The 115,343-nt window shown below is 57.0% G+C and carries 92 protein-coding genes and 1 pseudogene (2 of these 93 running past the window's edge); 41 read left to right on the forward strand and 52 right to left on the reverse strand.

All coding sequences use genetic code 11. The features are described 5' to 3' along the window. From ACL2XO_RS11530 to ACL2XO_RS11570, 9 genes are all read right to left on the reverse strand, one after another. On the reverse strand, positions 1–364 hold the start of the coding sequence (locus ACL2XO_RS11530; protein ID WP_413723995.1) for a hydantoinase/oxoprolinase family protein. It extends 1,739 nt beyond the left edge of the window; only the first 364 of its 2,103 coding nucleotides appear in the window; its start codon is at positions 362–364; the stop codon falls past the left edge of the window. A gap of 157 nt (positions 365–521) precedes the next feature. Next, positions 522–2,186, reverse strand: coding sequence for a hydantoinase B/oxoprolinase family protein (locus tag ACL2XO_RS11535; RefSeq protein ID WP_413742746.1), 1,665 nt, complete (start codon positions 2,184–2,186; stop codon positions 522–524). Between the two features lie 154 nt (positions 2,187–2,340). Next, entirely contained in the window at positions 2,341–3,348 is a 1,008-nt protein-coding gene (locus ACL2XO_RS11540; protein ID WP_413723997.1) for a dipeptidase, read from the reverse strand. Between the two features lie 12 nt (positions 3,349–3,360). Next, complete coding sequence (locus ACL2XO_RS11545; RefSeq protein ID WP_203521969.1) at positions 3,361–4,443, reverse strand: ABC transporter ATP-binding protein; 1,083 nt, start codon at positions 4,441–4,443, stop codon at positions 3,361–3,363. Further along, the gene (locus ACL2XO_RS11550; RefSeq protein WP_413723999.1) at positions 4,440–5,462 is read right to left on the reverse strand and encodes an ABC transporter ATP-binding protein; all 1,023 of its coding nucleotides are present in this window, start codon (positions 5,460–5,462) and stop codon (positions 4,440–4,442) included. Before ACL2XO_RS11550 ends, ACL2XO_RS11545 begins: the two co-directional genes overlap by 4 nt. Before the next feature lie 2 nt (positions 5,463–5,464). After that, positions 5,465–6,367, reverse strand: coding sequence for an ABC transporter permease (locus ACL2XO_RS11555; protein WP_413742747.1), 903 nt, complete (start codon positions 6,365–6,367; stop codon positions 5,465–5,467). Then, positions 6,364–7,281 carry an ABC transporter permease gene (locus tag ACL2XO_RS11560; protein ID WP_413724001.1) on the reverse strand — a complete coding sequence of 306 codons (918 nt, stop codon included), beginning with the start codon at positions 7,279–7,281 and terminating at the stop codon, positions 6,364–6,366. The genes ACL2XO_RS11555 and ACL2XO_RS11560 overlap by 4 nt, the downstream gene beginning before the upstream one ends. A 70-nt stretch (positions 7,282–7,351) precedes the next feature. Then, positions 7,352–8,890, reverse strand: a complete 1,539-nt coding sequence (locus tag ACL2XO_RS11565; protein ID WP_413742748.1) for an ABC transporter substrate-binding protein — start codon at positions 8,888–8,890, stop codon at positions 7,352–7,354. A gap of 35 nt (positions 8,891–8,925) precedes the next feature. Then, positions 8,926–9,726: an IclR family transcriptional regulator gene (locus ACL2XO_RS11570; protein WP_413724003.1), complete on the reverse strand. Its 801-nt coding sequence runs from the start codon at positions 9,724–9,726 to the stop codon at positions 8,926–8,928. Positions 9,727–9,993: 267 nt separating this feature from the next. Between ACL2XO_RS11570 and dmsD the strand changes: the two genes are divergently transcribed. The 4 genes from dmsD to ACL2XO_RS11590 all read left to right on the forward strand — a co-directional run bounded on the left by dmsD (position 9,994) and on the right by ACL2XO_RS11590 (position 14,644). Then, positions 9,994–10,629: a Tat proofreading chaperone DmsD gene (gene dmsD, locus ACL2XO_RS11575; protein WP_413742749.1), complete on the forward strand. Its 636-nt coding sequence runs from the start codon at positions 9,994–9,996 to the stop codon at positions 10,627–10,629. 360 nt (positions 10,630–10,989) lie between these two features. After that, positions 10,990–12,498 (forward strand): sugar ABC transporter ATP-binding protein, encoded by a 1,509-nt coding sequence (locus ACL2XO_RS11580; RefSeq protein ID WP_413742750.1) that lies wholly within the window; start codon positions 10,990–10,992, stop codon positions 12,496–12,498. Between the two features lie 46 nt (positions 12,499–12,544). Beyond that, a complete protein-coding gene (locus tag ACL2XO_RS11585) occupies positions 12,545–13,582 on the forward strand; it encodes an ABC transporter permease (protein ID WP_132922270.1) in 1,038 nt (345 codons plus the stop codon). 66 nt (positions 13,583–13,648) lie between these two features. Beyond that, positions 13,649–14,644 (forward strand): substrate-binding domain-containing protein, encoded by a 996-nt coding sequence (locus tag ACL2XO_RS11590; protein WP_132922269.1) that lies wholly within the window; start codon positions 13,649–13,651, stop codon positions 14,642–14,644. A gap of 88 nt (positions 14,645–14,732) precedes the next feature. Here the strand turns inward: ACL2XO_RS11590 and treC are convergent, their stop codons facing one another. Both treC and treB read right to left on the reverse strand, forming a co-directional pair. Next, positions 14,733–16,406 (reverse strand): alpha,alpha-phosphotrehalase, encoded by a 1,674-nt coding sequence (treC, locus tag ACL2XO_RS11595; RefSeq protein ID WP_413742751.1) that lies wholly within the window; start codon positions 16,404–16,406, stop codon positions 14,733–14,735. Between the two features lie 76 nt (positions 16,407–16,482). Beyond that, positions 16,483–17,901 carry a PTS trehalose transporter subunit IIBC gene (gene treB, locus ACL2XO_RS11600; RefSeq protein WP_413742752.1) on the reverse strand — a complete coding sequence of 473 codons (1,419 nt, stop codon included), beginning with the start codon at positions 17,899–17,901 and terminating at the stop codon, positions 16,483–16,485. Between the two features lie 232 nt (positions 17,902–18,133). On the opposite strand from treB, the gene treR reads away from it, so the two are divergent. Next, a complete protein-coding gene (gene treR / locus ACL2XO_RS11605) occupies positions 18,134–19,090 on the forward strand; it encodes a trehalose operon repressor TreR (protein WP_413742753.1) in 957 nt (318 codons plus the stop codon). 102 nt (positions 19,091–19,192) lie between these two features. On the opposite strand, the gene ACL2XO_RS11610 is transcribed toward treR, so the two are convergent. The 3 genes from ACL2XO_RS11610 to ACL2XO_RS11620 all read right to left on the reverse strand — a co-directional run bounded on the left by ACL2XO_RS11610 (position 19,193) and on the right by ACL2XO_RS11620 (position 21,053). Next, complete coding sequence (locus tag ACL2XO_RS11610; protein ID WP_413724007.1) at positions 19,193–20,068, reverse strand: EamA family transporter; 876 nt, start codon at positions 20,066–20,068, stop codon at positions 19,193–19,195. A gap of 332 nt (positions 20,069–20,400) precedes the next feature. After that, positions 20,401–20,715, reverse strand: a complete 315-nt coding sequence (locus tag ACL2XO_RS11615) for a helix-turn-helix domain-containing protein (protein ID WP_203521959.1) — start codon at positions 20,713–20,715, stop codon at positions 20,401–20,403. Continuing rightward, positions 20,712–21,053: a toxin gene (locus tag ACL2XO_RS11620; RefSeq protein ID WP_203521958.1), complete on the reverse strand. Its 342-nt coding sequence runs from the start codon at positions 21,051–21,053 to the stop codon at positions 20,712–20,714. Before ACL2XO_RS11620 ends, ACL2XO_RS11615 begins: the two co-directional genes overlap by 4 nt. Before the next feature lie 445 nt (positions 21,054–21,498). Between ACL2XO_RS11620 and ACL2XO_RS11625 the strand changes: the two genes are divergently transcribed. From ACL2XO_RS11625 to ACL2XO_RS11655, 7 genes and pseudogenes are all read left to right on the forward strand, one after another. Continuing rightward, positions 21,499–21,693 (forward strand): HD domain-containing protein, encoded by a 195-nt coding sequence (locus ACL2XO_RS11625; protein WP_413724008.1) that lies wholly within the window; start codon positions 21,499–21,501, stop codon positions 21,691–21,693. 184 nt (positions 21,694–21,877) lie between these two features. Further along, positions 21,878–23,140 carry an MFS transporter gene (locus ACL2XO_RS11630; protein ID WP_132922259.1) on the forward strand — a complete coding sequence of 421 codons (1,263 nt, stop codon included), beginning with the start codon at positions 21,878–21,880 and terminating at the stop codon, positions 23,138–23,140. Between the two features lie 345 nt (positions 23,141–23,485). Beyond that, positions 23,486–23,645, forward strand: a pseudogene (locus tag ACL2XO_RS11635) (Rpn family recombination-promoting nuclease/putative transposase); the annotation flags it as partial. A 162-nt stretch (positions 23,646–23,807) separates the two neighbouring features. Continuing rightward, positions 23,808–24,221, forward strand: a complete 414-nt coding sequence (locus ACL2XO_RS11640) for a GNAT family N-acetyltransferase (protein ID WP_413742754.1) — start codon at positions 23,808–23,810, stop codon at positions 24,219–24,221. Between the two features lie 641 nt (positions 24,222–24,862). Next, a complete protein-coding gene (locus ACL2XO_RS11645) occupies positions 24,863–29,851 on the forward strand; it encodes a 2-oxoacid:acceptor oxidoreductase family protein (RefSeq protein WP_413742755.1) in 4,989 nt (1,662 codons plus the stop codon). Then, positions 29,848–32,703, forward strand: coding sequence for a sulfide/dihydroorotate dehydrogenase-like FAD/NAD-binding protein (locus tag ACL2XO_RS11650; RefSeq protein WP_413742756.1), 2,856 nt, complete (start codon positions 29,848–29,850; stop codon positions 32,701–32,703). The genes ACL2XO_RS11645 and ACL2XO_RS11650 overlap by 4 nt, the downstream gene beginning before the upstream one ends. Positions 32,704–32,922: 219 nt before the next feature. Continuing rightward, positions 32,923–34,314: an NAD-dependent succinate-semialdehyde dehydrogenase gene (locus ACL2XO_RS11655; RefSeq protein ID WP_413742757.1), complete on the forward strand. Its 1,392-nt coding sequence runs from the start codon at positions 32,923–32,925 to the stop codon at positions 34,312–34,314. A 306-nt stretch (positions 34,315–34,620) separates the two neighbouring features. Here ACL2XO_RS11655 and ACL2XO_RS11660 read toward each other — a convergent pair whose 3' ends face one another. The 10 genes from ACL2XO_RS11660 to ACL2XO_RS11705 form a co-directional block, all read right to left on the reverse strand. Continuing rightward, positions 34,621–35,376: a 3-oxoacyl-ACP reductase family protein gene (locus tag ACL2XO_RS11660; protein ID WP_132922254.1), complete on the reverse strand. Its 756-nt coding sequence runs from the start codon at positions 35,374–35,376 to the stop codon at positions 34,621–34,623. Next, positions 35,373–36,305, reverse strand: a complete 933-nt coding sequence (locus tag ACL2XO_RS11665) for an NAD-dependent epimerase/dehydratase family protein (RefSeq protein WP_413742758.1) — start codon at positions 36,303–36,305, stop codon at positions 35,373–35,375. Before ACL2XO_RS11665 ends, ACL2XO_RS11660 begins: the two co-directional genes overlap by 4 nt. Continuing rightward, the gene (locus ACL2XO_RS11670; RefSeq protein ID WP_413724014.1) at positions 36,302–37,963 is read right to left on the reverse strand and encodes an ATP-binding cassette domain-containing protein; all 1,662 of its coding nucleotides are present in this window, start codon (positions 37,961–37,963) and stop codon (positions 36,302–36,304) included. Before ACL2XO_RS11670 ends, ACL2XO_RS11665 begins: the two co-directional genes overlap by 4 nt. After that, positions 37,944–38,900: an ABC transporter permease gene (locus tag ACL2XO_RS11675; RefSeq protein WP_413724015.1), complete on the reverse strand. Its 957-nt coding sequence runs from the start codon at positions 38,898–38,900 to the stop codon at positions 37,944–37,946. Before ACL2XO_RS11675 ends, ACL2XO_RS11670 begins: the two co-directional genes overlap by 20 nt. Further along, the gene (locus ACL2XO_RS11680; protein WP_203521949.1) at positions 38,897–39,943 is read right to left on the reverse strand and encodes an ABC transporter permease; all 1,047 of its coding nucleotides are present in this window, start codon (positions 39,941–39,943) and stop codon (positions 38,897–38,899) included. The genes ACL2XO_RS11675 and ACL2XO_RS11680 overlap by 4 nt, the downstream gene beginning before the upstream one ends. 70 nt (positions 39,944–40,013) lie before the next feature. Beyond that, positions 40,014–41,609, reverse strand: a complete 1,596-nt coding sequence (locus ACL2XO_RS11685) for an ABC transporter substrate-binding protein (RefSeq protein ID WP_132922251.1) — start codon at positions 41,607–41,609, stop codon at positions 40,014–40,016. A 69-nt stretch (positions 41,610–41,678) separates the two neighbouring features. Continuing rightward, entirely contained in the window at positions 41,679–42,137 is a 459-nt protein-coding gene (locus ACL2XO_RS11690) for an ureidoglycolate lyase (RefSeq protein ID WP_413742759.1), read from the reverse strand. Continuing rightward, positions 42,130–43,056, reverse strand: a complete 927-nt coding sequence (locus tag ACL2XO_RS11695) for a polysaccharide deacetylase family protein (RefSeq protein WP_413742760.1) — start codon at positions 43,054–43,056, stop codon at positions 42,130–42,132. The genes ACL2XO_RS11690 and ACL2XO_RS11695 overlap by 8 nt, the downstream gene beginning before the upstream one ends. 225 nt (positions 43,057–43,281) lie before the next feature. Further along, positions 43,282–44,742, reverse strand: coding sequence for a dihydropyrimidinase (hydA, locus tag ACL2XO_RS11700; RefSeq protein WP_132922249.1), 1,461 nt, complete (start codon positions 44,740–44,742; stop codon positions 43,282–43,284). Positions 44,743–45,130: 388 nt separating this feature from the next. Further along, a complete protein-coding gene (locus ACL2XO_RS11705; protein ID WP_132922248.1) occupies positions 45,131–45,826 on the reverse strand; it encodes a GntR family transcriptional regulator in 696 nt (231 codons plus the stop codon). Positions 45,827–46,147: 321 nt separating this feature from the next. Here ACL2XO_RS11705 and ACL2XO_RS11710 point away from each other — a divergent pair, with 321 nt between their 5' ends. Continuing rightward, positions 46,148–46,456 carry a YciI family protein gene (locus ACL2XO_RS11710; protein ID WP_132922247.1) on the forward strand — a complete coding sequence of 103 codons (309 nt, stop codon included), beginning with the start codon at positions 46,148–46,150 and terminating at the stop codon, positions 46,454–46,456. A 55-nt stretch (positions 46,457–46,511) separates the two neighbouring features. On the opposite strand, the gene ACL2XO_RS11715 is transcribed toward ACL2XO_RS11710, so the two are convergent. The 6 genes from ACL2XO_RS11715 to ACL2XO_RS11740 all read right to left on the reverse strand — a co-directional run bounded on the left by ACL2XO_RS11715 (position 46,512) and on the right by ACL2XO_RS11740 (position 53,377). Beyond that, positions 46,512–47,522 (reverse strand): LacI family DNA-binding transcriptional regulator, encoded by a 1,011-nt coding sequence (locus ACL2XO_RS11715; RefSeq protein ID WP_413742761.1) that lies wholly within the window; start codon positions 47,520–47,522, stop codon positions 46,512–46,514. 317 nt (positions 47,523–47,839) lie between these two features. Next, complete coding sequence (yfaU, locus tag ACL2XO_RS11720) at positions 47,840–48,646, reverse strand: 2-keto-3-deoxy-L-rhamnonate aldolase (protein WP_413742762.1); 807 nt, start codon at positions 48,644–48,646, stop codon at positions 47,840–47,842. 19 nt (positions 48,647–48,665) lie between these two features. After that, positions 48,666–49,964: an MFS transporter gene (locus ACL2XO_RS11725; protein WP_203521937.1), complete on the reverse strand. Its 1,299-nt coding sequence runs from the start codon at positions 49,962–49,964 to the stop codon at positions 48,666–48,668. 146 nt (positions 49,965–50,110) lie between these two features. Further along, the gene (gene rhmD / locus ACL2XO_RS11730) at positions 50,111–51,316 is read right to left on the reverse strand and encodes an L-rhamnonate dehydratase (protein WP_413742763.1); all 1,206 of its coding nucleotides are present in this window, start codon (positions 51,314–51,316) and stop codon (positions 50,111–50,113) included. 22 nt (positions 51,317–51,338) lie between these two features. After that, positions 51,339–52,121 carry an IclR family transcriptional regulator gene (locus ACL2XO_RS11735; RefSeq protein WP_132922241.1) on the reverse strand — a complete coding sequence of 261 codons (783 nt, stop codon included), beginning with the start codon at positions 52,119–52,121 and terminating at the stop codon, positions 51,339–51,341. Positions 52,122–52,306: 185 nt separating this feature from the next. Beyond that, positions 52,307–53,377 (reverse strand): LacI family DNA-binding transcriptional regulator, encoded by a 1,071-nt coding sequence (locus ACL2XO_RS11740; protein WP_413724020.1) that lies wholly within the window; start codon positions 53,375–53,377, stop codon positions 52,307–52,309. A 190-nt stretch (positions 53,378–53,567) separates the two neighbouring features. Between ACL2XO_RS11740 and ACL2XO_RS11745 the strand changes: the two genes are divergently transcribed. From ACL2XO_RS11745 to ACL2XO_RS11755, 3 genes are all read left to right on the forward strand, one after another. Then, positions 53,568–54,872 (forward strand): MFS transporter, encoded by a 1,305-nt coding sequence (locus ACL2XO_RS11745; RefSeq protein WP_413724021.1) that lies wholly within the window; start codon positions 53,568–53,570, stop codon positions 54,870–54,872. A gap of 20 nt (positions 54,873–54,892) precedes the next feature. Next, positions 54,893–57,256 (forward strand): TIM-barrel domain-containing protein, encoded by a 2,364-nt coding sequence (locus ACL2XO_RS11750; protein WP_413724022.1) that lies wholly within the window; start codon positions 54,893–54,895, stop codon positions 57,254–57,256. A 134-nt stretch (positions 57,257–57,390) separates the two neighbouring features. Beyond that, a complete protein-coding gene (locus ACL2XO_RS11755) occupies positions 57,391–58,341 on the forward strand; it encodes an aldo/keto reductase (protein ID WP_413742764.1) in 951 nt (316 codons plus the stop codon). A 133-nt stretch (positions 58,342–58,474) separates the two neighbouring features. Here ACL2XO_RS11755 and cycA read toward each other — a convergent pair whose 3' ends face one another. Together cycA and ACL2XO_RS11765 are read right to left on the reverse strand one after the other, a co-directional pair. Further along, complete coding sequence (gene cycA, locus ACL2XO_RS11760; RefSeq protein WP_203521931.1) at positions 58,475–59,869, reverse strand: D-serine/D-alanine/glycine transporter; 1,395 nt, start codon at positions 59,867–59,869, stop codon at positions 58,475–58,477. Between the two features lie 205 nt (positions 59,870–60,074). Next, entirely contained in the window at positions 60,075–60,995 is a 921-nt protein-coding gene (locus ACL2XO_RS11765) for a LysR substrate-binding domain-containing protein (RefSeq protein ID WP_413724024.1), read from the reverse strand. 95 nt (positions 60,996–61,090) lie between these two features. On the opposite strand from ACL2XO_RS11765, the gene ACL2XO_RS11770 reads away from it, so the two are divergent. The 7 genes from ACL2XO_RS11770 (at position 61,091) to ACL2XO_RS11800 (ending at position 69,797) form a co-directional block, all read left to right on the forward strand. Continuing rightward, complete coding sequence (locus ACL2XO_RS11770; protein WP_413724025.1) at positions 61,091–62,095, forward strand: bile acid:sodium symporter family protein; 1,005 nt, start codon at positions 61,091–61,093, stop codon at positions 62,093–62,095. A gap of 609 nt (positions 62,096–62,704) precedes the next feature. Next, entirely contained in the window at positions 62,705–63,715 is a 1,011-nt protein-coding gene (locus ACL2XO_RS11775; RefSeq protein ID WP_203521928.1) for an ABC transporter ATP-binding protein, read from the forward strand. Continuing rightward, complete coding sequence (locus tag ACL2XO_RS11780; RefSeq protein WP_413742765.1) at positions 63,712–64,791, forward strand: ABC transporter ATP-binding protein; 1,080 nt, start codon at positions 63,712–63,714, stop codon at positions 64,789–64,791. The genes ACL2XO_RS11775 and ACL2XO_RS11780 overlap by 4 nt, the downstream gene beginning before the upstream one ends. A 13-nt stretch (positions 64,792–64,804) precedes the next feature. Next, positions 64,805–66,322 (forward strand): ABC transporter substrate-binding protein, encoded by a 1,518-nt coding sequence (locus tag ACL2XO_RS11785; RefSeq protein WP_413742766.1) that lies wholly within the window; start codon positions 64,805–64,807, stop codon positions 66,320–66,322. A 37-nt stretch (positions 66,323–66,359) separates the two neighbouring features. Continuing rightward, positions 66,360–67,304 carry an ABC transporter permease gene (locus ACL2XO_RS11790; RefSeq protein ID WP_413724027.1) on the forward strand — a complete coding sequence of 315 codons (945 nt, stop codon included), beginning with the start codon at positions 66,360–66,362 and terminating at the stop codon, positions 67,302–67,304. Position 67,305: 1 nt separating this feature from the next. Further along, positions 67,306–68,184 (forward strand): ABC transporter permease, encoded by an 879-nt coding sequence (locus tag ACL2XO_RS11795; RefSeq protein WP_413724028.1) that lies wholly within the window; start codon positions 67,306–67,308, stop codon positions 68,182–68,184. Positions 68,185–68,198: 14 nt separating this feature from the next. Beyond that, complete coding sequence (locus ACL2XO_RS11800) at positions 68,199–69,797, forward strand: gamma-glutamyltransferase family protein (protein ID WP_413742767.1); 1,599 nt, start codon at positions 68,199–68,201, stop codon at positions 69,795–69,797. A 186-nt stretch (positions 69,798–69,983) separates the two neighbouring features. Here ACL2XO_RS11800 and ACL2XO_RS11805 read toward each other — a convergent pair whose 3' ends face one another. From ACL2XO_RS11805 to ACL2XO_RS11815, 3 genes are all read right to left on the reverse strand, one after another. Next, on the reverse strand, positions 69,984–70,790 hold the full coding sequence (locus ACL2XO_RS11805) for an SDR family NAD(P)-dependent oxidoreductase (RefSeq protein ID WP_413742768.1): 807 nt from the start codon (positions 70,788–70,790) through the stop codon (positions 69,984–69,986). 221 nt (positions 70,791–71,011) lie between these two features. Further along, positions 71,012–71,785 carry an SDR family oxidoreductase gene (locus ACL2XO_RS11810; RefSeq protein ID WP_413742769.1) on the reverse strand — a complete coding sequence of 258 codons (774 nt, stop codon included), beginning with the start codon at positions 71,783–71,785 and terminating at the stop codon, positions 71,012–71,014. A 55-nt stretch (positions 71,786–71,840) separates the two neighbouring features. After that, on the reverse strand, positions 71,841–72,593 hold the full coding sequence (locus ACL2XO_RS11815) for an SDR family NAD(P)-dependent oxidoreductase (RefSeq protein WP_413742770.1): 753 nt from the start codon (positions 72,591–72,593) through the stop codon (positions 71,841–71,843). Between the two features lie 178 nt (positions 72,594–72,771). On the opposite strand from ACL2XO_RS11815, the gene ACL2XO_RS11820 reads away from it, so the two are divergent. Together ACL2XO_RS11820 and ACL2XO_RS11825 are read left to right on the forward strand one after the other, a co-directional pair. Next, positions 72,772–73,710 carry an AraC family transcriptional regulator gene (locus tag ACL2XO_RS11820; RefSeq protein WP_413742771.1) on the forward strand — a complete coding sequence of 313 codons (939 nt, stop codon included), beginning with the start codon at positions 72,772–72,774 and terminating at the stop codon, positions 73,708–73,710. Positions 73,711–74,206: 496 nt separating this feature from the next. Further along, positions 74,207–75,337, forward strand: a complete 1,131-nt coding sequence (locus ACL2XO_RS11825; protein WP_413742772.1) for a hypothetical protein — start codon at positions 74,207–74,209, stop codon at positions 75,335–75,337. A gap of 104 nt (positions 75,338–75,441) precedes the next feature. Here ACL2XO_RS11825 and ACL2XO_RS11830 read toward each other — a convergent pair whose 3' ends face one another. The 3 genes from ACL2XO_RS11830 to ACL2XO_RS11840 form a co-directional block, all read right to left on the reverse strand. After that, the gene (locus tag ACL2XO_RS11830; RefSeq protein ID WP_413742773.1) at positions 75,442–81,282 is read right to left on the reverse strand and encodes a hypothetical protein; all 5,841 of its coding nucleotides are present in this window, start codon (positions 81,280–81,282) and stop codon (positions 75,442–75,444) included. A gap of 431 nt (positions 81,283–81,713) precedes the next feature. Beyond that, positions 81,714–82,715, reverse strand: a complete 1,002-nt coding sequence (gene gap, locus ACL2XO_RS11835) for a type I glyceraldehyde-3-phosphate dehydrogenase (protein WP_413742774.1) — start codon at positions 82,713–82,715, stop codon at positions 81,714–81,716. A gap of 270 nt (positions 82,716–82,985) precedes the next feature. Beyond that, positions 82,986–84,356 carry a PLP-dependent aminotransferase family protein gene (locus ACL2XO_RS11840; RefSeq protein ID WP_413742775.1) on the reverse strand — a complete coding sequence of 457 codons (1,371 nt, stop codon included), beginning with the start codon at positions 84,354–84,356 and terminating at the stop codon, positions 82,986–82,988. A gap of 133 nt (positions 84,357–84,489) precedes the next feature. Between ACL2XO_RS11840 and ACL2XO_RS11845 the strand changes: the two genes are divergently transcribed. The 12 genes from ACL2XO_RS11845 to ACL2XO_RS11900 all read left to right on the forward strand — a co-directional run bounded on the left by ACL2XO_RS11845 (position 84,490) and on the right by ACL2XO_RS11900 (position 95,541). After that, positions 84,490–85,449, forward strand: a complete 960-nt coding sequence (locus tag ACL2XO_RS11845) for a nitrate ABC transporter substrate-binding protein (RefSeq protein WP_413742776.1) — start codon at positions 84,490–84,492, stop codon at positions 85,447–85,449. Positions 85,450–85,451: 2 nt separating this feature from the next. After that, positions 85,452–86,246, forward strand: coding sequence for a deaminated glutathione amidase (locus ACL2XO_RS11850; protein WP_132927797.1), 795 nt, complete (start codon positions 85,452–85,454; stop codon positions 86,244–86,246). A gap of 15 nt (positions 86,247–86,261) precedes the next feature. Further along, a complete protein-coding gene (locus ACL2XO_RS11855) occupies positions 86,262–87,143 on the forward strand; it encodes an ABC transporter substrate-binding protein (RefSeq protein ID WP_132922228.1) in 882 nt (293 codons plus the stop codon). Next, the gene (locus tag ACL2XO_RS11860; protein WP_413742777.1) at positions 87,140–88,075 is read left to right on the forward strand and encodes an amino acid ABC transporter permease; all 936 of its coding nucleotides are present in this window, start codon (positions 87,140–87,142) and stop codon (positions 88,073–88,075) included. Before ACL2XO_RS11855 ends, ACL2XO_RS11860 begins: the two co-directional genes overlap by 4 nt. Then, complete coding sequence (locus ACL2XO_RS11865; RefSeq protein ID WP_132922226.1) at positions 88,068–88,835, forward strand: amino acid ABC transporter ATP-binding protein; 768 nt, start codon at positions 88,068–88,070, stop codon at positions 88,833–88,835. Before ACL2XO_RS11860 ends, ACL2XO_RS11865 begins: the two co-directional genes overlap by 8 nt. 338 nt (positions 88,836–89,173) lie before the next feature. After that, positions 89,174–89,956, forward strand: coding sequence for an SDR family oxidoreductase (locus tag ACL2XO_RS11870; RefSeq protein WP_413724036.1), 783 nt, complete (start codon positions 89,174–89,176; stop codon positions 89,954–89,956). Positions 89,957–89,992: 36 nt separating this feature from the next. Continuing rightward, positions 89,993–90,382 carry a nuclear transport factor 2 family protein gene (locus tag ACL2XO_RS11875; protein ID WP_413742778.1) on the forward strand — a complete coding sequence of 130 codons (390 nt, stop codon included), beginning with the start codon at positions 89,993–89,995 and terminating at the stop codon, positions 90,380–90,382. A gap of 31 nt (positions 90,383–90,413) precedes the next feature. Further along, the gene (locus ACL2XO_RS11880; protein ID WP_413742779.1) at positions 90,414–91,271 is read left to right on the forward strand and encodes a fumarylacetoacetate hydrolase family protein; all 858 of its coding nucleotides are present in this window, start codon (positions 90,414–90,416) and stop codon (positions 91,269–91,271) included. A 54-nt stretch (positions 91,272–91,325) separates the two neighbouring features. Then, the gene (locus ACL2XO_RS11885) at positions 91,326–92,549 is read left to right on the forward strand and encodes a DUF3500 domain-containing protein (protein ID WP_413742780.1); all 1,224 of its coding nucleotides are present in this window, start codon (positions 91,326–91,328) and stop codon (positions 92,547–92,549) included. Positions 92,550–92,695: 146 nt separating this feature from the next. Continuing rightward, positions 92,696–94,078, forward strand: coding sequence for a hypothetical protein (locus ACL2XO_RS11890; protein ID WP_413742781.1), 1,383 nt, complete (start codon positions 92,696–92,698; stop codon positions 94,076–94,078). A gap of 80 nt (positions 94,079–94,158) precedes the next feature. Continuing rightward, positions 94,159–94,545 carry a RidA family protein gene (locus ACL2XO_RS11895; RefSeq protein WP_413724041.1) on the forward strand — a complete coding sequence of 129 codons (387 nt, stop codon included), beginning with the start codon at positions 94,159–94,161 and terminating at the stop codon, positions 94,543–94,545. A gap of 123 nt (positions 94,546–94,668) precedes the next feature. Then, positions 94,669–95,541 carry a DUF2218 domain-containing protein gene (locus ACL2XO_RS11900; RefSeq protein WP_413724042.1) on the forward strand — a complete coding sequence of 291 codons (873 nt, stop codon included), beginning with the start codon at positions 94,669–94,671 and terminating at the stop codon, positions 95,539–95,541. A 47-nt stretch (positions 95,542–95,588) separates the two neighbouring features. Here the strand turns inward: ACL2XO_RS11900 and hpaI are convergent, their stop codons facing one another. The 7 genes from hpaI to hpaD form a co-directional block, all read right to left on the reverse strand. Beyond that, positions 95,589–96,368, reverse strand: coding sequence for a 4-hydroxy-2-oxoheptanedioate aldolase (gene hpaI / locus ACL2XO_RS11905; RefSeq protein ID WP_413724043.1), 780 nt, complete (start codon positions 96,366–96,368; stop codon positions 95,589–95,591). An 8-nt stretch (positions 96,369–96,376) separates the two neighbouring features. Then, on the reverse strand, positions 96,377–97,180 hold the full coding sequence (hpaH, locus tag ACL2XO_RS11910) for a 2-oxo-hept-4-ene-1,7-dioate hydratase (protein WP_413742782.1): 804 nt from the start codon (positions 97,178–97,180) through the stop codon (positions 96,377–96,379). 3 nt (positions 97,181–97,183) lie between these two features. Then, positions 97,184–98,119: a fumarylacetoacetate hydrolase family protein gene (locus ACL2XO_RS11915; RefSeq protein ID WP_413742783.1), complete on the reverse strand. Its 936-nt coding sequence runs from the start codon at positions 98,117–98,119 to the stop codon at positions 97,184–97,186. A gap of 32 nt (positions 98,120–98,151) precedes the next feature. After that, complete coding sequence (locus ACL2XO_RS11920) at positions 98,152–99,198, reverse strand: amidohydrolase family protein (RefSeq protein WP_413742784.1); 1,047 nt, start codon at positions 99,196–99,198, stop codon at positions 98,152–98,154. A gap of 65 nt (positions 99,199–99,263) precedes the next feature. Then, entirely contained in the window at positions 99,264–100,550 is a 1,287-nt protein-coding gene (locus ACL2XO_RS11925) for an FAD-dependent monooxygenase (protein ID WP_413742785.1), read from the reverse strand. 119 nt (positions 100,551–100,669) lie between these two features. Continuing rightward, complete coding sequence (locus tag ACL2XO_RS11930; RefSeq protein ID WP_413742786.1) at positions 100,670–101,905, reverse strand: MFS transporter; 1,236 nt, start codon at positions 101,903–101,905, stop codon at positions 100,670–100,672. Between the two features lie 137 nt (positions 101,906–102,042). Then, the gene (gene hpaD / locus ACL2XO_RS11935) at positions 102,043–103,071 is read right to left on the reverse strand and encodes a 3,4-dihydroxyphenylacetate 2,3-dioxygenase (protein ID WP_413742787.1); all 1,029 of its coding nucleotides are present in this window, start codon (positions 103,069–103,071) and stop codon (positions 102,043–102,045) included. A 342-nt stretch (positions 103,072–103,413) separates the two neighbouring features. Here hpaD and ACL2XO_RS11940 point away from each other — a divergent pair, with 342 nt between their 5' ends. Then, positions 103,414–103,548: a hypothetical protein gene (locus ACL2XO_RS11940; RefSeq protein ID WP_413742788.1), complete on the forward strand. Its 135-nt coding sequence runs from the start codon at positions 103,414–103,416 to the stop codon at positions 103,546–103,548. A gap of 42 nt (positions 103,549–103,590) precedes the next feature. Here the strand turns inward: ACL2XO_RS11940 and ACL2XO_RS11945 are convergent, their stop codons facing one another. The 6 genes from ACL2XO_RS11945 to ACL2XO_RS11970 all read right to left on the reverse strand — a co-directional run bounded on the left by ACL2XO_RS11945 (position 103,591) and on the right by ACL2XO_RS11970 (position 111,273). Further along, complete coding sequence (locus ACL2XO_RS11945; RefSeq protein WP_413742789.1) at positions 103,591–104,850, reverse strand: Dyp-type peroxidase; 1,260 nt, start codon at positions 104,848–104,850, stop codon at positions 103,591–103,593. Further along, positions 104,847–106,091, reverse strand: a complete 1,245-nt coding sequence (gene efeO, locus ACL2XO_RS11950; protein ID WP_203521912.1) for an iron uptake system protein EfeO — start codon at positions 106,089–106,091, stop codon at positions 104,847–104,849. Before efeO ends, ACL2XO_RS11945 begins: the two co-directional genes overlap by 4 nt. Positions 106,092–106,105: 14 nt before the next feature. Next, entirely contained in the window at positions 106,106–107,713 is a 1,608-nt protein-coding gene (gene efeU / locus ACL2XO_RS11955) for an iron uptake transporter permease EfeU (protein ID WP_413742790.1), read from the reverse strand. Between the two features lie 244 nt (positions 107,714–107,957). After that, positions 107,958–108,791, reverse strand: coding sequence for a pyridoxine/pyridoxal/pyridoxamine kinase (gene pdxK / locus ACL2XO_RS11960; protein WP_413742791.1), 834 nt, complete (start codon positions 108,789–108,791; stop codon positions 107,958–107,960). Positions 108,792–109,005: 214 nt separating this feature from the next. Next, on the reverse strand, positions 109,006–110,352 hold the full coding sequence (locus ACL2XO_RS11965) for an NTP/NDP exchange transporter (RefSeq protein WP_413742792.1): 1,347 nt from the start codon (positions 110,350–110,352) through the stop codon (positions 109,006–109,008). A gap of 30 nt (positions 110,353–110,382) precedes the next feature. Further along, positions 110,383–111,273, reverse strand: a complete 891-nt coding sequence (locus ACL2XO_RS11970; protein ID WP_413742793.1) for an aldo/keto reductase — start codon at positions 111,271–111,273, stop codon at positions 110,383–110,385. A 205-nt stretch (positions 111,274–111,478) separates the two neighbouring features. Between ACL2XO_RS11970 and ACL2XO_RS11975 the strand changes: the two genes are divergently transcribed. Continuing rightward, positions 111,479–112,567: a serine hydrolase domain-containing protein gene (locus tag ACL2XO_RS11975; RefSeq protein ID WP_413742794.1), complete on the forward strand. Its 1,089-nt coding sequence runs from the start codon at positions 111,479–111,481 to the stop codon at positions 112,565–112,567. 22 nt (positions 112,568–112,589) lie between these two features. Here ACL2XO_RS11975 and ACL2XO_RS11980 read toward each other — a convergent pair whose 3' ends face one another. Then, on the reverse strand, positions 112,590–113,153 hold the full coding sequence (locus ACL2XO_RS11980) for a DJ-1/PfpI family protein (protein WP_132922217.1): 564 nt from the start codon (positions 113,151–113,153) through the stop codon (positions 112,590–112,592). 761 nt (positions 113,154–113,914) lie between these two features. Between ACL2XO_RS11980 and ACL2XO_RS11985 the strand changes: the two genes are divergently transcribed. Both ACL2XO_RS11985 and ACL2XO_RS11990 read left to right on the forward strand, forming a co-directional pair. Next, positions 113,915–114,490, forward strand: coding sequence for a DedA family protein (locus ACL2XO_RS11985; protein WP_132922216.1), 576 nt, complete (start codon positions 113,915–113,917; stop codon positions 114,488–114,490). A gap of 4 nt (positions 114,491–114,494) precedes the next feature. Beyond that, positions 114,495–115,343, forward strand: the 5' portion of a protein-coding gene (locus ACL2XO_RS11990; RefSeq protein ID WP_132922215.1) for a glycosyltransferase. Its footprint extends 366 nt past the window's final position; the window shows 849 of its 1,215 coding nt (coding positions 1–849); its start codon is at positions 114,495–114,497; its stop codon lies off the right edge, out of view.

The raw sequence follows: 115,343 nt of genomic DNA on the forward strand, positions 1-115,343 counted from the left end.
CCCGCGGGATAAGCGGCGCGGGTTTAACCATAAACAGATCATACAGGTCATAGCGGACTTCGCTGCCCATCTCCAGGGTATCGCGAAAGCCTTTGGTGGCCACCAGGGCGGTTTTCAGGCCGCGCCGCTCAATCAGGGCGTTGGTGATAAGGGTAGTGGCGTGAATGGCCACTTCAACGGATGCGCCGTCGAGGCCGCTTTTCCTGAACAGCAAATCAAGACCCTTGTTGACGCCCCGCGCCGGGTCGTCCGGGGTGGTCAGGCACTTCTCCAGTAACATTTCTCCGGTGGTTTCGTTGGTCAGGACGAAATCGGTAAAGGTGCCGCCGATATCAAAACCGAGGCGATATTTGGCTGTCATCATGTTGTCCCATATTATCTAATACGAACGGTATACCCGTCATACTTCAAGTTGCAGGCGCTGTTCAAATCTGTTCCAGACAGATTCGTCGCTGCGTCGCCGCCTTCCTGCAACTCGAATTATTTAGGGAATATCCTCATAACCATTAACGGAGACCGGATTATTTTCCGGCGTAACCATATATGTCGCCGGCGGCCCGACGGCTCACCAGACCCAGCTCGATGTCGGTTTCCACCAGGGCGCGGTCGCGCTCAAGGGGATTGCCGATGCCGCCGCCGCCGGGCAGGTGCAGGGTCAGCATCTGGCCGGGCTGCAGGGCGAAGGGGTCCGGCTCGATAGGCCGGCCGTCAAGGAGCACCGCGCCTAATCCCCCCGGATGTCCTTGCAGCAATCCGTCCGAGGGATAGCGGGTATGGTCGGGCCGCACGGCGACATGCACCGGCTTATCGGATTTGGTTTCGATGCGCATAATGGAGCCCAGGCCGCCGCGATATTTGCCGGGACCGCCGGAATCCGGATGGTAAGCGCGCTCGCGGATCAATACCGGGCCGTTGGCTTCGATGATTTCCATCGGCGTTACCATCGAGCAGCCGGGAAAGGCGATGGTGGAATGCCCGTCCATGCCAATGGACGCGCCTTCGCCGCCGTTGGGCAGCATATGCACCACGAACGGCGCCCCTTCATCGTCCTGGCACATAAAGCGGATAAACCAGAAAGAACCGCTGGTGGCCTGCACGGCGTTCGGGATGACCTTGGCCAGGGCGTTGTAAATGGCGGTATGGGTATGGAAACTGGTGCGCGACCGGGCCTGCACCGCGGCGGGACGCTGGGCATTAAGAATAGAGCCCGGCGGCGCATAGCTGGTGATGGGGACGAACAGGCCCTCGTTATTGGGCAATTCCGGACAGAGGCTGCATTTGAGCGCCAGCAGCGAGTGGGCATGGGTGGCATTCATCACCACGTTGACGGCGGTGTCCGGGTTCTGCGGACTGGTGCCGGTATAATCCAGATGCAGGGTATCGCCGGCGACGGTAATCTTGAGCACAATGTTCGTCGGGCTGGTGACCCCGTCGCACAGCGCCTTGCCGAGGTACTCGCCGTCGGGGATGGCGGCGATGGCATCGCGCATCGCGTTGGCGGAGCGGCGCAAAATGAAATCCGCCACCGCATCCATTTTCTCCCTGCCGTACTCCTCCAGCATGGCGTTATAGCGTTCGGCGCCGATGCGCGCCGCGCCGACAATGGCCCCGACGTCCCCCAGCACCAGCTTGGGATAGCGCACGTTCGCTTCTATGATGCGAATCAGCTGCACGTTGGGCGCGCCGGCTTCATAGAGTTTACTGGGGGGGATTTGCAGTCCCTCTTCATACAGATCCCGCGCTTTTAATTCGTCATGGCTGCCGCCGATATCGGAAATATGCGCGGCGGAAGCGATAAAGCCGACGATGCCGCCCCGATGGAAAATCGGCATGACAATATAAAAATCCGGTAGATGGCCATGGCAAAGCCAGGGATCGTTGGTGATGAGGATATCCCCTTCCCGCAAGGTCTCCGGCGGAAAGATGTCCAGCATCGAACGGGTGGCCGACGGCAACGAGCAGGTGAACGCGGGCACGCATATCTGGGATTGGGCGATGGAGCGCGCCTGACTGTCCAATAAAATCACCGCGTAATCACGGGATTCACTGACAATGGTGGAAAAGGCGGTCCGCAGCAAAATGGCGTCCACCTCGTCCATCATGGCAATCAGGCGGTCCCATTGGATTTGCAGGCCGAAGGCATCTTCTTCAGGCGCGGTGGAGGCCACATCGATTTCAATATTCATTTTAGTTTGCGATCCTTATCATTCTCCAGGCAAAACGGTTGCCGCGGCGATGGCGAATTCGATTCCGCCCCCGTGATGCATGGTGGGAATGTCATAATGGGACAGGCATGTCTTTTGCCGCGGAACAGGCGGCCGGACACTGGGGAAACGCGCGTTACCAGACCTCTTTGAGTACCCGCAGCCAGTTGCCGGACATGATTTTTTCGATTTCCCCTTCATGGAAACCCTGTTTGCTCATGGCATCCCAAACCGCCGGGGTTTTCGCCATGGACTCGTATCCCTGCGTCACATGGGTGCCGAACCGATACCAGGGTCCCAGCGAGCCGGTAATATTGGGATACAGGCCGTTTTTACCCCAGCGGGCTTCCCACTCTTCCTCGGTTTCCCCGTTGGCTTCCGGCAGATCGCTGGCGAACGCCACATGGTCGATACCGCCTATCTTCACCATATAAGCGATGTGGGCCACCAGGTCGTCCAGGGTAGGGCGCTTATCCCAACGGACAATGGGGGACCATGACACGGCCCCCACCAGGCCGCCGTTTTCGGCCACCGCCCGGATCAAGCTATCGGGTTTGTTGCGCGGGCTGGGACATAGGGCGTAAGCATTGCCGTGGCTTATCACCAGCGGGCGTTTTGCCGCCTTGACGAAATCGGCGCTGGTGCGGTGCCCGCAATGGGAAAGATCCACCAGCAGGCGTAGTTCTTCCATCTCCCCCAGCCAGTCATAGGCGTCGTCCGTCATGCCTTGGTCGCTATCCCCCACAAAGGGCGCGCCGTAGCCGAACCGGTTTTTTTCGTTGTAGGTGGGCTGGATGATCCGCATGCCCAACTGTTTGAACGAGGCCAGGATGCGCACGTCCGGCTCGGCCATCAGCGTATTCTGCGCGCCGAATATCACGCCCACCCGATGCTCGTCGTGGGCCTGTTGTATCTCGGCGACGCTTTTCACCACCGTGGCGACATCGGGCATGGCCTCGATAATGCCGCGGGCTTCCTCCAGCTGGACCAGTGCATCGGCAAGGGTTGCATCGGGATGGATGGCGGTCAGGTTGATGGCGGATACGCCCCCCTCGCGGGTACGAATAAGCTGTTCGCGGGTCAGGCCGGCGCAATTCAGGCCGTCGATAACCAGCGGGCGCGAGGATGTTGTGTGAGAAGACATGGATAACCTCTTTTATAGATTTACTACGTTAAGTCTTTCCCGGCGGCGGTCGGCATAAAGCCGCAGCCGTGCTTGCGCGATGGGAGAGAGCTTACTGGGGTCCTGGAACACCTCCTGCCATAGAGGCAATTCCAGGCGTCGATGGCAGGCGACGGCCGAGCCGTCTCCCGCCGGTTTCAATAGGGGCTCATCATGGCGGCACTTATCCACGGCGTAGGGACAGCGGGGATGGAAACGGCATCCCTCCGGCAGGTTGACCGTGGTGGAGACATCGCCGGACAGCGCCTGCCGAGCGGGACGATTGCCGGGATCAGGGCGGGGAATGGCCGAGATGAGCGCCCGGGAGTAGGGGTGGGCGGGGGCGTTGAAAAAGACCTCTTTCGGGGCGATTTCGATGATTTTGCCCAAGTACATTACCGCTACGCGATCGGAGATATGTTTCACTACCGACAGGTCGTGGGAAATAAAGAGGTAAGACAGGTTCAGGTCCCGCTGCAGATCCGACAGCAGATTGATGATCTGCGCCTGGATGGAAACGTCCAGGGCCGATACCGGTTCATCGCAGACAATCAGCGACGGCTTTAGCATCAGCGCCCGGGCGATGCCCACCCGCTGCCGCTGGCCGCCGGAAAACTCATGGGGATAACGGCGGGCATGGGTGGGGGAAAGCCCCACCTGTTGAAGCACGTCGGCGACGCGCCGCTGCCGTTCCGCTGCCCCGATGCGGTTGATGATAAGCGGCTCTTCGAGGATGTCATGGACTATCATGCGCGGGTTTAACGAGGCAAACGGATCTTGGAAGATTATCTGGAACTGTTTGCGAAAATCCCGCAGCGCGCCGCCGCGAAGTCCATTGAGCTCGGTATCCGCCAGCCGGATGGTTCCCGCGGTGGGGTCAAGCAGCTTCATCACCAGGCGTGCGGTGGTGGACTTGCCGCAGCCGCTTTCCCCCACCAGCGCCAGAGTTTCACCGTAGGCCATCTCGAACGAGACGCCGTCCACGGCCCTGACCACGGTATCCTCCTTGCCGAAACGGCCCTTCGCCAGGGTGAAATGCTTTTTGAGATTGTCGACCTGCAAAATGGCGCGGCTCATGGCAGTTCTCCTGCGAGGGGAATGTGAAAACAGGCCGTCAAATGATCATCCTGCCGGGATACCGGCAACGGGCGGCGGTGAACGCAGTCCTGTTCCATAAAGACGCAGCGGGGGTGAAAACGGCAGCCGGCGGGCATTTGCGCCGCCGGGGGGACGGAACCCTCGATGGCCAGCAGCCGGGTCTCTTTCTCTTCCATGCGGGGAATACTGCCCAGCAGGCCCAGGGTATAGGGATGGCGGGGATCGTCGAACAGCGCCCGGCATGAGGCGTATTCAATCAGCTGGCCGGCATACATCACCGCAACGTTATCCGCCATCTGGGCCACCACGCCGAGATCGTGGGTGATAAGGATAATGGCCATATGGTTTTTTCGCTGCAGTTCACGCAGCAGTTGAAGAATCTCCGCCTGCACCGTGACATCCAGGGCGGTGGTGGGTTCATCGGCAATAAGAATATCCGGTTCACAGGCAATCACCATGGCAATGGCGATACGCTGGCGCATGCCGCCGGATAGCTGATGGGGATATTCGTTGAAACGCTGCCCCGCCCCCGGGATCCTCACCTGCTCCATGGCCGCGATGGCGCGTTCTTTCAGCGTGCGGTTCGAGGATACCCGGTCGTGAACCCGCATGGCCTCCACTATCTGGAACCCGACGCGCAGCAGAGGATTGAGGCTGGTCATCGGTTCCTGGAACACCATGCCTATCTTGCCGCCGCGAATGCCGCGCATCCGGGCGGACGGAAGGGCCAGCAGGTTTGCGCCTTCATACTCGATCGTGCCCGTCGTCACCCCCGGCGGCGGCACCAATCCCATGATGGCTAGCGACAGCATCGACTTGCCGCAGCCGCTCTCCCCGACAATGCTTAAGGTTTCAGCCCGCCGGACCGAGAGGTTGATATCATCGAGAATAACCGCCGGGTTTTCCCGTCCGCCGAACGACACCCGCAGATTCTTGATGTCCAGTATGACCTCGTCGCCCGGTTGCCCCGGCGCGGGTAATGGGGTTAAAGCATGCATGGTTATCTCCTCCCTTCGCCGGACAAGCGCGGGTCGAGGGCATCGCGGATAAAATCCCCCAGGATATTGATGGCCAGGATCACGGCGGCAATGGCGATGCCGGGAAATACCGAAGCACCCCAGGAAACGCTGAGATAATTCTGGGCTTCGCTTACCATGCCGCCCCAGGTGGGGGTGGGCGGCTGTACGCCCAGTCCCAGAAAGCTCAGGGTGGCTTCGGTGAGAATCATGTCCGAAAGCTGAAAAGTGGCCATCACGATGCTGGCCGACAGGACGTTCGGCCCGATATGGCGAAAAATCACCCGCAGCGGACTGGCGCCGATGGACACCGCAGCGTCCACATACTCAAGGTTGCGTACCGACATCACCGATGACCGCACGATACGGGCAAATTGGGGCCAGCCCGAGATGCCCATGATAAGAATGAGGGCCGGCAGGGAGGCGCCGATGACGGCGACAATGGCAATCACCAGCAGGATGATGGGGAAGGCCAGCTGCATATCGATAAGGCGCAATACCAGCGCGTCGGTAAAGCCGCCGTTGTAGCCGGCGATAAGCCCGACGAAAGTGCCGATAACGCAGGAAATCACCACCGCCGACACGCTGACGAATAACGTGGCTCTCGCACCATAGACAATGCGGCTGAAGACATCGCGCCCCAACTGATCGGTACCGAGCCACCAGGCCTCCTTGCCGCCCAGAAATGCCGGCGGCAGCAGCCGGCGCAGCAGGCTTTGCTGGAAAGGGTCCTGCGGGGCGAAAAGCCCCGGCGCGATGGCCCATATCACCGCGATAAGGAGGATAATCACGCTGATGAGGTTAAGGGGCGAACAAAGCCGGGTGCCGGTAAACCTTGCCGGTTTCGGGGATGGCGCGATGGCGTTGACCATGGGTTCAGTGCTCATTTCAGGCGGATCCTCGGGTCAAGCAGGGCGGACAGCACATCGGCGGCAAAATTCGCCAGGATAAAAATCACCGCAAAGAAGAACACCACCACCTGCACCACCGGATAATCCCGCGCATAAATCGCCTGGATAGCCAGGCGGCCGATACCGGGCCAGGAGAACACGGTTTCGGTGATGATGACGCCCCCCATCAGGACGCCGAACTGCAGGGCGATAACCACCATCACCGGGATAAACGCATTGCGCACCACGTGGCGCGTGACCACCAGGAATTCGCTCAATCCCTTGGCGCGGGCGGTGCGGACAAAATCCTGGCGTAAAACATCCAGCGTGGTGGAGCGCATCACGCGCGCCAGCAGGGCTATCAGCGTAGCGGACAGCGTAACCGCCGGCATGATCAAATGAAGGACCCCGCCCATGCCGCCGGTGGGCAGCCAATGCAGGGTGACGGAGAAGATAAGGATTGCCACCACATCAAGAAAAAAAGTCGGCACCGCCTGTGACAGCGCGGCAATGCCGCGGATAAGATAATCTATCCAGCTGTTGCGATAATAGGCAGAGCCGATCCCCGCCGGGATACCCACCGCCAGGGCAATGGCCAGGGTGGTAACCGCCAGCTCCAGGGTGGCCCCCAGCCGTTCGAACAGCAGGCTGACGGCCGGCTCGCCAAAGCGCAGCGAGTTGCCGAAATCGCCGTGGAACGCCTTGAAAACAAAGGTGATGAACTGCTCGAACAGCGAGCGGTCCAGGCCGTTTTTGATGCGAAACGCCTGTTTGGCCTGCTCCGTTGCGTCCACAGGCAGGAAGAGTGTCGTCGGATCGCCGCTTAACCGGGTAATAAAAAAGCAGGCTACAATTATGCCCAGCAATGAGGGTATAATATAAAGGATCCGACGCAGGATATAATTTGCCATGATTAACCTGCGTAAAGTCAGTGAGAAGACGCGGATGGTGCTCTTGCCCTCAACGGCAAGAGCACTTTTTTTAGCCTATGGACATGCCGGTGATGACCCAACGCTGATCGCCCCGTGGCGTGAAGCCTTTGATCCTGCCGGCCACGCCATACAGGTCCGTGGCCTGGTACAGATAGAGTACCGACGCGTCGTCGAACATCACCTGCGAGGCCTGCTGATAGATTTCGGCCCTCTTGCCGCGATCGGTTTCATGGGCCCCCGCATTGATAAGCTTATCGAGCTGCGGATTATCCACGTAGGAATAACGCCAGTCCGAACGGTACTGCGCCATCTGCAAGTCGGGATCGTCGCCCGGCGCCAGTCCCACCAGGCCAATGGGCTGTAATTCCCGGTTACTCAACTGACGCAGAAATTCTCCCGGTTCCAGTGAAATCATATTGGTCTTCACGCCGACATCGGCGAACATCCCGGCGATGGCTTCCGCCACTTCCTTGTCCTGGGCGTAACGCCCGGTGGGGAACTTGAAGTCAATTTGGAATCCGTTGGGATAACCGGCTTCGGCGAGCAGTTGCCTGGCCTTTTTCGGATCAAAGGGATAGTCGTCAAGATGGGGGTTGTAGCCCAATTCGTTGGCCCGCAGCAGCTGACCGTGCAGCAAGCGCGCGTTGCCCTGGAACAGGCCGTCGATAATGCCCTTCTTATCCACGGCATAGTTGAGGGCCTGCCTAACCCGGCGATCCTGCACCGGACTTTTTTGATTGGGCAAACTGGACAGATCCAGGGTAAAAATGCGGTAGCTCGGCACTTCCTGTAGGCTCAAACCGTTTTGATTCTTGATCTGCGCGGCAGCCATAATGGGCACATTGGTGGCGATATCGCATTCGCCGTTCAGCAGGCTGGATGCACGGGACATATCATCCGGCACGGTGCGCAGCACAACGCTGTTTATTCCTTTCGGCGCCTCGCCCCAATAGTGCGGGTTGGCGGCAAAGGTAATCCGGCTGTCGCGAACCCACTCTTTGAGCAGGAAAGGACCGGTGCCGATGGGTTTTGCGCCAAAACCATCCGCGCCCCCCACCTGCGCCCAGTATTTTGGCGGCAGGATAAAGACCTGGCTCAGCGCCAGCTCCAGGGCCGGGTAGGGGAATTTCATATGCAGGATAAGGGTCAGGTCGTCAACTTTTTCCACCTTGTCCATCAGTTGCGAATACTGGCCATAGGCGGGGGTGACAGTCACGTTCATAAAGGTTTGAAAAGAGAACATCACCGCATCCGCATCACATTTTTCCCCATTGGAAAACAAAATATTTTTACGCAGGGTGATTTTTACCTTCAGGGGATCCATCTGCTCATATTTTTCCGCCAGCACCGGCACGCAGCGGCTGGCGGTAGGTTCAATCCAAAACAGGGGTTCGACGACCAGATTCCCGGCATTGATCTGTTCCTGGGTGGTGGAGAAATTGGGCCACAGCGAAACCGGATCGAAACCCTGGGCGATGGTCAATACTCCCGGCTCGGCGGCAAACGCCAACTTCATGGATGCCAGCGGCGTTGTTAAAAACATCGACCCGGCCAATAACTTACTGAACGATCGTCTGGTCATTCCCATCGCTAATTCCCCCCTGGTGAGTGTGATTAAATAAATTAAATAAGATACGCAGAGTCCATGGAAATCGACGTTGCGCCAATGTCCGGGAACACCGTCTGTCTTGACCAGAACGGATCCCCCACCCGATTACCGATGGCGCACGCTTCTTGCCAAAGGCTTCTTTGCATGCTTTTGATTAAATCCGCGTCCGCAGCGGCAACCGGGTACGAAATGGACATGGCGATCTTTTCGTTATGCCAGATGTCATGTATGGCGAGCCCCATCGCCGAGATACTCGGATTTAAACCGTTTACCAGGCTGACCAGCCCCTTTTCCCGGATGCTGCTGAGCACATTGAGAAACTTTTTTTGCTCGGCGCCTTTGGTCAAGGTTGATCCCAATTTAGCCAACACCTCTTCATCGGGCTCACAGGCAAACAAGGCCAATCCCAGCGCGGTGGGCATCGCGGCCATTTTGGCGCCCACTTCATGCACTAAACGCAGGGGATGGGATCCAATTTTGACTCTCAGCAAGACGATATCGATATCCGACAGCGCCGCCGCGTAACCGACGAAATGGTACTGTTCGGACAGCCTTTCGAGGGCGGCGTCGAGTTCATCAATCAATGAACTACCTTCCAGATAGAGCTCCGCCAGGGCGAGAACCCCATGCCCCACGACATAACCGTTTTCGTTGTGGCGGCGTTCCACGAAGCCGGCGTCACACAGGGTTTTCATCAGACGGGATACGGTGCTTTTCGGCACATCCAATTCACGGCAGACCTCACCGACCCGCAGTACCGGCCGTTCTTTATTAAACAGGGATAAAATTCGCAGGCCGGTATCGAGAGAACTCATAAATGTTCCATATATAGCAACAGTGATGTTACATATGGTACACATGTACTTTTTTTGGTCAAGAATTCTTTCTTGACTTTTATTAATTATAAGAAAATGCGATAGATGCAGATTAATCTGCTAACAGAAGGTGCGCCTGGGTTTGAGGTCAATTTTTAACGCCCATGGCTCTGGCGGCGATATTTGTTTATATTATGACCCTCTGCCAATGGGCCGGACGGATTTTCCCCGCCATGACAGTGCCGACATGCCCTAAGGAACCTGTTTATGACCAAAACGACTCAAGCGCGTTTATCGCAAATTGCCCTCACCGGACGCGTGCTGGGAACGTTGCTGTCCCTATCCCCTGATGGCGCGGAAGACCGTCCGTTGTTCGCCGCCATGGCGGCGCCGGGCTGGATCGATGAATGGCCTTATGGGGAGCACGGGGAACTGCAGACTATTGCCGCCCTGGTGGCCGCGGGCCTGGCGCAAGGCGTGGGCGAATCCCCGGCCGAGGCCTACCAGCGCCTGTTTATCGGTCCTTATGCACTGCCGGCCCCCCCCTGGGGCTCGGTTTATCTGGATAAAGAAAATGTGCTGTTCGGTGAATCCACGCTCAACCTGCGGCGCTGGCTGCGGGAAAACGGCATAACCATGCAGCAATCCGGCAATGAGCCGGAAGACCATATCGGCATGTTGCTGTTATTAAGCGCCTGGCTGGCGGAACAGCGGCAGGACGAATCGCTGGATATTTTGCTGGCGCAGCATCTTTTCCCCTGGTGCTTTCGTTTTCTTGAACTGCTGGAAATTCACGCCGGCCATTCGCTGTACCTGGGGGTGGCGAAGCTCGCGCGGTTAACCCTGGATGCCTGGAAAACTTCTTGTACGGCTGAGCCGCCAACCCCGGATCTGTATTTTTAAACAGGTAATCTAAGCCTCCCGGCTTGGCCCTACCGGCAAATTTTCCTGCGGATCGCTTAGCCGCTGCACGCCTGCGCCTACCGTCCTTGTCCTCTCGATGCCATTCGCACAATGGCATAATGCGTGCCGCCCCTGGATGTTCAAATGAACAAATGTAAATCATATGATTTGTTTTTTACCACTCGTTACATAGGGCCATGAAACGTTTTTTAAAAAAATGATGCGATGATCGTGCTATTTTTGCCATTATTTATTTTTTATTTGACTCATGTAACGAATTCTATGCGTAGTTGTAGACGATATAAGACGTAGTCCGTAGTGTGCATTTGTTTCATTGATGTTCATGTGGAGTGTGCGGATATGAGTCAACGTGCGTCGTTAGCTAAAGAGCCGGCTTATCTGTTAGAGGTGACCGGCCTGAAAAAAACGTTTGGTGATGTTGTCGCGCTGAAAAATGCGGAATTTTGCCTTAAGCGCGGTTCCATCCATGCGCTTTGCGGCTGTAACGGTGCCGGGAAGTCAACGTTTCTCAGTCTGTTGATGGGGTTTATCCGACCGGATGCAGGGGATATTTTCATTAACGGCGAGCGCTGTGATTTTTATTCACCGCGCCAGGCCTTGGCCGCCGGCATTACCATCGTGCAGCAGGAACTGAGCGGCGTGCAGGATTTGTCGGTGGCGGAAAATATTTATCTGGGCGCCGAGCCGAGGCGTTTCGGGGTGGTGGATTTCAAGCAGCTGAATCAACGGGCGCAGGCGCTGCTTGATGAGCTGGGTTTTGCCATTTCACCCAAAGCGAAGATGCGTAATCTCAGCGTGGCCGAACAGCAATTGGTGGAAATCGCCAAGGCGCTTTCCCATACCAACGCCGATATCATTATCATGGATGAGCCGACGTCCGCCCTGGGGGAAGAGGATGTGCAGAAACTCTTTCAGGCAATCCATCGGCTGGCTTACCTGGGCAAAGGGATCATTTATGTTTCCCACCGGCTCTCTGAAATATTTCAGATTGCCGATAGCTATACGGTATTTCGCGACGGTAGCTATATTTGCGAAGGCCCCACGGATTCTATCAGCCGCGAGCATTTGATTGAACAAATTATCGGCGGGGAAATTGACGGCGAATTCGCCAAATACAATGAGCCCACCGATGAAGTGATATTTAAGGTCACCGACCTGAACTGGAAGGGGCGGGTTAATAATGTCAGCATGTCGTTAAGGCGTGGGGAAATCTTAGGTATCTATGGCTTGGTGGGTTCAGGGCGCAGTGAGCTGCTGAATTTGATTTTTGGCATTGAGCACGCCGAAAGCGGCAGTATACAAATCGGCGACAAGGTTCTTTTGCGCCATAATCCGGGGAAATCCATCCGCGCCGGTATGGCGTATGTCACTGAAGATCGCAAGGATACCGGGCTGGTGTTAAGCAGCTCGGTTTCCGAGAATATCAATATCTCTTCCCTGCGGGCCATCAGCCGACTGCGGTTTATTGACGAGGGCAAGCTGCGGCGCCGTGCCGATGCGATGATTCGCGCCTTTAATATCCGCACGCCGGGACAGCAGCAAAAGGTCATGAATCTCAGCGGCGGTAATCAGCAGAAAGTGGTATTAGGTCGCTGGGCATTATTGGACCCTGAAATATTGTTGCTGGATGAGCCCACCCGCGGTATTGATGTCGGCGCAAAAAAAGAGATTTATCGTTATATGTCTGAATTTGCGCTCAAGGGAAAAGGCATAGTGATGGTGTCCTCTGAACTTTCTGAAATTATCGGCATGAGCGATAGAATACTTGTTTTCAATAAAGGAAAGGTTGTGGGTGAGCTGGCAAGAAGCGAAGCGACCCAGGCGAAATTAATGTCATTGGCAGTGTAATTTAATTCCTGATTCATATTTTTATAATTTTCTGAGAGAAAACAATATGAGCAGTTATTCATCCTCTACGCTACACCAGGCCCGTGGCGGAAAATTTAAAAAAGCAATGGTTCAATACGGGATTATTTTAGCCTTTATTGCCCTATGCGTTGTTATTGCCGTCGCCGGAGAATGGGCGGTGGCCACCGGACTCTGGACCGAGAACTATTTTCTGTCCCAAGAGAATACGCTGATTGTGTTACGTCAAATCTCCATCAACGGTATTTTAGCCATCGGCATGACGTTTGTCATCATTACCGCCGGCGTCGATCTTTCCGTCGGTTCGGTTCTGGGGCTGGCGGGTATCGTGGCGGCGCGTTTCGCCACCACCAGCAATTCAATGGCCATCGGCGGCAATGATTGGCCGCTGCTGATGCCCATTGCCGTTGCGGTGGGCATCGGCCTGGTCTGCGGCTTTCTCAACGGAATCGTGCTGAGCAAATACCGCCTGCAGCCCTTTATCGTCACCATGGGCATGCTCTCCGCCGCGCGGGGACTTACCCTTCTGACCACCGACGGCAACCCGGTTTCACAACTGCGTGACAATTTCCGCTGGCTGGGCAACGGCTACGTACTGGGTATCCCGGTACCGGTGCTGATCTTTGTCGTACTGTTCGCCATCGCCTGGTTTGTCCTGAACAAAATGACGTTCGGCCGTTATGTCTACGCCGTGGGCGGCAACGAAAAAAGCGCGCGCACCTCCGGTATCAACGTGCTGCGGGTCAAAGTCATCGTATATACCCTGTGCGGCGTTCTGGCGGCCATGGCGGGTATTATCCTGACGGCCCGCACCGGTTCCGCGCAGACCAGCGCGGGCGCCTCTTATGAACTGGACGCCATTGCGGCGGTGGTTATCGGCGGCACCAGCATGGTGGGGGGGATAGGGACCCTGCGGGGCACCCTGTTCGGCGTGCTGATCATCGGCGTGATGAACAACGGACTTGATTTACTCGGGGTGCAATCCTATTACCAGCAAATTATCAAAGGCGCCCTGATTGTATTTGCCGTAATGCTCGATCCATCCCGTAAACAACAGCGTGACTAACGCAGGAATGACTTCCCCTGCAATTTAATACTAATCATAAGACAGCTGCCCTACAAAGGAGATAACATGAAAAAATTCAAAATAGGCTTGCTCGCGGCGACGCTGGCGTTGTCCTTTTCAGCCGCCGTTCAGGCCGCCCCTGTCAGAATTGCCGTGTTGATGTACGGCATGAAAGCCGAATTCGTACAATTAATGGAGAAATCCGGGCGGGAGCATCCCGCGGTTAAGCAGGGCGTGGCCACGCTGACGGTCTTTGACGGCGGCTATGATGCGCTGGTACAGAATAACCAGGCTGAAACGGCGATCCGGACCCGCTACGACGCCATCATCATCGACCCGGTGGATTTCGAGGCCAATGTCGATGTGGTGACCATGGCGAAAAAAGCCGGCATCCCGGTCATCGTCTCCAACTCCCGCCTGAATACCGATTTGGCGCCCGAAGTGGTTTCCGACGACGTCAAGGGCGGTTATCTGGAAGCGAAAGCGGTTTTGAATAAAATGCACTGCCAGGGCAATGTGGTCATTATCGAAGGCCCCATCGGCATATCCGGTCAGATACAGCGCGGTCAGGGTAACGACCAGGCCATTAAGGAGTGCGGCCCGGGCAAAATCACCGTCTTGGAAAGAAAGACCGCCAACTGGTCCCGTGCCGAAGCCATGCCGCTTATGGAAAACTGGCTGCAGAAACACCGCGGCAAAATCAACGGCGTTATTGGCCAGAACGACGAAATGGCGCTGGGAGCCATTGAGGCTATCAAGGGCGCGGGCCTGAATGTGAAGGACTTCGCCATTGCCGGGGTGGACGGCGTTTCCGATGCGCTGCGTCTGGTCAAAACCGGTGATATGATGTCCATCCTCCAGGATGGCAACGCGCAGATGCAGGGCGCCATCGATGTTGCCTTGCGCGCGGTCAAGGGCAAGGATTACAAACCCATGTCCGCCATCTGGGATCAATATAAAGACCAGGTAGCGTGGCAGGACGGCCAGGCAAAAATGTATGAAATCCCTTGGACCGTCGTGACGCCGCAAAACGCGGATAGCCTGCTGAAAATGCGGCAATAGCCGGCAGTCTGATTTTCGCACCGCAAACCGTGGGAAACCGGCAGTGACGGGATGGAGATGTCATGCCGGTTTTCTGTTGGCGGCGGGTTTATTTTGTTTCGTTCAGCAGCCACCAGACCGCTTCATAAGGACGCAGCGCACCGGAGTCCGGCGTCCGGTCAATGTCGCCGTAGTTGCTCAGCAGCAGCGACCATTTCGTCTTGCCGGCGAAGTAGTCCTCTTCCAGCCGCAGATCGTCCGCACCCAGATTGGCCATCACCAGCAGCGTCTGTTCCCCGCTGTGCCGCCGATAGCACCACAAGGCGGGGTGTTCCGGCGCCAGGTCAAGATAATCCCCCCAGGTGATAACCGGGTACCGCTTACGCAGGGCAATCAGCCGCTGATAGGTATGCAAGACCGAATTCCCGTCATTTAACGCACGTTCCACGTTGATTTCCCGGTAGTTCGCCGCCAGATCTATCCAGCTGTCGCCCTCGGTGAAGCCCGCGTTGCGTGAAGCGTCCCACTGCATCGGCGTACGGCCGTTGTCTCGCGATTTTTGCGCCAGGATTGCCAGCAGTTCTCCATCGGTCCTCCCCTGGACGCGCAGCTCAGAGAACATATTCAGACTTTCCAGGTCGCGATATTGCCCGATATCCTCAAAACAGGGGTTGGTCATGGCGATTTCTTCGCCCTGATAAATAAAGGGAGTGCCCTGCATGCCGTGCAGCACCATCGCCAGCATTTTGGCCGAGACCTCCCGCCGTTCGCCGTCGTTCCCCAGCCGCGAAACAATGCGCGGCTGATCGTGGTTACACCAGAACAGCGCATTCCAGGCCTGGCCATGCATGCCCTGTTGCCACTCTTTGAAAAGGCGTTTGAGCAGGATCAGATCGGGCTTTGCCCGGGTCCATTTGGCGCCCGCGGGATAATCCACCTTCAGGTGATGGAAATTGAAGGTCATGGACAGCTCTTTTCCGTCCAGACCGGCGTAGCGCCGGCAATGCTCAAGAGTGGTGGAGGACATTTCCCCCACGGTCATCAGTCCGCCGGGCGTAAACACTTCTTCGCTGAATTCCTGCAATAGCTGATGGATATTCGGACCGTCGGTATAAAAACGCCGGCCGTCCCCTTCATCGTCGTCCGGGAAGCCGGGGTGTTTGGAGACCAGATTAATCACATCCAGCCGCAGCCCCTCGACGCCTTTGTCCGCCCAAAACCGGCACACTTTTTTCAGTTCGGCCCGCAGGCGGGGGTTCTCCCAATTGAGATCCGCCTGCTCTACGGCAAAGGAGTGCAAATAGTATTGCCCGCTGGCGTCATGCAACTGCCAGGCCGAACCGCCGAATTTCGAGCGCCAGTTATTGGGCGGCCCGCCGTTGACGCCGTCGCGCCAGATATAAAAATCGCGATAGGGACTCGCCGGATCTTCCGCCGCCTTGAACCAGGCATGCTCGGTGGATGTATGGTTGAATACCATGTCCATCACGATATGGATATGGCGCCGGCGCGCCTCGGCCACCAGCCGCTCGAAGTCGCCCAGGGTGCCGAACAGCGGATCGATGGCGCAGTAATCGGCAATATCATAGCCGTTGTCCACCTGGGGCGAGACATAGACCGGCGTGAGCCAGACAGCGTCGACCCCCAGCCACTGCAGATAATCCAGCCGCCTGATAATGCCCGGCAAATCGCCGATGCCGTTGCCGGTGCTATCCTGGAAGCTCTTGGGATAGATTTGATAGATGACGCCGTTTTGCCACCAGGGAGTGTCGATATTGTTCATGCCTATTATCCTTAATCCGCGGGACAATGGCGGACCCCGTTGCCGTGAGGTCCGTCAGGCCCGGGCGAAGTCAGTCCTATACCACCGGCAGGGTATTCACATGGGTCTTGTGCCGATAAATGGCCATGGTGAGCGCCAGCGGCACCACAATCACCACCATCATGGCGATGGAGTATATTTGCCAGTACTGCGGCTGGATTGACAGGATACCCGGCAGTCCGCCGACGCCGATGCCGTTGGCCATCACGCCGAACAGTCCGCAGATAAGCCCCCCGCAGGCCGATCCGATCATGGCGCACAGCATGGGGTAGCGATATTTCAGGTTGATACCGTACATGGCCGGTTCCGTCACCCCGAGGAAGGCGGAGATGGCGGCCGGTACCGATATTTCCCGTTCATTGGACTTGCGGCTGATAAGGATGATGCCGAGCACCGACGATCCCTGGGCGATATTGGACAGGGCGATAAGCGGCCAAACCGGCGTACCGCCGAGAGTCTGGATCATCTGCAGATCGATGGCCAGGGTGGTCTGATGGATGCCGGTAATCACCAGCGGCGCGTAGAGGAAACCGAACAGCGCCGCGCCGATGGGGGCAAAGCCGCCGGTCATGAGTCCCTTCACCGCCCAGGCGACGCCGTCGCCAATCATCCGGCCGAACGGGCCGATAATCGCATGGGCCAGGAAAACCGCCAGCAAAAGCGACACCACCGGCACCACCACCAGATAGAGATAATCCGGCACCAGCCGTTTCAACCGGGTTTCGATAAACGCCAACGCCATGCCCGCCAACAGCGACGGCACCACCTGCGCCTGATAACCCACCTTCGCGATGCTGAACAGCCCGAAATTCCACACATCCGGCGTTTGCTGACCGAGCAGATAGGCATTCATCAACTGCGGCGATACCAGGGTAACCCCCAGCACTATGCCCAGGGCGGGCGTTCCGCCCATTTTTTTAACCGTCGACCAGCAGATGCCCACCGGCAGATAAAAGAAAATCGCTTCGCCGATCAGCCAGAGAAAATCGTATATGGCTTGCCAGACCTGCGAGTTTTTAATCAGCGGCTGATGGCCGAACAGCGGTACGTCGCCGATAACGTTGCGAAATCCCAGTATCAAACCGCCGCTTATCAGTACCGGCAGCAGAGGAAAGAATATTTCGGCAAAATGGGAAATGGCCAGCTCATGCCAGCTCATGTTCTGGCGCGCGGCGCGTTTGGCGCTCTCCTTGTCGCTGGCGTTAAGCTGCGCCGCGCTGATGAGCGCCTGGTACCAGTCGCCGACGTCGGTGCCGATCACTACCTGAAACTGACCGGCATTGGTAAAACAGCCTTTTACCATGGGCAGCAGCTCAATTTCTTTCGGTTGCGCCGCCTGCGGATTGTTTAATACGAAACGCAGGCGGGTAATACAGTGGCTGACGGCGGCAATGTTCTCTTTGCCGCCAACCAGCGTTATCAAACGGTCGATATCCTGTGGGTTTATTTTCTTCATTTCGGCGACCTTTATTGTTATGGAATCCCGAGGTATTGGTGAGCAACGGGAAAATAACGCTAATAGCCTTATTGATAAAGTGGGAACGTTCCCATTTTCGACTATGATCACATTAAATCTGCAGGGCAGGGGGCAAAGCCTGCCGAAACACGCCGGGAAGGCACCGGCGGGCCGCTATGGTGTTACACTAGGATAAGCAGCCCATTTTCGGAAGATACTTGGCAGTTAATGAATGGAACCTCTACAGAACCGTCTCACCATCAAGGATATCGCCCGCCTGAGCGGCGTCGGTAAATCCACCGTTTCACGGGTGCTGAATAATGAAAGCAAGGTCAGCCGGCAAACCCGCGAGCGCGTGGAGGCGGTAATACGCGAATACGGTTTTGTGCCGTCAAAATCGGCGCAGGTGATGCGGGGACAAAGCGACAAAATTATCGGCATTATCGTCACCCGCCTCGACTCCCCCTCGGAGAACCAGGCGGTGCGGGCCATTTTGCCGCTGCTGTACGAACAGGGCTACGACTCCATTCTGATGGAAAGCCTGCTCAATCTCGACCGTTTGAGAGAACATTTGCGGGTACTCTTCCAGCGCAACGTCGACGGCGTGATCCTGTTTGGCTTCACCGGGTTGCAAAACGATATGCTCGCACAGTGGCAGGATAAAATGGTGGTGATGGTGCGGGAGTACGCCGGGCTCTCCTCGGTCCGCTATGACGATGCCGGCGCGGTCACCCTGTTGATGCAGCGCCTGCGGCGGCAGGGGCATCGCCATATCGGTTACATCGGCGTGAACGTCAGCGATGAAACCACCGGACGACTGCGCTACGAGGCCTATCTGCGGTCCTGCGGCGACATGCAAATCCCCCCGGCGGCGGCGCTGGGAGACCTGGGCTATCAAAGCGGCTTTCATTTGGCCGGCGAGGTTATCACCGCCGACACCACCGCGCTGATTTGCGCCACCGACACCATCGCCCTTGGAGCGATCAAATATCTGCAACAGCACCGCATCGCGCCGATGCAGATGTGCAGTATCGGCCATACGCCGCTGCTGAGCTTTTTATTCCCCGACACCCTGTCGGTGGATCTCGGCTATTCCAACGCCGGTAAAGCGGCGGCGCGCCAGTTGGTGAGCCTGCTCAACGGCGAGCCGGCGCAGGGCAATATCATCGTGCCCTGCATACTGGATTGACCGTCAACTCAAATAACCGGGTCAACGGATTAACCGCCTAAACCAGGTTAATCGAGCTCATTGAAATGAATGGCTTGCCGGGATCGCGCAACGCAATTTCCGTTAATTCACCAGCGCATCTGTCTTAGGGCGGGCCGTTATCGCGCTGCCTATTCCCGCCGTCACCGACAGGGCAATGGCCAGTATCTGGATAAGCGTCAGGTTTTCCGCCAGCAGGAAAAAGGCCACGACAGCCGCCACCGCCGGCTCCATGCTCACCAGGATGCCGAAGGTCTTGTGGGGTAATCTTTTCAAGGCGGCCATTTCCAGCGTCATGGGCAACGAGCTTGAAATCACCGCCACCAGCAGTCCCACCAGCAGCAGGTAAGGGTGGGAGATAATGGCGCCGGCATCCGTCATACCCACCGGGATCGTTACGGCGGAAGCAAATACCAGTCCGATGGCCACGGTTTGCCCGGAGTGGCGATGGCTTACTTTTTTACCGAAGACAATATAAAGCCCCCAGCCAAAGGCGGCGACCAGGGAATATATCACGCCGGTCAAATCCAGGCCGCTCTGGTTGCCCCGCAGGGGCAATATCATCAACATGCCGCCAACCGCCAGCACGATCCAGACAAAATCGGTTAATTTGCGCGAATAAAGCACCGTTACCGTCAGCGGACCGATAAATTCAATCGCCACCGCCAGGCCGAAGGGAATGGTCTTCAACGCGAGATAAAAGCACAGGTTCATCACTCCCAGCGTCATGCCGTACAGGGCGGTAAATGCCAGCTCCCGGCGGGTCATGGCCGCCTGCCAGGGCCGCCACAACACCAACAGGATAATGGCGGAAAATCCCGTCCGCAGCGCCGAAGTGCCGGCTGCGCCAATCAAGGGAAACAGAAACTCTTTCGCCAGCGACGTCCCGATACCCAATGAAACGATGGAGCCGAGCACCAGCAGAAAGGGGACAAGCCGGTGGGCGAGAGACGATGGCATGGGACTGATCCGTTAAGCATGGGGTTGGGGTGACTTTTTAGCATAAAAAGAGGGGATAATGGAAAGGAAAAAGCAGGGGCAGTGGTTATAGGGGTTCATCCCGGCAGAGAATGATGGACCAGAGCTGGTGGCGTCGCAGGCGAATAGGTTGTTACCCTGGGTCAACAGGATAAACCGGCGCCGGATTTGTGGCGGCCCAGCAGATCATCTGTTCCCCGCGAACTCGAGGATAAAGCGTTTTTGGCTCGTAGCCGACATAGATTTTGCCCCTGTTCCCCGCGAATGCGGGGATAAACTTATACAAGGGCCAGAGGGGGTAGAAAGGTAGGCGATTACAACGCTGCCAATGTATGCAAATTCTCTGGATTATGCGCAATCATTTTAATAAGCAAGACAGCTTGGGCATTTGGTTTTGCTCTGCCTTGTTCCCAATTCTGATAGGTCGTGGTACCGGTGCGTAGATATTGAGCGAAAACTGACTGGGACAAATGAAGCTTATCGCGGATTGCCTTCAGCTCATCGGGGCTCATCGAAGTATGTTTATTGATCGCGACACGATGGGATTTGAGGGTTATTTTGCCGGCGTTCATATCGCTCCACGCCTGCATCCCCTCGATAAGCTCATTAAAAATATCGCGCTTACTCATAGTGTTGCCTCTCGTTTCAGTTTTTCCAGCATCTCCCGCAAGGTTTCTCGCTGCGGCTTGCTAAGATCATCCAATTCATCCTTGTCATAAAGTGTGAAAAGTAAAAAATGGCTTTTCTCTATCCACCAATAATATATCATCCTGATGCCGCCACGTTTTCCCTTGCCGCGCCGAACATCGCCAAAACGCACCTTTCGCAAACCCCCCGTGTGCTGAATAACCACGCCGCATTGTGGATTATTGAGCAGCATTTGCTGAAAAGACCGATACTCATCATCAGCAAGATAAGTTTTGCGCAGCCGTTCGAATGGCGGCAGCTCAATAAAAACAGCATCCATGTGAAAATTGCTCCTAAGCTGAAGATAGAATATCCCTAACTTGGGGATAGTTCAATGTCAACGATAGCATAATCTGAAAAAGCCTTACCCTAACATAGTCGTGGCAGCTCAAACTTTGCTCAGGTGGCATCGTGGCGACATCCCTGGCGCTGAAAATATTTTTTATCACAAATTATTTATTTGTTAATCAAGTAGCGTATATTGATTTTAAGACGCCCGACATTATTTTCAATGTTTAGCATATTCTATTCTTTATAGTATTCACTAGCGACATGACAGCGCTAAGCGTCATTGAAAATACAAAGGCAAAACCAGCTTAAATAATATACTCAACAATAAAAAATTAAGTAGTGTTCAATATACTATTGATTACTTACTATTATGACAATTGTTAAGTATTAGTTATTTTGTTTTCAGTGATATTCGTTATCAGGTGTAAATAAAAATGATTAACAATTCAACACCAGATTATCTTTGTTATTGGGGAAAAGCGCGCAAAAAGGATCAAATCGGGGATGAACCGTATCATCTGCTTGCTTATCATTGCCTGGATGTAGCGGCCTGTGGCAATCTCATGGTGCAAAACCATCTTTTCGGGAGTAAGGCCATGTTGGCGTCATGTTCCTCGCGAATGTGGTGATATTTGATTAGAAGACTATTGGTATCGACAGCATTGGTTGGTATGGTAGCAATACCGGTATGTATGATACGTTGCTGTTAAGCACTTGTGAAAAGTACCGGTGAAAAGGGGTAAATTGCTAACCGGCAGAATGCACAGCGCCGCGTGTCAGGCAAGACCGTAATAATAGATATCAGGATTGGTTATGTCTTCTTCTGCTTCCGCCAGCGCGGATTCGCTGTTGCACCATCGCTCTTTTGTCGCTTTCTGGCTGGCCCGTACCGGTTCCAGCTTTGGTTTTCAGATGCTGTCCATCGTGGTGAGCTGGCAAATATACGCCACCACCGGCCGCGCATTGGATCTGGGGCTGATAGGTATGGCGCAGTTCCTGCCTTCGGTGGCCCTGGCATTGCCCGCCGGCCATATGGCGGACCAGTACGATCGCCGCCGTATCGTGTTGTTCGGCCAAGTCGTCGAGTGGCTCGCCGTGATCATGCTGGCGGCGTTAACCCTGCTGCACTTTGTGGATGAAATCATTATCCTGGGGCTGGTGTTTCTTATGTCGGTGGCCAAGGCCATCGAGGCGCCGGCCCTTCAGTCAATGGTGCCGGCGCTGGTGCCGCCGTCCATGTTGGCGCGCGCCACCGCCGCGACCTCTGTCTCCAGCGAGGCCGCGATGATAGCCGGTCCCGCGCTGGGCGGCCTGCTGTATGTGGCGGGGGCCGGTATGGTCTATCTGGTAACCGGTCTGCTTTATCTGGTGTCGATGGTGATGGTGGGCCTGCTGCGCTATGAACAGTCGCCGCCGCGCCGCGAGCCGGCCAGCTTTTCTACCCTGTTCGCCGGCGTGCGTTTTATCCGCGCCCGCCCCGATGTGCTGGGGGTGATTTCGCTGGATCTGTTTGCCGTGCTGCTGGGGGGCGCCACGGCGCTGATGCCGATCTTCGCCAAGGACATATTGCATACCGGCCCCTGGGGCCTGGGTTTGCTGCGGGGCGCGCCGGCGGTAGGGGCGCTGCTGATGGGTTTCTGGCTGAGCCGCCGTTCCCTGGAGCATCGCGTGGGCATGATTATGTTCGGCGCGGTGGCGGGTTTCGGCATTGCCACCCTGGTGTTTGCGTTATCCACGGTGCTTTGGCTGTCGCTGGTGGCATTGTTCGCCCTCGGCGCGTTTGACATGATAAGCATGGTGATTCGCGGCGCGCTGGTACAGCTGGATACTCCCGACGAGATGCGCGGTCGCGTTAACGCCGTTAATTCAATATTTGTCAATACCTCCAACCAGCTCGGCGAATTCGAATCGGGCATGCTGGCGGCGTGGCTGGGGGCGGTGCCGGCGGCGGCGCTGGGGGGGATCGGCACCCTGCTGGTGGTGGGACTGTGGATGGCCTGGTTCCCCAATCTGCGGCGCCGCCAGCGGCTGGATAACGAGGCGGGCTTTAAAGAGGGCGCGGCGGATACGCTCTAATCCATTGATTATCCAGAATTGCCGGCGGCGGTAGCGGGGCGCAACCCGCTATCGCCGCGCTTCTCTGCGTTGAGTGTTGTCCGTTAAGAAGCTAATCGCTGGGTCTCCACCGAATATTTAACAGTAAAAGAGTGTGATATAAATTAAACGGGAGAAGAATAACCAATCCTGATAATTATTCTTTTCAAATACCGCATGGGTTTCAGTTTATTGTCATAAATCAATTGTGGCTGCCAATATAAAGAAACAAAAGGTCGTATTTCATAGAATTGTGAAATTCCATGAAAATTTATTCTCTATGCTGTTCGCTCCAGATGGCATTTATATTCTGGCTCGTTGTCCATTTCCTTTGGCTCTTTTGTCGAGGACGATCACCCAGTACTCAGATATGCTCTACAGTATGAAAACCTCGGAAGGAGAGGGATATGTCTATTGCCTCATCGAGCACCAGTCCAGCGCGGTCGAGATGATGGCGTTTCTCCTGCTGCGCTACAGCATGGCAGCCAGGGGGGTGATAAATATTTTAGGTACTTTTTTTACACTTTTGCGAGTATTTTAAGGACAAATAATTCGCAAGATTGAAAAAGGCACAGATATGTTAGTCCCTATAAAAGGTCACGGAAAAGAATTTGAAGCTTATCGGACCCTATTTATTTATGAATATGAAATGGATTTGGTACGGAATCACAAGCTCAGCGACTATGACGCCCATGAAAAAGCGGTCAATATCATCGATTCTTCATTTTTGGCTGAGGCCGGAAAAAATAACAATGTCTTATACCGTATCGTAAAAAGCCTTGAGGGTGCCCAGCATAACGTGGGATATATCTGGATTTTGTCTTCTGCGAAGGATAATACCGCATTCATCATGGATTTCTATATCTTGCCAGAGTATCGAAAGCAAAGGCTGGGGACCGAGGCCTTGACGGAACTCTTCTATCAGCTGGCGCAAAACGGTAATACCGCCATTACGTTACGCGTAGATCCGGATAATCTGGCGGCGCGTAATCTCTATAAAAAAGTGGGTTTTGCCGTTACCGGTATCAATATGGCGAGAAAACTAAACAGCGCTGCCTTCTAGTTCGTTTTTTCACGTTCTGAATTTTGCTACCTGCGGCATTCGCCCTGGCCCGCCCCCTTTCCCTCCGACGTTGGAACGGTACGGGCGTGCCCCGCATGCCGTCGAACTCGCTTTCCCCGCTGCCAAAGACCGGCGCCCGCCGGCACAGCCATCTGGGCAAAATCAATCCCGAGTCCTTTGAACGAGCCTCATCGTGAGGACAGGATCTGTCCACGGTTTGGGGGGCAGTTCAGTTGCGATCGGGAAAAGCGTCGCCGCGTGATATAAGGCCGCTTTTTATCGGCAAAAATCGGCTACATTCTCTGGGTATAACCATATAAGAAGAAGGGTTTTTACGCTCTGCCGCCGTATCTGAAAAGCCGTTGCCCGGATGCACGTCCCGGCGGCGCTGTCTCTTTCAGCGGCGGGGAGAGGGACATGAAAGCGTCTGCCGGTCTTCCCTTGGGGTTATAACCCGCGGGGGATAGAGGGGAAACGGGACATTAGTTTCGTATGATGTATTAAGGTCTTGTGAGTGTAGCCGGTAGCCTAAACGTATTTAATGTAACGCAGAGATACGATATCAAAACGTGATGTTTTATAAAGGCGCCGCCGCAGGTTAGCACGGCTTAATATATTACCCACCCTACAGACAAGTCATTATGAAAAACAATAAAGTGAAATATCCAGGCATTCCCAGTGTGATTCATGGCAATGGCGCTGTTGCCTACATCATGAATCACGTTTGTGGCGGCGTTATCGGTTATCCCATAACCCCGTCGACGGAAATTGCAGAGATTTTCGAAGCCGCCCGCGCTGAGGGCGGCGTCAACGTCTGGGGCAAGCATCCGTTTTTCTTCAGCCCGGAAGGGGAGCATTCGGCCCAGAGCGGTGCGCTCGGGGCGGCATTGACCGGCGGGCAATTCATCTCGAACGCCTCGTCAAGCCAAGGCATTCTTTATGCGATGGAATCCCACTACGTCACAGTGGGCAAGAAGGTGGGGGGTTTTGTACTGCAGGTGGCGGCGCGGGTGGTGTCAAAACATTCGTTAAACGTGATGGCCGGCCATGATGATGTCTACGCGCTGCTCCCGTCCGGATACACTATCCTTTTCGGCGCGAATCCCCAGGAAGCGGCGGATCTGGCGGCCATAGCCTACCGGGTCTCTTCACTGTCCCTCATTCCGGTCGCCAACGCCATGGACGGATTTTCCACCAGCCATATGCTGTGCGAAGCGCTGCTGCCGGAGCCGGCGCTGTTGGCGGAATATCTGGGGGACCCGGCCGGGCGCATCAAGGCGCCGACCGCGGCTCAGGAGATGCTCTATGGCGCCAAAGGCCGCGTATTTCAGCTTAAAGCGTACCTCTCCCGTCACCAGGCGGACATTGCCGCCGATGAGCGGACTATGCTGCAAAGCTACCTGGAGCTTCACGGGGAATCCATCGAACAGGATTTGCAAGGCCTCCTGATGGCGCCGACCCTGGACTGGCTGCCCGCTGAGCTGCATGCTCCCTGGCGGCGGCAGTGGCTGAACGCCTTTGAACGGGGTACCCGGCAGCGAGTGCCGGCGTTAATCGACGTCAATAATCCGGGTCTGACAGGCGGGGTGCAGAACCAGCCGGATTTCCAGGCCGGGTCGGCGGATCACCGCACGCATTTCGCCAGCGACGTGCCGGCGCTGGTGCGTCAGGCGATGGCGGAATACGGCGAGTTGACCGGACGCCGCTACCAGCCGGTGCAGACCTTTATGTGTGAAGACGCCGAGGACGTCATGGTGGCGCTGGGATCCGTTACCGATGACATCGAAGCCGTGGTGGCGTATCTGCGTCGCCAGGGACAAAAAGTGGGGCTGGTGGCCGTTAAGCTGCTGCAGCCATTCCCGGAAGCGGAAGTGGTGGCGGCCCTGCGGGGCAAGCGGGCCGTGACGGTGCTGGAACGTTCCGATCAGACGGAACTCACCGTCCGGGTGACCCGTGCTCTGTTCCAGGCACGGGAAAATGCCGATGGGGTGCGCCACGCGGGAATTCCCGCTCTCCAATCCATGCCGACGCTTACCACCGCCATTTTCGGCCTCGGCGGGCACGATTTGCAGCCGCGGCATTTGATTGCCGCCTTCAAGAATATGTCGGACGGGCAGGGTGCGCCTTTGATCTATCTGGGTTCACAGTTCTTTTCCCCGACGCCGTCCCCCTATTTGGATAAACTCCAGGCGCGCCTGAAAGGGGCATATCCTGAAACCGAACGGATGGCGCTTAATACCGGGCCGAACCCGAATTTGTTGCCGGAAGGCGCTTTCCGTATCCGTTTCCACTCGGTGGGGGGTTATGGCACCATCGCCACCGGTAAACTGTTAACCGACATTCTGGCGGGCGCTTTGGACATGCACTCCAAATCGGCGCCGAAATACGGTTCGGAAAAGAGCGGCGCGCCCACCAATTATTACATCACCCTCAGTCCGGAGCCGGTAAAAATCACCAATGCTGAATTGGAAGATGTGGAAATCGTTATTTCGCCGGACCATAAGGTCTTTAGTCATACCAACCCCCTGCGCGGTCTGACGTCCGGGGGCACGTTTATCATGCAATCCAATCTTGCTCCCGAAGAGGTTTGGCGGGAATTGCCGGCTTCGGCCCGCAAGACCCTGCGGGACAAGGCTATCCGTTTTCTGATAATCGATGCGTTTGCCGTCGCAAAAAAACACGCGCCGACGCCGGAACTGGAAACCCGCATGATGGGCATCGCCTTTATCGGCGCGGTAGTGGGGCATGTGGAGCGGGTCTCTGCGGGATCATCCGCCGACGCCATCCTGGCGAAAATCCGCCAGCAAATCGGCAAGAAGTTCGGCGCCAAGGGCGGCGCGGTGGTTGAAGGCAATATGGCGGTAATCCACGACGGCATTGCAGCCACCCAACGCGTCGATTACGCCTCGGCAGAATTTGCCGACGCCGACGGCCAACGGCTGTCGGCGAATCCGTATGGGCTGTCGTTGTCCGCCGATGGGGAACACTCGGCACAAACATCGGTGCTGAACGGTCTTTTCGACCATGACTATTATGAAGAAACCGTCGCGCGTCCCTTCCGGGAAGGCACTATCGGCGAAGCGCCGGTATTGCCCGGCGCCGGGCTGTTTATGCCCGCCGGCACCGCGAGCGCGAAGGATAAAGGACTGTTCCGCCGTTCCGTGCCCGAGTTTCACGCCGAGGCATGCACCGGCTGTATGGAGTGTGCGCTGGTTTGTCCGGATGCGGCGATTCCGAATTCGGTACATGATATCCATGAACTGCTGCTGGAGGGTATCCGCCGCCTCGGCCTGGCCGAAAGCCGGCGCGAGGCCATGGCGGCACATCTTTATCCGCTGGCGGATGCGGTGCGGGAAACCTATCGCCAAAGCAAAACGCCGTGGCCTTTTCATGAAGTCGTCGCCGATGCGGCGGCGGGTCTGGTCATCGACGCGGCGGCCCTGCGAACCGACTTTGCCAAACTGGCCGACGTACTGGCGGCCTATCCCGTGGCGCGGACCCGTCCGTTCTTTGATGCGGCGGAAAAAAACGGTACCGGCGGCGGTCTGTATGCCGCCGTCATCGATCCGTGGAAATGCACCGGTTGCCTTGAATGCATCAGCGTCTGCGGGCCCGGCGCGCTGAGTGAGCGTTCCCAGGATGCGCCGTTGCAGCAGACTCTGCAGGCCCGCTTTGAATTTATGACCACGCTGCCGAAAACGCCGGCGCGTTTTTATGCCGACGCGCTCAAGCCCGATGGCGACATCAAGCGGCTGCTGCTTGATCCGGGCAATTATTACGCCACCACCGGCGGCCACGGCGGGTGCCGCGGCTGCGGCGAGGTAACGGCCATCCGTTTGGTGGTATCCGCCAACCATGCCGTCACCCATAAGCGTCAGCAGGATCACCGGCGGGAGCTGGAAGACCTTATTTCCCGTCTGAACGAAAAACGGAGCGCGCTGCCCGCTACCGAAGAAACCCGGCGCGAGCGCCTGGACGGTCTTATCGGCACGCTGGAAAAAAGGCTGTATCTCTACGAAGGCGGCCCCGGCGGCAATGGCCCGGCGGGGGCCGTTATCGCCAATTCCACCGGATGCAGCAGCGTTTACGCCTCGACCTTCCCGTACAACTGCTATAACGATCCTTGGGTCAACAGCCTGTTCCAGGATGCCCAGCCCCTGGCCAAAGGGATGTTCGAAGGGCTTGCCGCGCAGTCGGTGAACGATATCCGCGCGCTGCGCCTGGCCCGTCTTGAGCTGGCGGATCAATACCTGCCGGAGCAGCACGATGCGGCGCTCCGCTACCTGGACTGGACCGGCTTCACCGCTGACGAACTGGCCCTGCTGCCGACGGTCATGACCATCGGCGGAGACGGCGCCACCTACGATATCGGTTTTGGCGCGCTATCGCGCATTTTAACCAGCGGCACGCCGCTCAAGGTAGTAGTGCTCAATACCGGCGTATATTCCAATACCGGCGGCCAGGCCTCCACGTCCAGCTTTATCGGCCAGGACGCCGACCTGGCCCGTATCGGCAAGGCCCAGGGCGGCAAGCATGAAGCGCGCAAGGAACTGGGATTGATTGCCTCCTTCCATCCGGATGTGTTTGTCTGTTCCAGCACCACCGCGCTGCCGGGGCACTTCCTCAAAAATACGCTGGAGTTCCTCCGCTATACCGGGGGACCGGCGGTGATGGATATCTATACCCCTTGCCAGAGCGAACACGGCATTACCGCCGCCGCCGCCGCCCGGCATGGCCGGCTGGCGGTGGAAAGCCGGATGAACCCGGTGTTTGTGCACGATACGCGCCGCGGCGCTTCACTGCACGAGTGGTTCTCCCTGGAGGGTAATCCCGATACGGACAAGGATTGGGCCGGCACCACCCTGGAATACCTTGATGAAAACGGCGGATTGCAACTGCTCAACATGGCGCTGACGCCGGCGGTCTTCGCCCTGGGGGAAAACCGCTTCAGGAAGCAATTCCATGCTATCGATAATACCGATGGCCGGTCTACGGTGGCGGTGGAGGACTATATCGATCTACCGCCGGATGAACGGGCGCAAAGCATTGCCTTTGTCTATTCCGTTGACGCCAATCGGCATCTGATCAAGCTGGGTGTCTCGCCGTCCCTCATCGAACTGGTGGAGGAGCGGCGTAAGTACTGGCGGATGCTGCAATATCTTGCCGGCCGGCATGCCGGAAAAATGGCGGCTGAACATGATGCCGCCATCAGTGCGCTACAGTCGCAATATGAGGCTTCCCTGCGGCAACGGGACACGGCCATGGACGTCATTGCCCGCGCCATGTCCCGGCTGGCGACGTCCAGCAAGGCGCCGGCGGCGGGCGCCGGTACCATTCCCATCAGTATGGTGGACGATGCTTCATCCCCCGGCGCGTCTCCCGCGGCCGCGGCCGGCGGCGAAGCGCCGGTAACGCTCTCCCCGGAAGATCAGGAGAAATGCACCAATTGCAAAACCTGCTATCAGGATTTGCCCGAGATCTTCGAAAGAACCCTGGTGGCTTTCAACGGTGAAAGCCGGGAAGTCGCCCATATGATCCCCGGCGTGCTGGAACGCATAACCATCACGCCGGAGCTGAAACGCCGTATTGAACGGGTGGCGGCCAACTGCGATGCGGAGATCATACAATGAGCAGCGAAAACACGATTTCATCAACGCAGGAAGGTTCGCCGCAGAGCGTATTGCACCGCTATCTCAAGGCCGGCAGCGCGCTGGAAAATACGCGCGCGCAGCTGGAGGCGCTGAAACAGACGGAGCCGGTGGAGACCTACCACCGGCAAATGGAGCTCCTGGGCCGACGGCTGCAAAACGATCCGCGGGTTTTTCGCGACATGTTCATCGCCGACGGGACCGAGGCGGTGGCCTGGGAGTTCCGGCAGGAGGAACTGGGCGCTGAATTTACCCATGTCTTATGGGAACTGCTGTTGCGGGACGATGACGCCAGCAAGGTGCTGATGCGTTTTATCTGGGATGTTCCCCTGAAGCTCAAACGTAAATTCATTCGCGCCCTTGACCGGCATCTGTCGCAGAGATATCCGGTGTTCCTGGGATTGTCGGATAACTGGCCGGCGGAAAACGCCATTCCGCCCTATATTCGCGACCCGCAGCTGCGCGCGCGGGATTTTGAACTGGTGAATCAGGGTTACCTCGGGTATATGAATGTGGGCTACAGCGCGCGGGAAGTGGAACTGCTGGTCTGGCTCGAAGCGCTGCGCGACAAGCAGTGCGAGGAAAAACCCTGTGAAGTCGGTCTCGCGGAGCCCGGCCGGCCGGAGCCCAAAGGCGGATGCCCGGTAAAAATCCATATTCCGCAAATGCTCAGCCTGCTGGGTACCGGCCGCTTTCGCCAGGCCATGGAGTTGATACAAAGCTGCAATCCCCTGCCCAACGTCACGGGACGGGTCTGCCCGCAGGAGTTGCAGTGCCAGGGGGTATGCACCCACCAAAAGCGGCCGATTGAAATCGGCCAGCTTGAATGGTATCTACCCCAGCGGGATAAGCTGTTCGCCGGCGGCGCCGCCGAGGATTCCCTCCCGCCTTCCGATCCCTGGCTGCAGGCGGTGAAACCCCCTATCGCGGTGGTGGGTTCCGGGCCCGCCGGACTGATAAATGCCTATCTGCTGGCGGCGGAGGGATTTCCGGTGACGGTGTTCGAAGCGTTCCACGCCCTGGGCGGGGTGTTGCGGTATGGCATTCCGGAGTTCCGGCTGCCCAATGAACTGATTAACGATGTGGTGGACAAGATAACGCTGCTGGGGGGCAGATTTGTCACTAATTTTGTGGTGGGTAAAACCGCCACCCTCGAAGATCTGAAGAACGCCGGATTCTGGAAGATTTTCGTCGGCACCGGCGCCGGGCTGCCGCGCTTTATGAACGTGCCCGGCGAGCATCTGCTTAACGTGATGTCGGCCAACGAGTTTCTCACCCGCGTCAACCTGATGCAGGGGGCCCGTGAAGGCTATGAAACGCCGCTGCCGGAAATACGCGGCAAGCGGGTGATGGTTATCGGCGGCGGCAATACCGCTATGGATGCGGCCCGTACCGCTCTGCGCCTGGGGGGCGACGTTACCATCGTCTATCGCCGCACCGAGAGTGAAATGCCGGCGCGGGTGGAAGAGCTGCGGCATGCGCAGGAGGAGGGCATTGTGCTTAAGGTCCTGCGCGCTCCCTGCGAGTTTATCGGCGACGATAAGACCCATTTCGTCCGGCAGGCCATGCTCGATGTCATGGCCCTGGGGGATCCGGATGCCTCCGGCCGCCGCAGCCCGGCGGCCACCGGTGAGAAAGAGCCTATGGCGGTGGACTTGGTGATTATGGCCCTGGGCAACTCCCCCAATCCCATTATCAAAGACGCGGAGCCGGATCTGCATACCACCCGCTGGGGCACCGTCGAGCTTGGCCGGGGCTCGCAGCAAACCTCCCTCGCCGGCGTATATTCCGGGGGCGATGCGTCGCGGGGAGGTTCCACCGCCATCAACGCCGCCGGCGACGGCCAGGCGGCGGCCCGTGAAATTCTCGGCGACATGAACCTGTCCGCCGGGGATATCCGGTCCAGGGTAAGCCTGGCCGGGAGCTACTCCAAGCTGGGCGCCGCCCCGAAAACCATTCTGGAGAAAATTGAACTGGCGGAGGGTATCGTCGAGTTTATCGTCCATGCGCCGCTTATCGCCCGCGCCGCCCGCGCCGGACAATTTGTCCGCGTACTGCCGTGGGCCAACGGCGAACTGATCCCCCTGACCCTGGCCGACTGGGATGCGGAGAAAGGCACCCTCTGCCTGGTGGTGCAGGGGCTGGGCAGCAGCAGTATGGCGATTAACCGGATGCAGGTAGGGGATGCCTTCGCCGGCATCGCCGGTCCTCTCGGCCGGCCCAGCGTCCTGCACGCCTATGGGACCGGCGAAACGGTGGTGTTCACCGCCGGCGGCGTCGGCCTGCCGCCGGTCTATCCCATTATGCGGGAGCATTTACGCGCCGGTAACCATGTCACGCTTATTGCCGGTTTCCGCAATGATTCCCTGCTGTTCTGGACCCGCGGCGACGAACGCATCGGCAAGCTGCAGCAGCGTTATCCGGGATTGCTGGACGTCATCTATACCAGTAACGACGGCAGTTACGGCGTCAAAGGCTTCGTTACCGGCCCCTTGGAAGAGCTGCTTAAAGCCAATCGGCAAGGGAGCGGCAGGGAGATAGCCGAAGTCGTCACCATCGGCCCGCCGCTGATGATGCGTGCGGTGTGCGACTTGACGCGCACGTACGGCGTCAAGACCGTTGCCAGTCTGAACTCCATCATGGTGGATGCCACCGGCATGTGCGGCGCCTGTATGGTGCCGGTCAACATCGATGGCCGGCTGGTGCGCAAACACGCCTGTATCGATGGTCCGGAAATCGACGGACATCTTATCGACTGGGACAAGTTCCTGCCGCGTTTTAATCAATTCAGCGCGCAGGAGCAGGCCAGCAAACGGCGGCACGGCTTCGCGTAATACCAGGGTCCCCCCGGACGGTGTCAAAGCGATGCACGGGGGGACCACCATCCAAAAGTTTTTTGTGCCAACATCCATCCGATATGCCAGTTGTTTTCAGCATTCCAGCCAAATTAACCGCTATTTTGTGTCGAAATATTAACGTTGCTGTAAAATAAAGTTGCGAGGAGTATTATCAAATGCTTCTGTGATGTAAATAAAATGTGAAGGAATACAGTAATGGCTTATGCAACCAAGAATCCGTTTACCGGCCAGGTAGTGAAAACCTTTCCCGACGCAACCGATGAAGAAGTGTTGACTGCTATAGAGCATGCGCACAAAGCTTTTCTCTCCTGGAAAGACCAGTCTTTCCAGGCGCGTAGTAAAATCATGCAGCGCGCCGCGGATATTCTGCGCGACAACAGCGAGCGTTACGCCAAAATCTTGACCCTGGAAATGGGGAAGATACTGTCCGAGGCGAAAGCCGAAGTGGAACTGTCGGCGCAAATTTTCGAGTTTTACGCCAACAATGCCGAAACCCTGCTGGAACCGGAAAAACTCACCGTAGCGAAACCCGAAGAAGCGGAGTCGGTGGTTTATCATGAGCCGCTGGGCGTGCTGCTGGCCATCGAACCCTGGAATTTCCCCTATTACCAGATAGCCCGTATCATTGCGCCGCAGCTTTCAGCCGGGAATACCCTGCTGCTGAAACACGCCTCCAACGTTCCCCAGGCGGCGGCTATTTTTGAGCAGCTTATGCATGAAGCGGGATTGCCGGACGGCGCGTTTACCAATCTGTATGCCACCCGCTCGCAGATCGAGCTTATCCTTAACCATCCCCATGTCCAGGGCGTGGCGCTGACGGGCTCGGAAGGCGCCGGCGCGCTGGTGGCCCAGCAGGCGGCGAAGGCACTGAAAAAATCCACCCTTGAACTGGGCGGGGCGGATGCCTTTATTGTCCTGGCGGATGCCGACATGGAGCCTACGGTAAAATGGGCGGTCTTCGGACGGCATTGGAACGGCGGCCAGGTGTGTGTTTCATCTAAACGCATGATCGTGGTTGACGACGTCTATGATGATTTTCTGACCCGCTATACCGAAGGCGTGGCGGCGCTGCGCGCCGGCGATCCCCTGCTGGAAAACACCACCCTGGCGCCCTTGTCGTCGCAGGAAGCCGCCGATGAGGTGAAACAAAAAATCCGGCTGGCGGTGGAACATGGCGCTACCGCCACGGAAGTCGGCCCGAAGGTCCCTGCACAGGGCGCGTTTGTCCAGCCCACCATCCTGACCAACGTGGCGGAGGATAACCCGGCCTATTCCATGGAATATTTCGGCCCGGTCTCCATGATCTTTCGCGCCAAAGACGAGGACGATGCCCTGCGCATCGCCAATGATTCCCCCTTCGGCCTGGGCGGCTCGATATTTACCGCTGATGCCAAGCATGGGGCGGAATTGGCGCGGAAATTCTCCACCGGCATGGTTTATATCAACCATCCCACCCGGGTGAAAGCGGACCTGCCGTTCGGCGGCGTTCGGCGCTCCGGCTATGGACGCGAGCTTATCGGGCTCGGCATCAAGGAGTTCGTTAACCACAAGCTGGTGTCGGTGGTGGATATCAACGCCGAGTTTTAACCCGTCCGTTAACAGTCCCGCCACCTTCACAGCGGAGCCGGCCAATAGCCTCTATTGGCCGGGGTTTGTTGACAAAGTGTCCGGTCGGGGCAGGCTACCAGATCGTAAACACGCCGTGAATCCATCCCTGGAGGCTCGATCCGCGCCATCCCTGGCGCGGACGGTTTACTCTTCTGGCAGCCTGTCCCTCCTTATCAACGCCGAGTACGTTTGTCAGCAGTCTGCGGCCAATAGCCTCTATTGGCCGGCTTTTTAATCTCTCCCTCACGCGTTAGACACCCACGTTCCTCCGCGGCGGACCCTGTTTCAGATCATCACATCGCCGCCGTTGGGGGAGAGGTTTTGCCCCACATAATAGGAACCGGCTTCGGAAGCCAACAGCAGGGCGGTGGGCGCGATTTCCCGGGGAAAACCGAAACGGCCGATGGGAAGCTGCGCCTGTTTCATGGCGCGCCATGCGTCGGACAATCCCATCAGCATATCGGTTTCCACCGGCCCGGGCGCGATGGCGTTCACCGTGACGCCATGGGGCGCGCCTTCATAGGATAAGGCCCTGGTGAAACCCACTATCGCGCCCTTGGCCGCGCAATAGTGGGCCTGGCCGGGTGCGCCTTTAAACGCCAACTGCGAGGAAAAATTAATCACCCGGCCCCAGCGCCGGTCGATCATGCCCTGGAAAAACGTGCGGGTCACCAGGAAGGTCCCGCGCATGTGAACGGCAATCATGCGATCGAAAGCCGCGACGCTAAGCTCATGGAACAGCAAATCACCGCCGATGCCGGCGCAGTTGACCAGAATATCCACCTCCCCCAGCGTTTCGCCGGCCCAGCGGCCCATGGCCGCGACCTGGTCTTCGTCGGCGACGTCGCAACGGGTGTGGACTACCGGCAGGCCGCGCCGCGCCATATTTTCCGCCAGGGCGAGTGCATTGTCGTCGTCGCCGTACTGGCAATACCCCACGCTGGCGCCCTGTTCGGCGAAAAGCGCGACGATCTCGGCTCCGATGCCGCGGCTGCCGCCGGTCACCAGCGCACGGCGTCCTTCAAGACTAAAGACATTCATGGGTGTATCTCCTGTGATATCAGCGGTGCCAGCCAGTCGGCATAGGCACGGATGCCCTGTGACAATGAATAATGGGGAACGAATCCCAGCCCGTCGGCGATGGCGGAAATATCAAAACGGTGCTGGACATCATCCAGGGGGTCGGGTCCGTCGGCGAACCGGATCTGCCCCTGTCCCAACACCTGCTGTACGGTTTCCGCCACCTCGGCCAGGGTCAGGTAGCTGCCTCCGGTAGCGGTATAAACGCCGTCGGGGCAGCGGGGGGCATCCAGCGCCGCCAGCAGCGCCGAAGCCGCGTCGTCCACATAAATATACTGGCGGTGGAAATCGGCGCCCCACGGCCACTCCACCGCCTGGCGCCGCAGTACGGCGGTAATCAGGGAGCGGATAACGCAATCGGTGGTACGGCCGGGGCCATAGACCCAGGACAGCCGGATGGCGACATTGTCCTGGCCGTGCTGACGGCGGTAGGCGGCCAATAGCTGCTCGCAGGCCACCTTGCTGGCGCCGTAGACGCTGCCGGGGCGCAGCGGCGCCCGTTCGGTGATCCCCGCGCCGGTATCGTCGGTGGGGCCATAGGCGCTGGTGGAGGAACAGAACACCAGGCGGCGCAGGCCCATGACGCGGGCCATTTCCATGATATTGGCGGTGCCGTCGACATTGGCGCGGATAATGCCGTAAGGGTTGTCCAGCATTACCATCGGACCCGAGATGGCGCCGCAATGGATAATATCGGTCAGCGAATATTGCCGGGCCAGGCTGTAAAGGCGATGGATATCGGTAATATCGCAGACCAACACCCGATCCGGGGCGTCACGGGCGGCCAGATCGATACCGATTGCCCGCCGGCCTTCCCGTACCAGGCGGTTGAGCAGATGCCGGCCAATCAGACCGTTGGCACCGGTGATCAGGATGGATTCGTCAGTCATGATAAAGTCTCGCCGGAAGACGGCAGCGGTACTGCCGCCGGTGGTTTACCCTCGATGGACAGTTCCGCCGACAGCAGCTTGAGGGTATAGGGATCGGCGGGCGCGTTGAAGATGGTGTCCACCGGACCCTGTTCCACGATGCGGCCTTTGTTCATGACCGCCACGTGGTGGGCCAGCGACCGCACCGAGTTGAGATCGTGGGTGATAAACAGCGCGGTGAGATGCATCCTGGACTGCAGTTCGCGGATAAGATCTATAATCTGCGCCCGTACCCGGATATCCAGGGCGGTGGTGGGTTCGTCAAAAATCACAAAATCGGGCCGGGAGATGAGGGCGCGGGCGATGCCCACCCGTTTTTGCTCGCCGGCGCTGAGTTCATGGGGATACCATTCGGCGTAATGGGCCGGCAGATTGACCAGGTCCAATCCCTGGGCGACCCGTTCCCGCCGCTGCCGCGCCGACAGGTTTTCCAGCATACGCAGTGGTTCATCCATCAGACGGCGTACCTGCCAACGGGGATTGAGCGCTACGTAGGGTTCCTGGAATACCATTTGGATACGCTTGCGCAGCGGCCGGAACAGCCTGGGCTCCATGGCGCTGATATGCTGGCCGTCAAAGGTCACGATACCGCTTGTCATGGGCAGTAGCTGTATAAGGCATTGTCCGATGGTGGTTTTGCCGGAGCCGCTTTCACCCACCAGCGCCAAGGTCTGGCCGCGCTCTATAACAAACGAGACATTGTCCACCGCGCGTACCGTTTGCCCCGGCCGTTTGCCCGGGAACAGTTTGACCAGCCCGGTGACTTCCAGCAGCGGGCGCCGATCGCCGCTGTCCCGGTGCGTGGCCGGCAACGGGCGGGCCAGGGCGGCGGCCAGCAATGCCTGGCTGTAGGGCAGGGCCGGGCCGGCCAGGAAACGGTTGACGTCGTCGATTTCCACGAAGCGTCCCCGGCGCATAATGGCCACCCGCTGGCAGTAATGGGCGATAATGCCCAGGTCGTGGGTTATCAGCACCACCGACAGGCCGCGGGCCTTGCAGCGCGATACCAGCATATCCAATACCTGGACCGATACCGTGGCATCCAGGCCCAGGGTGGCATCGTCGGCCAGCAAAATGGCCGGCTCAGCCACCAGCGCCATGGCGATAACCACCCGTTGCGCCATCCCGCCCGAGAGCTCATGGGGGTAAGCGTTGGCCCGGTTGGCGGGATCGACAATGCCCACTTCCGTCAGCAGGTTTACCATGGTTTGCCAGGCATCGGCCTTCGGCTGCGGACGATGACGCTGCAAGACCCGCACGATCTGCCGGCCTACCGTCTGTACCGGATCCAGCAGCGCCTTGGCGTTGGTGCCTATCAGGGCGATGTTGCCGCCGCGCACTTTTTGCCGTTCCCGGGGGCTCATCTCCCCGATGGTCTTGCCGCCAAGAGCGATACGACCGGCGCGCTGTACGGCCCCCTCCGGCAGCAGGTTCATCAGGGCCCGGGCCAGCATCGATTTACCGGCGCCGGTTTCGCCGACGATACCCAGTATTTCGTTGGGCAGCAATTCAAAGCTGACGCCGTCCAGGACGGTATCGGCGGACGGCGCTGCGCCGATGGTCACGGTCAGGTCTTCAACGGTCATGACCGCCGGGTTATCAGTTTGGCGACGAATCATGGAGGGCCTCCGTCGGGCGGTGCGCTTTTTGCCGGGGCGCGGCCTGCCGGGTCTCTTCCGGCAGAGGAACGGCTTTTGCAATCCCCTTGCCGCCGAGGCTGCCGCTGCGGCGGACTTTATGGGGATCAAGCCAATCGCGGATTGCGTCTCCCAGCAGGGCGAAACTCAGCACCGAAAAGACAATGGCCACGCCTGGAAACAGCGAAACCCACCATACCCCCAGGATCATCTGCTGTGCGCCGCCGGCCACCATCAGCCCCCATTCGGGGGTGGGCATCCGCACCCCCGCGCCGACGAACGACAGTCCGGCGGTCAGCAGGATCGCCATGCCGATGGAAATGGAAACCTGGATCATGGCCGGCAGCATGGCGTTGGGCAGTAAATGGGAAAACATGATATGACGGTCGCCGGCGCCGCTGCAGCGGGCCGCCGCCACAAACGGACGATCGCGCAGCGACAGCACTTCGGCCCGGATCAGCCGGGCGAAGACCGGAATAAACAGTACCGCCAGCACAATGGCCACGTTCCAGATTTCCTGGCCGGTGACCGATACCAGCGCCATGCCCAGCACAAAGATCGGGAAAGACTGGATAAAATCGAAAACCCGCATGGCAAAATGGGAAAAAGGGTTGCGGTAATAACCGATAAGCAGTCCTAGGGGCACGCCGACGACAAAAGCGATAAACACCGAGACAACGCTTATCAGCAGATTAATGCGCGTGGCATAGATAACGCGCGACAGCACGTCCATGCCGTTGATGTCGGTGCCGAACCAGTGCGCGGCCGAGGGCGCCTGCAGGCTGGCCAGCGGATCGGCCTGCATGGGGTCGAACGGCATCAGCAGCGGAGCAAACAGGATAAGTACGATCTGCAATACCATCAGCAGCAGGCCAAACAGGGCCGCCGGGCGGTGCAGGATGAAAAGAAGGCGTCTCATGTGCGAATCCTCGGATCGGCCAGTTCATACAGAATATCCACCGCCAGGTAAACCAGCAGTACAAACACCGCGGCCACCAGGATAAACCCCTGCAGGGCCGGGTAGTCGCTGTTGATCACCGCTTGTACCGCATATTGTCCCAGGCCGCCCCAGGAGAAAATGGTCTCCACCAGCACCGCCGAACCGAGCAGGAAGCCGGTGATGAAACCGACAATGGTGATAATGGGCGGCAGGCTGTTGCGCAGCGCCATGCGCACCAGCTGCGCTTCCGACAGGCCGCTGGCGCGGCCGTGCTGTACGAATTCGCTGCGCCATACGCCCGAAAACACGCTGTGGGTCATTTTCATCAGCGCGCCGGCGTTCACCACCGCCACGGTGATAACCGGCAGGATCAGCCGGCCGACGCTGGAACGGAATGTTTCCAGTGAGCCGGCCAGCAGGCTGTCGATGGTATAAAAACCGGTCACGTAGGGCGGCGGCGAAAGGATGGCGTCCAGGCGGCCGAACGGCGGCGCGGCCCAGCCCAGCACGCTGTAGAAAAAGAAGATCAGCAGCAGGCCGATCCAGAAATCCGGTATCGCCCCGGCCGCCAGACCGTATACGCGGGCAAAGAGATCGATAAAGCCGCCGCGCCACACCACGGATGCGATGGCCAGCGCGATGGCCACCACCACCATCAGCACCAGGGCATAACCTATCAGCTCAAGGGTGGCCGGCGCCCGGTCGAGCAAATCGACGGTAACCGGGTTGGAGGTAAAAATAGAGATGCCGAGATCGCCCTGGAAAATATGCCGCACATAGTCGGCGAACTGGACCCATATGCTGTGATTCAATCCCAGCCGGTCACGCAGCTGCGCCACCGCTTCCGGGGTCGCCATATTGCCCAGCAGCAGCACCGCCGGATCGCCGGGCAACAGCCGGATCAGGAAAAACGTCACCAGCAGCACCCCGAACATCTGCGGCACCACCAGCACCAGTCGCCCCAGGATAATCTGCAGCCAACGCGGGAGGATATCCCACTGTTTCTGAATAGTGGCAAGCATCACCTGCACCTTCTGCAATATAAAAAACATCCCGGCGCGCCAGCGCAGCGCCGGGCCCGCTTAACGCTGGTTAATCCTTGCGAAAGTCGTACCAACTATTGCTGTTGGGGGTATACCAGGAGAAGCCGGTCACTTTTTTGCTCACCGCCAGCTGATAGCCGGGATTGAACAGGAAAACCCAGGGCGCTTCTTCAATCACGGTCCGCTGCACTTTTTTCATATCCGCATCGCGGGCGGCGTTATCGGTGGAGATCAACGCGTTATCGATCATCTGGTCCACCTGCGGGTTTTTGTAGTGCGAGTAGTTGACCATGGATTTACTATTGATAAACAAATTGGCGCCGTAGGCCGCGTCCGGCACGATTGCCATATCGCGGATGAAAAACATCGGCATCTGGCCTTTGGAATAACGTTCCACCAGGCTGGAAGAGGGCAAATTCACCAACTGGGCGTCGATATTGGCCTGGGCGAAGGTGGATTTCAGCGCCACCGCCAGTTGTTCTTCGATGGGCTCGCCGGTGCGGTAGCCGATTTGGGTCTTGAAACCGTTGGGATAGCCGGCCTTGGCCAGCAGCGCCTTGGCTTTTTGCACATCGAAGGTGTAGGGGAAATAGTCGCCGGTATAGGCCGGGTAGATCTCCGCCACCGGGCTCTTGGTGGGACGGGCGGTACCCATGTATACGCTTTGTTCCAGCTCGGGCCGCTGTACCAGGTAGTTCATGGCTTGCCGGACTTCCACCTTATCGAACGGCGGCGTATTGTTGTTCATTTCCAGCCGGTGGGTGTAATTGCCGTAAACCTTCCATACTTTTACCGTGGGTATCTTGTCCGCCAGACTTATCTCTCTAGGCGTCAGCCATTCCGCCACGTCGATGGAACCGGCCTGTAGCGCCGCCAGGCGGTTGGACGAGGTGGGCATTTCACGAAATACCACGCGCTTGATGGCGGCGGGACCGCGGAAGTAGTAGGGATTAGCCTCATACACCACTTCCTGGCCCGGCGCGAAGCGGCTGATAAAGTAAGGGGCGAAGGACGCGGAATGGGAGGAGAGGTAGCGGGCGCCCCAGGGATCCTCGGCGGTCAGGTGCTTTTTGATATCCTTGCTGTCGATGATGCCCAAATCGTTATTGACCCACAGGCGATCCAGCAACAGCGACGGATGGGGGATGCTCACCTTGACGGTATAGGCGTCCACTTTCTGGAATGAACTGAAATCGGCCACCTTCAGTATCTGGGTCATATACCAATAGAAGGTGGCTTTCATATTCCAGCCCCGTTCGAAGGTCCACATCACATCGTCGGCGGTCATTTCATTGCCGGCGGCGCTTTTCACCCCTTTACGCAGATGGAAGGTTATGGATTGATGATCCGGCGACAGCGCGTAGCTTTCCGCCAGGTCCCCTTCGATTTTACTGAAATCCTCCACCCGTGCGCCGCTGGCCGGGTCGGTTTTACTGCCGTAGGCCAGCAGACGTTCAAAGATATTGCGGCGTGCTTCGTGTCCGGCCTCGGTGGGCGGGTATTCCTGATCCAGCGATTCCGGCGTGCGCGGCCCGCCCACCAGCAGCGTTTCAGCCGCCGTTTGCGCGTTTGCCGGTCCGGCGCAGGCCAGCCAGAGCAGCGCGGCGGCCGACAGGATGGATGAATGCTTGTTCAAAATGGTCATGTTACTTTCCCTCAGTCGTAAAACGGCTAAACAATGGGTTGAGAGACCGTTGGGCCTTGCCGTGAGCGGTCAGCTCGGTAACGTCACCCGAAAGGGGGGGACAGTGATAACGGTGCAATCATCCTCGCCGTGGTTTTTCTGCACCAGATTGGCAAACAGCCCCGGCCGGTCCAGGGCCGCCATATTGCAGTGCCAGGTTCCCCGGTGGTATTGGAGAGCCATGCGCCCGTCCACGACGAACGCCAGGGCGCGGGCGGTATCCGGCCGATCCCCGTCGCCGCCGGGACACACCACCACCAGGTACCGGCTCACATCCAGCGGAAAGAAGGTCTGGGTGGAAAACCCGTGCCTTTCCATCCGTTGGATGTCGCAATGACCCGGTTGCGCCGGCGCCCACAGGGTTTCGATGCAGGTCTGGCTTCGTGGTGCGTTGTGCCGGTGCTCCGCCCGCAGCCCGTCCGTCGACAGCAGGATGCCGAACGGGGCGAAGAGGGCCGGGGTTATGGGCAGCGCAATGATGTTACGCATCCGCGGAGCCTTGACGGGCCAGCCAGTCCAGGGCAATGGCTTCACGGGTGGTAAACCAGACATCGCTATACTGGCCGGCATAATCGAAAAACCGCTTCAGGGCGCGGATCCGCCCGGGACGGCCCACCATCCGGGGATGCAGGCCGATTGACAACATGCGCGGGCCCTGTGCCGCCTCGGCGTACAGCACCTCGAAGCTCTCTTTCATGTACTGGAAAAAATCTTCCGCCTGGATCAAGCCGGGGGAATTCCAGAAGCGGATATCATTGACATCGCAGGTATAGGGCAGTACCAGCCGCGACTGGCCTTTGACATCGACAAAAAAAGGGATGTCGTCGTTATAGGCGTCGGAGTCATACAGGAAACCCCCTTCCTCGCTAATCAGTTCGCGGGTATGGATACTGGCGCCATAACGGCAGTACCAGCCTACCGGGCGTTTACCACAGGTTTTTTCGAACGAGGCGACGGCAAGGTCGATGTGGTGTTTTTCCTGTTCGCGGGTTAGCCGGAACACCTCTTCCCAGCGGTAGCCATGGCTGCAAACCTCGTGGCCGTTGTTTACCACCGCGCGGGCCACGTCGGGATTCTGTTCAAAGGCCAGGGCGCAGGCGAAAAAAGTGCTGGGCACGGCCGCGGCATCCAGCGCTTCCAGAATGCGCCATACCCCGACCCGGGAACCGTATTCATACATGGATTCCATGGCCATATTGCGGATATCGGCGGGAAAGGCGTAGCTGCCCCATTCGGTCATCGGTTCCTGATCGCCATCGCCCATGGCGAATGAGCGTTCGGAACCCTCTTCATAATTCACCACGACATTGATGGCGAGACGGGCGCCATTTTGCCAGCGCCCCGAAGGCCGGCGATTGCCATAGCCGATTAAATCACGCGGCGGATAGGGTTTTGCGTCAGCGGACATGATAACCTCATTTTTTGTCTGCAATATTGCATGCAATTATTGGTACAATAATAAAGCAATTGCCGGGCCAAGAGTGCCGTCTTCCCGCAACGGTTTAAAATCAGCGGGTTACCGATTGAAATCAGGGGGGCATACCGGTCCGGGCCGCGCGATTTCGGTGCGCGTTGCCCCATTTTGGGTATGCGCAGCGCCGGCAACCCTTTCGCCGCAACCGGCGATCCGACCCTATCTGTCGAACAGCGGGGCATAATCGGTATATCCGCGATCGCTGTCATCGGCTCCGGGCAGCAGCGGACGATCGCAGCGCAAAAATTGGCCGCGTCCCGGCGTTCCCCGTGGGGAGCCGTCCCATACCACCTCGCCCCGGGATAGCGTCATGGCCGGCCATGCCGACAATTCCATGCCTTCGTACGGGGTATAATCCACGTTGTGGTGCAGCATCTCGTTGGTGACCGTGACCTTTTTGTCCTGATCCCAAATAACCAGATCCGCATCGGCGCCCACGGCGATACTGCCTTTCCGGGGATAAAGGCCATACAGCTTGGCGGCGTTGGTGGCGGTCAGCTCCACAAAACGCTGCGGCGTAATGCGCCGGCGGCAGACTCCTTCGGACCATAGCAGCGCCATGCGCGTTTCCACGCCGGGTATGCCGTTCGCCACCTGATGAAAACCGGGGTTATCCCCATGGGCCCGCTTACCGTCGGCGCCCGCGAAGCGAAAGGGCGCATGATCCGAAGAAAATACCGAAAAGGTGCCGTTGGCCAGGCCGCGCCACACCGCTTCCTGGCTGCCCTTATCCCGGGGCGGAGGGCTGCAGATGCATTTGGCCCCCTCGAAATCGTCGCCCAGCCCGAGGGATTCACGGGTCAGGAACAGGTACTGCGGGCAGGTTTCGCCATATACGTTCAGGCCCTTGCCCTGGGCCCAGCGGATTTGCTCGATGGTTTCCCCGGCCGAGACATGCACCAGCAGAATGGGCACGTCTACCAGCTCCGCCAGGGAGATGGCGCGGTGCGCCGCTTCACGTTCAATCAGCCGGGGACGGGATGCGGCGTGAAAGCGCGGGGCGGTAAGACCGGCCGCCAGCAGTTGTTCGGTGAGCCAGCCTATGCAGTCATGATTTTCCGCATGCAGCATGACCATGGCGTGCTCCCGGCGGGCCAGCGCCAGCACGTCCAGGATTTGCCGATCGTTGAGCATCAGGGCGGCGTAGCTCATATAGAGTTTGAATGAGGAGTAACCCTCCTGGATAAGCCGGGGTAGCTCCTCGTTGAGCACGGCGGGCGTCGGATCGGTGATAATCATATGGAAGGCATAATCGACAAGCGCCTTATCGGTACCGGCGCGCCGATGGTAGTCTTCCACCGCGTCCCGCAAGCTGCCGCCTTTTTGCTGGCAGGCGAACGGAATAAGGGTCGTGGTGCCGCCACAGGCGGCCGAGCGCGAGCCGCTGGCAAAGTCGTCCGCCATAACCGAACCGTCGCCGGTAGGCTGATCCAGATGCACATGGCTGTCGATGCCGCCGGGCGTGACGAAACGTCCGGCGGCGTCGATTTCCTGCGTGCCGGCCGGCAGGCGTTGCCCCAGAGTGGTAATGCGGCCGTCGCTGATGCCGATGTCGCAGTGGAAGATATCGCTGGCCGTGACGGCCCGGGCATGACGGATCACCAGATCATGGGTTTGCATGGATGGGGCTCCTGTGATGGGTAACGAATAAATGCAGACATTAATGTGTGCAATTTTTCCGCCACTTTTTAAATGCCGACCGATTTTTAGATAAAAACAAATAAAAACAATTAATTAAATAAAAAATAGCCAGGAATGGGGGACGGCGAAGCCGAACGCGATGCACTATAAAAGCGCCCGCGTTGCGCCTGAATGGCTAAAAAAGCGGCTAAGAGCAAGATGCGGATATGGCGTGGCAGGACGATGCATCAAGGCCGTGGAACGGGGATGAACCAGCCGGCGGGCAAGAGGCAAGCCATGGAGCGAGCAAAAGGCGCACCCGGCGGCGGACGGCCCGCCGGTCGTTGCCCAGCCAGGGCCGCCGTCCCGATTGCCCGGTTATACCCGGTCAGATAAAGTCGTAGATATCGATGTCGCTGCGGCGGGCTTCGCTCAGATCGAGACTGGAAATAATATGATCGAAATGATGGTGCATTTTTTCCTGGGCGCCGCCGATATCGCCCACGGCCAGGCTATCCACCAGATCCGCATGTTCATTGGTCAGGCAGAGCACCCCCTCCTTGGTTTCATAAACCGATTGCACCAGAATGCACCGCTGGATGAGCAGCCCGACCATGCGTTCGATCACCGGATTGCGCGCAATGTGCGCCAGCAGGATATGGAACTCGGCCGCCATGCGGTTAACGTCGTTGCGATGGGCTTCAAAGGCGGACCGTTCCTGCACCAGCAGCGCCCGCAGCGATTCTATATCCTCGGCGGTGGCCCGTTCGCACACCAGGCTGATGACCACATCCTCCAGGTGGCGACGCGCTTCGAAGACATATTTGGCGTCTTCCACCGTCGGGCGGCAAACAAAAGCGCCATGATGCAGGCGGATTTCCACCACGTCCTCGTCCCGCAGCCGTTCCAGCACCCGCCGTACCCGTGAACGGGGAATATTGTAGCTTTCCGCCAGCTTCACCTCGTTAAGATGCTGGCCGGGGCGAAGCCGTTTATCGATAATGGCATTAACCAGGCGCTGGTAAATAATTTCTTCCGTAGGGTGTTTGCCCCTAAGCTTCTCGTTACTGCTGTTGTCACCCATTTATACCTTCAGTCGCGCTTGTGAGAACGGTAAACCGAAAAACGCATCCATGATTTCTTCGATGAAACGGTCCGGATGGCCATTCCCTGTATTCGAGCCTAAAAGAATCCGCGCCGCAAGTTTTTCAACGTGGCGGCCACCAGTTTAACCATGGCCGTGATGACAAGGGAAGTTCCGGGGTGGGGAATTGTCTTCAGGATAACCATCGGATGTAAATCGCTTTTGTTAAAATAATGAACAAACAGCAGGCATCCATACCTTTATCCTATATTCTTGTCCGGTAACCCTTGGGTCTTAACATACGATCAGGAGCCTATCGCAATGCCCTTTTTTATCGTGACCATGACGCACCCCGACGGCGATGGTTGGAAAAAACGTCTTCCCGCCCATATAGCCTATCTGCAAACGCTGGTTCAAACGGGCGTTCTCCGTGCCTCCGGCCCGGTGAAAAATTCACCGCTGCGCACCGGGTTTCTCATATTCAAAGCTGATTCCCGTAAGGAAGTGGAGGCCCTTATTGAAAAAGATCCTTTTTCGATCCAACGGCTCATCGTCAGTTTGACCATTTCCGAGTGGGATCCCCTGTTCGGCGAGTTTGCGTCCGAATCCAGCGGCGTGATACCCGGATAAACATGCCGCCAACCGGCGATGACGGCCAATCCATCCCCCGTCCCGGTTATGGCGATTATTCGCCGGCAAACGCCCGTTGGCGATGGATCATCGTCATGGGGATCATCACTTTACCCGACGGCGGCGCTTCACCGCTCAGCGCGGTTTGCATCGCGGTAAACGCGTGTTCGGCCCAGGCATCCTCATTTTGCCGCATCGACCAGACATTGTTGGATAAAAACCCCAGCATGGCATGTTCGTCAAAGGTACCGATATTGATTTCCGCCGGTATGTAGCCGTATTGTTCACGCAAAACGCTGAGCGCGCCTTCCAGTATCGGCAGCGAGGAGGCGATAAAACCCTGGGGCGCCCGATGGTGCCGCTGAAAAAACTGTCGCATCATCAAGCTCCCGTCCTCCTGGCGGTTATGGTCGGCCTCCAGTATCCATTGGCCGGGGTTTTCGCCCATGACCCGCCGGTAACCCTGCAAACGCATTTTAATCGCCGGCTGTTCCGTATCTCCCGCCAGAAAATAGAGCGGCGCCGACCCGTTGGCAGCCATCATGACGCGGGTGAGCTGCTCGGCGCCCTGGCAATTGTCACTCACCACCAATGCGACCCCCGTCTCGCCAAAGTCGCGGTCCAGCAGCACCAATGGCCGTTTTTCCACCAGTTTGGCATGGTGATTCTGCGACTGAAGGGATGAAGGCACGACAAACAGACCGTCCACATTGCGCTGCAGCAGCGCCTCCACCAGTTTATTTTCATGGCGGGCGTCGCTGTATGTGCAGCCGATCATCAACTGGTACCCGGCGTCACGGCAGCGTATTTCCAGCTTCTCCGCCAGGGTGGAAAAAAACAGATTGGACAGGCGCGGCACAATCAGTCCCAGCGTATCGGTTTTATTCAGTTTCAGGCTGCGGGCCGTGTGGTTGACCTTGTAGCCGAACTCGGCCACATAGTTATGGATACGTTCCTGGGTTTTGGCGCTGATACGATACTGCTCAGCCTTACCGTTCAGCACCAGGCGAATGGTGGTAATGGAGAGATGTAACGCCGTGGCAATCTGCTCGACCGTTTTTACCATGAATAATGCGATCCTGAAATGTCATCGTAGAAAAAGTGTAACGTATTCGCTAACTCGAGTCAGCTATTTCATGCCTGACCATGTCCCTGGGCCGTCTGCCGGCCCGCGCCGGCTTATCGCTGCAACGTGTCAATGCCGGCCGCCGCAGCCTTTATCTCGGCGGTAACCGAGAAGGAACGCGGATTCCGCGCCTTTATCGGGATAATCTTGACGTGGGAACTTTGTTAAGGAGAGGCTCATCCGGCCCCGAAAGCAGGGGGCCGTCATCTGTCTGGCAAGGAGCATAATCCCGGCACCGCGGCTCGGACACCCGGCTTCTAATAGCCGCCTTTGGCCGCCGGTTCATCCGCCGCTTTCGGGCGGAACTGCGCCAGGCGCCGGTCCAGGGCCTCGGTATACAGCATGGTATCCACCCCGACCGCCACGAAATTGGCGCCCCATTGGATGCTTTTGCGCGCCATGTCCACATCCACCGCCAGGAAACCGGCGGCTTTGCCGGCCTGGCGGATGCGCCGGATGCTGTCTTCGATAATGCGCTGCACGGCGGGATGCCCGGCATTGTCCGGGTAGCCCAGGGAAGCGGACAGATCCGCCGGTCCGATGAACACGCCGTCGATACCTTCCACCGCCAGAATCTCATCCAGATTATCCAGCGCGGCCTTGCTTTCCACCTGAATCAGCAGGCAGAGCTCATCATTTGCTCTTTTCATATAAGCATCCACCCGTCCCCAGCGGGCGGCGCGGGCCACCCCCGCCCCCACGCCGCGCGTCCCGTCCGGCGGATAGCGGGTGGCCGCCACCACATCCCGCGCCTGTTGCGCCGTATCCACCATGGGGATAAGCAAGGTTCTGGCGCCGATATCCAGCACCTGCTTTATTAGCGCACGCTGGCCTTCCACCGGGCGTATAACCGGCTGGCTGTCATAGGCGGCGATGGCCTGCAGCTGATGATATAAATCCTGCACGGTGTTCGGCGCGTGCTCGCCGTCAATCAACAGCCAGTCGTAAGAGGACGTGGCGGCGATTTCCGCCATATAGGCGCTGGTGCTGCTTAACCAGAGTCCTATCTGGACTTCCCCGCGCCGTAATCCGGCTTTAAAGGCGTTGGCTAAAATATCTTTCATGTAAAATCCTTACTAGCGGTTATTTACTGGAGAGGTTATTGGCGGTATTGATGCCCGGTTTGGTCGTGGCCACTTTCAGCGTCAGGATGCCCAGCGCGCCCACAATGGCAATGGCCGCCAGCGTCAACAGGCCCGCCGCGCCGTTGCCGAAACCGGATTCCGCCTTCACTCGGATAAGCGGGGCCAGAAAGCCTCCCACGGCGCCGAACAGATTGACAAAACCGATGCCCGCCGCCAGCGCGGTGCCGGACAAAAGCTGGGTCGGCATGGTCCAGAACACCGGTTGTACGGCAATGCAGCCGATGGCGGCCACGCAGAGCGCAATAATGGCCGCCAGCGGGCTGACCAGCCCGGAGATGCCGATGCCCAGCCCGGCGCAGAGCAGGGTCGCTGCCGCAATCAGGCGGCGTTCGCCGGTTTTATCGGAATAACGCGGGATGTACCAGGTGCCGAACAGGGCGGCTATCCAGGGGATGGCGGTGACCAGGGAGGCGACAAAACCCACTTTGGTGCCCATCAGTTGCGCCACCTGGCTGGGAAGGAAGAAAATCAGGCCGTAAACCGCAATCTGGATGGTCATATAGATCAGGGCCAGTTGCCAAACCCGGCCGTGGATGACGGCATCGCGCAAATGGGTGGCGGTTTTGTTTTTCTCCTCGCTTTCCAATTGGGTTTGCAGCGTCTGTTTTTCCTGCGGCGTTAAAAAGCGCGCGGCGGCGGGGGTGTCGTCCAGGTAGAAGAAGGTGAATATGCCGGCGATCACCGCCAATATTCCTTCAATCATAAACATCCAGAACCAGCCTGGCCGGCCCATGAAACCGTGCATTTCCAGCAGCGCCCCCGATAAAGGGGAGCCGAGGGTCAACGCCAAAGGCGCACCCATATAAAACAGTCCCATAATGCCCGCGCGGTTACTTTGCGGAAACCACTGGGACGTCAGATAAATCATACCGGGGAAAAAACCGGCTTCGGCCGCTCCCAAGAGCGTGCGCACCACCAGGAACTTGGTTTCGCTATCGGCAAACCCCATGGCGGCGGATAACAATCCCCAAATAAGCGTCGTGCCGCCAATCCAGCTGCGGGCGCCGAATTTACGCATCAATAAATTGGCGGGCACGCCCAGAATTGCATAGACCACGAAGAATATGCCGGCTCCCAGCGCATAGGCCTCATTACTGAGCCCCGTGTCGAGCTGATAGGTTTCTTTGGCGAAGCCGATATTCGATCTATCCAGAAAAGCCAATATATACAGCGCCAGCATAAAAGGAATTAATCTGGCGCGGTTCTTTTTTATCGCGCTTTCAAGGAGCGTATTCATGGCCGTGTCTTCCTGTGCGGAGGGTTTTCGTTATTATCTTGGCCGGCAAATAAACATTACCGGCCAAGGTCTTATACCCTCAATAATTCGAGTTGCGGGAAAGCCTACGCACCTTCAACTTGAAGTATGTCGGGTATATATCGCCATTAATGGGTATAAGGCCGCTGCAAATTACATTCGCGGTTAAGCTCAACGCCAAAACCGGGTTTATCCAGCACTGATTTATGCATACGGCCGTTTTCAGGCACCGGTTCATTAAGCAGAATCGGATCAAATTGCGGCCGCAGCGTGGCGCAGTCCGGGCTGGTCATCAGAAATTCGCTGAAGGGCGTATTGGTAAAGGTGATAACCGCATGGTGGGAATAGACCGATGAGCCATGGGGCACCACCAGCTGGCCGCGGGATTTGGCGATGGCGGCGATTTCAATCAGCGTCGTCAGGCCGCCGCACCAGCCCACATCGGGCTGCATGATATCGATGCCGGTTTCCGCCAGGGTCCGGAATGATTGCAACGTACCGTGGTGTTCGCCGCTGCTGACCATCATTCCCGGCGGCGCGTTGCGCTTTAACTCCCGGTAGCCTTCAAACTGCTGCGGCGGCAGGCACTCCTCGATCCATTTCAGGTTGTAAGGGGCGCAGGCGTAGGCCAGTTTGGTGGCGTAATTGACGTCCTGGCTCATCCAGCAATCCAGCATCAGCCAGAAGTCCGGACCGCATTTCTCGCGGTATTCCGCCACCATGGCCGCATCCTGGCGTATCCCGGCATCGCCGTCATGGGGCCCGCGATGGGTCGGCATCTTACCGCCGATAAAGCCCATCTGCTGCGCCAGATCGGGCCTGGCGCCGGTGGCGTAGAACCGTATTTCATCGCGGACCGCGCCGCCCAGCAGCTTATATACCGGCAGATCGGCCACTTTGCCGAAAAGATCCCACAGCGCCAGATCGACGCAGGAAATGGTATTCATGACCAGGCCGCCGGAACCGGCATAATAGAGGGTGGCATTGAGCATCTGGTCGTGGATAAGCTTAATGTCGCTGACGCATTTCCCCTCGATAAAACGGTTCAGATGCTTTTCCACGATAAAACAGCCCATTTCGCCGGCGGTGGAAACCGCAAAGCCGGTCTGGCCGTTATCCGCTTCCACCTCCACCACCAGCGTGCCCAGCACGTTAATGCCGAACGACTGCCTGGATTGTTCATACTCCTTATATTTGCTCATCGGCGTGGCGATATGGTCGTCAATCCAGTGCTGACCGACCTGGTCGTGGTAATCGCCGCCGCCGGCGCCTTTGGCCGCGGTTGCGCCGCCGGTAAACCAGGCGCGGACATGTTTGATTTTCGGTAGGATCATGAGAATGTCTCCTTAAAAGGGGTTAGGAAGCCTTGCGTTCGAAGGGGCTTTTCCAGCCCAGCCGCCGGGAAATATCTTTGGCGCAGGCAATGGCTTTGCCGGCCAGCAGATCGCGGTTATCCGTCGTGATTTGTTGGCCGGTTCCCACCACCGAGATGGCGGCGGCCAATTCATTGCGGGCATTGAATACCGGCGCGGCCACGCAGCGCACATCGGCGTAATCCTCGCCGTTGTCAAAGCTCCATCCCTGGCGGCGGATGCCGTCCAGCTCTTTTTTAAGGGCGGCCAGGGTAATAATCGTGCTGGGGGTTTTGCTGATGAACCGGATATTATTCATGATCTTCTGCTGCTGGCGCTCGTCCTGCCAGGCCAGCAAACATTTGCCTATTCCGGAGCGATACAGGGAGAGACTTTTGCCTTCATGGGATCGGACGCTAATGGTGGAAGTAGATTCTATTTTTAAAATATAATAGGCATTCTGATCGTCGATAATACCCAGGTGGCATAATAATCCGGTATCTTCCATTAATTCCGTCAGCCGCTGTTTGGCGATATCCCGTAAATCCATTTTGCCAAGCGCCTGCTCGGACAATTCCACCAATTTAGTCCACAGGCAATAATTATCACGAACATCAAGCGCAATAAAACGCTGCCTTTTTAATTCAGCCAATATTAAATACGTGGTGCTTTTAGGCAGTCCCAGCTCGGCGATAATATCGGCGGCGGAGCAGGGGCCGCGCCGGGCAATAACATTCAGGATATCAATGGCGCGTGTCAACGCCGGGACTTTGCTGTTTTCCATTATGCTGGACTCCGGTCTTGTGTAATGGAATCAGTGTTGTCTTGCGGGGGGTTAAATTATGTGAGCAATATCAAAAATGGCTATTTCGGCAAAATAATGGGATGGTCACAGATCAATTCTGTGAGATTGCGCACGGCTTTTTAAGCAGCGAGTACAATGGGCTGTACTGAACCGCCGGTTCAAATCCGTTAATCATATAAGCCCTCCCGATCCACCGCACAGTAGTTTTTACGACCACGGATCCGGCGTACGGAGTCCCTGATTATCAGCGTGCCGTTCAGCAATAGGCTACCCACCGGGGCGTCAGGCCGTAGCAGTCGCTGCTGGAGCATTCTGACGGCCTCTGCGCCCAGCTCGTCCCGCGGCACATGCACTGAGGTAAGGGGAATATCATGGATGGCGGCGAGGTTGAAACCGTCCATGCTCATCACTGATACATCCTGGGGCACGCGTAAGCCGGCCTTCTGCAACGCATTCATCGCCCCTACCGCCATAAAGTCCCCGCCGGCGAGGATAGCGCTCGGCCGCTCCGAAGGCGGGCAGGACGACAAAAAGGCGCTCATCAGGCGCTCGGATTCCGCGGCGCCGAAACCTTGCGCTATAAGCTGATGCCGTTCTTCGCTGAAAGCGAGATTGCGCATGTTCCAGGCCTCCCGCACACCGTACATTCGCAGTTCCATGGTGTAGCGTCGCAGGCAATGCAGCGTCAGGATATTGCAATGCCCCTGCTCGAACAGATAATTTATTGAAAATTCGCCGATGAGCTGATGATGGGGCGAAACCGAGGGCAGCCTCATACGGCGGTCACGACAGTTAATCAGCACGCAGGGCTTATGCAGCTCGGCCGCTAAGGTATGTATTCTGGGGTCGTCAATGCCGATAATCAGCGCGGCCTCGGTTTCCGGCAGGCTCATTTTTTCCAGAAACAGCGCGGCGTCGCTGTCGTTTTCCTCCAGTCCGCAATAGCGCAATCGTACCTCGTGCTGCGTCAGCGCCTGGCTGATGCCCTGGATGACCTTGTAATAAAAAATATCGGTGCGCACGTCGAAGGCGCGGGGCGGAGCAAAGACCAGCAATCCGTTCAGCAGCAGCCGGCCGTTCGACAGTTCGTTCATCACGCCTTTTTGGCGGGCGGCCGCCAATACCCGACTGCGCGCCGTGGCGCTGGTATTGGCCTTTCCCGCCAAAACCCGTGAAACGGTGCTGATGGAAAGCCCCGTTTCACGGGCCAGGGCGGTGATATTTAATTTTTCTTTCATTTTGTGATCTTCATCATATTTGCCCATGCAAAAATTTTCATGAGCTTATTTGCCGTTTTTTAGCAGGCCCGCGGGGAAATAGAACGCTTTATTTATTATGTCATGAAAATTTTTGCAAAAAACGGCATAGACTCGCATTTTTGGCTCTTTTACTGTCGGGATGATAGCCAACCGATACGTAGAGGAAGTCATGAGTCTCGTTAATCATTCCAAAGCGGTAACCCAGGCAGGTAAACGGGCGGTAAAACATTTACGCTGGTGGATGCTGGCCTTATTTCTGCTCGGGGTTACCGTTAATTACATCACGCGTAATGCCCTGGGAATACTTGCTCCTGAATTAAAAAATTCCCTGCATATGACCACCGAGCAATATTCGTGGATCGTTGCCGCTTTTCAATTGGCCTACACCATTTTTCAGCCGTTTTGCGGCTGGCTCATTGATGTGATCGGCCTGAAATTGGGTTTTTTGATTTGTGCTGTAATTTGGGCGTTGATGTGTTTGCTGCATGCCGGAGCCGGCAGTTGGATTCAACTGGCGGTGCTGCGCTTTTTTATGGGGGCGTCGGAAGCAGCGGCCACTCCCGCCAATGCCAAGGCCATCGGCGACTGGTTTCCGAAAAACGAGCGCCCGGTGGCGGCGGGTTGGGCCGGCGTCGGGTTTTCCATCGGGGCTATGCTGGCGCCGCCGATTATCTATGCCGCCCACGCCTCTTTCGGCTGGCACGGCGCTTTCTTCCTGTCGGGCTGTCTGGCCCTGCTGTGGGTGGGGCTTTGGTGGTGGCTGTATCAATCGCCGGCCACGCATCCTAACCTGACCGAAAGCGAGCGCGCCTTCATCCTGCAGGATAACGATCCCGTCCCCGTCAGGCAGCCGTTTTGGCGGTCAATGAAAAATATCTCAAAGGACAGACGTTTCTACGGCATCGCCATTCCCGCGTTTCTGGCGGAACCCGCCTGGGGGGTCTTGAGCTTCTGGGTGCCGCTCTACCTGGCGAACGAACGGGGCATGGATCTCAAACAAATTGCCCTGTTTGCCTGGATGCCGTTTCTCGCCGCCGATTTAGGCAGTATCGCCAGCGGTTATCTCACCCATCTCTATATCCGTTTATTTGGCTGCACCCGCATTAATTCGGTGGTGGCCAGCTCAATGACCGGCGCGTTTCTGATGTTGTCGCTGGCGTTGATGACGCTGGTGCAAACCCCTTGGCTGGCTATTTTGCTTATCTCGGTGGGCGGTTTCGGCCATCAGGTTATCTCCTGCATGCTCAGCGCGCTGGTGGTGGAAACGTTCGACAAGGGACAAATGGCGACGGTAAACGGCATGCGGGGTTCATGCGCCTGGGTGGCCAGTTTCGCCTTTTCCCTGATTATCGGCGTTACCGCCGATACCTTCGGTTTTAAACCGCTTTTTATTGCCATGGGCTTTTTTGACCTGATTGGCGCTATTTTTCTGGTGATGTTTATTGCGCAGCGCCGCGCCGGCGTGCCGGCCTGACGTAAAAGGAACAAAATGACATGAAAACATTGAAGAACTGGATACTGTCGCGGCAAACCGATGCGTTCGTTGAGCTTAAGGTGGACTTTCTGCATATTTTTCGCCTGTATGTGCTGGAAAACGGCCTGTTCCGGGTGTTGATCAAACGGCAGGGCACGCTGGCGCTGGATCGCACCTGGAGTATCGCGCCAAAGCAGGACGTCCCCTGGGAAGGACGCGAGCGCGAATATGTCGGCGATTTCTCCCGGCCGGGCTATCAGCTTGAGCAGGACGGCGATACGCTGCGCGTTTGTACCCAGACCCTCAGGGTGACGGTACATCAGCCGCTATGGCTGGAGTGGGAATACCGCCTGCAGGACCGGTGGATGCCGCTGGCCGCCGATCGTCCCACCGGGGCCTATCTGCTCAATGCCCACGGCGACGGCATTGAACATTACCAGCGGCGCCATGGGCAGGAACGTTATTACGGACTGGGAGAAAAGGCCGGCGACCTCAATCGCCTCGGCAGGCGTTATGAAATGCGCAATCTGGATGCCATGGGCTATAACGCCGCCTCAACCGATCCTCTGTACAAGCATATCCCTTTCACCATCACCCAGCGCAGCGATGCCAGTTTCGGGGTTTTCTACGATAACCTCAGCAGCAGCTGGTTTGATTTGGGCAATGAACTGGATAATTATCATCCGGCTTACCGCCGCTATCGCGCCGAGGCGGGGGATCTTGACTATTACCTGTTCCTTGGACCGCGCGTGCTGGATGTCACCAAGGCATTCGTGCGGCTGACCGGTAAAACCCTGTTTGGTCCGAAATGGAGCCTCGGTTACAGCGGGTCCACCATGCATTATACCGACGCGCCGGATGCCCAGCGGCAACTGATGAAATTTATCGCGCTGTGCCGGGAACACGCTATCCCCTGTGATTCGTTTCAGCTTTCCTCCGGCTATACCTCTATTAATGACAAGCGTTATGTCTTCAATTGGAACCTTGAAAAATTTCCCCGGCCCCGGGATATGACCCGTGCGTTCCATCAGGCGGGGCTGAAACTGGCGGCCAATATCAAACCCTGCCTGCTGCTGGATCATCCGCAGTACGACGAAGCGGCGGCGCAAGGGCTGTTTATCCGCGATTCGCAGTCTGACGGCCCGGCGCGCTCGGTTTTCTGGGATGACGAGGGGGCCAGCCTGGATTTTACCAATCCCGACACGGTCGCCTGGTGGCAAAAAAATGTCCGGCAACAGCTGCTGGACATGGGCATCGATGCTACGTGGAATGACAACAACGAGTATGAACTGTGGGACGGGGAAGCCCGCTGCCATGGATTTGGCCGGGAAATCGCCATCAAGCACATCCGGCCGGTGATGCCGCTGCTGATGATGCGGGCGTCGTTTGAGGCACAGCTGCGGTTCGCGCCGGATAAACGGCCCTATTTGATCTCCCGTTCCGGCTGTGGGGGAATGCAGCGCTATGTACAGACCTGGAGCGGAGATAATCGCACCAGCTGGCAAACCCTGCGTTTCAATACCCGCATGGGCATCGGGATGAGCCTGTCCGGGTTATATAACGTCGGTCACGACGTCGGCGGTTTTTCCGGCGAACGGCCGGATGCGGAGCTGTTCGTCCGCTGGGTGCAAAACGGCGTGATGCACCCGCGCTTTACCATTCACTCCTGGAACGATGACGGCACCGTCAACGAACCCTGGATGTATCCGGCGGCCACCCCGGCGGTACGCGAAGCCATTCGCTTGCGCTACCGGTTGATGCCATATCTTTATACCCTGTTCTGGCTGGCCTGCAGTGAAGATGAGCCGATGCTGCGCCCGACGTTTCTCGATCATGAACAGGATGAACGTACCTTTGCGGAAACCGACGATTTCATGCTGGGGCGAGACCTGCTGGTGGCAAGCGTTGTCGATCCGGGGGCGCGTCGGCGCAGGGTCTACCTGCCCGACAATCAGTGCGGCTGGTACGATTGGCATAGCGGACAGTACTTCACCGGCGGGCAGGAGATTGTGCTGGATGCCCCCCTTGAACGCCTGCCGCTGCTGGTGCGGGCCGGCGCGGCGATTCCCCTTTCCGGCCATTATCACTGCCAGGACAGCGCGGCGGATGACCGGCGCCGGCTGGCGCTTTTCCCCCTGTCGGGCATCGGCTCAGGTACCGGGCTGCTGTATGAGGATGACGGAGAGAGCTTCGGCTGGCGGGACGGGCATGCCCTTTGCCTGCGCTGGGAAATGCACAGCAAGGCTGACCGGATAGATATCCGTTTCCAGCAAGAGGGAGATTACCGCCCGGCCTGGGATGTCTTGACGCTTCAACTGCCCGCCGGCGAGGATCGCCCTCTTTATATCAACGGCACGCGGACCACAACATATCGCCTTGGCTGAGGGGGCATTGTCGGCTATTTTATAGGTAGGATTATCATTCTTCAGGCCGTTGGGCCGACAGCGGGGCGGGGGGGTTCAATGAAAAAACGGCCCGGTTTTCCAGTTATGCGCTGCAGCAACCCGTCCGGCCGGCGATGATATCCTTATCCCGCCGCCGGATGTTGCGCCTGGGGGCCGCATGGGCAGCCTGCGGCGTCCTGGGGGGCAGTGTTGTCTCCGTCGGCGCATCGGCCGCCGCCGGCGGGCAACCTTTACCCGGAGGAAAAACCATGCCGACCCGAATAATACCCTCTTCCGGCGAGGCGCTGCCGGTTATCGGCCTCGGTACTTATCGCGGTTTCGATGTCAGTCCCGGCGGCGCCGATTATGCCCGGCTTCCGGCGGTGCTGGATGCGCTGTTCGCCGCGGGCGGCACGGTTATCGACAGTTCCCCCATGTATGGTCTGGCGGAGCGCACGGTGGGGGCGCTATTAAGCGAACGGCACCCCCGCCCAGCGGCGTTTATCGCCACCAAGGTGTGGACCTCCGGCCGGGAGGCCGGTATCCGGCAGATGAATGATTCTTTCCGGTTGCTGCAAACCGACATCATTGATTTGATGCAGATTCACAATCTGCTGGATTGGCGGACGCACCTGCCGACGCTGCGCGACATGAAAGCGGCCGGCCGCATCCGCTATATCGGCGTCACGCATTATTCCTCCTCGGCCTACGATGCCCTTGAATCAGTGCTGAATACCACGCCTCTGGACTTCCTGCAGATCAATTATGCACTGGATGACCGCGCCGCCGAAAAGCGGCTGTTGCCGCTGGCCCGGGATAAAGGCGTGGCCGTCATCTGCAATACCCCCTTCGGCGGCGGAGGCCTGCTGCGCCGCCTGGCTTCAACGCCATTGCCCGGCTGGGCCGGGGAGGCGGGGGCCGTTTCATGGGCACAATTGGCGCTGAAATTTATATTGGCCAATCCGGCCATAACCTGTGGGATACCGGGTACCGGCAATCCCAAGAACATGGCGGAAAACGCGGCGGCGGCTTCCGGCCCGGCGCTCTCCCCGGCCCAGCAGCGCGAGCTTATTGCGTTGGCCTGATTTCAGGGGCATACCCGTATTCATTCAGCATCACCGAAAAAAGGATATCTTTGCACAAACACTTTCCCGTCAGTCTCTTCATAATATCCTCGTCTAGAGCATGTATGAACAATACGCGGCCCGCCGGCGTGCATTACGCCGCTTTTTTGCCTCTCAGCCCCCAGCCGGCGGCCAGGATAATGAACCAGAGCGGCGTGACCAGCAAGGCTTCCCGGGTATCTTCCTGGAGCGCCAGCAGGATCAGGACAAACACAAAAAACGCCATGCATACCCAGCACATCCCTTTACCCAGCGGCATTTTAAAGCGCGATTGCCGATGCCGTTCCGGGTATTTCCTACGATAAGCGAGGTAAGAGCAAAGGATAATGGTCCAGATGAACATAAACAGTATTGCCGACACCGTGGTCACCAGGGTGAAGACCGTCATGACGTTGGGAATCAGGTAAATCAGGGCCACGCCAGCTAACAGGCAAAGGCAGGAAAACATCAGACCGTTGGTGGGCACGGCGCGGCGCGACAGATGGGCAAAACGGCGATGGGCCGACCCCTGTTCCGCCAGGCCGTAGAGCATGCGGCTGGTGGAAAACATGCCGCTGTTGGCCGAAGAGGCCGCCGAGGTCAGCACGACAAAGTTCACCACGCCGGCGGCGGCAGGCAGCCCCGTCAACATGAACATGGACACAAACGGGCTATGATCCGGCGCGATGCTGTCCCAGGGCGTTACCGCCATAATGGCTATCAGCGCCAGCACATAAAACATAATGACGCGCAGAGGGATGGCGTTAATGGCGCGCGGCAATACCTTGTGCGGATCGCGGGTTTCCGCCGCGGTGGTTCCCACCAGCTCGATACCCACAAAGGCAAAAACCGCGATTTGGAAACCGGCAAAAAAGCCGCTGAGACCTTTAGGAAACAGACCGCCATGCCGCCAGAGATTGGACAGGGCCGCCGTATCGCCGGCATGTGAGGGATAATGCAGGGCCGCCAGCACGAAGCCGGCGACAATCAGGGCGACTATCGCCACGATTTTAATAATGGCAAACCAAAATTCCATTTCGCCAAACAGCCTGACGGTGGCGATATTCAAGGTGACAAACACCCCAACGCACAGCAGTGCGCTCATCCAGATTGAAAAATCGGGAAACCAGAACTGAAAATAGGCGCTGATGGCCACCACATCGGCGATGCCGGTGACTATCCAGCAAAACCAGTAGGTCCAGCCGGTAAAATAACCTGCCCAGGGGCCTAGCAAATCGGCGGCGAAATCGCTGAAAGATTTGTATTCAAGATTGGAAAGCAGCAGTTCCCCCATGGCGCGCATCACGAAAAACAGCATAAAGCCGATGATCAGATAGACGAAAATGATGGACGGGCCGGCCAGGCTGATGGTCTTGCCGGAACCCATAAAGAGTCCGGTGCCGATGGCGCCGCCGATGGCAATCAGCTGTATATGGCGATTATGGAGATTGCGCTGCAGTTTCTCCGGGCTCTGTTCAGCTAATAGATTTTCTGTTGATTGCTCAACCATATAGACTTATTCCTGTCGGTGATATTGTTTCGGCTCTGCTGGCCGATATCTGTGCGGCGCGAACGCCGGTAAGCCGGCATAAGATAGTGGAATAATAGCTTTAGGGGGTAATTATTTTTAACCGGCCGAATGAAAACGGACAGTACGGACCGCACGGGAAATATATCCGCGTGATGCCCGAGGAAAGGGTTCAGGCAGCGCTAGCCTAATAAAAAGGATGCCGCGCGCGCCGTTGCGTCAACAATGCCGCCTGTTGCTGAACGACCTCCCAAATCACTTCCCCGGCGGGTGATAACGTTCGGTTTTTACGCCGGGCCAACATGAGCGAACGATTGATTTCCGGTTGCAGCGCCCGGACCACCAGGGAACTGCCCGCCGGCAGCGGCAGGGCCAGCGCCGGTACGATACTGATGCCGATACCTGCTTCCACCATGGGAAACAGCGTGGCGGGATGGCCTATCTCCTGCACTATCTCGGCGTTGATGCCCTGTTGCCTGAGGGCTTCATCCAGCAGGGCGCGGCTGCCGGAGGCATAATCCTGTAAGACCAGACGGCAGCCGTTCAGGGATTGCCAGGAGACCTGCTTTTGCTCGGCAAACGGGTGATCGCTGCGGCATAAAAGCAAAAAAGGTTCCAGCAACACCGGCTGACAATATAAGTCCGCGGTTTGGATCGGGTCGATGACAATACCAAAGTCCACTTCGGCATTGCGGATACTCTCCAGCACCCACTGCTGAGGCCGGTCTCGTAACCGCACCTTGATGCCGGGGTACAGCTTCTCGCTCACCGACAGGCACTGCGGCATCAGATGGGCGGAGATGGTCGGGCTTGCCGCGACATGGACCTTACCGCTGCGCTGCTGCCCATAATGCCGGGCGTCTTGCAAGGTGGTGTTCAATTCATCCAATGCGCGTTCCAGGCGACTGACCAGACGCTGTCCGGCTTCGGTCAACACCACTTCTCGGGTGGTGCGATCGAGTAACGTGACTCCCACCTCTTTTTCCAGTTCTTTAATGCTATGGCTTACCGCCGACTGGCTCAGACCAATGGTTTCGCCCGCGCGGCTGAAGCTGCCGTGGCGGGCAATGGCGACAAAAACGCGCAGCTGACGTAGAGAATAGTTCATGCATAAAATTCATAAGTAGATTAGATAAATCAATTTTATTTCTTAAAGCAGCTTAAGCACAATAGCTTATGCTTTTTTTTTCGACAGGATTTTTGATGAAACTGCCCGATTATTTAGATCCCATGACGCTGTCCCTGGTCTGCACCGTGCTGCTTGCCTCGATATTTCCCGCCCGCGGCGATTTGGTGGAGTTCTTTCAGGCATTGACCACCGCCGCCATCGCGCTGCTGTTTTTCATGCACGGCGCTAAACTTTCCCGAGAAGCCATCATCGTCGGCAGTTCGCACTGGCGTCTGCATTTATGGATCATGGGCAGCACCTTTGTCATGTTTCCTCTGTTGGGACTGCTCTTTAGCTGGTGGCGACCGGTACCGATGAGCCGGGAAATATATGATGGTTTTCTTTATCTGGCCATTTTGCCGGCCACCGTGCAGTCAGCCATAGCATTTACCTCCCTGGCCGGCGGCAATGTCGCGGCGGCGGTATGCAGCGCATCGGCTTCCAGCCTGCTCGGCGTGTTCATCTCTCCGTTACTGGTGGGTTTGGTCATGCATGTCCACGGCGCCGGCGGCAATTTCCATGAGTTCGGCAGCATAATGCTGCAGCTGTTGGCGCCTTTTGTCGCCGGTCATCTGATGCGCCCCTGGATTGCCGGCTGGTTGGGACGTCATAAAAACATCGTCGGGAAAACCGATCGGGCTTCGATTCTGCTGGTGGTCTACTCGGCATTCAGCGAAGCGGTAACGCATGGTATATGGCATCGCGTCAGTTCGGGCGCACTGGCGTTGATTCTGGCGTCATGCCTGGGTTTTCTGGCGATCATCATGATTTTCAATGTCTGGTGCGCCAGGCGTTTGGGGTTTAACCGGGAAGATGAAATTACCATATTATTCTGCGGTTCAAAAAAGAGTCTGGCCAATGGCATACCTATGGCGAACATACTTTTCCCGGCCGCAAGCGTAGGCGTAATGGTATTGCCTTTGATGATATTCCATCAGGTTCAGTTAATGCTGTGCGCTGTATTAGCAAGAAGATATAAAAATAAAGCGAAACAGGTATTGGCCACGGGTACGAAACACCCGGCGCGCGTAAACCGATAATGAAGGAATAGGTGTGATGGAAATTGTCATACAATAAGAAAACGATATGATAAATGTCTGCTGATATATGCTATAGATTGCGGAATTAAGAGCGTGTTTTAAACGGTGTAGTGTTTTTTTATATATAATCATCGACCTTTTCAACGAGAGAGTCCCAAGAATGTTAAAATAACTGCACTATGTTGTTTTTCCTATGCACTTAATTAGGGCAGGTTTCTGACCAGACAATAACGTATTATTACTCCGCCCATGGATTCAATGCTATTACATTGTTATAAAAGGAATAATTATTTTAATAAATTCTTTTTTTGTGGTACGTTTTATGCTTATTTGTGTAAAGTTATGAAAGACGTTTAAAGCGTCTGTTTGCACCGATACTATTAATCAAAGCGTTCATCCCTTTTTTATCATTTTTTTATTATTTGCTGGCGTTATTTCAATAAGCTGCTTTTTTTCAGATAACGTACAGAAATAAGATAGCCGGCGCAGTTCGTGAGATGGATATCAAAACTGTCACATGTAAATACTATTTCAGAACCAGGTAATTGGCGAATAACGTTGTTATCTGGTCAATGCAGGCCAGTCTTGAATAACGAACAGGAAATGCTCATGACAGCTTCAATGTGTCAGGAATCCATGGTTTTAAATGTCGACAACCTCCAAGTTCAGTTTAGCCATGCGCCAATGCCGGTGCTGGATAATATATCTCTGGCTATCAAGAGCGGGCAAACACTTGCGGTGGTGGGAGAGTCTGGCTGCGGTAAAAGTATTACCTCGCTGGCGTTAATGGGATTATTACCGCCCAACGCCAAGGTCATCACCGGCAACCTGGAATTGGACGGCACGGATCTGACCCAACTTTCCGAACGTGAGTTCGCCGATTTCAGGGGGCGGCAGGTTGCCATGATATTCCAGGAACCCATGACGTCCCTTAATCCGTCATTTACCCTTGGCAATCAGCTTATGGAGGCGGCCTTGCGCCATCAGGCGCTCACCGGTCCGCAGGCAAAAGCGTTGGCATTGGACATGTTGAAAAAAGTCCAGATCCCCGATCCTTTAGCGCGTATGGGCAATTATCCTCATCAGCTCTCCGGAGGAATGCGCCAGCGGATCATGATTGCCATGGCGCTGATCAACGGCCCCCGTCTGCTCATTGCCGATGAACCCACCACCGCGCTGGATGTCACCATCCAGGCGCAGATTCTGCAGCTGTTACGCCAATTACAGCGGGATACCGGTAGCGCAATATTATTGATTACCCATGATCTGGGTGTCGTAGCACAGATGGCCCATCATGTCGCGGTGATGTATGCCGGACAGATTGTCGAGCAGGGGGCTGTCCTGGAGATTTTCAACGATCCTCAGCATCCTTATACCATCGGTTTGATGGGTTCCATCCCCATGCTCTCCGCCCACGGGGGAAAGCTGTCCACCATTCCCGGCACTGTGCCCCAGCTCCATGAGATGCCCGCCGGCTGCCGTTTCGCCACCCGCTGCCCCTTTGCGGATCATCATTGCCGCCATCACCGCCCGCAGCTGGAAAATCTGACCCCTGAACATCAGGTGGCATGTTTCAAAGCCCCGCTGGAAGAAAACATATCGGCGGAGGTTGCACAATGAATAGTCCACATCCGCCGTTGCTGGAGGCTTTGTCGTTAACCAAACGCTTCAACGCCGCCAAAACGCTGTTTCGCGCTTCATCCGGCGTGCTGGCCGTGGATCGGGTGTCATTAAACGTATTCCCGGGGGAAACGCTGGCGATAGTGGGTGAGTCCGGATCGGGAAAATCCACGCTGGGCCGTCTGCTGTTGGGATTACTCCCCGCCAGCGAGGGCGAGGTCTGGTATCAGGGCCGCAATATCTGTGCCTTGAAAAAAAAACCGCTTAACCAGCTCAGGCGCGAATTGCAGATTATTTTCCAGGATCCCTTCGCCTCCCTTAATCCGCGCATGACGGTAGGGGAGATTATCGGCGAACCGATCTGGCTGCATGAAAACGTCGGACAGGAGGAACGGCGGCAACGGGTCAGGGAATTATTGGACACGGTGGGTTTGCCCGCGGTGTTTGAAGACCGGTATCCCCATGAATTTTCCGGCGGCCAGCGACAGCGCATCGGCATCGCGCGCGCGCTGGCCTGCGGTCCCAAACTGCTTTTGGGCGACGAGCCGGTTTCGGCGCTGGATGTTTCGGTGCAGGCCCAGGTGATTAATCTGCTGGCAAAACTTAAACAGCAGTTTGGACTGACCATGATTATCGTCGCCCATGGATTGGCGGTTGTTCGTCATATGAGCGATCGCACCGCGGTCATGTACCTGGGACAAATCATTGAATCGGCCCCCACCGGCGCGTTGTTCGACAGCCCGCTGCATCCTTATACCCAGGCGCTGATACGTTCCGCGCCCGGGCTTGCCCCGGGAGGACAGCGCGACCTGCCGATAGAGACGGGGGAGTTGCCGGGCCCCGGCTCCGTGCCCCGGGGCTGCCGGTATCACACCCGCTGTCCCCATGTCCGCGACGTTTGCCGCAACTGGGAACCGGTATTGACGCCGGTGGGTGAGGGCCGCCAGGTCTCATGCCATCGTTGGCGGGAATTGCAGCAGCCGGGGACTATCGTGGCCGCCCCCTTATCCGAGGCTTTTTTAAGACGCCATAAGCTTTTTGAACGCCAGATTTCCATTAACAACAGTCAATCCTAAAGGTAAATACCCGATGAAAATATGTGCCCGGTTTTTTCTTGGTCTTAGTGGTTTGATTTTGCTCGGCGCGAGCGGCATTGCCCAGGCGGAAACCGTGCTGCGGGTAGGTCTTAGCAGCGATCCCGATCAGCTCGACCCGGCAACGTCGCGCTCCTATACCGGCAGATTCGTCTTTAATGCGCTGTGCGATCGGCTGGTGGATATCGATGCGCATCTGGATATCGTCCCGGGTCTGGCGACCCAATGGTCCTGGAGCGCGGATAATAAAGCGTTGACCCTGCGTTTGCGTCAGGGCGTGGTGTTCCATGACGGCGAAAAATTCGATGCCGCCGCCGTCAAATATAATATCGAACGGGATCTCACCTTGCCGGGGTCAACCCGTAAAAGCGAAATTTCTTCCGTCAGTTCGGTGGAGGTGGTGGATCCCTATACCGTTGTCTTGCATCTTAAGAATCCCGACGCGGCGCTGTTATCCCAGTTAACCGATCGTGCCGGCGCCATGCTGGCCCCCGGCGCCACGGCCAAAGGAAATGTCGCCGCCCACCCGGTATGTTCAGGACCCTATCAATTCGACAGTCGGGTGCAGCAGGATCGCATAGTACTGACAAAGTTTAATCAGTACTGGAACCCCAAACCTTATCATTTTGACCGGGTTGTCTTTCTACCGGTCCCCGACGCTTCCGTTCGGCTGGCCAACTTGCGCGCCGGCGACCTGGATCTCATTGATTGGGTCTCGGCCAGCGATGTGGGCACGGTGACGTCTGACAGCCACCTGACCCTGGCCAAGCCCACGCCGCTGGGATACATGAGCGTGGTGTTCAATATCGGCAATGGCCAAAACAAACCCACCAGTCCACTGGCCGCCGACGCGCGCGTCAGGCAGGCTTTTTCGTTGGGCATCGATCGGCAGGCCCTCAATCAAGTGGTTTTTGCCGGGCAGTATACACCGGCGAACCAGCCCTTTACCGATGCCAGTCCCTATCATGTACCGCTGCCGATTCCGTCCCGTGATGTGGCTAAGGCCAAGGCATTATTGGCCTCGGCGGGGGTGACCTCGCCGCTGCATGTCACCATGGTGGTGCCGAACGAACCCGTGGCCCAGCAAGTCGCCCAGGTTATCCAGTCCATGGAGGCCGAAGCGGGTTTTGATGTCAGCCTGCAGATGACGGAGCATGCCACGCTGCTGAGCCGGCTATCGTCCGGGGACTTCCAGCTGGCGCTGTCTTCCTGGTCCGGCCGCCCGGATCCGGACGGCGATATCTATTCGTTTATTTCAAGCCACGGCGCCTTGAACGACGGCCGCTATAGCAACGAACAGGTGGACAAATGGCTGCTGGCGGCCCGGCAAATCAATAACCAGGACCAGCGAAAAGCACTGTACACCAACGTGGTTCGGCAACTGCAAATCGACATGCCGGTGGCCTATCTCTATTTTGAACCGCGCATATTTGCCATCAGCGCCAAGGTGAAGGGATTCGTTCCTTATCCCGATGCCTTATTGCGACTGGCGGATGTGACCCTGAGTCAATGAGTGCAGCGAATCACGGGCGTACTGCCGAGGATACCTTATGTTAGAGATCATTTGTAAACGCCTGATCCTGGCGATACCGACACTGTTGCTGGTCACCGTGATGGCCTTTTGCCTGCAAAAATTGCTGCCCGGCGACCCGGTGCTGGCCATGGCCGGCGAGGAGCGGGATCCCCAGGTTATTCAGGCGTTGCGGACGAAATACCATCTGGACGATCCTCTCCCGGTGCAATATTACCGTTGGCTTACCAGTGCGGTTCGGGGAGATTTGGGCAGTTCGCTGCGTAATCAGGAGCCGGTGCTGAGCCTGATTGCCAGCAAATTGCCCGTCACGCTGGAGTTATCGGTGTTGTCGCTGCTGATCGCGATGATTATCGGCATTTCCACCGGCATTTTGGCCGCGGTGCGCAAGGGGAGCTGGCTGGATCATGGGATGAACGCGCTCTCTCTCACCGGTATATCCATTCCGCATTTCTGGCTAGGTATGCTGATGATCCTGCTGTTTGCCGTGAAGCTACGCTGGCTGCCCGCCTCAGGCTATGTCCCGCCGTCGATGGATCTTGCGCAGAATCTCAGGACCCTATTGATGCCCTCGCTGGTATTGGGTTCCGGCCTGGGGGCGATTTTGATGCGCCACACCCGCGGGGCGATGCTTGGCGTGCTAAGGGCGGATTATATCCGCACCGCGAAAGCCAAGGGATTGCTGCCGCTGCGGATCGTACTGAAACATGCCTTGCGCAATGCATTGGTTCCCATCATCACCCTTTGTACCCTGCTGTTCGGGGAAATTTTGGGGGGGGCGGTACTGGCCGAACAGGTGTTTACCATTCCAGGATTCGGCAAACTCATCGTTGATGCGGTATTTAACCGGGATTACGCGGTCGTGCAGGGCGTGGTGATCGTGGTGGCGGTGGGCTTTATCCTGCTTAATTTATTGGCCGACCTGCTCAATATCGTCATCAATCCGCGCATGAGGAGGGCCTGACGTGAGCCAATTGACGACGGCCGTGGCTATTGGCCTGGGCAAGAAAAAGCGCCGTGGGCGGGTAGTTGATAAATTTTTCGCCAACAAAGGAGCCATCGTTGGGGCGGTAATCATCATGTGTTTCGTGCTGATGGCATTACTGGCGCCACTGATTGCCCCTTTCGATCCGGTGAAAGCCGATTTCATGGCGATACGCAAGGCGCCGTCCCTTATCCACTGGCTCGGTACCGACGAACTGGGCCGGGATATTCTTTCCAGGGTAATCTGGGGGGCGCGATCCTCCCTGCTTGCCGGCTGTCTCTCCATAGCCCTGGCAATTGCCATCGGCGTGCCGCTGGGATTGATAGCCGGCTATTGGCAGGGATTTTATGACAGCGTGATCTCAAGGATTATTGATGCCCTGATGTCATGCCCCTTTTTGGTCTTGGCCATTGCCCTGGGCGCATTTCTCGGACCCAGCCTGGGAAATGTCATGATTGCCATCGGCGTGGCGGCAATGCCCATATTTGCCCGGCTGACACGCTCCCAGGTCATGGCTATCCGTAATGAGGAATATATCGAAGGCGCGAGGGCGATTGGCTTGCCGGATCGCTGGATCCTGGCGCGTTACGTTTTGCCGAACGTGTTGTCCCCCATACTGGTCCAGACCGCTTTGTCCATAGCCCACGCCATTATTACCGAAGCCAGCCTGTCGTTCCTGGGGCTGGGACAACAACCGCCGCAGCCGTCCTGGGGCGCGATGCTCAATTCGTCAAAAAGCTTTCTTGAACAGGCGCCATGGATGTCCATCGTACCGGGGGTGGCTATTTTCCTCGCGGTACAGGGCTTTAATTTACTGGGCGAGGGGCTGCGCGATGCTCTCGATCCCCGATCTGAATAAATCAGGATAATACGATGAAAGAAATTGATTTCAATATTGCCTATCCCTCTTACCGGCCGGCCATGATGGGCCGTAACGCCGTGGCGACCTCTCAGCCGTTGGCCGCGCAGGCCGGGATGAGAATGCTGATGCAGGGGGGGAACGCCGTGGATGCGGCCATTGCCACCGCCATGGCGTTAACGGTGGTGGAGCCTACCGGCTGCGGTATCGGCAGCGACGCATTCGCCATGGTTTGGGACGGTAAGCAGCTGCACGCCCTGAATGCCTCGGGACGCTCACCGGCGGCCTGGAGCGAAGCCTATTTCGCCGGCCGAAGCGAGATGCCGATGCGGGGCTACGATTCGATAACCGTACCCGGCGTGGTGTCCGCCTGGGTGGAACTGGCGCGGCGCTTTGGTTCCCTGCCGCTGACCACGCTGGCCCAGCCGGCAATAGATTACGCGCAACAGGGGTTTCCCGTCTCGCCGCTGGTGAGTTTTCTATGGCACAAAAATCTGGCGTTGCTCAAAGACCAACCGGGATTCAGCGCCTGCTTCGCCCCTGATGGCCGTGCTCCCCGCGTCGGAGAATGCTTTAAAAATCCCGATCAGGCACGCTCGCTGTCGCTGATTGCCGAAAGTCGGGGTGAGGCCTTCTATCGTGGTGAACTGGCCGAAAAAACCGTCTCTTTTATCCGTCAGTGCGGTGGGGCCATGACGCTCGAGGACCTGAACAGCCACCGGACCGATTGGGTCAAGCCGTTGTCCCGGGACTTTGCCGGCGGTTCGGTACACGAACTGCCTCCCAACGGCCAGGGCATTGCCACGCTTATCGCCCTGGGTATCCTGGAGCAGCTGGATATCGGCCGGTACTCTCCCGATTCCATTGAGGTGCTGCACCTTTCCATTGAAGCCATGAAGCTGGCGCTGGCGGATCTGGATAACCATATCGCCGACATCGACCATATGCGGTTTCCCGCTGATATGCTGTTGAGCGATAAGTATCTCAGACAGCGGGCGGCGTTAATCGATCCCCGGCAGGCGGGGGATTTCAGCTACGGCACGCCCCGCGAGGGCGGTACGGTATATCTCGCCAGCGCCGACGGTAATGGCATGATGGTGTCTTATATTCAATCCAATTACAAAGGGTTCGGGTCGGGGCTCGTGGTGCCGGGAACCGGTATCAGCCTGCAGAACCGGGGCGCCGGTTTCGTACTGAAACCCGGCCACCCCAATTGCGTGGCGCCGGGCAAACGTCCATTGCATACCATCATCCCGGCGTTTGCCCTGGATGGAAACGGCCAACCGCTGATGTCCTTTGGCCTGATGGGCGGCCCGATGCAGGCGCAGGGCCATCTGCAGGTAGCCTTGAGGGTGATGCAATACAAACAGAATCCCCAGGCCGCCATCGACGCGCCGCGCTGGCGCATAGTCGGGGGCCGACGGGTGATGGTGGAAAATACCCTGGGCCGTAATCTGCTTACCGCCTTGCGGGCGCTCGGGCATCAGGTGGAGGTGGAGGACGTGCAGCTAAGCCATCTGTTTGGCGGTTCGCAGATTATACAGCGCCATCCCCAAGGGCATTACATCGCCGCCAGCGAATCCCGCAAAGACGGCCAGGCCCTGGTATTCTGAGCCGCCGGCAAACTCTGGTCATAGGGTATTCATATACTTGAAGACAAAGATTGACTCCCTTTGCGCGGTTTGAACAGAGTCAATCCAAAGACCATGGACTGCGCCCGCGGCGGCGTTTTCGCAGAGTAACGCCCTGCGTCCGCTGACGGCGATATCAGACGCCGCCAACGGTGACGATGGAACGGATCACATAAACCGGTCCGCTCCGCCTGACGCTTCCACCGTATGTCCGGTGACGAAATTATTACGGGCCGACAGCAAAAAGGCCGCAATGGCGGCAATGTCCTCCGGTTGGCCGAAATGCCCAACCGGGGTTTTTTCCCGCCCCAGTTGCGCAATAATCTCCTCATCGGTACGTTCTTTAAGCTCCGGCCTGCGCGCCCTGACGCCGGGCAGCATATTCCGCTCCCAGTTGTCGGTGGCAACCGCGCCTACCCCGATGGCATTCACCAGAATACCGTCGGCGGCAACATCCAGAGCCAGGCTTCGCGTCAGGTTATTGATGGCCGCGCTCAGCGCATGGGACACCGTCAGCGGCGGATTGGGGAAAATGCCGCCGATAGAAGAGATATTCACGATGCGGCCCCACCTGCGCTGCTGCATTCCGGGGATAACCTCGCGGCAAAACCGTCTCATCGCCGAAAATTTCACTTCCGTCATGCTGTGCCAATCCTCTTCCGAGGTGGTCAGCACGGTGCCGGAATGCGCCCGCCCGGCATTGTTCACCAGTAAATCAATACCGTGAAACTGCCGCAGCGCTTCGCTGACCACGGCATGGGGAAAATCCGGCCGGGCCACGTCACCGGCAATGGCCAGGGTTTTTACGCCGTATTTGTTTTCCAGCGTTTGGGCCGCCGCCGCCAGGCGCTGTTGGTTTCTGGCCACCATGACGAGATCCACGCCGCTGCGCGCCAGCTCTTCACAAATACTAAAACCGATACCGGTACTTGCCCCGGTCACCAAGGCCACCTTATCGGCGATCTGCAAATCCATTATTTTCTCCTTAACAACACTGCCGGCGGACAAGAGTATGTCGCCGATGAAAATCATTGTCTCTGTACGTGATGAATTTAACTATACGCGGGGAACGGCGCGGCAGTGAATCCTTGCATTGATTTTTATGTGCGCGACATCCGTGCCGCAATGAAACCGTCAAGAAGATGTAGCGCCGAATAACAACCCCGCACGGTATCCGCGCGGCGGAGTGGCGGCTTTTACCAGGGCCAGCGGTTGCCCAGATAATCCAGATAGTGATGCTGACCCGAATGGCGATAGCGATCAATCACCTCGGCCATGCCGTTCACGCTGGTGTTGACGTCGATTTCCGCCTCAACGGCACCGTCCAGGGTGCCCATGGCGGTGGCGACCCAACCCGGATGAATGGACAAAACGCTATATCCCTGCTCACGGATATCGGCATAAATGCCCCTTGCCAGCATATTGAGAGCGGCTTTACTGGCCCGGTATAATTCCAGGCCGAGACCCGGTTCAACATTTTTTTCAATGCTGCCCCGGTGCGACGACATAAACGCCATGGCGCCTTTAGGTTTCAGAGTGGGCACAAGATGTCTGGCAAGGCGCGCCGGGCCGAAAGCGTTGGTGATCATGACCTGCAGAAACTCGGCATCTGTGGCTTGCATTACCGATTGATGCAACGGACCATAAATGCCGGCCACTAGAAAAATAACATCAAATCGCCGCTTTTCGATGTGTGATAACAATGGCTGAATATGTTGCGGACGGGTGACATCAATTTCACCCAGGGTAAGTTTTCCCGGATGCCCGGCCGCCAGCGAATTTAGCGCATCAAGTCCGGCATCGGGCAGTGCGGTGGCAAATACCCGCCATCCGCGGTTAAGGAACGTCTGCGTCAGACCGAGGCCCAGGCCCCTATCCGCGCCGATGATGAGAATGTCCGACGATGTCGCGCCCCGACCGTGAACGTCTGAGGGGCTTAAACTGTGTGCGTCATTATCTGAGAAGTTCATGCTGTTTCCTTGGAATCTACGGTATTGATAACACGTCTTGCAGGTCGCGATGACTTTACTGCGCGGTATAGCCGCCGTCGGCCATGATGACCGCGCCGGTAATAAAGCTCGCTCGCGGCGAAGCCAAATACAGGATCACATCAGCGATCTCTTCCGGCTGCGCCACCCGGCCGAGCGGATGCTGATAACCATAACCGGCAAGCGTGCCGCGGCTGTCCTCCACCATGCCGGAGAGGATGTTGGTTTCCACGACCCCCGGCGCCACGGCATTCACCCTGACGTTATGTTCGCCGGCCTCAAGGGCAAGGACTTTGGTGAGCTGCGCAATAGCGCCTTTGGATGCGGAATAGGCGGCCGTCTCCTTCATACCCACCACGCTCACCACCGAAGCCACATTAACGATAGCCCCCGAACCCTGGGCAATCATCACCCTGAGCGCCTCCCGGCAGTGCAGGAAATATCCCCGGGCATTGACGGCCATAATGCTGTCCCAGTCGTCAAGGCCGGTATTCAGCACGCTTTTATTGAGGGTTCGTCCGGCGTTATTCACCAGGATATCCAGGCGGTTGAACTGGGTGAACGCCTTTTCCACCGCGCTTTTAGCGGTGTCTTCCATACTGACATCCCCTATCAGAACGGCCACTTTCCCTTCCTTGGACAGAGCGGCCACCTCAGGATTTATATCTTCCGCGATGACGTTAACGCCATGGGCGCGGAGCAGTTTAACCGTGGCACGGCCGATATCTCCCGCAGCGCCGGTAACTATCGCCACCTTGCCCTGCAAACCCGATGTTGTATCGATAGACATGATTTTTCCTGTGGTTATCTTGCAATCAGAGGGGTTAACTAGAGGGAAATAGTAGGAAACGCGGAGGAAAGCGACAATATCAAAAAACACCTTATTATTGCCTATTTATATATTAATCGAGTAAATTAAGGCCATTTCTTCGAAATAGTATGACCGATTTATCTAATGAGGTTCAATCATGGCAGCCGTACCCGACCCGCTGCGTCAGAAACTTATCGAGCGACTGCGGGTCCTGACGCCGGCCCAAGGCTATACACAAACGGCGATAAGCCAAGTCCGTCTTCTGCGGGTTGACGCGCCCATATCCCACACCCCGGTGCTGTACGATCCCTGCATAGTGATTGTCTGCCAGGGCAAGAAAATCGGTTTTCTGGGCGACCGGGAGTTCATCTATGACGCGCAGCACTATCTGGTGCTGTCCGTCCCGCTGCCGTTCACCAGCCAGACCGTCGCAAGCCCGCAAGAACCTTTACTGGCCCTGTCCATCAAACTTGACTTATCTTACGTCGCGCAATTGCTGCTTGAGCTAGAGACAACCTCCGATGTGCGGGCTAAGCCGGAATGCATGATGTCCACGCCCCTTAATGAGGATCTGGCCGATACGGTATTGAGATTGCTTAACGCGTTGTCCACTGAAACAGAAGCCAGGATCCTGGGGCCAGGCCTGCTGCGCGAACTCTACTATCGCGTACTGATGGGCGAGCAGGGATTGGCCATGCGCGCCGCCTTGACCAGTCGGGACCATTTCGGTCAGATCGCCGGCGCCATAAGAACCATACACACCGGCTTCTCCCATCGCATCGAGGTGTCGGCGCTGGCTAAGACCGCCGCAATGAGCCTGCCGGCATTTCACATGCATTTCAAACGTATGACCGGAACCACGCCGCTGCAATATCTTAAGTCCACCCGCCTTCACCAAGCCCGTTTTCTGATGGTAAGAAGCGATATGTCGGCCGCCGACGCTTCCGCCAGGGTCGGCTATGAAAGCCCTTCGCAATTCAATCGGGAATTTAAGCGTTTTTTCGGCCACACCCCGCTCCACGAGGCGAAGCGCATGCGTGCCCTGCTGTTGGTGAAGGCCCGGTCTTTTTGGCCGGATGACGGGTTTTCGGCCTGAGGCGCGGCGTCGAGGGGGAGGGGAATAAAGACCGTCGCCACAGAACCTGACGGCCTTTGCCGTACCGCGTGTTTAAAGCGGTAAATGGTCATTATCTCTTTCACCATAATGACTTAACTCATTTTTGATTCTCAATCTACGCTTTGTGTGTTTAGCGACGTCTAGCGCCAAAGGATGCTCCCCGACCTCCGTTTGGCGGGAAAAGCTATACCTATTCCCGGCTAATTACCGGCGGATGAATCGTTAAACACAATAGGGCTGAACGTTTTCAGCACCAAAATTTCGATGCACTTAAAAGAGGAAATATATGGATATCTCCCCAACCTCAACCCTTTCTCCAAACACAGTAAATGGAATTGACCACGACAATAGACAAAATATAGACATTTTCGACCGGTGGGACACTTGGGCTAAGCAGGCTCCAGAAGGCGGCTCGGAACAGCGCGACACAGCGGTAAAACGCCTGCGCGATTGTATGGAACGGGGCGCCACCTATTTGAATTTGAACTGTCTGCATCTTTCAAGCCTGCCGGATGAACTGCCCCCGAGCGTGCTGAATCTAAAGGCCAGCGGTAACGCTTTCACTTCCCTGCCCAAAGAGCTGCCGCCGGGTCTCGAGGAATTGGATGTTGATAATACACCCTTGGAGGAACTGTCGGGCAATCTGCCGCCGACGTTGCATCACCTCCATTTAAGCGGTACCAACCTGCAAACCATTTCCGGCGGCCTGCCGCCGGAATTGAAGTCGCTGCATCTGGATAACACTCCTATGGATAGCCTGCCCGCCATGCCGGATGGCCTGCAAGCGCTATTTGCCGGCGGGACCAAACTGACCGGCCTGACAGGCCCGCTGCCCCCCGAGCTGAAGGCGTTGCGCCTAGACGGTACCCAGATATCCAGCCTGTCGCCGAACGCTCTGCCTGCAGGCTTGGAAGTTCTCAGCATGAGCGGCTCGCCATTGACCAGCCTGCCCACGCTGCCTTCATCATTAACAAACCTGAATGTGAACAACACTCAAGTGAGCGAACTTCCGATGCCTTTGCCCGCGGGTCTTCAGATTTTGCAAGCCAACAATACCCAACTGGCGGCTTTGCCCGCCAATTTATCAGCCACGTTGAAGCTGTACATTGCCAATACTCCGCTGGCAGGCTTGATTGAGAAGCTGTACCCCGGCGTTTTGCAGGCCGGTGGAGCCTTGTCCTTGAGTATGCTACCGGGGGGCGTGCTGGCAACAGGGATTATCGGCGGGTTCATCGGCAACGGAACGGCGGGTGGAACAGCCGGCAGTACGATAATCGGCGGAGCTACCGGCGGCGCGCTGGCCGGGGCAGTGCCCGGCAATCCGATCACCGGCGGAGTGGTTGACGGCGCGCTGGCAGGGGCAGTACCCGGTAATCCGATAATCAGCAGAGTTGCTGCCGACACGATACCAGCCGGCTTGCCGGAGGCTGTGGCGCCCGGCGGCGAGACCGGGGAGGGCGCCATTGATGGTGCAATAGACGGCGGCGTGCCGGCCGGCGTGGTAACCGGCAACGCAATGGGGGAGAGCTCTCCCGCAGACACAATAGTTAACGGCGTGGCAGAGGGGACTGTTTCCGAGGCCGAGGCGACCAGCGAGGTCGCGTAAAGCGCATATCCGTTGCTGCGAAAGTGTCGGGGGGCTTGCGCCCCCTTTTCCCATCTCAGCTATCCTATACGCCAGGGTAAAAGAGGCGAGCCGGCTTGGGCCGGTCAGTCAGTGGTAAACCTTTGCCAGACGTTGCCGATATCCCTGAAGCGTTCAATGGTAAAAATGATATCAAAATAAACCTGGAAAAAAACGTCATCCGTTCTCTCTTCATCGAATAGGTAGTCGGTTAACAATTCTCGCAGGGCCGATTCCGTTTCCCGGCCGATGTCAAAATCAATAATGAATTCATGCAAAGGCCGTTCTCCTAGGATCAATTTGGCTAAATCGGTCTGTATGCTGGGTATATAGGGTAAGCTAGCGGACGGCGGATCGCCTGCGCGTGAGCGTTTTTGCCGGAGAGCCCGGAATTTTCTTCGTAAGTGCGCCAGATAAGCGATAAAGTCATGGAGATGGGTGTGCATGGTGATAATGCTTTGCAACTGAGTATTGTGCCGGGCGTAAACGTAACGGTTTTTATTGCCGGCGTCGTCGGCGCCCATAGGCCGGTAGGTGGTAAACCAGGAAGGATGCCTTCGTTCGATGGCTTGACTGATATAATAGGGATAGGCTTTAATTTGAACCTGCAGTTCATTCGCCAGAACTTGCGCCATGGAATACTTGCCGCCAAATCCGCTAAAACAAGAGTAAAGATCGATATGTTTTAATTGAGACAGATTATACACCTCAGGCTTGCTCAACATCAGGCCGCGGACTACATGGGAGAACTCGGTGGCGTCCATGTAATTAACATTGAACGGCATGCCATGTACCTTGATTTGAATATGGCTTTTTAGCCCGCCCATGGGGATAATTTCCCAATGTTCACCCAGTAATGACTCTTCCCTTGACACAGGGACCCATTTCTCAACCGGTTCCGGGTCATCGCCTTTTACGGCCAGAATTTTTTTCTTCATAAGGGGCGATGCGATCGTTGAGGATGTTTCCTCAACCCCTTTTACATTACCGGTTATAACGCTCAATTCCATATCATTATGCCTGAGCTTTAAGTTTACGCCTCGAAATATGCCTAGTTCCTCAGCCACCAGAATGGCCGGATGATCGGGTAACCGGGGATCAAAAAAAGTATTGTCCGCGCTGGCGAAACGCCCATTGCCGATACTGACCTGGGAATGCATCAGTAGGCCCTTTTGATCATAAAACAGTACCAATTTGCCCGGATTAATGCGGGTGAGGATGTCAAGGTTCGGCACCAGCAAGCCAGAGTCCAGAATAGTGCCGGCCGGCAGGATGCTGGATTTGGAAACAGTCAAATGATTTAAAAGCGCTTCCGCCTGTTCAGCATCAATATGGTTTGCCTCTGCTAAAATCTTGGGCGGAAGGGCTTCAAAGGGCGTTTTTCCATAAAGCCTTCTGATAGCCTTCCGGCAAATAACACGAAATGAAGGCGTATCCACGGAGAAAATAGGATATTTCATTTTTAGTGCGTATTGACTATTTTGGAGTACCGTACTTTGATACCACGCCGGCTCTCTGATCAAATAACTGTCCTCGGTTGTCGCGGATGGCGATAAGTCTTTATTTTGTGAAAACTGCAAGGCATCTTTAATATCGCTGTAATCTTTGTATTTTATCAAAGCAAACTCTGGTGGTACGTCGTTTTTGTATTTTCGTAACCATTCTTGTTCTGAATATACCTGGGAATTACTGTTATTTAAATTCTTTGGTGGTCTGATTGCCTGCAGGTCAATAATATAAGCATTCTTACCGATGATATATTTTATTAAAAAATGATTTATAGGATTGTTATCCCATTTGTCGACCCAGAAATTGATTGCCCGATAACTGATAGCGGTCTCGAATTTGGCAGGGAGACTGTAAAATTCATGAATCATGAGATCTTGTAGCGTGGTATAGCCTCCTCGCGAAAAAACATCGTCTTTTGGGACGTTACCCGTTAGACGGTCGGCCAGTGCCAAGAGAATATCATCCTTGCTGAAATGCGAAGATAACATATCATTCAGGAAATATTCATTTTCAGTCATAAAAAAAGTCAGTATCTTTTGGCACTGTTCCGAATGAAAATCTTCGTCTGCTGACGGCATTTGCAAGGAGACCGCGCTTTCAAATTGAATATCCGGTATGACGTTTTGTGTCGCCAGGGTGGAGAACTGGTCTAAAATCATAGGGGATTCGATGCCTACGTCTATCGGGCTGATTTCCCAATTATCTTTACCGTGCGGCACAACCGCTATGGCAGTGCCCATAATATCGTCGTTGTTGGGATCCAGTACTCGCCAAACTTCTTTTATCTCATCGCGCTGTACTTGGAATATGTCATCTCTATCCTTTATATAATGCCGGGTATTTTTAATTAATGCACTGTCCGTATAGATGCCATCCCAAAGGGGTTTTAATTTATCGGGGCCGATCTTCATACTCCATTCTTTTCGCAAATTTTGCTGAAAAAATTTTTGTGCCTTGGTACGGGAGTTGACGAATTGTATGTTTTTCTTTATACCATTATAACATAGCGTTGGTAAATTACCCACGCCTCTTACGGTTAAAGGCAATGGATTGATAAATTTCAAGAGATCGCCTGAAATTTTCTTTGCTGATGAAAAAGACATCTGTGGTGCCAATTTTATGAATTCACCGATAAAAAACTGTTTTAACATGTGCTTGGGGATATTTTGATCTTTTGCCGATTTGAGTATCATTGCTATAAAATTTTGCGGAATTCTGCTCAATGAAATTCCCGTGGGAATAAGAGCTATTATGAGATCAAATATATCAAAAACGACGTCTTCGAATTTCAACGTCATATCGTTATCCTGCCAATAACGCTCGATAGTCCGATAAAATGGAATATGCATTGTAATAAAATCAATCCACGTCGGCCTCAATAAAGAGGTTTTCAATCCCATACTAACTTCCAACAATGTTTTAAAATTCAGTGTATCAATGAAGCTTCGCAGGTTTTGTTCGAGATCGATTTCCTTAAAAGCCGCAAAGGTGATTTCAGGCGTTGGGTTGGAGTAATCATTTTCTTCCGGCGTAACCAGTAACATATCCAAAGGGTTATCACGGTCGTCTGGCTGGTTTAAAAAAAACAGCAGCTGCAACTCGCTCATACTAACTGAAAATTTGGCGCGGCTTCTCGCTTGCAGCCCATTAGGGGCGCTCTTCCATTGAGACATAAGCCTTGAGATCAACTCAGTACTATAAAGCTCGTCAATGATGGAAATATAGGTGAAATCCGCTAAGGTAGAAATAAGGACCAGCCTGTCAGTCTTTGTTTTAACGATAGACAGGAAACCCAGGTTAGTCACGGGTATCGATACGCTAGGGGCATTGGCCAAGGTGTTTTGTATATATTTTCGAGAATAAACCTTGAAAGTATAGGCCTCTTGGGGGGGGTAAAGGAGATCATAATAGCCTATAAGGGAATTCTTAATGGCGAAAAAACTTTTGAACTTTGATTCTTTATTAATCGTAAGCATTTTATAATAAATGAATTGATCATAATAATCACGCTTATCATCAAATTCACTGGAAGGTTTTAACGTATACAGGCTGGAAAATGTTGCCTTACCGGCCATGTTGAGCTCTGCGGCAATATTGTTCTCTTGCTCAATAAATTGACGGGCGACGTTCAGAGCATGAACATCAAGCAGTCGATGAGACACTTTTTCTGCTTTGATCTTTGATATATACCAATAAGCTGATGCCCATAGCAACAAAATGATATACCCTTGGTCAATCATGTTCTTGTAATATATCAGGCGCGAATCATAATCGTCATTCTCAAAATCTATTGGCGCAAACTGAGCTACCGCGGCGAACTTTGCTTCGGTTATTCGCTGTTCTTCAGTTTCCACCACAATGAACCTGTTTTCTTGTAATATATTCTTTACGATTTTATTAAAGTCCATTTGAAAAAATATTAAAATATCAGAATAAATAAAAGACATTTTGTCTTTTATTAGTTGTGAAGTGTGGTCGTTATTCCATGTTGCCGGCATACGTGTGTATATATTTCTATTTAAGCTGAGATGTATAATGTCTTGAAATAATTTCTTAGCCTGGTAAAATGGCTTGATATTTATCTCATGCCACTGATGCTGCTCCATTTCTGGATCGTCGGTTATTCTGAGCAGTTCGATAACTTTTAGCGTTATACCTAAAATGGAGCCATGTTCGGTGCGTAGGCTCAAATAATTGGTAATTTCGCTTGTAAACGTGTTTAAAAATTCAATTTCATCAATTTCATGCTCCGGTACATCAAATAGCACATTGAATTTTGATAATTCGCCAGGGATGAGAAGGTTTTCGCCTTGTAAACTAACGCCATTTTCTCTGGTAAAATCATATAATTTGTAGAAATATCTTTTTTTGATTAAATTGTCAATTCTTTCATTGTTTTCCTGCAATAACGACTTCAGTAATTGCATGTCGTTCTTGTAAAGGATTCGCTCCAGGACGGTAAACCCTGGAACGACATAAAGCTCATTGCAATATTCAAGCTTGGCGTGTTCCATCAATAGCAACGTTTTATAATACTTTACATATTTTTCTTTTTGCTCATAAATAACATTTTTATATAACATATGTATATTGTTTTTCGCTTCAGAAAATGTGACGCCTTTTTTATACTCTATTGTTTCATAAATTCTCTCCTTGTCTGGATCATCATGTAAAAACATTAATTTATCAATATCAAGCTTGAGAAGATTTCTTATTTTAATCTGACTTTTTTCATACTTATTTATCGCATCGCGGGTAGCAACGCTGGCTTGTTGTCTTTCCTTGCATTCATTAATGATTTTTTCAATTTTTCCTTTTAGCAAGATAAGATGAACACATTTAGTCTCTTTTGCGTATATATTACCTTTATCAAAAATATCTTGGACTTTTTCCCCTACATATTTATCAAAAGACAATAGCATGTCGAGAGATTCGGAAGCGGAGCCGGTGCTTAGTTGAAACACGGACAACACATGCTCTAATTCCCGCTGAGCGTCATGATGGGGCATGGAGATCCGGGTTTTGATTTCATCGATAACCACGGTCAACGTTTTATGGACAAGAAAGTACTGTTCGTCGTAAGGCTCGCCCGGGGATGGATTGCATCCGTTGAGCATGGGGACAGGCGTAATTTCATCATTGATGAGATCTTTAATGTCATTGGGCCACTCCTCTTCAAAAACATCATTCTGGTCTACCGGTGTCTCCTGCGCAGCCGCCCCGGGCAGGGTAAAGGCCTTGAGCAGGTTATCGACGGGCCCCGCAAGTATATTTTTCCAAACCGTCAATAAAGGGATCCAAGACCGGCCGGCGAACTGTAGCGTGGCGAACAATGACGTGGTTTCTGTCTGGCGGCGAGGATAACCTCCCGGATGACCGTCGGTCTCGCGCAAAGGTGAACCGTATTGTAGCGCAGGCTGGCAATACGCCGTGCTTAAGCCGGCCCAGGCCAGCATCAATGAACAGCCTAAGTTGTAATGATTGACGCTGCTTGGCGGCAAATGATAGATCTCGCCGTCGGAAATTATCATCTTGCCTGAAAGGTTCCCCACGTATATTTCCCGGCCGCTGGGTAGGGCAACGATTTTGGTAAATACCGAACGTCTTTTTTCTTCAAAATGCAGTGTGATATATTTGCTTCCATGCGTTCTTAGCAGGCTATCGGGATGGCGATTTAACTCTTCTACGCAGGAAAATAATCTATCCGCTTTTATCTCTTCCGCATCGAGATGTTGAGAGACATTATTTGGGGAGCAGGATGCTATGTTATTAAACGACTTTTTTTTGCCGTATGCTACATAAGCGTTGCCGACGCTGCTTTTTGCTATGGATGGCTGTGTTAACCGAGTCTCGACGAGTTGCTGCAGGGGGATAGCGGTGGTTGGGTAAGCGCTGTTGGCGCATGAGAGGCTTTTCATTTTCCTGACTCCTATAAATATATGATTAATACATTTTTTATTTCCAATTATTAATGGTAGATATTTGCTTGAAGTGATATATTTCTTCGGCAAAGTTTATTCTTTTATAAGGAAAAATAGTTTTTACATTATTATTTTGCGGAAAATTTAATTTTTTTTCTAAAGAATGTATTCGGTATTTAATTGTTAATTTTTAAATAATATACCGAATGGAACCAATTATTTCTGGAGCAGTATTTAATTTTCGTATCTTAGTAAAGCTGGTTATAAACATTACCGGTTGAGAGTAATTTTGTCTGCTTAATTAAGGTATGTTGGGGTTAACAACATGATAAATCCGCTTCATCGTACGGCCTTCTCCACGCAGAGAAGGCCATGCAGACCGCGGCGTTTTTACCGGCCGCCGCGATTTACCGCAAGGCGGCCAGCAATCAATAGGCCGCGACTTTATTTAATACGCGCACCAGCTGAGTAACGAAGCCGTATTCGTTATCGTACCAGGCGACGGTCTTCACCAACTGCAGATCGCCTACCTCTGAGACTTCGGTTTGGGTGGCATCAAAAACCGACCCGAAATGAGTGCCGACAATATCGGAAGAGACGATTTCTTCTTCGGTATAGCCGAATGATTCATTGCCATCGGCGGCTTTTTTCATCGCTGCATTCACTTCATCGACGGTGACCTTTTTATCCAGTACCGAAACCAGCTCGGTGACGGAACCGGTGAGATTCGGCACGCGCTGGGCATGCCCTTTCAACTTGCCCTGGAGTTCAGGGATAACCAGGCCGATGGCTTTAGCCGCCCCGGTGGTGTGGGGGATAATGTTTTGCGCCGCCGCGCGCGAGGCACGCAAATCCTTGCCCCGCGGTCCGTCAACCAGCGACTGGGTGCCGGTGTATGCGTGGATGGTAGTCATGGTACCGATTTTGACGCCGAAACTGTCATTGAGGACCTTGGCCATGGGCGCCAGGCAGTTTGTGGTGCAGGATGCCACGGAAAGGAAGGTGTCCTCAGCGGTGATGGTGTCGCAATTCACGTTGAAAACGATGGTTTTCATATTGCCGGCAGGGGCTGAAATCAGCACTTTCTTCGCGCCCCCGTCTAAATGGGCCTGTGCTTTTTCCTCTGATGCGTAAAAGCCGGTGGATTCCACCACAATCTCGACGCCAAGCGTGCCCCAGGGGATATTTTTTGCCTCTTTTTCGGCATAGACGGCGATTTTCTTGTCGTTGACGATGATGGCGTTATCGGTGTAATCCACCGTGCCATGGAAGTCACGGTAGCTTGAATCGTGCTTTAATAAATAGGCCAGAACCTTGGGCGAGGTAAGGTCGTTAATGGCAACGATCTCCACGTCGCTGTTGGTTTCCAGAATCCGGCGCAACACCAGACGTCCGATACGGCCGAAACCATTGATACCGATCTTTTTCATAACCTACTCCTCATAAACAAGATATGTCAGTAATAGATAAATGCTTTTCATGAGCAAGCCTGCGTGCTGATACATAAGACATTACTAAGATAGCTAAGGATTAGCCAGAGGGGAGAGGGATAAAGCGCTCTAAAAGCCTGTTTTACTGAGATAATGCTTTGTATTATGGGCTATTTTATCAATCTGAAAATTTCTTCTGAACCATGGCTTCAGGTAATGGAAACAGCGCCGCGCCGCTGAAGAAACCATGGATCGCGAGCCCGGCGCCGGTCAAATATCCGGCGCCCGATCGCCGCCGTTCATCGGTGTGTCCAGATCGCAGGCCAGCATCAGGGCATCGGCCACATGATCCACCTGCTTCGGATCGAGCCGGCAGGTGCTGATGCGGATAAACTGCTCCCCGCCGGTGCTGCAGCGTTCGCCGGGCACCGCGGCTATACCGTGGGCCGCCAGGGTTATCATGGCGAACTGCTCAGAGCGCACCGGGACATACAGACTCAGCCCGTCGCGGTCGGGCAGGGACAACCCTCGCTGCGCCAGGGCGGACAGCAAAGCTCTTCGCCTTTCGGCATAAATCCGCCGGGCCCATTGGATACTCTGCCGGGTCCCTTCGTCCTGAATCATCCACGCCACGGCTTCTTGCAACAGCCGGCTGGTCCAACTGGCGCCGAAATTGCGTAATGACTGTAATTGCTCTATCAGATCCAGGGGGCCGGATACGACCGCCAATCGCAGATCCGGTCCGTAGGCTTTGGAATAGGAGCGTACATGCACCGTTCGCCGCGGATAATAACGTCCCAGGCTCCAGACCGGATGGGCGGAAAGTTCACCGATGCCGTCGTCTTCGATTATCAGGACTTTGCTGTCGGCCAATACCTTGGATAGGCTATCGCTGCGTTCACGGGAAACGGTATGCCCGCTGGCGGAATGCGTACGCGGCTGATAAATAAACGCCCGCGGCGCCTGTTGCAGCAGCGCCGCGACGGCATCAGGCAAGGGCCCCTCCTGATCGCAAGGCACCGGTAGCGCCTCGGCGCCGATATAATCCAGCATATCCAGCAGCCGGGTGGCGGTCGGGTTCTCAATCATCACCCGTTCCCCCGGTGAGATAAGAGAACGCAATGCCAGGTACATGGCGTCAAAACCCCCATCGGTGGCCAGGAAAGCCTCCGATTCCACCGGCCAGTCGGGAATAATGGCGGCCCGCAGCGAGGGCGTGATAGGTTCGCGCCGGTAGCTGTTAAGCTCAGGCACCCGCACCGCCATCCGCAGGGCCTGCTCGAGATCGGGCAGCAATTGCGGATCGGGAGACGCCATGGTCAGGTCGGCAATAATGCCTTTGCCATAATTGCCGATTTTTTCAAAACGCACCGGGCGCGCCGAGACACTGTTGCCGCATACCCATACGCCGCTTCGCCCCTTGCCGGCCAAGACGCTCTGACGCCGCAGGTGCTGCCAGGCGGCGGATACCGTGGCCGGGCTGACGCCCAATGCTTCCGCCAGCTCCCGCACCGCCGGCAGCTGGGTACCGGCAGCCAGTTTGCTTTCCCGGATCAATTGCGATACGGCCAGGGTGATTCCCTTGATGCTGGGCTGGTGGATAAGCGCCGCCAGTTGCCGTGCAGTCAGAGTCGTTGACATAAGAAGATACTTTGTTCAGTAACAAAAAAATTATTGTACATATATTTATATGATCTTAGTATCAAATTTAATGTTCTTTTGTTCACCATCTATCTTTACGCGCTGCGGCGCTTATCATCAAACAGGGGATAATATGCTTACCATCAGGCTGGCGGTGAGGGATTGGGACTACTTTACGCCGCTGGCGCTGGGGGATGTCCGGCCGCAGGGATTCACGCTCGCGATAGACCGGGTCGGTACGCTGGCGGATGACTTGGGCAACAGCGCTGAGTATGACGCCGGTGAAGTCTCTTTCAGCCGCTATGCCCAAGGGCGTGCCAAGGGGGAGAGCAGCCTGGCGGGACTGCCGCATTTTCTGATGCGTGGTTTCCGGCAGCGCTGCATTATTACCACCGCCGACAGTCCCTTGACGGACGTTGCTCACTTGGCGGGCAAAAAAATCGGCCTGACCGGCTGGCAGGATTCCGGCAATAGCTGGACACGCGCCATACTGCGCGAGGCCGGGGTAGGTATCCCGGACGCCCATTGGTATGTGGGCAGACTGACCGGCCGTCATCCCATCGTCGATCGTCTCGGCGGGTTTGGCCGCCCCGGCCTTATTGAGGCAATGCCCGGCGAGACGCCGATGATCGACGCGCTGAAAAGCGGCATGCTGGATGCGGTATTTACCCCGTTTATGCCCGAGGGTTTTTTTTCCGCCGGTTCAGGCCTGCGCCAGCTGCAGCCCGATTTTCGCCAGGCGGAAATCGACTATTTTCGGCGTACGGGCTATGTTCCGGGTATGCATTTACTGGCGGTTAAATCCACCGTGGCCCGAGAATACCCCTGGTTGCCGCAGGCTCTGAGCGCGGTGATTGATGAATCCGCCCGGGTCTGGCAGCAAAAGCGTGAAAAATATGCCGATACCACTCCCTGGTTGCTGGATGAGATAAGGCAAACCCTCCAGGTATTGCCGGCGAATTGGAATGCCAACGGTCTGGCCGCTAATGAACGTATGATCACCGATTTTGGTCGGGAGCTTTTCGAACAGGGCATTACCGCCCGCTGTCTTACTCCGGCGGAGCTTTTTCCGCCCATCGCAACAGGAGCCTGATGATGAAAGTCGCCATGGGTCAGTTTATGGTCGCCCGCGAATGGCAGGCCAATGCCGAAACCTGTATCGCCCTGATGAACCAGGCGCGTCAGGGCGGCGCCGATTTGCTGGTTTTGCCGGAAGGGGTGCTGGCGCGGGATATCGCCGATCCCGATCTGGTGCTTAAAGCGGCGCAGCCGCTGGACGGTCCGTTTGTCACGCAACTGCTGGCCGCCAGTCGCGGCAACGGCATGACCACCATGATGAGCGTGCATGTTCCCGCGCCGGGGGGAAAGGCCTGGAACCTGTTGATTGCGCTGCGCAATGGCGAAATTATCGCCGGTTACCGCAAGCTGCACTTATATGACGCTTTTTCCATGCAGGAGTCTGACAACGTCACCCCCGGCAACGAGGTGCCGCCGCTGGTGGAGGTGGCCGGAATGCGCGTGGGGCTAATGACCTGTTACGACGTGCGGTTCCCCGAGCTGGCACGGCGGCTGGCGCTGGACGGCGCCGATGTGCTGGTGCTGCCCTCCGCCTGGGTTAAAGGGCCGCTAAAAGAGATGCATTGGGAAGTGCTGGTGACCGCCCGGGCGCTGGAGAACACCTGTTATGTGGTGGCGGTGGGGGAATGCGGCCCGCGCAATATCGGCTGCAGCCTGACGGTGGATCCGCTGGGCGTCGCCATCGCACGGGCGGCGGAAGCGCCGGCGCTGGTATTTGCCTGTCTCGATCCCGCGCGTATTGCGCATGCGCGGCATCATCTGCCGGTGTTGGAAAACCGCCGTTTTTCTCCTCCGCGGCTCAATGCTGAATAAACCAGGGAGCAATTGATGAAAAAAATGATAATGGCAACGATGATGGCCTTGTGTAGCGTCGGCGCGTACGGTGCGGACCCGCTGCCGGTGCCGAAAATGGATCAGGCGCTGCATGACCAGTTGCCGGACGGGATTAAACAGTCCGGCCGCATGATTTCGGTGAATAACGGTTCTTTCCCGCCTTATGAAATCGTTACCGGTCCTCATTCCGAGGATGGCGCCAGCGCGGATTTGGCCGTGGCGCTGGGACAATTGCTGGGTATTAAAATCGAAGACGCCTCGGTCAGCGGTTTGTCGGGGCTGTTAAGCGGTATTCAGTCCGGCCGTTATCAACTGGCCATCGGCCCCATTGGGGATTATCCCGATCGCCAGCCGAAAAACGATTTTATCGATTTTGTGAAAGAGTATGTGGTGTTCGCGGTACCCAAGGGGAATCCCGCGGGCATCAACGGCCTGGAGGATACCTGCGGCAAGCGTATCGCCGTCATGGCCGGCGGCTCCGCCGAACAGGTCATTCGCCGCCAGTCCGCGGCCTGTACCGGCGCCGGCAAGCCGGCGGTCACCGTCCAGTCCTTCACCGATCAGCCTTCCTCTATACTGGCGGTTCGTTCAAAGCGCTCCGATGCTTTTTTCTCATCCCAGGCGCCGCTGGTCTATTTTGTCCAGCAATCCCACGGCCAGCTTGAGCTGACCGGCACCGGCAAAGCCAACGGTTTTGGGGATATCTACCAGGGCACGGTGGTGCCGAAGAATTCCGCTTTAAGTAAAGTGATGCTGGCGGCGTACCAGAAGCTTTTTGACGACGGCACCTATGCCGCTATTATGAAAAAATGGCATCTGGAAGGAAACCAGCTTCCGGCGCCGGGGGTCAATCTGGCGAAAGGAGCGGCTAAATGAAACGGGCCGCCGCCGCGACAGCTTCCGATGAGTCACCGGAGTGGCGGCTGCGCGATGTCGCCGGCGCTCACCATTCACCGGGCTACGGACGCTGGCTGTCTTGGGTTGTGGTACTGGTCATCGCGCTGAATATGCTCTGGGTGTTGTGCACTAACGCCAATTTCGAATGGAACGTGGTAGCGCAGTGGTTCACCGAGGCGAGTATCATCCATGGACTGGGGGTAACCCTCGGCCTGACCCTGGTTTCCATGGCCATCGGGATGGCGTTGGGGTTGGCGCTGGCGGTGGCGCGGCTGTCGAACAGTCGGCTGTTGCAGTGGCTGTCGGGACTGTATATCTGGTTTTTTCGCGGCACGCCGCTGCTGGTGCAATTGATTTTCTGGTATAACCTGTCCACCCTGTTTCCCACTCTTTCCCTCGGCATTCCCGTCACCGGCCCCTTCTTTGCCCACTGGAACACCAACGATCTGATCACGCCGCTGACGGCGGCTATCGCCGGCCTGGCGCTGAACGAGGCGGCCTATATGGCGGAGATTATCCGCGCCGGTTTGCTCTCGGTTGACAGCGGCCAAATGGAGACCGCCCAGGCGTTTGGCATGGGTCACGCACGGGCCCTGCGGCGCATCGTTATTCCCCAGGCCATGCGCGCGATTATTCCCCCCACCGGCAACCAGCTTATCAGCATGATCAAGGCCACTTCCCTGGTCAGCGTTATCGCCATGGGGGATTTGCTCTATTCCGCTCAGGCGGTGTATAACCGCACGTTTGAAATTATCCCCATGCTTATGGTGGCGGTGATTTGGTATTTGATTATCACCACGGTACTCAACGTGGCGCAATCGGCCATTGAACGTTATTACGCCCGTGGCACCCGCCGCCAGCAAACGGCGCCGGCGCCGGCGGCCGGCAAGGAGGAGAACGGCGATGAATGACCAGCCTCTGGTGCGAGCGCGCAACGTGCATAAGAATTACGGCAATCACGAGGTGCTTAAAGGCATCGATCTGGATGTCTATCCCGGCGAGGTGGTGGTCATCCTCGGGCCGTCCGGCTCCGGTAAGTCCACCTTTTTGCGTTGTATCAATCACCTGGAGGAGATGAACCAGGGGACGATTATGATAGGGGATCAGCAGATAGGCTATGAGCTGCGGCGAGGCAAGCTCTATCATCTGCCGCCTAAGCGGATAGCCCGGCAGCGCCGTGATATCGGTATGGTCTTCCAGCAATTCAATCTTTATCCACATATGACGGTGTTGCAGAATATCATCGAGGCGCCGGTAGGAGTGCACGGGCACAGCCGAGGCGAAGCGGAGCGGTATGCCCATGAATTATTGCGCACCGTGGGGCTGAGCGATAAGGCCGATGCCTACCCGCGTCATCTCTCCGGCGGCCAGCAGCAGCGGGTGGCCATAGCCCGCGCCTTGGCCATCCGTCCCAAACTGATGCTGTTTGACGAGCCGACCTCGGCGCTGGATCCGGAACTGGTGGGGGAGGTGCTCTCCACCATGCGCAACCTGGCCGAACAGGGATTGACCATGGTGGTGGTGACCCATGAGATCGGTTTTGCCCGTGAGGCGGCGGATCGGGTGGTGTTCATGGATGGCGGCAACATCATTGAGCAGGGCAGCCCCGACGATGTGCTGGTGCACCCGCGGCACGCCCGCACCCGCGCTTTCCTGAGCCGGTTTATCTGAACCGCCGCCGCCGTGCATACGCCTTAACGTCCCCCCATGCGGCGGCCATGGCGCTCGGGAACGAGCGTCGCCATCGCGCCTCTCCCCGTTAATTTCCCGGCGAGTTTACCTGCAAAACCCCTTCCATTAACCGCCTGCGGACAGGGCGCTTATCTAAAGCGCTGTGTCCGGTACCGCACTGCATTTATTTCGTGACACGCCTCTGACTTTTATCACAATGGGACAGAGGGTATCTAGACATATCGTAATTGTGGATATATCTATATTGAACCGACTTACATACAAACCTCTTATGGTTCTGCCGCCGCAGGCGCTGAACCTACCGGCGGGAGAGAAGAATGGACTTGGGGATCAGGGGGAGAAAGGCTTTTATCTGCGGTTCATCCCAGGGGCTGGGGCTGGCGTGCGCCCGTTCGCTGGCCGCTGAAGGGGTGGATGTCATCCTCAATGGCCGTGACGGGAACAAGCTGGCGGAGGTGGCCCGGCTGCTGCGCCGGGACTTTCCGGCGATAAGCGTAGCGCATATCGCCGCAGACCTCGGCTCCCCGGCGGGGCGTTCCGTCATCCTGTCCGCGCTGCCTGAGGCGGATATCCTGGTTACCAATAACGGCGGTCCGCCGCCGGGAGAGCTCAGGGACTGGGACGAAGACGCCCTGCGCGCCGTCATGGAAGCCAACTTCATCCCCGCCGTGCAGCTTATCCGCGCTTATCTGCCCGGTATGCAGCAACGGGGTTTTGGCCGGGTGATTAACATCACGTCGGCCATGGTCAAATCCCCGCACTACATGATGGGCCTGTCCACTTCGGCCCGCACCGCCCTGACCGCCATGTGCAAAGCCATCAGCCATGAAGTGGCGGCGGATAATGTGACCATCAACAACCTGTTGCCCGAACGGATCGATACCCCGCGCCAGGAATTCATGTTGCAACGGCTGATGGATAAAGAGGGCATCGACCGGGAAGAAGCGCGCCGACGCAACGCCCGGTCCATTGCCGCCAGGCGTTATGGCCGGCCGGAGGAATTCGGCGCTGCCTGCGCTTTTTTATGCAGCCGGCAGGCGTCTTTTATCTCCGGCCAGAATCTGCAGTTGGACGGCGGCTCCTACGGCGGCCTGATTTGAATCAGGTTGTCTTTTTTGAACCAGGGGAACAGCACCATGACCTATGACCACGATGACCGCCGCGCCGAACTGCTGGCCTTTGAAAAACAGCGGCAGCGGGCGCTGGTGGCCGGCGATATCGCCGCCCTGGCCCCCATGCTGGCGGATGATCTGGTGCATGTGCACAGCACCGGCATGGTACACGGCAAACAGCAACTATTGGAGCATGTGCGGCGCATGGGGGGATTTGTGTCCATTGACCGGGACGATCCGCAAATCCGCCTGGAAGGAGGGGTGGCTATTCTCACCGGCGATACCCGCAATCGCGTCCGCTCCCTAAAGACCGGCGAAGTGATGACCCGTTTCGGCTTCCTGACCCTGGTATTGCGCCGTTCGGCCCCGGGCTGGCAGATAGTGTTATCGCAGCTCACGCCGCATCAGCCTTGAGCCGGCATATTTTTTAATAGAGGGAAATACCATGAAACTTGCGCGTTTTACTGAGAATGGACGAACCCGTATCGGTAAAGTGGACGGCGAATGGGTTATCGATCTGTCGGGCATCGAAGGCGTAGGCGACTCCATGCGCCGCTTGCTTACCGATCTGCCGCGGCTGCGTCCGGCGTTGCAGAAGGCTCAAGCGCCGGCCTTTGCGCTGTCAGCGGTACGTCTAGAGGCGCCCGTTAACGACCCGCAGAAGTTCCTTGGCATCGGCATGAATTACCGCAAGCACGCCGAAGAGGCCCGCCTTGCCGGCATTCCCATTCCTGAAAGCCAACTGTGGTTCAACAAGCAAGTCTCCTGCATCAACGGGCCTTTCGATCCGGTGGTGAAACCCGGCGCCAGCGACAAGGTGGACTACGAAATCGAGCTGGGGGTAGTGATCGGCCGCCGTTGCCGCCACGTCAAGGCCGGCGACGCGGCGGCGGTTATCGCCGGCTATCTTGTTGTCAACGATGTCTCGGCGCGGGACTGGCTGCACAGGTCGCCCACCTTCACCCTGGGGAAATCCTTCGATACTCACGGACCCATCGGCCCCTGGCTGACTACCGCCGACGAGGTGGCGGACCCTATGGCCCTTGAGATGAAACTCACCGTCAACGGCGAACTGCGCCAGCAATCCGGCACCGGCGATATGATCTACGACATTTATCAGCAGATTGAATACCTGTCCACGGTGATGACCCTGGAGCCGGGGGATATTTTAAGCACCGGCACGCCGTCCGGTATCGGCGCGCCTACCGGCACCTTTCTAAAACAAGGTGATGTGATGCGCCTGGAGATTGAAGGCTTGGGATTTATAGAGAATCTTGTGGCGGCGGAATCCGCTTGGGAATAAACAACAACCCGTGGGCGGAACCCGCCCGGCATCAGTAAGATGCAAGGAGCTTTCATGGTCAGCCAGAATTTTCGTGATTACCTGATGCCGGACGATTCGCCGCGTATCGCCGCCGCCCGCGGCGTCGATGTATACACCTACGGCGAGCGGATGCTGGCCACGGAAAAAGCCAGGAACCTTATGGCGCACTGGCAGGGCTTGCTGAACGAGACCTTCCGCGGCATTACCGCCGACGGACGCGTGCGGCCGGACCTGTTTGAATTAAGGGATGAGGGTTTTGCGGCGCAAGGGGCGGTGGCCGCCGCCGAGGCGCTGCTGGCTACCCTCAATGATAGCCAGCGCACGCGAATCCTCCATCCCATCGATGCCCGGGAGTGGCGGGCCTGGTACAACCCGGAAATCCCCTTTAATGATTTCGGGGTGCGTCTGGAATTCACCTCTCGACGAACGCAGGAGGCATTTTGGGGCCTGCTGCAAAGCTGCACCAGCGCGAGGGGCTTTGAGAAGGTACGGCAATTAATGGACGCCAACCATTTCTTGGGGGAACTCTACGATCTTAACAATATCATGAACCGCTGGAGTTTCCACTTCATGATTTTCGGCGAGCCCTCCGCCTCGCGGCCCTGGGGATGGAGCATCTATGGCCACCATGTGGCTTTCTGCTGCTTTATTTTGGGCCGCCAGCTGGTGATAGCCCCCACGTTCATGGGGGTGGAGCCCAACGTCATCGATCGGGGCGACGGCTCCGACTGTACTCTTTTTACCGAGGAGGAGCGCCTGGGACTTGCGCTGATGCAGTCCCTGAGCCGGGACCAGCAGGAGCGGGCCACCGTCTACAGGCTAATGGAAGACCCGGCCATGCCGCCGGATCGCTTCAACTTTGCCGACCAGCGCCACCTGGGGGGCGCCTTCCAGGATAACCGCATTATTCCCCTGGAAGGGATCTGCGCGGCGGAATTCAATGCCGGACAGCGCCGCAAGCTGCTGGCGGCCATGGAAACTTTTCTCGACTTCCTGCCGGATGGCCCTCGGGCCGCGCGTTTGGCGCTGATAAACACCTACCTGGATGAAACATGGTGGAGCTGGATCGGCGGATGCCGGGATGACGACGTTTTTTATTACCGCATCCAGAGTCCCGTGGTGATGCTGGAGTTTGACCACCACAGCGGCATGTGGCTGACCAACCAAGAGCCGGCCAGGTTCCATATTCATACCATTACCCGCATCCCCAACGGCAACGACTACGGCAAGGCCTTGCTGTCCCGTTACCGAGGATGATCCAGGCCGGGACGGCCTGAAATTCAATGCCGTACCGGACGACGCCGTTTTGTCCGGATAACAACTATAAGGGAAAACCCAGTTTCCATAACGAAGCTGGCGGCTTCCCCATGCCGCAAAAAGACCGGGCAGTAATGAAGAAATGAATGCTGAAAATCACCAAAACCACCATTAACGAGGTTCAGGCAATGGAGATTAAAAGAGTATCCAAGGTTGCGGCATTGATTATATTTCCTCTGGCACTGTTTTGCGGTCGTTGTTTTGCCGAGGCGTCACCCCCCACGACAGAAGCTGATTCCTTTGGCGACTGGTTATCCCAAGGATCGCTGTATGGCGAGGGGAAGACCATGACTTTTTTCCAGGAATACGGCAGCAGCGAGATGTCAAACAGGAGAACCCATTCTTTCGGCGGTGATATTCAATATCAAAGCCCCGCGTTCCAGGGATTCAGTTTCGGGCTGGCGGGGTATGGGGCCTATAACCTGGGCTTGAATCCGTCGGACACCGCCCAGGTGGAACCTTACCTGCCGTCGGATAATGTCACCGTGCTGGGCAAGGCCTACCTCCGTTATCAGGGCTATGGCCTGGATCTGAAGGCCGGCCGCATGAATCTGGATACCCCCTTTGCCAACAGCGGGCAGGGGTGGACCATGATCCCGGCCCTTTTTCAGGGGCTTGGCGGCAGCTACAGCCTGCCCATCAATCCGGACATTAAATTCTATGGCTATCGAATTTATCGCTTCAAGCCTTTTAGCGCCGATTACTTTGGCCGGGGGGATACCGGGTCGCCGGAAATCACGGATACCAGCATCCCTTCAGTGGACAGTAATGGCTTTACCACCCTGGGGCTGCGCTATGGACAGCTCTATCATGCCAAGGCCGAAGCCTGGTATTACAACTTCGACAAACGCGCCCAGCTGGCCTTCGCCGGCGCCGAAATCCCGGTGCAAAGCCTGAAAGTCGGTTCCTGGACGCCCTATTGGGGCGCCCAATATGTTCATGAATGGGATGCCTCGGATCAGGCATTTCCCTACGAGAACATTGATACCAGTCTTTATTCGGCCAGGATAGGAGCGCGATCGGGCAGCCATGATGTCTATTTTGTCGCCAGCCGGGTGCCTGAAAGGGACGGCGCCTTCCTGAACGGCGGCTTTTTCGCGCCCTACACCTTCGGTATCTACGACAATACGCCGTTGGAAAGCGGACAGCCCCTGGTGTCCATGGTCACCGTTAACCAGCCCGGCACCGCCCTGGCGTTACGCTACGCCTACCATTCCCGTCAAGCCCTGGCGGTACTGGGCGTGACCCGGCTGGAGCTGAAGGATTCCCCCGGCATCTATTACCCGCTGCCGGCCATGAATGTCAATGCCGCCTTTATGATCCTCGGCTACAACATCACCGAACGGCTGCATCTGGAGTTCGAATATGACATTGTCCATTCACCCAACGAAGTCACGGGTAATTACCGTTCCGAGCGTTTGAGGCTGGTATATAAATTCGGCAAGATGATGTCCGAGGGCGATTACTGACGCCCGCACCGGTTCCGCTTGCGCCGCGGTTTATTTTCATCGGGGGGAAGCGGAGCCTTTTGCACTGGAGGAAAGCGAGTATGCCGAGAAGACAAAGTATTTATGTGGACGGGTTTCCCCATGCCAACCCCATTCCCGCCGCCTGCCGGGTCGAACAGATGCTTTATTCCGCGGTGATTTACGGTCGGGACCCGCAGACCCAGGAAGTGCCGGCGGATGCGGACCGGCAGTGCGCCCTGATGTTCGGGCACGTGCGCGCCATCGTTGAGGCGGCGGGAGGCGGCCTGGAAGATATCGTTAAGGTCACCCTGTGGATGCAGGACAAATCCCAGCGAGACATCGTCAACCGCCACTGGGAACAACTGTTTCCCGACCCTCAATCGCGTCCGGCGCGCCATGCCCTGGACGGTACTTTTACCGGCAATATCAGGTTCCAATGTGATTTTATCGCGGTGCTGGCCCGCTGAGCTATCGTCAAACAAGGGAGTGAAATCTCGAAAAATGACTGAAAAGGCTATAACAAGGTATACACAGCCTTTAGATATATTTAATATCCAGTTATATTTTAAGGATTTTAAAGGGAGGGCAAGATGGTGCAGACAAGCCGCTCCGCCATGACCACACCCGGTCAGGGCGATGAGGAAGCCATTGCGGCAGGACAAAAGAACGGCAAAAGCGGCCATCGCGGCCGGGTTTTCGACTATGGGGAACTGCGCCTGCTGCTGCTGGCCATGCTGGCCGAGCAGCCCAGCCACGGTTACGAGCTTATCCATGAAGTAAAAGAGCGCTTCGGCGGTCTGTACAAGCCCAGTCCCGGGGTAATCTACCCGACGCTGACCTGGCTCTATGACCGGGGCTATACGGTGATCGATCTGGAGAAGGGCGGGCGCAAGCGCTACACCATTACCGACGGCGGCCGATCGTTTCTCGCCGCCAATAAAGCGGTGACCGAAATGCTGTTGGCTCGGGTGGTGCCCAAGGGCAACGGCAAATCCCCCGAGCAGATCGTCGATGCCATGGATCACCTCAAACGGGCCCTGAGTCTGCGCATCAAGCTGGCGCCGGTGGGCGAGGGGGTAGTGGAGAAAATGGCGGCCGTCATTCATGCCGCCGCCGATCAGCTCGAAGAGCTGCTCAATGCCCCGCCGCTGGGCGAGGCCACCCTTATGAGCGTTGCCGATATCGCCACTCCCAATGCCGATCGTTTCCTGCGCCGCCTAAGCAGCCACTTCCAGCACCGTACGCCGGTGGTAACCGATAAAACCAGCGGCCAGTTCCGGATGAGCATGGGCGAGGTGCGCATGGAGGCGATGGACGGCGTCTTCAGGATAACGGTCACCTCCTCCCGGCAGGAAAAACTGGAGGAGATGCAGGAGATCATGGTGCGCCACCTGGAGGAAGCGGCGGTGCGCGAGGTGCTGGAAGTGAATTGGCGCCAAAGCCGGACCATGCCGAAAGCGTAGGGCGGAATGGCCGGCGAGCCGCCGGCATGAGATGGTCTGCAAGAAGATTACGCGCTCAGTCTGTCCCGAAAATAGGCGGCCAGGGCGCCGGTGGCCTTCACCAGCAGGCCCACGTCGCTGCCCACCGCCACAAAGGTGGCTCCCAGCGCCAGATAGCGCTCCGCCAATTCCGGGTCGGCGGTGAGAATACCGGCGGCTTTGCCCCGGGATAAAATGCGTTTCAAGCCCGCTTCCACCGCGTCCTGTACCTCCGGCGCGCCGGGCCGGCCCAGATAGCCCATGTCGGCGGCGAGATCCGCCGGGCCGATAAACACTCCGTCCACCCCCTCGACGGCGGCAATGTCATCCAGATTCTCCAGGCCGGCGCGGCTCTCAATCTGCACCAGCAGGCAAATCTGATCATTGGCGGTCTGCAGATAATCGGGAAGTCGGTTAAAGGCTGATGCCCTGGCCAGGGCCGCCCCGACGCCGCGGATCCCGAGCGGCGGATAGCGCACCGCCCGCACCAGCGCACGGGCCTGTTCCGCGGTTTCCACCATGGGAATCAGCAGGGTTTGGGCGCCGATATCCAGCAGTTGCTTGATAAGCCAGGGCGCATCCATGGGGGCGCGGATCACGGCGTGGACGGGGGCGCCGGACAGGGCCTGCAGTTGGCCCATCAGCAGAGGTATATCGTTAGGGGCGTGCTCGCCGTCCAGCAGCAGCCAGTCAAATCCTGCGCCGGCGCAAATTTCGGCGGTGTAGGGGCTGGCCAGGGCCAGCCAAAGTCCCAGCCGGGGGCGTTTTTCCGCCAAGGCTTGTTTGAAGGTATTGATGGGGGCTGACATGGGAGACCTCACTGGAAAAAACAGCTGACGGTGCCGTGGGGGCCAAAGTCAGCGATGATAGTGTCGCCGCGGCGGGTTTCCACCGGGCGGATAAACGAGCCGGCCAGCACCCACTGTCCGGCTTCGATGCTATCGCCATACCGGGCCAGGCGGTTTGCCAGCCAGGCAACGCCGCGGGCCGGATGGTTCAGCACCCCGGCCCCCAGTCCGGTCTCCTCCACGGCGGCGTTCCGTGAAACAATGGCGCCCATCCAGCGCATATCCACGCTGTCCGGCCTGAAGGACTGACTTCCCAGCACGACGCCGGCGTTGGCGGCATTGTCGGACACCGTATCCATAATGGTGCGGGTCCGGCCGGTGGCCGGATCTTTTCTCAGAATACGGGTGTCGAGGATTTCAAGAGCCGGCGCCACATAGGCCGTGGCGTTCAGCACATCGATAATGCCGACCCCGGGCCCCTTGAGGGGTGCTTTCATCACAAAGGCCACTTCCGCCTCGATGCGCGGCTGGATAAAGCGTTCCGGCGCAATGGCGGCGCCGTCCTCGAACAGCATGTCGTCGAACAGTACGCCGGAATCCGGGGTGTCGATGCCCAGGGCAGATTGCATGGCCTTGGAAGTCAGTCCTATCTTCCAGCCGAAAACCTTGCGGCCGGCAAGCATTTTCTGTTTCACCCAGGCCCCTTGGATGGCGTAGGCGTCGTCCAGGGTCATCTGTGGGTGCTGCAGGGAGAGCAGTCCGGTTTGCACCCGGCTCCTTTCGGCATGGTCCAGCGCTTCCACGGCGCGTTGGATCTGGATTTGGCTCAGCATGTCCTACTCCTCGTCGCTAACGGTGTTGCGCAACACGCCGATACCCTCGGCTTCCACCTCCACCACATCGCCCGGCCTGAGCCAGCGGGGGGGATCAAAGCGGGCGCCGGCGCCGGTGGGCGTACCGGTAATGATGATGTCCCCCGCCTCAAGAGTGGTGAAGGCGGAAATGTAGGCGATAATCCAGGCAACGGAAAAGGTCATGCGGCTGGTGCGGTCATCCTGACGCAGCTCGCCGTTCACTTTGGTGGTGAGGCGGATATCCGCGAGCTGGGCCGGGTCGGAATAGGGCACCAGCCAGGGTCCCATGGCGCCGGATCTTTCAAAATTCTTGCCCGGGGTCACGTTGAATTTAGCGTGGCGCACCCAGTCGCGGACGGTACCTTCATTACAGAGCGTCAGGGCGGCGATATGGGAAAGGGCCTCGCCTGCGGCGATACGGCGGCCGCCCTTGCCGATGATGACGGCGATTTCCCCTTCATAGTCGAGCTGTTCGCTTTCCGGCGGCCTGAGCAGCGGTTGCAGGTGGCCGGTCAAAGACCTGGGAAAACGCACGAACAGCGACGGATAGTCCGGCGCGGCCTGGCCGTCCTTGTATTCGGCATTGCGGTTGGGGTAATTGACGCCGACGCATAAAATCTTACCTGGGTTGGGAATAGGTTTGTCAAACCGGATATCGTCCAAGGCATGATCCGGGCTCATGCCCATGGCCTCGCCGGCCAGCAGCGGCAGGGCGCCGTCGGCGATGGCGTCCTTGAGCGTCGGCCAGCGCTTGCCGACGCGCTGATAAAGATTAATCACTCCTTGGCGGGTGACCAGGCCATAACCCGTATAACGGCCATTGGCCCAGGAGAAGGTAGCGAATTTGGGCTGCTGCAAAATAAGCCTCCATAGTGAGGTGCTGTACCGGTCAGGATCCGTGGCGATGCCATTAGGCATCGCCTCCCGCCGCCTGGCGGCGGGAGGGGCCTTTACAGATTGAACATGCGCACGGCGTTGCCGCCAAGGATGTCGGCCTTGTCCTGTTCAGAAATATCCAGTCCTTGTATGGTTTCGATTCCCTGGAAGAACCAGTCCTTACGGATGGGATAGGAGCTGCCGTAGAGGATATTCTTGCCGCCGATCACTTTTACCGCGGCTTCCAATTGGGCTTTGCCCCACTGCGGCGCGCCGGAAATATCAAAAAAAATGTTGTTGCTCAGATGATCCCGCAGATTGCCGGTGCCTGCCTGGAAGCGATCCACGGCGTCTTTGAACTCTTCTTTCTTCGGCGGCACCAGCATATCGGCGAAGGCATAAAAAGCCCCCCCCAGCATGGAGTGGATAAATTTCAGGTTGGGTAGTTCGTCAAACATGCCGCTGAACAGCTCGCGGCCTACGGCGGTTGCCTGGTCGATGCAGCGGCCGAACTGGCGGCGCTGGTTGGTATAAGGCAGCACCGAGTGATAATCCACCGGAAGCGGCGTGTGATGGACCACCGTCGTCACGTTAAGATCGTTGAGGTACTTGAGGTAGGGCCTGAAGACCGGATCATCCAGGTAGATCTGGCCATAGTGGGCGACTATCTGCGCGCCGCGAAAGCCCAGCTCATTCAGGCAGCGGTCAACTTCGCGCAGCGCGCCGTCGGTGCCCCAGGGCGGCACCACCGCCAGGGCCGACATCTTGCCGTCGCTGCGTTTGACGTATTCCGCCATGCGGTTGTTGACCTTTTTGCAGGTCTCAAGATCCAGCCATTCCTGCCACACCGGCAAACGGAAAATAGCGTGGTCCACGCCGGCCTTTTCCATATCCGCGAGCTGGCTTTCCAACGTGTATTGGCCTTCAGCATAGTTCAGATTCTGGTAGCCCTTGGGTTGCTCAATGATAAGCTGGCGAAGATTTTTGCCTTCTATCTGCTCCACGCGGGTATGCACGCCGTATTGCTTGGGCACGCAATCGAGGAACGAGTCGAGCAGGTTCTTATCGGAGAACAGGTCGCCGGGCAGCCAGTGCATGTTGGAATCTACAATTTTGCTCATAACAACATCCTTTCTCTTGAGTGAATGACTGATTTACCTTTGGGAAATCCATTGAAATTTTTGTTTTATTGTTGTGTGTTAAAAACCGATTTGTATTTGCCGGGCTCAACGCCGTCTTTCAGGGTGGGAATCTTCATCCCCGCCTTGGCGTGGTATTCGCTGAATATGGACAGGGCCTCTTCGTACGGGAAGATGTTCTCGATGTCGTCGAAAGGCTTGCCGCCGCTGCGCTCTTCAACGATACGGCGCACCACTTCCGGGCCTTCGCCGCGAGAGGCCATTACCAGCCAGTTCACCTTTTCGCGGCGTTCGGTTTCGTAGGCTTTGAGGGCTTGCGCCGGGTCGGTGATGTCGGCAAGCTTCTCAGCCACCACGCGGGCATCCACAAACGCCTGGCAGACGCTGTTGCCGCCGCGGGGATACATGGCGTGGGCGGCGTCCCCCAGCAGGGTAATGCGGCCGAAGGTCCATTGCGGCAGCGGGTCGTGATCGATAAGCGGGAATAAATAGCATTCCCGTGCGTTGCGAATCATTTCGCCAATATCCAGGAAATCCAGTTTGCAGTCGTCAAAGACATGTTCGATGTCCTTAACGCCCGTCTCCTGGTTCCAATCCTCCTCGCTCTGGGGTTTCTCGTCCTGCTCCACCACCCAATTGATGAGCTGGCTGCCATTGCCGTCGACGTTATCCTGGATTGGATAGACTATTAGAGTGCCTTGGCGGATGGGATCGCCGATATGCAATATGCTGCCACCGGTCTTGATGGGGGGCATGACGGTGACGCCGCGATACAGCGTCAGGCCGGAAAAGAACGTGCGTTCCGACTCCGGCAGCAGCTTGCCGCGCACCACCGATCGAATGCCGTCGACGCCTATCACCACGTCGGCGCGCAGGCTTTTCGGCGCCGCGGCATTGAGGGCGTTGTCGAAATGGACGGTCACGCCGCCGCCGTCCTGCTCAAAGGCTGTGCAGCGGCAGCCCAGGGTAACCGCCTCTTTTCCCAGCCGGTCCAGCACTGCCTGGTAAAGCATCATCTGCAGCCGGCCGCGGTGCACGAAGCGTTGATCATGTTCGTAGCCCATATAGCGGCCACACTGTTCGCTGAAAATCTGCTGGCCGTAGCCGGTGTAGAAGATTGACTCCCTGGCCTCCACCGAGACGGCCTTGAACTCTTCCAACAGGCCCATCTCGGTGATTTCCTTGACGGCATAGGGTTTGATGTCAACGCCGACCCCCAAGGGCTTGAGCTCGGGGACGGCTTCGTAAATCCGGGGCCGAAAACCCTTCTGATGCAGACGCAGGGCCGTGGCCAGGCCGGCCGGGCCGGCGCCGATGATGGCGATATCCAACATGATGGCTTCCTCTTGTGGTTTTTTGATAGGCGCTGTCTTGAAAGAGCGCTTGCTCAAGAAAGACAGGGCTTATGAAACACGTCTCTTATAAGACCAGGCACGGATGAAACTCGGCGCGGTCAGCTGTGCCCTTTAAGGGTTCCCCCCTCAGGGGCATTGCCGCCGGCGGGGACGCCGTAGCGGAGATCCCGCAGCCAGATGGGTATGCCCGTCAGGCATACCGCCAGGCCGGCGATAACCAGTATCGCCGAGGCATATGGGGTCTCGGCATTCTGCGCCGCAATGAACAATGGCGGCCCCAGGAAAACGCCCACCAGGGTGAGCTGGGTGATAAGGCCGCTGGTGGCGCCGATGCTTTCACGGGAAGGGGCGACAACGGGCACCAGGGCCCACATGCCCACCAGCAGGCCGCTGCCGAACATGAATACCCAGGACGCCAGAATGGAAAAGATAAAGCCCGTTTGCAGCGTATAAAGGGCCAGCCCCGACAGGCAAGCCAGCAAAAGGCCGGCAGACGCTATCGCAACGGCTCGAATGCCACGGTTCAGCAAGGCGCCCACCATCAGACAGCCGATGCCGTTGCATACCATGGCCACGGCGTTCCAATGGGCCACTTCCAATTCCCTGACGCCGTAAATCCTCGACAGGTAAGGCGTCAGGGTGGAGATCATGCCGGTTTGTAAAAAGGCGTCGGCGCCAAAGGAGATCCCCAGCAGATACGGCAGGGGGCTTTTCAATACCGTTCTGAGGCCCCGGGTGCGGGAGAACTGGTTTTTTTCCTCCGCCGTTCGGCGCGGCAGGCTTATCAGGGCCAAAAAAGCCAGTATCAGTGTTAGCGACGAGTGGGCGATAAAGGCGGCCCGCCAATTGCCGAAATGTGCCGCCAGACCCGCCGAGAGAAACGGCAGCAGGAAGCTGGCGGGGACGAAGGTAGACCACAATGCCATGGCCATGGTGCGCTGCTTGCCCGTGGTGATGCGTATAAGCAGGGTAACGGCGGCCACCGCCGTCAGCACATAGCCGATGCCGGTGATGGCCCGGCCCGCCAGCAGCAGGTTGAAGGCCGGCGCCGAGACTACGCAGACGTTGCCGATGACCATAACCATGGCGCCGCACAGCAGCACGATGCGGTCACCGGCGCGGTCCACGATATAACCGGCCAATAAGGCGCCCAAGGCCACCATCAGCGACGGCAGCGACATAACCAGGCCAATCTGGCCGTGTTCAAAGACATGGAATTCCCGGGCGATAGAGCCCAGTTCGGTAACGGCCTCGCTCACGGTCATCGCGGCCATTACCCCCAGAGCGTAGGCCACCAGTATTCTGAAAATCGGACTCTTTATTAACGTCGCCATGATCTTTTATCCCCGTTGCTATTGTCTGCGCCCGCTTTCCGCCGCCGTATAGAGATCATGATAAGCAGCTGAAAGCGCTCAGCTCCGTTGGTACCCGTCATCGAATTATCCAGGCTATAGATCCCGGTGCGGGATGCTCATGCATCGCTGGCCATGCCAAGGAACCGCTCCAGCGTCGGCGGATCCACCTTGACGTCGGGTTGCTCGGGAGTGACGGACGTAAACGCCGTGGCTTCGGCGAACCACTTATTCTGTGCCGGCATGCCCCATTGATCGGCGCGCGTCGGGTTGGCCAGATCCCAGCCCACCGCCGGTTCCAGGTCAATGTGCTGATAGTGGGTATTGAACAGTTCGATACGGTGTCCGTCCGGATCGCGAAAATAGATAAACAGAGCGCCGCTGATGCCGTGGCGGCCGGGGCCGCGTTCAAGACGGGCCGCATACCCCAGCGACCCCGCTACGTCGCAGGCGCGGATCATGTCGTTGGTGTCGGGGAGGGTATAGGCGAAGTGGTGCAGACGCGGTCCCAGGCCATGGGTGAAGACAATGTCATGGGGATTGCCTTTGCGCTGCAGCCAGACTCCCCAGAGATGTTCGCCGCCGTCATCCGTCTTCGAGTAGGTGTATTCGCTGACGCGAAATCCCAGGGGCTGGTAAAATTGCAAGGCCTTGCGCACATCGGCGGCCTGAAGCTGATAATGGTCCAGGCGCTGGGCGCCGGCGCCCCGGTAGCGGTAATACTGCTTGAAGAGGCGCTCGCGCGGTTCCATGGCGGCGCACAGCTCCAGCGGAACGCCGATGCTGTCGGATACATGCAGTGTCTTTCCCTGAAAGGGCACCTCCACCAGCCGGGCTTCGATACCGCGGCTGCCGAAATAGTCACGCGCCTTGAGAATGTCGTCGTCGCTCTGGACCCGCATGCCGATGCGGGAACAAGTGTTGTCAGCTGATTTGCGCAGCACCAGGCTGTGGTGGCCGCGCTCCTCCAGACCCCGCAGGTAGACGGCCGAGGTGTCCTCGTCGCTTACCGCCAGGCCGGCGAGTTCGGTGTAAAAGTGCTTGCTGGCCTCAAGATCGCGGACGTCAAGTACCACGTGACTGGCCCGTGTCACATTAAAGGGCGGATTCAGGACCACATCGTCGATCTGCTGCATGATCTGCTGCATGGTTAGGCTCTCTCTTTCAGTGAATACAACGTCAGTTTTCGGATCCGGCGAATATCTCGGGCCGGTTCACCTTTATAGGGATATGGCGTTGCCACTACTGACTAAGACAACGCGCAGCGACGTTTGAAGATATATCGCATAAGTAGATATATCTTATTATTCGGAACAGATTTTAGATCAAGCGCACAGAACGGGATTTTGTAGGATGATGTGGATGGGTGAGGAGGGTGCAAGGGAATGTGTGCCGTCGGGGGCGGGGGGTGTTCCCTGGATGAAAATTAAGCGACTGGAACCTGTATCTCATGATTCCCTGTCTACGGCTGCTCAAAGGGAGGCCTGGTTATGAACAGCAAGGAATATATGTTGCTGCTGCTGCGCTGTTTGCGAGGCATCGGCATCGGCGGCGAATCCGGCGGCGGGATGACAATGGTGGTTGAACATTCGCCTCCCGGCTGCCTTGTGGCGCCGGGCCCGTAAGCGTGGTCAGAAAGATTGGCGGCCTGAGAGGGCCGCCAGCCGTTATACAAACAGACTGCCGCCGATATAGGACCCCACGGGCGGGGCGGGGGGGACGAAAAATATCCCCGATCCGATATGGGAGATATATTCATTCAGGCCGTCGGAAGCACCCAGCTTGGTTTGCAGCGTCTCGAAGGCGGCCGGATCATTTTGGTAGCTGATAAACAGCAATCCCGCATCCAGCAGCCCGACGTTATTGATGCCGTCAGTGTAATTGTATGAACGCCGCAGAATTTTCAAGCCGTTGTTATTCTCATGGGCGGCCAGCGCAATATGCGCGGTGGCGGGGATCACCAGGTTGCCGTCGGCGCCGGTCTTTTGAAAATCCGGCGTATCGAACTCCTTGATGCCGGAGAGCGGGGCGCCGGAAACCTTGTGGCGGCCGAAGACGTCATTCTGGTTGCTGACCCGGTCGGTATCCCAGTTCTCGATGTGCATCTGAATCTTGCGCACCACCTGATAACTGCCATAGCGCTGCCAGGCCGGTCCATCCTTAATCCAGACAAATTTTTCAAAGTCGGCGGTTTCCATAATGTTGCGCGTCCCGTCTTTATATCCCAGCAGGTTGCGCGGGGTGGACTGGCCTTTACCGGCGGAGGCGCGGCCGAATCCCATCACCGTCCAGCGGGTTGACGCGGCGCCGGTATCCTTGGCGATACGGGCCAGATCGCGGATGGCATGATAAGCCACCTGGGGGTCGTCGGCGCAGGCCTGCAATGAGAGGTCGCCGCCGGTGAGTTCCGGCTTCATGGCATCGCTGGGCAATTGCTTGAGCTCGCGCAGGAGCGGGGGTTTATGCTGCGCCAGACCATAGGTATCGGTGAAGACCTTGAGCCCGAGGCCCACCGTCACCGTCAGGGAGGCGGGTCCGAGATCTAAGGCCTCGCCGGTATCGAAACCGACGCCATAATCCCGCACCGGTTCCACCTGTCCGATGGTTTGTCCTTTCGTCAACTGGGCGATGGCCGCCGACCAGCGCGCCAGCAGCACCTGCAGCTCGGTGCGCTGCGTGGTGGTCAAATCAAATGTCATAAAGAAGGTGTAGCGCTGGGGGGGCGTACGGATGCCCGCCTGTTCGGCGTTGCCGTAAAAGGCGTGGGACCGGGACAGGTCCACGCTGTCCTCCGAAGAGGACGGCACCGCTTGCGCGGCGCCTGCGTAGCTGGATATGCCCAGGGCGCCGACGACGGCGCCGCGGATCACATCACGGCGTGAAAACTCCCCGGCCGGCTTATCGGCCGGGGCGTCTTTTTCACTCATAGCTTATGCTCCTTGCCTGCGGTGGCGACTTTTTCGGAAATTTTGGACAAGGGTTCCTGCAGGGCCTGGATGCTCTTGCTGAGTTTGGTGGCATCGGAGGCTTTCAATTGGTCGGTATAGAGTTTATAACCGCCGGGTACGCTCGGGTCGCGATAGGTTTCCAGCAGAGTATGCACGGCGGCAAACTGGGCGTTGACCTGTTTGGTCAGGTCGGGGTCAATTTTTTCCATACCGGGTTGCAGAAAAGCGAAGGCCTGCTGCGCCCCTTCGACGTTACCGGCGAAGTCCACCAGGTCGTAATGGCTGAAGGCTTCCTCTTCGCCGTTGATTTTGGTGGATTGTACCTCTTCAAGCAGGTCGGCGGCGCCGTTGGCGAGATCTTCGGGCTTGTAGTTCAGGGACTTCACGACATTGTCGAGCTTGATGACATTGGCTTGCAATTCGGCCGCCAGCTGTTTGGTCTCGTCGGTTATCTTACCGTTCTGGAACAGGTCACGTTCGATGGCGTGGAAGCCGTGCCAGCCTACCTTGGGATCAAGGTTGGAGGCGCGCATATCGATGAGGTAATCGAGATTACCCGCATTGTCGGTGGCTTTGAAGCCGGGCAGAACGAAACCGTCCACGTCCGATTCAACGCGTTCATAGAACGGACGGGCCTGCGGATAATCCGTTTTGGCCTTGTCGAGGTCGCCGGCGTCAATGTCGGTTTTCAGCCGGTCCACCGCCGTCTTCATATCATCCACCACGCCGTTTACGTAGGTTGCATAGCCTTTGGTGCCGACGGCGAGAATCGATGCCGTGCTGCCGGTGGGCCGCGCGGCGCTCTTGCCGGTGACTTTGAAGTTCACCATTTCCTGTTTGGCGCCGGGGCAATAAATCTGATAAGCGCCGCCGTCAAGGGTGAGCGTAAAGCTGACGGTGGGCAGCCCGGGGGCGAGATTCTCTTTCTCCCCCAGTATGCGGTTGTTGCTTTGCAGTTCAACCTCGGTGATGGAAGTGGCGGTCTTGTTGGTGACCGAGAAGGTCACCGGACCGGCCTTGGCGACGCTATGGTCGAGAACACAGGTGCCGTCATTGTCCCCGGTCATGGTGATCTTCACCTGGGAGACGCCGTTTTTTACCGGCGCCGGGGAAGTATCCGCTAAGGCATCAATGGAATAGATGCCGCTGGAAAACAGGATAAGCGTCGTAAGACCGGCAGTGGCGATGAACGGACGTGACGGAAGGTGGGTACGCGGCATGTGTTGCTCCTTTATTAATCGAGATTATCGGCATTAAGACTGCACGGTGGTTTTGAATCGGCGGTGTCGGCTTTGGCGACGCGGCACAGCCGGATTAGAATACGGCCGGCGGAAACAATAAGGAGGATCGCGGCGATAGCCAGCGCGACCGGCACGGCGACCGCCCAGAACTGCCGCTCATCCCGCGCGGAGGCAAGAAGATTCAGCGCGGCGACGGCCTGGTCCCGGTAGGCCTCATCCACCTGCCAGTGACAGGCGGAGGAGGGGGCGCCGGTATCGTTGATCATCAGCGTACGAGGCGTCTGAAGACCGCTGCCGGACAGCGTGAGTACGTTACTGGCGCTGGTGTTCGCGTCCAGCAGCACGCCATCGGCAATCCAGACCCGCGTGGAGCAGTTCATCGACAGATCCGCGCGGTAAGGCCCCGGATGCTGCTGGGGATTGAGACCGATGGGGATCCGTCCGCCATTAAGGGCGACGACGTCATCGAGACTTACCGAGGAGGGCGAATCCGGCATCCGGCTGGCGTCGCTAAGGGTCCATACGGAGGCCTCGATGCCTTCATAGTTCTCCTGCTTGCGTTGGTCTGACCGTAAGATCAGCGTTTTCTTTTGCCCGTCGCGGGTAGAGATTTCGAGGGTAGCCGGTGAATCCGCGGATGCCGCGTCCAGGCGAAGGGTGCCGATGGGCTGGGGATCGGCGTCCGCCACGGCGAGTATCGTGGCCTGGTCGGCTATAGCGGGACGGGGTTCCGGATAAAGCAGGAACATAGCCAGCGCCACGGCGGCGAGCGCGGCGGCGGCGGTGATCCGGAGCCGGGCGGATAAACGCGGCCCCGGACGCAGGGACAACGGCCAATAGACAAACAGGGCGACGGCGATGAGATAAATCAGCCAGCCCGCGACCTCAATCTGTCTGGGGTCAGCCGGTATACCGAGTACGCCGGTAATCAGCGCCGACTGTATGGTGCCGGGGGCAACGAGCCATGACAGGTTCAGCGCCGTCTGCTGGCCGACATTCAGCCAGCCGGCTTCATGGGCCGTGCGCAGGGAAGAGATCACCAGCCCGGCGGCCACCAGAATCAGGAAGGCGCCGGTAAGGCTGAAAAAGCGCGAAAGATTGATTTTCACGCCGCCGATATAGATGCCCCAGCCGATAATAACGGCCATCAGCAGTCCGATCACGGCGCCCACGACGGCCATTTGCGCCGATTGCGCCACCGAGAACGTCGCCAGCAGGAATACGCTGGTTTCGAAACCCTCTTTCAACACCGCCAGGAACGCCATGCTGGCCAGGGCATAGGCACTGGCCTGGCTTAAGGCGTTCGCCGCTTCCGCCTCCAACTGCTGTCGCATGTTGTGCGCGTGGGCATTCATCCAGGCTATCATGCCGGTGACGAAAAAGACCGCGATGCCGCCGATAACCGACTCCATACCTTCCTGGCGGGCCTGGGGCAAAGACTGCTCGGCCAGGTCCAGGGCGACGCCGACGATGATGGAAAGTATCACCGCTAAAACAACGCCAATCCACATGGCCGTCAGGCGTTTCCCGTTCTTGCGCAGAAACGCCGCTATAATGCCGACTATCAGCGCGGCTTCCAGGCCTTCACGCAGGCCTATCACGAGAGTGGCTAACGTTTTGGACCTCTTTCAATTATTTTTAGGGGTAAAATACGAATGAATATTAATACCATTAACATTCAAAATCAGGAAGTAGAGATAACGTGAAGAGTAATGAAACACATCGTAAAGTGTAAAGAAATGTGTATAAGCCATTCCGGCGGACGAACTGCGCTCGCAACGTGGCCGCCGGGTTGTCTTATCTGGACGCATGAATGTATTTGACCGGCATGCCGGCCGGTAAATATCAGCGATCGTGCAGCAACAGCTCGCCGTAGCCATACCTGCGGGTGCGCTCAAGGGTGGCCATGACGTCACCATATGAGCCTTCGATTGCCGCCGGCAGGGTTTGATTTCTCAGCAGATAGCCCGTCAGCGCCGCGCTGAACAAATCTCCGGTCCCTTTCGGGTAAATGGCGATGCGCGGGTGCGAAAAGACCTGCTCCGTTTGCCGGGTCACCATAATGACGCGCAGTTCATTTTCACTGCCGCCGCTGCTCCCCGGCGCGGCGCTGGTGACCACGACCCACTGCGTCCTGCCGGTAAGCAGCGTCCGGGCGGCGGCAATCACGCTGTTTATATCGGTGATTTGCCGTCCGGTTAACAACTCAAGCTCAAAACAATTGGGCGTCATACCCCGGGCCAGGGGCAGCAGACGGTCAAGGTAGGCCGCCGTCATCAGAGGATTGACGTAGATGCCGGTATCGTAATCGCCGATAACCGGATCAATGATGACCTGTATATCGGGACGGACGGCGATAAGGCGGGTTAACCATTCGGCCAGAATCCCGGCCTGGGAGGGGCCGCCCATGTATCCCACCAGGATGGCTTTGGCCTGCTCGGTGACGCCGCGGTCGTGCAGTCCCTGCAAATAGCCGCTGAACCAGTCATCCGACAGCGCGCCGCCGTAGAGGGTGGGATAATGCGGAGTATTGCTGAACATAACCGTGGGAACGGGGACAACGTTCAACCCCATTTTCTGCAGCGTCGGGACGGCAACGCTGTTGCCCACGCATCCGTAGACGACCTGCGACTGGATGGATATCACATCAACAGGCAGGGTTTTCAAAGGCTCGGTCATAATAAAAATAAAGGCTCCGATGACAGGAAGCCTTATTGTAATGCCGTTAGCCTATTAACGATATACCCGCCATTCTTCAAGTTGCGCATGTGTCGGCAATACTCGGCTCATCCGTAAGCATCGCCCCTTCGGGGCAGCTCCAAGCAACGCAACAATCCGGTGCATGGGGCCTATGATCCCTTTGGCCGTTATCCGCTGGTGCGAAAGGCGGATTCTATTCTTTGCCCGGAGATAGCAAGGCGATTTCCTCTCGTCGTATGCGCTCCAAATCTTCCTGCCTGCGGCCCAGCCAGAAACTCAACGCCAGCCACAGGGCGGAAAGGGGTATGGCCAGGATGGCAATACCGGTGATGCTGAGTCCCAGGGCAAGCAGCCCGGCATAGGACCAGCCGGCCAGCTGATCGCCGCTGCGATAGACTACGGTATCGATAAAGTTTTTTGTCTTGTAGCGATCTTCCTTGGGCACGGAAGTGAACAGAACTTCCCTGGCCGGGCGGGCCAGGGCAAAGTTGCTCACCCGCCGCGCCACCTGTACCGCCACGAATACGCCGACGGCGGGGGAGGCCGATAGCACGGTAAATCCCGCCACGCTGAAAAGCGGCAGCGCGCACAATGTCACCGCAACCCCGGCCCATTTCATCAATCGTCCGGTAATAAAAAGCTGAAATACCAGCGTGACCACGTTCACCCAGAAATCGATATCGGCAAAGAAGGCCGTACGCGCCCCGCGATCGGCAAAATGCGCTGCGGCGATGGCCGCCTGCTGAAAATACAGGATGGTAGAGGTGGTGGAGTAAAAAAGAATGAAAAAAGCGATACCCAGTAAATAGGGCGAACGAAAAGTGTGCGTCATTCCCGTGAAGATGCCGCCGCCCACGGGTTTGCCGGGATTGTCGCCGGGCAGCGGCCGTCTGAAGGCATCGTTTAGCCGCGACAAACGCCTTGAGGCGAATACCGCCACCTCGAGAAGCGCCAGCGAAGCGAACAGCAGGGCGCTTTGTCCCAGCTTCTCCACAAAGCCGGACGTCAGGGCCGAGCCCGCGATGCCCCCGAGCGTGGCCCCCCCGGCCAGGAAACCGAACAGCCGCTTGCCTTGCTCCGCGTCAAACACATCCACGATGAAGGACCAAAACACCGACACCACAAACAGGTTGAATACGGATACCCAGATGAAGAATATCCGTCCGATCCAGACATGTTGCGCCGGCGTGGCCAGGGCCAGCAGAAGCATGAAAACCACGAGATTCAGCATAAAGAAGCGGTAGGTCATGGCGATGAATTTCTCGCGCGGCCAGCGCCGGACCGCGAAGGCGAAGGCGGGGTTCGTCACCAGCATGGCCAGCAGCGTGCCGGTGAAAAGCCAGGGCAGATTCCGCACGCCGCCGGCAACGCCGAGTTCATCCCGGATTGGACGCAGCACATAGTAGGCCAGGAACAGGGCGAAAATATAGAGCCAGGACCAGGCCAGCATGCGCATCTCCGCCGGGCGGACGTTGATGAAGCGCCGTGGTTGCGAAACGAGCCGATTCAACAGGCCGGATACCCTGGTTTTAAAAGGCATTATGCTATTTACCCTCTGTTTAGCCTTTGGTCAAAAAGCCTGTGCCAGTTCGTTGACATCCTGTTCCGTCAGCCGCAGCGACAGCGCCAAGGCATTTTCTTTCACATGATCCGGCGAACCGGATTCAGGAATGGGAATGACATGCCCGCTGCGCATCGTCCAGGCGAGGGCCACCGCGGCCGGGCCGACCTGGTGCCTGGCGGCGACCTGCCTGAGGGTGGTATTGCCCAGGAGTCCGCCGGTCATGCCGAGGGGCGAATAGGCCATAATCGGCATTTTGTGCTGTACGCACCAGGGAAGCAGATCCCCTTCGATGCCTTTTTGCGTAAGGTTATAAAGCACCTGGTTGGTGGCGCAGGCATTGCCGTCGGGAACGCGAAACAGGTCTTCCATATCCCCAACGTCAAAGTTCGACACCCCCCAGTGCCGGATGCGTCCCTCCGAGCGCAGGCTTTCGAAGGTATTGACCACCACGCCGAGATCCGACACGCCGCCGCGCCAATGGAGCAGGTAAAGGTCCAGATAATGCGTGCCCAGCCGGGCGAGACTGGCCTGGCAAGCCTGTCGGATCCCGTCGGCGGTCGTGGCGTGGTAGGGCAGGACTTTGGATACCAGAAACACCTTGTCGCGCTGCCCGGCGATGACGCGTCCGATCAGCCGCTCGGCGCTGCCGTTACCATACATCTCGGCGGTATCAAGGAGCGTCATACCCAGTGCGATGCCGGTTCGCAGGGCATTCTCCTCCTCTTCGGCCGGGTGGCGGCCCTGGGCCAGATGCCAGGAGCCCTGGCCCAGGGCCGGCGCTTTACTACCGTCCGGCAGCGGCACGCCGGACCTCTCCGGCTGCGCCATCGCCCGCCCGCCCAGCAGGCTTATGGCCGCGCCCGCCAGGCAGAATTGCCGTCTTGTGAGACTTGCCATCCCATCACCCCCTGCGTTAAACGTTAACCGGGATTCGCCTTAATAAGAGGGATATTATCCCCGGCAGGCATCTCTTACCACTATAGGAAAACGTCGGCGCATGTGCTGCCGTTTTTACTAAAGCAGACTATGGAGCCATTGAAACAGCGCCGGCAAAGGATACAATTCATACAAATCGTACCGACGCGGACAGTAAAAAAATTGTATGAATGAACGGATAGCGGACGATATAAACGCCGGACATAGGCAAGCCCGCGGCAATATTGCCGCCGCCAGCGGGCGGTTAGGCATCAGGCGGGGGCTGGTTTTATGCATCATGCTGCTTTTTTTGCCAACGCCGGTTTGCGTCGCAAAGCCGGTGCCGGCGTTAGCGCCGCTGCTCGATGAGGCGCAAGGCCTCCGGCCCCTTGAGACCGTGCTTGTCGCCTGGCAAGGTGATGTTGTTGCCGAGCGCGGCTATCGCGGCCATTCAACCACCGCGCCCACCGATATCAAATCAGCATCGAAATCGGTGATATCGGCCCTGGTGGGCATTGCCATCGATAAAGGTTTTCTCACCGGCCCCAATCAGGCGGCGGCGCCGCTTCTGGCGGACCAGCTTCCCGCCAGACCCGACCCCCGCCTGCGCCGGATAACCATCGGCAATCTGCTGTCCATGCAGGCCGGGCTGGCCTCAACCTCCGGTCCCGGCTACGGAGCCTGGGCCCACAGCCGGAACTGGGTCCGGGCGGCGCTGGCCCGGCCTTTCGCAGACTCCCCCGGCGCAGGCATGATCTATTCCACCGGTTCCACCCATTTGCTGTCGGCTATCCTTACCCGTCGAACCGGGCGCCCTACGCTGCAATTGGCGCGCGAGTGGCTCGGGCCGCAGGACGGTTTCGCCATTGCCGGCTGGAAACGCGATCCGCAGGGAATATATCTGGGGGGCAACGAAATGGCGATGAGCCCGCGTTCGCTGCTGGCTTTTGGCGAACTTTACCGTAACGGCGGAGTAGCGGCTTCAGGCAAGCGGCTGATATCACAGGCATGGATTGACGCGTCTTGGCACTCCCGCACCCAATCGCCCCATACCGGCGATGGCTACGGTTACGGCTGGTTCCAGACACAGATTGGCGGCGAGGAGGTGCATTACGCCTGGGGGTATGGCGGCCAGATGCTGTATATCGTGCCGCGCCTGGCTCTGACCGTGGTGATGACCTCTGACGACACCGCCCCCGCCGCCCGTACCGGGCATCGGGACAGCCTCACTCAGCTGTTGAGCGGGATTATCGGCGCCGTGCGGCAGGCCGGATAACAGTGCGGCTTAGCGTATCGGCCTACAGGAGTTCATTGAACTTTGCCAGCCACTGCGGATGGGCCGGCCAGGCCGGCGCCGTGACCAGATTATCGTCCACATAGGCCTGGTCGATGCCGATATCGGCAAACTGGCCGCCGCTCAAGCGAACTTCGGGCGCGCAGGCGGGATAGGCGCTGCAGGTTCGTCCTTTTAATACACCGGCCGCCGCCAGTATTTGCGGTCCATGGCATACGGCGGCGATGGGTTTACCGGCGGCATCAAAATCCTGCACCAGCTTTATCACATCCGGATTCAAACGCAAATATTCCGGCGCGCGTCCGCCGGGGATAACCAGGGCGTCATAGTCCTGCGCCCGCGCTTGGGCAAAATCAGCGTTAAGCACAAAACGATGGCCGGGCTTTTCGCTATAGGTCTGCGCGCCGTCAAAATCATGAATGGCCGTTAAAACATAATCGCCTTTACGTTTATCGGGACAGACGGCATCCACGCGATGGCCGACCATCTGCAGCGCCTGGAAAGGCACCATGGTTTCATAATCTTCGACGTAATCGCCGATCAGCATTAAAATTTTTTTCGTTGTCATGATGAGAGCTCTCTGGATAGGCACAGGAAGGGCATTGCCGTACAGACCATGCCAGACAGGCTGCCAACGACGTAATCAGACTCGGTTATGGAATAGGCAGTCTTTGCTAAAAATAGCCTATGGACGGTTAAAATACCACGCCGACGCATTTAACAATGGAGTTATTATCAACACCTATTACATGGTGAAGTTTATAGTAAACAGGTACGAAGATTGACGATTCATATTTGCGTGTTTTTTCGAGTCCGCCCTTGATGAGCTTGGCCCGCAGATTATTAACTTGCCCGGCGGCTAACGTGAGAGGGCCCTTGCGCGGCTCATCCATTAAACAAATTTTAAAATATATGATTATTATCAGGCAATGTCCTTTTTTGCCGGATATGTGTGCCTTCTTAGCCGCCGGCAATAGTATGGGCAGGAATGTTTCTGGCGCCTATACTGAAGGCAACCGAAGGCGAGCGGGCATTGATTAAATCAATATCTTTAAACAAATTATTTATCATAATGTTACACATATTTCCTTTTGATTTTAGACACAAGTCGTATATACCAAATATTCAAATTCAGATTTTCAGTAAGATTCTAGTCACATCCCGAACGTATGATTTCAGCATCTATAACGCGGAGCAGGTTCCGTGACCTGGGAGTTTGAGGATGCCAGTAAAAGGTTGGATCCGGGGAATGTCGGCCGCCTGAGCGAATAACCCCAGCCTTGAACGCATCTTTCGCAACCTGCGGATAACAAGGATATTGGAGGGATTATGCCGGAATGGATGTTGTCCGCCATTTCCAACTATGGATACGCAGCACTGTTCGTGGCCGCTCTGATTGAAGGCCCGATGGCGACGCTCTTTGGCGCGATTCTGGCGTCCCAAGGGCTGCTGCATCTCGGCGGCGTCTACGCTATCGCCGTGGCGGGGGATCTGGCCGGGGATCTGATTCTTTATGGGCTTGGCATGAGCGGCCGCATCGCGATTTTGCCGTGGCGCCGCCGTATCGACTTTGGCCGCTGGCAGCCGGCGCCGCTTCTGGAGCGGTTTCGCGCCCACCCCGGACGTATCCTGGTCACGGCAAAGCTGACCCACGCGGCGGGATTTGTCGTGCTGGTGAGCGCGGGCGCGGCGAGAATTCCGCTCTGGCGTTTCCTGGGGTTTAACCTGCTGGCGACCTTACCCAAAAGCGGTTTATTTGTATTGCTGGGGTTCTTTGCCGGCGCCGCTTGGCAGCGTATCGATTTATGGCTGTGGATCTTTTCCTGTTCGTTCCTGGCTGTGTTCTGCATCACTCTTGTCGTTTATCTGCGTAGGATCACCGGTTCGGTGCTGCCAGGAGGGTAATTGCATGCGTATCGCTGTATTTACAGACAGTTTTTATCCTGAGCTGGGAGGGATCCAGGACTCGGTGTTGTCCGGATGCCGGGAGCTCGGCAAACGCGGCCATCAGGTGGTTATTTTCGCTCCCCGCGCCACCCGCCATGATTTTAGCGTAGCAGGCGTCCCCGAGCGGGAAGTGGACGCCGGGGGCAATGTCGAGATCCGGCGGCTGTTTTCGCTGCCGGTGCCCAGCTCCACCGGGCAGTCCCGTCTGCTGGTGCCTACCGGGCGGCGCTGGCGCCAGCTATTGTCTTTCTCGCCGGATATCATCCACACCCATACCTTTCTGGGGGCCGGCCTTGAGGCGCTCAGCGCCGCTCGCCGCCTTGATGTCCCGGTGGTAGGGACCAATCACTGGGCTATCGGCGAATTCAGCGGATACACTCCTTTTTCAGCCAATTTTTTCCGCGAAATCAGCGTCCGGGGGGTCACCCGGTATTACAACCGCTGCGATATGGTGACAGGCCCTTCACATTCCGTTATCGACGAAATGTGCGCGTTCGGGCTGCGCCGTCCGCACTGTGTCATATCCAACCCGGTGGATACGGCTCGGTTTTGCCCGATGCCGGATGCCCAGCGCGAGGCCCTCAAGCGTTCATACGGTTTCAGTCATTCAACCATCGTCTATGCCGGCCGCCTGGCGGACGAAAAAAAAATCGATGTGCTGATTCGCGCTCTGCCCCTTATCGCAATAGAGATGCCCGATGTGATGCTGGTGCTGGCGGGGCACGGTTCCGCGCGCCATCACCTTGAACAGCTGGCGCGGGATTTGGGGGTGCGGGAACGGATCAGATTTCCGGGCACCCTGGATAAAGCG

Source organism: Sodalis sp. RH15, assembly GCF_047324255.1.
Classification (GTDB): Bacteria; Pseudomonadota; Gammaproteobacteria; order Enterobacterales; family Enterobacteriaceae; genus Acerihabitans; species Acerihabitans ligni.

What these genes read in the sequence shown, in the direction of transcription:
- ACL2XO_RS11535 (WP_413742746.1), bottom strand. Translation starts at nt 2,186, where the DNA reads ATGAATATTGAAATCGATGTGGCCTCCACCGCGCCTGAAGAAGATGCC.
- ACL2XO_RS11540 (WP_413723997.1), bottom strand. Translation starts at nt 3,348, where the DNA reads ATGTCTTCTCACACAACATCCTCGCGCCCGCTGGTTATCGACGGCCTG.
- ACL2XO_RS11545 (WP_203521969.1), bottom strand. Translation starts at nt 4,443, where the DNA reads ATGAGCCGCGCCATTTTGCAGGTCGACAATCTCAAAAAGCATTTCACC.
- ACL2XO_RS11550 (WP_413723999.1), bottom strand. Translation starts at nt 5,462, where the DNA reads ATGCATGCTTTAACCCCATTACCCGCGCCGGGGCAACCGGGCGACGAG.
- ACL2XO_RS11555 (WP_413742747.1), bottom strand. Translation starts at nt 6,367, where the DNA reads ATGAGCACTGAACCCATGGTCAACGCCATCGCGCCATCCCCGAAACCG.
- ACL2XO_RS11560 (WP_413724001.1), bottom strand. Translation starts at nt 7,281, where the DNA reads ATGGCAAATTATATCCTGCGTCGGATCCTTTATATTATACCCTCATTG.
- ACL2XO_RS11565 (WP_413742748.1), bottom strand. Translation starts at nt 8,890, where the DNA reads ATGGGAATGACCAGACGATCGTTCAGTAAGTTATTGGCCGGGTCGATG.
- ACL2XO_RS11570 (WP_413724003.1), bottom strand. Translation starts at nt 9,726, where the DNA reads ATGAGTTCTCTCGATACCGGCCTGCGAATTTTATCCCTGTTTAATAAA.
- dmsD (WP_413742749.1), top strand. Translation starts at nt 9,994, where the DNA reads ATGACCAAAACGACTCAAGCGCGTTTATCGCAAATTGCCCTCACCGGA.
- ACL2XO_RS11580 (WP_413742750.1), top strand. Translation starts at nt 10,990, where the DNA reads ATGAGTCAACGTGCGTCGTTAGCTAAAGAGCCGGCTTATCTGTTAGAG.
- ACL2XO_RS11585 (WP_132922270.1), top strand. Translation starts at nt 12,545, where the DNA reads ATGAGCAGTTATTCATCCTCTACGCTACACCAGGCCCGTGGCGGAAAA.
- ACL2XO_RS11590 (WP_132922269.1), top strand. Translation starts at nt 13,649, where the DNA reads ATGAAAAAATTCAAAATAGGCTTGCTCGCGGCGACGCTGGCGTTGTCC.
- treC (WP_413742751.1), bottom strand. Translation starts at nt 16,406, where the DNA reads ATGAACAATATCGACACTCCCTGGTGGCAAAACGGCGTCATCTATCAA.
- treB (WP_413742752.1), bottom strand. Translation starts at nt 17,901, where the DNA reads ATGAAGAAAATAAACCCACAGGATATCGACCGTTTGATAACGCTGGTT.
- treR (WP_413742753.1), top strand. Translation starts at nt 18,134, where the DNA reads ATGGAACCTCTACAGAACCGTCTCACCATCAAGGATATCGCCCGCCTG.
- ACL2XO_RS11610 (WP_413724007.1), bottom strand. Translation starts at nt 20,068, where the DNA reads ATGCCATCGTCTCTCGCCCACCGGCTTGTCCCCTTTCTGCTGGTGCTC.
- ACL2XO_RS11615 (WP_203521959.1), bottom strand. Translation starts at nt 20,715, where the DNA reads ATGAGTAAGCGCGATATTTTTAATGAGCTTATCGAGGGGATGCAGGCG.
- ACL2XO_RS11620 (WP_203521958.1), bottom strand. Translation starts at nt 21,053, where the DNA reads ATGGATGCTGTTTTTATTGAGCTGCCGCCATTCGAACGGCTGCGCAAA.
- ACL2XO_RS11625 (WP_413724008.1), top strand. Translation starts at nt 21,499, where the DNA reads ATGATTAACAATTCAACACCAGATTATCTTTGTTATTGGGGAAAAGCG.
- ACL2XO_RS11630 (WP_132922259.1), top strand. Translation starts at nt 21,878, where the DNA reads ATGTCTTCTTCTGCTTCCGCCAGCGCGGATTCGCTGTTGCACCATCGC.
- ACL2XO_RS11640 (WP_413742754.1), top strand. Translation starts at nt 23,808, where the DNA reads ATGGATTTGGTACGGAATCACAAGCTCAGCGACTATGACGCCCATGAA.
- ACL2XO_RS11645 (WP_413742755.1), top strand. Translation starts at nt 24,863, where the DNA reads ATGAAAAACAATAAAGTGAAATATCCAGGCATTCCCAGTGTGATTCAT.
- ACL2XO_RS11650 (WP_413742756.1), top strand. Translation starts at nt 29,848, where the DNA reads ATGAGCAGCGAAAACACGATTTCATCAACGCAGGAAGGTTCGCCGCAG.
- ACL2XO_RS11655 (WP_413742757.1), top strand. Translation starts at nt 32,923, where the DNA reads ATGGCTTATGCAACCAAGAATCCGTTTACCGGCCAGGTAGTGAAAACC.
- ACL2XO_RS11660 (WP_132922254.1), bottom strand. Translation starts at nt 35,376, where the DNA reads ATGAATGTCTTTAGTCTTGAAGGACGCCGTGCGCTGGTGACCGGCGGC.
- ACL2XO_RS11665 (WP_413742758.1), bottom strand. Translation starts at nt 36,305, where the DNA reads ATGACTGACGAATCCATCCTGATCACCGGTGCCAACGGTCTGATTGGC.
- ACL2XO_RS11670 (WP_413724014.1), bottom strand. Translation starts at nt 37,963, where the DNA reads ATGATTCGTCGCCAAACTGATAACCCGGCGGTCATGACCGTTGAAGAC.
- ACL2XO_RS11675 (WP_413724015.1), bottom strand. Translation starts at nt 38,900, where the DNA reads ATGAGACGCCTTCTTTTCATCCTGCACCGCCCGGCGGCCCTGTTTGGC.
- ACL2XO_RS11680 (WP_203521949.1), bottom strand. Translation starts at nt 39,943, where the DNA reads ATGCTTGCCACTATTCAGAAACAGTGGGATATCCTCCCGCGTTGGCTG.
- ACL2XO_RS11685 (WP_132922251.1), bottom strand. Translation starts at nt 41,609, where the DNA reads ATGACCATTTTGAACAAGCATTCATCCATCCTGTCGGCCGCCGCGCTG.
- ACL2XO_RS11690 (WP_413742759.1), bottom strand. Translation starts at nt 42,137, where the DNA reads ATGCGTAACATCATTGCGCTGCCCATAACCCCGGCCCTCTTCGCCCCG.
- ACL2XO_RS11695 (WP_413742760.1), bottom strand. Translation starts at nt 43,056, where the DNA reads ATGTCCGCTGACGCAAAACCCTATCCGCCGCGTGATTTAATCGGCTAT.
- hydA (WP_132922249.1), bottom strand. Translation starts at nt 44,742, where the DNA reads ATGCAAACCCATGATCTGGTGATCCGTCATGCCCGGGCCGTCACGGCC.
- ACL2XO_RS11705 (WP_132922248.1), bottom strand. Translation starts at nt 45,826, where the DNA reads ATGGGTGACAACAGCAGTAACGAGAAGCTTAGGGGCAAACACCCTACG.
- ACL2XO_RS11710 (WP_132922247.1), top strand. Translation starts at nt 46,148, where the DNA reads ATGCCCTTTTTTATCGTGACCATGACGCACCCCGACGGCGATGGTTGG.
- ACL2XO_RS11715 (WP_413742761.1), bottom strand. Translation starts at nt 47,522, where the DNA reads ATGGTAAAAACGGTCGAGCAGATTGCCACGGCGTTACATCTCTCCATT.
- yfaU (WP_413742762.1), bottom strand. Translation starts at nt 48,646, where the DNA reads ATGAAAGATATTTTAGCCAACGCCTTTAAAGCCGGATTACGGCGCGGG.
- ACL2XO_RS11725 (WP_203521937.1), bottom strand. Translation starts at nt 49,964, where the DNA reads ATGAATACGCTCCTTGAAAGCGCGATAAAAAAGAACCGCGCCAGATTA.
- rhmD (WP_413742763.1), bottom strand. Translation starts at nt 51,316, where the DNA reads ATGATCCTACCGAAAATCAAACATGTCCGCGCCTGGTTTACCGGCGGC.
- ACL2XO_RS11740 (WP_413724020.1), bottom strand. Translation starts at nt 53,377, where the DNA reads ATGAAAGAAAAATTAAATATCACCGCCCTGGCCCGTGAAACGGGGCTT.
- ACL2XO_RS11745 (WP_413724021.1), top strand. Translation starts at nt 53,568, where the DNA reads ATGAGTCTCGTTAATCATTCCAAAGCGGTAACCCAGGCAGGTAAACGG.
- ACL2XO_RS11750 (WP_413724022.1), top strand. Translation starts at nt 54,893, where the DNA reads ATGAAAACATTGAAGAACTGGATACTGTCGCGGCAAACCGATGCGTTC.
- ACL2XO_RS11755 (WP_413742764.1), top strand. Translation starts at nt 57,391, where the DNA reads ATGATATCCTTATCCCGCCGCCGGATGTTGCGCCTGGGGGCCGCATGG.
- cycA (WP_203521931.1), bottom strand. Translation starts at nt 59,869, where the DNA reads ATGGTTGAGCAATCAACAGAAAATCTATTAGCTGAACAGAGCCCGGAG.
- ACL2XO_RS11765 (WP_413724024.1), bottom strand. Translation starts at nt 60,995, where the DNA reads ATGAACTATTCTCTACGTCAGCTGCGCGTTTTTGTCGCCATTGCCCGC.
- ACL2XO_RS11770 (WP_413724025.1), top strand. Translation starts at nt 61,091, where the DNA reads ATGAAACTGCCCGATTATTTAGATCCCATGACGCTGTCCCTGGTCTGC.
- ACL2XO_RS11775 (WP_203521928.1), top strand. Translation starts at nt 62,705, where the DNA reads ATGACAGCTTCAATGTGTCAGGAATCCATGGTTTTAAATGTCGACAAC.
- ACL2XO_RS11780 (WP_413742765.1), top strand. Translation starts at nt 63,712, where the DNA reads ATGAATAGTCCACATCCGCCGTTGCTGGAGGCTTTGTCGTTAACCAAA.
- ACL2XO_RS11785 (WP_413742766.1), top strand. Translation starts at nt 64,805, where the DNA reads ATGAAAATATGTGCCCGGTTTTTTCTTGGTCTTAGTGGTTTGATTTTG.
- ACL2XO_RS11790 (WP_413724027.1), top strand. Translation starts at nt 66,360, where the DNA reads ATGTTAGAGATCATTTGTAAACGCCTGATCCTGGCGATACCGACACTG.
- ACL2XO_RS11800 (WP_413742767.1), top strand. Translation starts at nt 68,199, where the DNA reads ATGAAAGAAATTGATTTCAATATTGCCTATCCCTCTTACCGGCCGGCC.
- ACL2XO_RS11805 (WP_413742768.1), bottom strand. Translation starts at nt 70,790, where the DNA reads ATGGATTTGCAGATCGCCGATAAGGTGGCCTTGGTGACCGGGGCAAGT.
- ACL2XO_RS11810 (WP_413742769.1), bottom strand. Translation starts at nt 71,785, where the DNA reads ATGAACTTCTCAGATAATGACGCACACAGTTTAAGCCCCTCAGACGTT.
- ACL2XO_RS11815 (WP_413742770.1), bottom strand. Translation starts at nt 72,593, where the DNA reads ATGTCTATCGATACAACATCGGGTTTGCAGGGCAAGGTGGCGATAGTT.
- ACL2XO_RS11820 (WP_413742771.1), top strand. Translation starts at nt 72,772, where the DNA reads ATGGCAGCCGTACCCGACCCGCTGCGTCAGAAACTTATCGAGCGACTG.
- ACL2XO_RS11830 (WP_413742773.1), bottom strand. Translation starts at nt 81,282, where the DNA reads ATGAAAAGCCTCTCATGCGCCAACAGCGCTTACCCAACCACCGCTATC.
- gap (WP_413742774.1), bottom strand. Translation starts at nt 82,715, where the DNA reads ATGAAAAAGATCGGTATCAATGGTTTCGGCCGTATCGGACGTCTGGTG.
- ACL2XO_RS11840 (WP_413742775.1), bottom strand. Translation starts at nt 84,356, where the DNA reads ATGTCAACGACTCTGACTGCACGGCAACTGGCGGCGCTTATCCACCAG.
- ACL2XO_RS11845 (WP_413742776.1), top strand. Translation starts at nt 84,490, where the DNA reads ATGCTTACCATCAGGCTGGCGGTGAGGGATTGGGACTACTTTACGCCG.
- ACL2XO_RS11850 (WP_132927797.1), top strand. Translation starts at nt 85,452, where the DNA reads ATGAAAGTCGCCATGGGTCAGTTTATGGTCGCCCGCGAATGGCAGGCC.
- ACL2XO_RS11855 (WP_132922228.1), top strand. Translation starts at nt 86,262, where the DNA reads ATGAAAAAAATGATAATGGCAACGATGATGGCCTTGTGTAGCGTCGGC.
- ACL2XO_RS11860 (WP_413742777.1), top strand. Translation starts at nt 87,140, where the DNA reads ATGAAACGGGCCGCCGCCGCGACAGCTTCCGATGAGTCACCGGAGTGG.
- ACL2XO_RS11865 (WP_132922226.1), top strand. Translation starts at nt 88,068, where the DNA reads ATGAATGACCAGCCTCTGGTGCGAGCGCGCAACGTGCATAAGAATTAC.
- ACL2XO_RS11870 (WP_413724036.1), top strand. Translation starts at nt 89,174, where the DNA reads ATGGACTTGGGGATCAGGGGGAGAAAGGCTTTTATCTGCGGTTCATCC.
- ACL2XO_RS11875 (WP_413742778.1), top strand. Translation starts at nt 89,993, where the DNA reads ATGACCTATGACCACGATGACCGCCGCGCCGAACTGCTGGCCTTTGAA.
- ACL2XO_RS11880 (WP_413742779.1), top strand. Translation starts at nt 90,414, where the DNA reads ATGAAACTTGCGCGTTTTACTGAGAATGGACGAACCCGTATCGGTAAA.
- ACL2XO_RS11885 (WP_413742780.1), top strand. Translation starts at nt 91,326, where the DNA reads ATGGTCAGCCAGAATTTTCGTGATTACCTGATGCCGGACGATTCGCCG.
- ACL2XO_RS11890 (WP_413742781.1), top strand. Translation starts at nt 92,696, where the DNA reads ATGCTGAAAATCACCAAAACCACCATTAACGAGGTTCAGGCAATGGAG.
- ACL2XO_RS11895 (WP_413724041.1), top strand. Translation starts at nt 94,159, where the DNA reads ATGCCGAGAAGACAAAGTATTTATGTGGACGGGTTTCCCCATGCCAAC.
- ACL2XO_RS11900 (WP_413724042.1), top strand. Translation starts at nt 94,669, where the DNA reads ATGGTGCAGACAAGCCGCTCCGCCATGACCACACCCGGTCAGGGCGAT.
- hpaI (WP_413724043.1), bottom strand. Translation starts at nt 96,368, where the DNA reads ATGTCAGCCCCCATCAATACCTTCAAACAAGCCTTGGCGGAAAAACGC.
- hpaH (WP_413742782.1), bottom strand. Translation starts at nt 97,180, where the DNA reads ATGCTGAGCCAAATCCAGATCCAACGCGCCGTGGAAGCGCTGGACCAT.
- ACL2XO_RS11915 (WP_413742783.1), bottom strand. Translation starts at nt 98,119, where the DNA reads ATGCCTAATGGCATCGCCACGGATCCTGACCGGTACAGCACCTCACTA.
- ACL2XO_RS11920 (WP_413742784.1), bottom strand. Translation starts at nt 99,198, where the DNA reads ATGAGCAAAATTGTAGATTCCAACATGCACTGGCTGCCCGGCGACCTG.
- ACL2XO_RS11925 (WP_413742785.1), bottom strand. Translation starts at nt 100,550, where the DNA reads ATGTTGGATATCGCCATCATCGGCGCCGGCCCGGCCGGCCTGGCCACG.
- ACL2XO_RS11930 (WP_413742786.1), bottom strand. Translation starts at nt 101,905, where the DNA reads ATGGCGACGTTAATAAAGAGTCCGATTTTCAGAATACTGGTGGCCTAC.
- hpaD (WP_413742787.1), bottom strand. Translation starts at nt 103,071, where the DNA reads ATGCAGCAGATCATGCAGCAGATCGACGATGTGGTCCTGAATCCGCCC.
- ACL2XO_RS11940 (WP_413742788.1), top strand. Translation starts at nt 103,414, where the DNA reads ATGAACAGCAAGGAATATATGTTGCTGCTGCTGCGCTGTTTGCGAGGC.
- ACL2XO_RS11945 (WP_413742789.1), bottom strand. Translation starts at nt 104,850, where the DNA reads ATGAGTGAAAAAGACGCCCCGGCCGATAAGCCGGCCGGGGAGTTTTCA.
- efeO (WP_203521912.1), bottom strand. Translation starts at nt 106,091, where the DNA reads ATGCCGCGTACCCACCTTCCGTCACGTCCGTTCATCGCCACTGCCGGT.
- pdxK (WP_413742791.1), bottom strand. Translation starts at nt 108,791, where the DNA reads ATGACCGAGCCTTTGAAAACCCTGCCTGTTGATGTGATATCCATCCAG.
- ACL2XO_RS11965 (WP_413742792.1), bottom strand. Translation starts at nt 110,352, where the DNA reads ATGCCTTTTAAAACCAGGGTATCCGGCCTGTTGAATCGGCTCGTTTCG.
- ACL2XO_RS11970 (WP_413742793.1), bottom strand. Translation starts at nt 111,273, where the DNA reads ATGGCAAGTCTCACAAGACGGCAATTCTGCCTGGCGGGCGCGGCCATA.
- ACL2XO_RS11975 (WP_413742794.1), top strand. Translation starts at nt 111,479, where the DNA reads ATGAATGAACGGATAGCGGACGATATAAACGCCGGACATAGGCAAGCC.
- ACL2XO_RS11980 (WP_132922217.1), bottom strand. Translation starts at nt 113,153, where the DNA reads ATGACAACGAAAAAAATTTTAATGCTGATCGGCGATTACGTCGAAGAT.
- ACL2XO_RS11985 (WP_132922216.1), top strand. Translation starts at nt 113,915, where the DNA reads ATGCCGGAATGGATGTTGTCCGCCATTTCCAACTATGGATACGCAGCA.